At 72.4% G+C, this 114064-nt stretch carries 94 protein-coding genes and 1 pseudogene (2 of these 95 only partly in view); 53 read left to right on the forward strand and 42 right to left on the reverse strand.

Annotation, left to right across the window (positions count from 1 at the left end):
• On the forward strand, window positions 1–1700 hold the 3' portion of the coding sequence (gene kstD, locus ACIQWX_RS44380) for a 3-oxosteroid 1-dehydrogenase (RefSeq protein WP_400884656.1). 19 nt of this gene lie to the left of the window's left edge; only the last 1700 of its 1719 coding nucleotides appear in the window; its start codon lies beyond the left edge, outside the window; the stop codon is at window positions 1698–1700.
• Here kstD and ACIQWX_RS44385 read toward each other — a convergent pair.
• Complete coding sequence (locus ACIQWX_RS44385) at window positions 1697–2599, reverse strand: alpha/beta fold hydrolase (RefSeq protein WP_400884658.1); 903 nt, start codon at window positions 2597–2599, stop codon at window positions 1697–1699. The two genes, kstD and ACIQWX_RS44385, sit on opposite strands and share 4 nt — an antisense overlap.
• Window positions 2600–2650: 51 nt before the next feature.
• Between ACIQWX_RS44385 and ACIQWX_RS44390 the strand changes: the two genes are divergently transcribed.
• A complete protein-coding gene (locus ACIQWX_RS44390; RefSeq protein WP_400884660.1) occupies window positions 2651–3223 on the forward strand; it encodes a TetR/AcrR family transcriptional regulator in 573 nt (190 codons plus the stop codon).
• Here the strand turns inward: ACIQWX_RS44390 and ACIQWX_RS44395 are convergent.
• From ACIQWX_RS44395 to ACIQWX_RS44415, 5 genes are all read right to left on the reverse strand, one after another.
• Window positions 3220–4242 (reverse strand): LLM class flavin-dependent oxidoreductase, encoded by a 1023-nt coding sequence (locus ACIQWX_RS44395; protein ID WP_400884663.1) that lies wholly within the window; start codon window positions 4240–4242, stop codon window positions 3220–3222. The genes ACIQWX_RS44390 and ACIQWX_RS44395 overlap by 4 nt on opposite strands.
• A gap of 15 nt (window positions 4243–4257) precedes the next feature.
• Window positions 4258–5442: a Glu/Leu/Phe/Val dehydrogenase dimerization domain-containing protein gene (locus ACIQWX_RS44400; RefSeq protein WP_400884664.1), complete on the reverse strand. Its 1185-nt coding sequence runs from the start codon at window positions 5440–5442 to the stop codon at window positions 4258–4260.
• On the reverse strand, window positions 5439–6038 hold the full coding sequence (locus ACIQWX_RS44405; RefSeq protein WP_400884666.1) for a TetR/AcrR family transcriptional regulator: 600 nt from the start codon (window positions 6036–6038) through the stop codon (window positions 5439–5441). Before ACIQWX_RS44405 ends, ACIQWX_RS44400 begins: the two co-directional genes overlap by 4 nt.
• A 22-nt stretch (window positions 6039–6060) precedes the next feature.
• Window positions 6061–6900, reverse strand: a complete 840-nt coding sequence (locus ACIQWX_RS44410; protein WP_400884668.1) for a hypothetical protein — start codon at window positions 6898–6900, stop codon at window positions 6061–6063.
• A 1477-nt stretch (window positions 6901–8377) separates the two neighbouring features.
• Window positions 8378–10063 carry a TIGR03086 family metal-binding protein gene (locus tag ACIQWX_RS44415; RefSeq protein ID WP_400884669.1) on the reverse strand — a complete coding sequence of 562 codons (1686 nt, stop codon included), beginning with the start codon at window positions 10061–10063 and terminating at the stop codon, window positions 8378–8380.
• An 88-nt stretch (window positions 10064–10151) separates the two neighbouring features.
• Here ACIQWX_RS44415 and ACIQWX_RS44420 point away from each other — a divergent pair, with 88 nt between their 5' ends.
• On the forward strand, window positions 10152–10781 hold the full coding sequence (locus ACIQWX_RS44420; RefSeq protein ID WP_400884671.1) for a TetR/AcrR family transcriptional regulator: 630 nt from the start codon (window positions 10152–10154) through the stop codon (window positions 10779–10781).
• A 96-nt stretch (window positions 10782–10877) separates the two neighbouring features.
• Here the strand turns inward: ACIQWX_RS44420 and ACIQWX_RS44425 are convergent, their stop codons facing one another.
• A complete protein-coding gene (locus ACIQWX_RS44425; protein ID WP_400884673.1) occupies window positions 10878–11075 on the reverse strand; it encodes a hypothetical protein in 198 nt (65 codons plus the stop codon).
• Between the two features lie 31 nt (window positions 11076–11106).
• On the opposite strand from ACIQWX_RS44425, the gene ACIQWX_RS44430 reads away from it, so the two are divergent.
• Window positions 11107–11784, forward strand: coding sequence for a hypothetical protein (locus tag ACIQWX_RS44430; protein WP_400884674.1), 678 nt, complete (start codon window positions 11107–11109; stop codon window positions 11782–11784).
• Window positions 11785–11856: 72 nt separating this feature from the next.
• Here ACIQWX_RS44430 and ACIQWX_RS44435 read toward each other — a convergent pair whose 3' ends face one another.
• Window positions 11857–12594 (reverse strand): trypsin-like serine peptidase, encoded by a 738-nt coding sequence (locus tag ACIQWX_RS44435; protein ID WP_400884676.1) that lies wholly within the window; start codon window positions 12592–12594, stop codon window positions 11857–11859.
• 85 nt (window positions 12595–12679) lie between these two features.
• Between ACIQWX_RS44435 and ACIQWX_RS44440 the strand changes: the two genes are divergently transcribed.
• Window positions 12680–13459 carry an alpha/beta fold hydrolase gene (locus ACIQWX_RS44440; RefSeq protein ID WP_400884679.1) on the forward strand — a complete coding sequence of 260 codons (780 nt, stop codon included), beginning with the start codon at window positions 12680–12682 and terminating at the stop codon, window positions 13457–13459.
• Here ACIQWX_RS44440 and ACIQWX_RS44445 read toward each other — a convergent pair.
• Window positions 13446–16184: an ATP-binding protein gene (locus ACIQWX_RS44445; protein WP_400884681.1), complete on the reverse strand. Its 2739-nt coding sequence runs from the start codon at window positions 16182–16184 to the stop codon at window positions 13446–13448. The two genes, ACIQWX_RS44440 and ACIQWX_RS44445, sit on opposite strands and share 14 nt — an antisense overlap.
• A gap of 110 nt (window positions 16185–16294) precedes the next feature.
• Here ACIQWX_RS44445 and ACIQWX_RS44450 point away from each other — a divergent pair, with 110 nt between their 5' ends.
• Together ACIQWX_RS44450 and ACIQWX_RS44455 are read left to right on the forward strand one after the other, a co-directional pair.
• The gene (locus tag ACIQWX_RS44450; RefSeq protein ID WP_400884683.1) at window positions 16295–16852 is read left to right on the forward strand and encodes a hypothetical protein; all 558 of its coding nucleotides are present in this window, start codon (window positions 16295–16297) and stop codon (window positions 16850–16852) included.
• Window positions 16849–17352 carry a YceI family protein gene (locus ACIQWX_RS44455; RefSeq protein WP_400884685.1) on the forward strand — a complete coding sequence of 168 codons (504 nt, stop codon included), beginning with the start codon at window positions 16849–16851 and terminating at the stop codon, window positions 17350–17352. Before ACIQWX_RS44450 ends, ACIQWX_RS44455 begins: the two co-directional genes overlap by 4 nt.
• On the opposite strand, the gene ACIQWX_RS44460 is transcribed toward ACIQWX_RS44455, so the two are convergent.
• Complete coding sequence (locus tag ACIQWX_RS44460) at window positions 17345–17986, reverse strand: rhomboid family intramembrane serine protease (RefSeq protein WP_400884687.1); 642 nt, start codon at window positions 17984–17986, stop codon at window positions 17345–17347. The genes ACIQWX_RS44455 and ACIQWX_RS44460 overlap by 8 nt on opposite strands.
• A 95-nt stretch (window positions 17987–18081) precedes the next feature.
• On the opposite strand from ACIQWX_RS44460, the gene folP reads away from it, so the two are divergent.
• Window positions 18082–18954 (forward strand): dihydropteroate synthase, encoded by an 873-nt coding sequence (gene folP / locus ACIQWX_RS44465; RefSeq protein WP_400884689.1) that lies wholly within the window; start codon window positions 18082–18084, stop codon window positions 18952–18954.
• On the opposite strand, the gene ACIQWX_RS44470 is transcribed toward folP, so the two are convergent.
• Entirely contained in the window at window positions 18951–20009 is a 1059-nt protein-coding gene (locus ACIQWX_RS44470; RefSeq protein WP_400884692.1) for a methyltransferase, read from the reverse strand. The two genes, folP and ACIQWX_RS44470, sit on opposite strands and share 4 nt — an antisense overlap.
• Before the next feature lie 166 nt (window positions 20010–20175).
• On the opposite strand from ACIQWX_RS44470, the gene ACIQWX_RS44475 reads away from it, so the two are divergent.
• Genes ACIQWX_RS44475 through ACIQWX_RS44485 form a run of 3 tightly spaced genes read left to right on the forward strand, consistent with a single transcriptional unit; the run spans window position 20176 to window position 23050 of the window.
• Window positions 20176–21303: a hypothetical protein gene (locus ACIQWX_RS44475; RefSeq protein ID WP_400884693.1), complete on the forward strand. Its 1128-nt coding sequence runs from the start codon at window positions 20176–20178 to the stop codon at window positions 21301–21303.
• Window positions 21300–22211, forward strand: a complete 912-nt coding sequence (locus ACIQWX_RS44480) for an ABC transporter ATP-binding protein (protein WP_400884696.1) — start codon at window positions 21300–21302, stop codon at window positions 22209–22211. Before ACIQWX_RS44475 ends, ACIQWX_RS44480 begins: the two co-directional genes overlap by 4 nt.
• A complete protein-coding gene (locus tag ACIQWX_RS44485) occupies window positions 22208–23050 on the forward strand; it encodes an ABC transporter permease (protein WP_400884697.1) in 843 nt (280 codons plus the stop codon). The genes ACIQWX_RS44480 and ACIQWX_RS44485 overlap by 4 nt, the downstream gene beginning before the upstream one ends.
• Here the strand turns inward: ACIQWX_RS44485 and ACIQWX_RS44490 are convergent.
• The 3 genes from ACIQWX_RS44490 to ACIQWX_RS44500 form a co-directional block, all read right to left on the reverse strand.
• The gene (locus tag ACIQWX_RS44490; RefSeq protein ID WP_400884699.1) at window positions 23040–23846 is read right to left on the reverse strand and encodes an esterase/lipase family protein; all 807 of its coding nucleotides are present in this window, start codon (window positions 23844–23846) and stop codon (window positions 23040–23042) included. The genes ACIQWX_RS44485 and ACIQWX_RS44490 overlap by 11 nt on opposite strands.
• A gap of 74 nt (window positions 23847–23920) precedes the next feature.
• The gene (locus ACIQWX_RS44495) at window positions 23921–24358 is read right to left on the reverse strand and encodes a hypothetical protein (protein WP_400884701.1); all 438 of its coding nucleotides are present in this window, start codon (window positions 24356–24358) and stop codon (window positions 23921–23923) included.
• Complete coding sequence (locus ACIQWX_RS44500; protein WP_400884703.1) at window positions 24355–24915, reverse strand: RNA polymerase sigma factor; 561 nt, start codon at window positions 24913–24915, stop codon at window positions 24355–24357. The genes ACIQWX_RS44495 and ACIQWX_RS44500 overlap by 4 nt, the downstream gene beginning before the upstream one ends.
• A gap of 154 nt (window positions 24916–25069) precedes the next feature.
• On the opposite strand from ACIQWX_RS44500, the gene ACIQWX_RS44505 reads away from it, so the two are divergent.
• Entirely contained in the window at window positions 25070–25252 is a 183-nt protein-coding gene (locus ACIQWX_RS44505; protein ID WP_400884704.1) for a hypothetical protein, read from the forward strand.
• Here ACIQWX_RS44505 and ACIQWX_RS44510 read toward each other — a convergent pair.
• The 3 genes from ACIQWX_RS44510 to ACIQWX_RS44520 form a co-directional block, all read right to left on the reverse strand.
• Complete coding sequence (locus tag ACIQWX_RS44510; protein ID WP_400884706.1) at window positions 25249–26193, reverse strand: MBL fold metallo-hydrolase; 945 nt, start codon at window positions 26191–26193, stop codon at window positions 25249–25251. The genes ACIQWX_RS44505 and ACIQWX_RS44510 overlap by 4 nt on opposite strands.
• 60 nt (window positions 26194–26253) lie before the next feature.
• Entirely contained in the window at window positions 26254–27516 is a 1263-nt protein-coding gene (locus tag ACIQWX_RS44515; protein WP_400884708.1) for a ricin-type beta-trefoil lectin domain protein, read from the reverse strand.
• 185 nt (window positions 27517–27701) lie between these two features.
• Window positions 27702–28178 carry a hypothetical protein gene (locus ACIQWX_RS44520; RefSeq protein WP_400884710.1) on the reverse strand — a complete coding sequence of 159 codons (477 nt, stop codon included), beginning with the start codon at window positions 28176–28178 and terminating at the stop codon, window positions 27702–27704.
• Between the two features lie 190 nt (window positions 28179–28368).
• On the opposite strand from ACIQWX_RS44520, the gene ACIQWX_RS44525 reads away from it, so the two are divergent.
• Genes ACIQWX_RS44525 through ACIQWX_RS44540 form a run of 4 tightly spaced genes read left to right on the forward strand, consistent with a single transcriptional unit; the run spans window position 28369 to window position 32176 of the window.
• Window positions 28369–28845: a PTS sugar transporter subunit IIB gene (locus tag ACIQWX_RS44525; RefSeq protein WP_400884713.1), complete on the forward strand. Its 477-nt coding sequence runs from the start codon at window positions 28369–28371 to the stop codon at window positions 28843–28845.
• 6 nt (window positions 28846–28851) lie between these two features.
• Window positions 28852–30471, forward strand: coding sequence for a PTS system mannose/fructose/sorbose family transporter subunit IID (locus ACIQWX_RS44530; RefSeq protein WP_400884715.1), 1620 nt, complete (start codon window positions 28852–28854; stop codon window positions 30469–30471).
• Window positions 30472–30482: 11 nt separating this feature from the next.
• Complete coding sequence (locus ACIQWX_RS44535; RefSeq protein ID WP_400884718.1) at window positions 30483–30872, forward strand: PTS sugar transporter subunit IIA; 390 nt, start codon at window positions 30483–30485, stop codon at window positions 30870–30872.
• On the forward strand, window positions 30869–32176 hold the full coding sequence (locus tag ACIQWX_RS44540) for a hypothetical protein (protein ID WP_400884721.1): 1308 nt from the start codon (window positions 30869–30871) through the stop codon (window positions 32174–32176). The genes ACIQWX_RS44535 and ACIQWX_RS44540 overlap by 4 nt, the downstream gene beginning before the upstream one ends.
• A 238-nt stretch (window positions 32177–32414) precedes the next feature.
• Here ACIQWX_RS44540 and ACIQWX_RS44545 read toward each other — a convergent pair whose 3' ends face one another.
• Window positions 32415–33182: a GntR family transcriptional regulator gene (locus ACIQWX_RS44545; RefSeq protein ID WP_400884723.1), complete on the reverse strand. Its 768-nt coding sequence runs from the start codon at window positions 33180–33182 to the stop codon at window positions 32415–32417.
• 184 nt (window positions 33183–33366) lie between these two features.
• Entirely contained in the window at window positions 33367–36450 is a 3084-nt protein-coding gene (locus ACIQWX_RS44550; RefSeq protein WP_400884726.1) for a BTAD domain-containing putative transcriptional regulator, read from the reverse strand.
• 85 nt (window positions 36451–36535) lie between these two features.
• Here ACIQWX_RS44550 and ACIQWX_RS44555 point away from each other — a divergent pair, with 85 nt between their 5' ends.
• Window positions 36536–37150, forward strand: coding sequence for a thioesterase II family protein (locus ACIQWX_RS44555; protein ID WP_400884728.1), 615 nt, complete (start codon window positions 36536–36538; stop codon window positions 37148–37150).
• On the opposite strand, the gene ACIQWX_RS44560 is transcribed toward ACIQWX_RS44555, so the two are convergent.
• Window positions 37099–37272, reverse strand: a complete 174-nt coding sequence (locus ACIQWX_RS44560; protein ID WP_400884729.1) for a hypothetical protein — start codon at window positions 37270–37272, stop codon at window positions 37099–37101. The two genes, ACIQWX_RS44555 and ACIQWX_RS44560, sit on opposite strands and share 52 nt — an antisense overlap.
• Before the next feature lie 139 nt (window positions 37273–37411).
• On the opposite strand from ACIQWX_RS44560, the gene ACIQWX_RS44565 reads away from it, so the two are divergent.
• The 4 genes from ACIQWX_RS44565 (at window position 37412) to ACIQWX_RS44580 (ending at window position 40450) form a co-directional block, all read left to right on the forward strand.
• Window positions 37412–38383: a methyltransferase gene (locus ACIQWX_RS44565; RefSeq protein ID WP_400884730.1), complete on the forward strand. Its 972-nt coding sequence runs from the start codon at window positions 37412–37414 to the stop codon at window positions 38381–38383.
• A gap of 19 nt (window positions 38384–38402) precedes the next feature.
• Window positions 38403–39647, forward strand: a complete 1245-nt coding sequence (locus ACIQWX_RS44570) for an MFS transporter (protein WP_400884732.1) — start codon at window positions 38403–38405, stop codon at window positions 39645–39647.
• Window positions 39648–39827: 180 nt separating this feature from the next.
• Window positions 39828–40157 (forward strand): hypothetical protein, encoded by a 330-nt coding sequence (locus ACIQWX_RS44575; RefSeq protein ID WP_400884734.1) that lies wholly within the window; start codon window positions 39828–39830, stop codon window positions 40155–40157.
• 29 nt (window positions 40158–40186) lie between these two features.
• Window positions 40187–40450 carry a hypothetical protein gene (locus ACIQWX_RS44580; protein WP_400884737.1) on the forward strand — a complete coding sequence of 88 codons (264 nt, stop codon included), beginning with the start codon at window positions 40187–40189 and terminating at the stop codon, window positions 40448–40450.
• Window positions 40451–40454: 4 nt separating this feature from the next.
• On the opposite strand, the gene ACIQWX_RS44585 is transcribed toward ACIQWX_RS44580, so the two are convergent.
• A complete protein-coding gene (locus tag ACIQWX_RS44585; RefSeq protein ID WP_400884738.1) occupies window positions 40455–41366 on the reverse strand; it encodes a Kelch repeat-containing protein in 912 nt (303 codons plus the stop codon).
• Between the two features lie 338 nt (window positions 41367–41704).
• Here ACIQWX_RS44585 and ACIQWX_RS44590 point away from each other — a divergent pair, with 338 nt between their 5' ends.
• The 8 genes from ACIQWX_RS44590 to ACIQWX_RS44625 all read left to right on the forward strand — a co-directional run bounded on the left by ACIQWX_RS44590 (window position 41705) and on the right by ACIQWX_RS44625 (window position 49159).
• The gene (locus ACIQWX_RS44590) at window positions 41705–42676 is read left to right on the forward strand and encodes an ABC transporter substrate-binding protein (protein WP_400884740.1); all 972 of its coding nucleotides are present in this window, start codon (window positions 41705–41707) and stop codon (window positions 42674–42676) included.
• Window positions 42677–42832: 156 nt separating this feature from the next.
• Entirely contained in the window at window positions 42833–43624 is a 792-nt protein-coding gene (locus ACIQWX_RS44595; protein ID WP_400884743.1) for an ABC transporter ATP-binding protein, read from the forward strand.
• A complete protein-coding gene (locus ACIQWX_RS44600) occupies window positions 43617–44324 on the forward strand; it encodes an ABC transporter ATP-binding protein (RefSeq protein WP_400884746.1) in 708 nt (235 codons plus the stop codon). The genes ACIQWX_RS44595 and ACIQWX_RS44600 overlap by 8 nt, the downstream gene beginning before the upstream one ends.
• A gap of 28 nt (window positions 44325–44352) precedes the next feature.
• Window positions 44353–45204 carry a branched-chain amino acid ABC transporter permease gene (locus ACIQWX_RS44605; protein WP_400884749.1) on the forward strand — a complete coding sequence of 284 codons (852 nt, stop codon included), beginning with the start codon at window positions 44353–44355 and terminating at the stop codon, window positions 45202–45204.
• Window positions 45201–46271: a branched-chain amino acid ABC transporter permease gene (locus ACIQWX_RS44610; protein ID WP_400884751.1), complete on the forward strand. Its 1071-nt coding sequence runs from the start codon at window positions 45201–45203 to the stop codon at window positions 46269–46271. Before ACIQWX_RS44605 ends, ACIQWX_RS44610 begins: the two co-directional genes overlap by 4 nt.
• Window positions 46258–47571, forward strand: coding sequence for an ABC transporter substrate-binding protein (locus ACIQWX_RS44615; protein WP_400884754.1), 1314 nt, complete (start codon window positions 46258–46260; stop codon window positions 47569–47571). Before ACIQWX_RS44610 ends, ACIQWX_RS44615 begins: the two co-directional genes overlap by 14 nt.
• A gap of 61 nt (window positions 47572–47632) precedes the next feature.
• Window positions 47633–48199: a TetR/AcrR family transcriptional regulator gene (locus tag ACIQWX_RS44620; protein ID WP_400884757.1), complete on the forward strand. Its 567-nt coding sequence runs from the start codon at window positions 47633–47635 to the stop codon at window positions 48197–48199.
• A 21-nt stretch (window positions 48200–48220) separates the two neighbouring features.
• Window positions 48221–49159 (forward strand): GlxA family transcriptional regulator, encoded by a 939-nt coding sequence (locus tag ACIQWX_RS44625; RefSeq protein ID WP_400884759.1) that lies wholly within the window; start codon window positions 48221–48223, stop codon window positions 49157–49159.
• On the opposite strand, the gene ACIQWX_RS44630 is transcribed toward ACIQWX_RS44625, so the two are convergent.
• Window positions 49160–49642 carry a hypothetical protein gene (locus tag ACIQWX_RS44630; protein ID WP_400884762.1) on the reverse strand — a complete coding sequence of 161 codons (483 nt, stop codon included), beginning with the start codon at window positions 49640–49642 and terminating at the stop codon, window positions 49160–49162.
• Between the two features lie 157 nt (window positions 49643–49799).
• Between ACIQWX_RS44630 and ACIQWX_RS44635 the strand changes: the two genes are divergently transcribed.
• A complete protein-coding gene (locus ACIQWX_RS44635; protein ID WP_400884763.1) occupies window positions 49800–50846 on the forward strand; it encodes an MFS transporter in 1047 nt (348 codons plus the stop codon).
• On the opposite strand, the gene ACIQWX_RS44640 is transcribed toward ACIQWX_RS44635, so the two are convergent.
• From ACIQWX_RS44640 to ACIQWX_RS44650, 3 genes are all read right to left on the reverse strand, one after another.
• A complete protein-coding gene (locus ACIQWX_RS44640; RefSeq protein ID WP_400884765.1) occupies window positions 50812–51009 on the reverse strand; it encodes a hypothetical protein in 198 nt (65 codons plus the stop codon). The two genes, ACIQWX_RS44635 and ACIQWX_RS44640, sit on opposite strands and share 35 nt — an antisense overlap.
• Window positions 51010–51080: 71 nt before the next feature.
• A complete protein-coding gene (locus tag ACIQWX_RS44645; protein ID WP_086674086.1) occupies window positions 51081–51737 on the reverse strand; it encodes a response regulator in 657 nt (218 codons plus the stop codon).
• Complete coding sequence (locus tag ACIQWX_RS44650; RefSeq protein WP_400884767.1) at window positions 51725–52921, reverse strand: sensor histidine kinase; 1197 nt, start codon at window positions 52919–52921, stop codon at window positions 51725–51727. Before ACIQWX_RS44650 ends, ACIQWX_RS44645 begins: the two co-directional genes overlap by 13 nt.
• A 124-nt stretch (window positions 52922–53045) precedes the next feature.
• Between ACIQWX_RS44650 and ACIQWX_RS44655 the strand changes: the two genes are divergently transcribed.
• Both ACIQWX_RS44655 and ACIQWX_RS44660 read left to right on the forward strand, forming a co-directional pair.
• Entirely contained in the window at window positions 53046–53780 is a 735-nt protein-coding gene (locus ACIQWX_RS44655) for an ABC transporter ATP-binding protein (RefSeq protein ID WP_364459346.1), read from the forward strand.
• A gap of 2 nt (window positions 53781–53782) precedes the next feature.
• On the forward strand, window positions 53783–56308 hold the full coding sequence (locus tag ACIQWX_RS44660) for an ABC transporter permease (protein WP_400885346.1): 2526 nt from the start codon (window positions 53783–53785) through the stop codon (window positions 56306–56308).
• 46 nt (window positions 56309–56354) lie between these two features.
• On the opposite strand, the gene ACIQWX_RS44665 is transcribed toward ACIQWX_RS44660, so the two are convergent.
• Both ACIQWX_RS44665 and ACIQWX_RS44670 read right to left on the reverse strand, forming a co-directional pair.
• On the reverse strand, window positions 56355–56675 hold the full coding sequence (locus ACIQWX_RS44665) for a hypothetical protein (protein WP_400884769.1): 321 nt from the start codon (window positions 56673–56675) through the stop codon (window positions 56355–56357).
• Window positions 56676–56753: 78 nt separating this feature from the next.
• Window positions 56754–59615 carry a BTAD domain-containing putative transcriptional regulator gene (locus ACIQWX_RS44670; RefSeq protein WP_400884771.1) on the reverse strand — a complete coding sequence of 954 codons (2862 nt, stop codon included), beginning with the start codon at window positions 59613–59615 and terminating at the stop codon, window positions 56754–56756.
• Window positions 59616–59844: 229 nt separating this feature from the next.
• On the opposite strand from ACIQWX_RS44670, the gene ACIQWX_RS44675 reads away from it, so the two are divergent.
• A complete protein-coding gene (locus tag ACIQWX_RS44675) occupies window positions 59845–60420 on the forward strand; it encodes a hypothetical protein (RefSeq protein WP_400884774.1) in 576 nt (191 codons plus the stop codon).
• 43 nt (window positions 60421–60463) lie between these two features.
• Here ACIQWX_RS44675 and ACIQWX_RS44680 read toward each other — a convergent pair whose 3' ends face one another.
• Both ACIQWX_RS44680 and ACIQWX_RS44685 read right to left on the reverse strand, forming a co-directional pair.
• The gene (locus ACIQWX_RS44680; RefSeq protein ID WP_400884777.1) at window positions 60464–60682 is read right to left on the reverse strand and encodes a DUF397 domain-containing protein; all 219 of its coding nucleotides are present in this window, start codon (window positions 60680–60682) and stop codon (window positions 60464–60466) included.
• Window positions 60679–61545 carry a Scr1 family TA system antitoxin-like transcriptional regulator gene (locus ACIQWX_RS44685; protein ID WP_400884779.1) on the reverse strand — a complete coding sequence of 289 codons (867 nt, stop codon included), beginning with the start codon at window positions 61543–61545 and terminating at the stop codon, window positions 60679–60681. Before ACIQWX_RS44685 ends, ACIQWX_RS44680 begins: the two co-directional genes overlap by 4 nt.
• 367 nt (window positions 61546–61912) lie before the next feature.
• Here ACIQWX_RS44685 and ACIQWX_RS44690 point away from each other — a divergent pair, with 367 nt between their 5' ends.
• The 3 genes from ACIQWX_RS44690 (at window position 61913) to ACIQWX_RS44700 (ending at window position 63965) form a co-directional block, all read left to right on the forward strand.
• Window positions 61913–62545 carry a hypothetical protein gene (locus tag ACIQWX_RS44690; RefSeq protein ID WP_400884782.1) on the forward strand — a complete coding sequence of 211 codons (633 nt, stop codon included), beginning with the start codon at window positions 61913–61915 and terminating at the stop codon, window positions 62543–62545.
• 99 nt (window positions 62546–62644) lie between these two features.
• Window positions 62645–63304, forward strand: a complete 660-nt coding sequence (locus ACIQWX_RS44695; RefSeq protein ID WP_400884785.1) for a glycoside hydrolase family 11 protein — start codon at window positions 62645–62647, stop codon at window positions 63302–63304.
• 4 nt (window positions 63305–63308) lie between these two features.
• On the forward strand, window positions 63309–63965 hold the full coding sequence (locus tag ACIQWX_RS44700; protein WP_400884788.1) for a polysaccharide deacetylase family protein: 657 nt from the start codon (window positions 63309–63311) through the stop codon (window positions 63963–63965).
• A 44-nt stretch (window positions 63966–64009) separates the two neighbouring features.
• Here the strand turns inward: ACIQWX_RS44700 and ACIQWX_RS44705 are convergent, their stop codons facing one another.
• A complete protein-coding gene (locus ACIQWX_RS44705; RefSeq protein WP_400884790.1) occupies window positions 64010–64684 on the reverse strand; it encodes a hypothetical protein in 675 nt (224 codons plus the stop codon).
• 35 nt (window positions 64685–64719) lie between these two features.
• On the opposite strand from ACIQWX_RS44705, the gene ACIQWX_RS44710 reads away from it, so the two are divergent.
• Window positions 64720–65370: a response regulator gene (locus ACIQWX_RS44710; protein WP_400884793.1), complete on the forward strand. Its 651-nt coding sequence runs from the start codon at window positions 64720–64722 to the stop codon at window positions 65368–65370.
• Window positions 65371–65630: 260 nt separating this feature from the next.
• Here the strand turns inward: ACIQWX_RS44710 and ACIQWX_RS44715 are convergent, their stop codons facing one another.
• From ACIQWX_RS44715 to ACIQWX_RS44735, 5 genes are all read right to left on the reverse strand, one after another.
• A complete protein-coding gene (locus ACIQWX_RS44715; protein ID WP_400884796.1) occupies window positions 65631–65843 on the reverse strand; it encodes a DUF5988 family protein in 213 nt (70 codons plus the stop codon).
• Between the two features lie 124 nt (window positions 65844–65967).
• The gene (locus tag ACIQWX_RS44720; RefSeq protein ID WP_400884799.1) at window positions 65968–67530 is read right to left on the reverse strand and encodes a helix-turn-helix domain-containing protein; all 1563 of its coding nucleotides are present in this window, start codon (window positions 67528–67530) and stop codon (window positions 65968–65970) included.
• Window positions 67530–68912 (reverse strand): carboxylesterase/lipase family protein, encoded by a 1383-nt coding sequence (locus tag ACIQWX_RS44725; protein ID WP_400884801.1) that lies wholly within the window; start codon window positions 68910–68912, stop codon window positions 67530–67532. Before ACIQWX_RS44725 ends, ACIQWX_RS44720 begins: the two co-directional genes overlap by 1 nt.
• Window positions 68909–70291, reverse strand: coding sequence for an FAD-binding oxidoreductase (locus ACIQWX_RS44730; protein WP_400884804.1), 1383 nt, complete (start codon window positions 70289–70291; stop codon window positions 68909–68911). Before ACIQWX_RS44730 ends, ACIQWX_RS44725 begins: the two co-directional genes overlap by 4 nt.
• A 96-nt stretch (window positions 70292–70387) precedes the next feature.
• On the reverse strand, window positions 70388–71764 hold the full coding sequence (locus tag ACIQWX_RS44735; protein ID WP_400884807.1) for a dihydrolipoyl dehydrogenase family protein: 1377 nt from the start codon (window positions 71762–71764) through the stop codon (window positions 70388–70390).
• A gap of 74 nt (window positions 71765–71838) precedes the next feature.
• On the opposite strand from ACIQWX_RS44735, the gene ACIQWX_RS44740 reads away from it, so the two are divergent.
• Together ACIQWX_RS44740 and ACIQWX_RS44745 are read left to right on the forward strand one after the other, a co-directional pair.
• Complete coding sequence (locus tag ACIQWX_RS44740; RefSeq protein ID WP_400884810.1) at window positions 71839–72759, forward strand: cupin domain-containing protein; 921 nt, start codon at window positions 71839–71841, stop codon at window positions 72757–72759.
• Between the two features lie 777 nt (window positions 72760–73536).
• Complete coding sequence (locus ACIQWX_RS44745) at window positions 73537–73911, forward strand: STAS domain-containing protein (RefSeq protein ID WP_400884813.1); 375 nt, start codon at window positions 73537–73539, stop codon at window positions 73909–73911.
• Here the strand turns inward: ACIQWX_RS44745 and ACIQWX_RS44750 are convergent.
• The gene (locus ACIQWX_RS44750; protein WP_400884815.1) at window positions 73908–74309 is read right to left on the reverse strand and encodes an ATP-binding protein; all 402 of its coding nucleotides are present in this window, start codon (window positions 74307–74309) and stop codon (window positions 73908–73910) included. The genes ACIQWX_RS44745 and ACIQWX_RS44750 overlap by 4 nt on opposite strands.
• A 184-nt stretch (window positions 74310–74493) precedes the next feature.
• Here ACIQWX_RS44750 and ACIQWX_RS44755 point away from each other — a divergent pair, with 184 nt between their 5' ends.
• The 3 genes and pseudogenes from ACIQWX_RS44755 to ACIQWX_RS44765 all read left to right on the forward strand — a co-directional run bounded on the left by ACIQWX_RS44755 (window position 74494) and on the right by ACIQWX_RS44765 (window position 76982).
• Window positions 74494–75252: a thioesterase II family protein gene (locus tag ACIQWX_RS44755; RefSeq protein WP_400884818.1), complete on the forward strand. Its 759-nt coding sequence runs from the start codon at window positions 74494–74496 to the stop codon at window positions 75250–75252.
• Window positions 75245–76809 (forward strand): annotated as a pseudogene (locus ACIQWX_RS44760) (acyl-CoA carboxylase subunit beta). The gene ACIQWX_RS44755 and the pseudogene ACIQWX_RS44760 overlap by 8 nt, the downstream one beginning before the upstream one ends.
• Entirely contained in the window at window positions 76809–76982 is a 174-nt protein-coding gene (locus tag ACIQWX_RS44765) for an acyl-CoA carboxylase epsilon subunit (protein ID WP_400884821.1), read from the forward strand. The pseudogene ACIQWX_RS44760 and the gene ACIQWX_RS44765 overlap by 1 nt, the downstream one beginning before the upstream one ends.
• Window positions 76983–76988: 6 nt before the next feature.
• Here the strand turns inward: ACIQWX_RS44765 and ACIQWX_RS44770 are convergent, their stop codons facing one another.
• From ACIQWX_RS44770 to ACIQWX_RS44780, 3 genes are read right to left on the reverse strand one after another with little or no spacing between them, the layout of a single operon-like run.
• The gene (locus ACIQWX_RS44770; protein ID WP_400884824.1) at window positions 76989–77642 is read right to left on the reverse strand and encodes a response regulator transcription factor; all 654 of its coding nucleotides are present in this window, start codon (window positions 77640–77642) and stop codon (window positions 76989–76991) included.
• Window positions 77643–77662: 20 nt separating this feature from the next.
• Window positions 77663–78778 carry a sensor histidine kinase gene (locus ACIQWX_RS44775; protein WP_400884827.1) on the reverse strand — a complete coding sequence of 372 codons (1116 nt, stop codon included), beginning with the start codon at window positions 78776–78778 and terminating at the stop codon, window positions 77663–77665.
• Window positions 78769–80031, reverse strand: a complete 1263-nt coding sequence (locus ACIQWX_RS44780; RefSeq protein ID WP_400884829.1) for a nucleotide disphospho-sugar-binding domain-containing protein — start codon at window positions 80029–80031, stop codon at window positions 78769–78771. Before ACIQWX_RS44780 ends, ACIQWX_RS44775 begins: the two co-directional genes overlap by 10 nt.
• 275 nt (window positions 80032–80306) lie before the next feature.
• On the opposite strand from ACIQWX_RS44780, the gene ACIQWX_RS44785 reads away from it, so the two are divergent.
• Window positions 80307–81254: a proline iminopeptidase-family hydrolase gene (locus ACIQWX_RS44785; protein ID WP_400884832.1), complete on the forward strand. Its 948-nt coding sequence runs from the start codon at window positions 80307–80309 to the stop codon at window positions 81252–81254.
• On the forward strand, window positions 81247–82206 hold the full coding sequence (locus ACIQWX_RS44790; RefSeq protein ID WP_400884835.1) for an ACP S-malonyltransferase: 960 nt from the start codon (window positions 81247–81249) through the stop codon (window positions 82204–82206). The genes ACIQWX_RS44785 and ACIQWX_RS44790 overlap by 8 nt, the downstream gene beginning before the upstream one ends.
• On the opposite strand, the gene ACIQWX_RS44795 is transcribed toward ACIQWX_RS44790, so the two are convergent.
• Window positions 82199–82444 carry a phosphopantetheine-binding protein gene (locus ACIQWX_RS44795; protein WP_400884838.1) on the reverse strand — a complete coding sequence of 82 codons (246 nt, stop codon included), beginning with the start codon at window positions 82442–82444 and terminating at the stop codon, window positions 82199–82201. The genes ACIQWX_RS44790 and ACIQWX_RS44795 overlap by 8 nt on opposite strands.
• Window positions 82445–82574: 130 nt before the next feature.
• Between ACIQWX_RS44795 and ACIQWX_RS44800 the strand changes: the two genes are divergently transcribed.
• The 8 genes from ACIQWX_RS44800 (at window position 82575) to ACIQWX_RS44835 (ending at window position 111220) form a co-directional block, all read left to right on the forward strand.
• Complete coding sequence (locus ACIQWX_RS44800) at window positions 82575–84047, forward strand: AMP-binding protein (protein ID WP_400884841.1); 1473 nt, start codon at window positions 82575–82577, stop codon at window positions 84045–84047.
• 445 nt (window positions 84048–84492) lie between these two features.
• Window positions 84493–85941, forward strand: a complete 1449-nt coding sequence (locus tag ACIQWX_RS44805; protein ID WP_400884844.1) for an AMP-binding protein — start codon at window positions 84493–84495, stop codon at window positions 85939–85941.
• Window positions 85938–87152, forward strand: a complete 1215-nt coding sequence (locus tag ACIQWX_RS44810; RefSeq protein WP_400884846.1) for a type III PLP-dependent enzyme — start codon at window positions 85938–85940, stop codon at window positions 87150–87152. The genes ACIQWX_RS44805 and ACIQWX_RS44810 overlap by 4 nt, the downstream gene beginning before the upstream one ends.
• Window positions 87149–87625: a cobalamin B12-binding domain-containing protein gene (locus tag ACIQWX_RS44815; RefSeq protein WP_400884849.1), complete on the forward strand. Its 477-nt coding sequence runs from the start codon at window positions 87149–87151 to the stop codon at window positions 87623–87625. Before ACIQWX_RS44810 ends, ACIQWX_RS44815 begins: the two co-directional genes overlap by 4 nt.
• Window positions 87622–88893: a methylaspartate mutase gene (locus ACIQWX_RS44820; RefSeq protein WP_400884852.1), complete on the forward strand. Its 1272-nt coding sequence runs from the start codon at window positions 87622–87624 to the stop codon at window positions 88891–88893. The genes ACIQWX_RS44815 and ACIQWX_RS44820 overlap by 4 nt, the downstream gene beginning before the upstream one ends.
• A gap of 38 nt (window positions 88894–88931) precedes the next feature.
• Window positions 88932–90089, forward strand: a complete 1158-nt coding sequence (locus tag ACIQWX_RS44825; RefSeq protein WP_400884854.1) for a cytochrome P450 — start codon at window positions 88932–88934, stop codon at window positions 90087–90089.
• A 108-nt stretch (window positions 90090–90197) separates the two neighbouring features.
• Window positions 90198–105944 carry an SDR family NAD(P)-dependent oxidoreductase gene (locus ACIQWX_RS44830; protein ID WP_400884856.1) on the forward strand — a complete coding sequence of 5249 codons (15747 nt, stop codon included), beginning with the start codon at window positions 90198–90200 and terminating at the stop codon, window positions 105942–105944.
• Entirely contained in the window at window positions 105941–111220 is a 5280-nt protein-coding gene (locus ACIQWX_RS44835; RefSeq protein ID WP_400884858.1) for a type I polyketide synthase, read from the forward strand. Before ACIQWX_RS44830 ends, ACIQWX_RS44835 begins: the two co-directional genes overlap by 4 nt.
• 224 nt (window positions 111221–111444) lie before the next feature.
• On the opposite strand, the gene ACIQWX_RS44840 is transcribed toward ACIQWX_RS44835, so the two are convergent.
• Entirely contained in the window at window positions 111445–111711 is a 267-nt protein-coding gene (locus ACIQWX_RS44840; protein WP_400884861.1) for a hypothetical protein, read from the reverse strand.
• A gap of 126 nt (window positions 111712–111837) precedes the next feature.
• Entirely contained in the window at window positions 111838–112617 is a 780-nt protein-coding gene (locus tag ACIQWX_RS44845; RefSeq protein WP_400884864.1) for a thioesterase II family protein, read from the reverse strand.
• A gap of 377 nt (window positions 112618–112994) precedes the next feature.
• On the opposite strand from ACIQWX_RS44845, the gene ACIQWX_RS44850 reads away from it, so the two are divergent.
• On the forward strand, window positions 112995–114064 hold the beginning of the coding sequence (locus tag ACIQWX_RS44850; protein ID WP_400884866.1) for a LuxR C-terminal-related transcriptional regulator. It continues 1513 nt past the right edge of the window; only the first 1070 of its 2583 coding nucleotides appear in the window; its start codon is at window positions 112995–112997; its stop codon lies beyond the right edge, outside the window.

The following is a 114064-nucleotide window of genomic DNA, read 5'->3' on the forward strand; positions in this document are numbered from 1 at the left end:
GCCGCCAGATCCTGCGCGGCACCGCTTTGGGCGTGGGCCTCGCCATGACGCCCGGGCTCGCGAACGCCGCGGTTGCTGCCGCCGAGTACGACGTCGTCGTGGTCGGCGCGGGTGCCGCCGGGATGACCGCGGCGCTGACGGCGGCCAAGCGCGGGCTCAGCGTCGTCGTCCTGGAGAAGGCGCCGACGTTCGGCGGGTCCGCGGCGCGCTCCGGCGCGGGCATCTGGATCCCGAACAACCCGGTGCTGCTCGCCGCCGGCGTGCCGGACACCCCGGCCAAGGCCGCGCAGTACCTCGCCGCCGTCGTCGGACCGGACGTCCCGGCCGCGCGCCAGGACGCGTTCCTGCGCAACGGACCCGCGATGATCGCGTTCGTCATGGCCAACAGCCCGCTGCGGTTCCGCTGGATGGAGGGCTACAGCGACTACTACCCCGAGCTGCCGGGCGGGCTGCCGAACGGCCGCTCGATCGAGCCGGACCAGTTCGACGGCAACCTGCTCGGCGCGGAGCTGGCGAACCTGAACCCGCCGTACCTCGCCACGCCGGCCGGGATGGTCGTGTTCAGCGCCGACTACAAGTGGCTGAACCTGGCGGCGGTCAACGCGAAGGGCGCCGCGGTCGCCGCCGCGTGCCTCGCGCGCGGAACGGCGGCCGCGCTGGCCGGGCAGAAACCGCTCACCATGGGGCAGTCGCTCGCCGCGGGCCTGCGCGTCGGCCTGCAGCGGGCGAACGTCCCGGTGCTGCTGAACACGCCGTTGCTCGACCTGAACGTCGAAAACGGGGCTGTGACGGGGGTTCTGACGCCGAACGGGCTCGTACGGGCGCGGCGCGGCGTCATTGTCGGGTCGGGCGGGTTCGAGCACAACGCGGCGATGCGCGCGCAGTACCAGCGGCAGCCGATCGGCACCGCGTGGACGGTCGGCGCGAAGGAGAACACCGGCGACGGCCACCGCGCCGGGCAGCGGGCGGGCGCGGCGCTGGACCTGATGGACGACGCGTGGTGGGGCCCGGCCATCCCGATCCCGGGCGACCCGTACTTCTGCCTGGCCGAACGGACGCTGCCCGGCGGGCTGATCGTCAACCAGGCGGGCAAGCGGTTCGTCAACGAGGCCGCGCCCTACAGCGACGTCGTACACGTGATGTACGACAAGAACCCGACGGCGCCCGACATCCCGGCGTGGCTGGTCGTCGACCAGAACTACCGGAACAAGTACCTGTTCCGCGACACGTTGCCGCTGCTGCCGCTGCCGGACGCGTGGTACTCGGCGGGCGCGGTGTACAAGGCGTCGAGCATCCAGGCGCTGGGCTCGGCGATCGGCGTGCCGCCGGCCGCGCTGAAGTCCACAGTGGACCGCTTCAACGGCTTCGCGTGGTCCGGTGTGGACGGTGACTTCCGCCGCGGCGCGAGCGCGTACGACCACTACTACACCGACCCGCTGGTGCTGCCGAACTCGTGCCTGGCGCCGCTGTGGGCCCCGCCGTTCTACGCGTTCAAGATCGTCCCGGGCGACCTCGGCACGAAGGGCGGCATGCGCACGGACGCCCGCGCCCGCGTGCTCCGCCCGGACGGCTCGGTGATCCCGGGCCTGTACGCCGCGGGCAACGCGAGCGCGGCGGTGATGGGCCACAGCTACGCGGGCGCCGGCTCGACGATCGGCCCGGCGATGACGTTCGGCTTCGTCGCCGGGAACGACGTCTAACGCTCGATGAAGGCGGTCACCGCGGCCACGACGGCGTCGGGCTGTTCGTCGGGGATGAAGTGCCCGGCTTGCGAGATGACGGCGCCGGTCACGTTGTCCGCCCAGGGGCCGAGAGAAGCGGCCATGTCGGGGATCGAGCCGTGGGAGCCGGAAATGCCCAGCACCGGGACGGTCAAGTGCCGCCGTGCGAGGGCGTCGCGGTTCTTGCGCGCGGATTCCGCGGCATCTCGGTAGTAGGCGAGCGACGCCCGGATGCCCCCTTCGGCCGCGATCGCGGCGGCGTAGTGGTCGATTTCGGTGCTGTCGAACGTGTTCGGGGACAGTGCTTTGGCCGTCAGGAACCAGCCGACGTAGTCGCGTTCGCGACCGGCGAGCAGCGTCTCGGGGAGGTCGGGCACCAGGTGGAACGCGAAGTGCCAGGTCTTCCAGGCCCGCTCGGGATCGGTGGGGATGGCTTCCGGGAGCGTGATCCCGGGAATGCCGGCGTCGAGCAGGGCGACACCGTGCAGGCGCTCTTCGTGCTCCAGCGCTAGCGAAAAGGCGACCCAGGCCCCGATGTCGTGGGCGACGAGCCAGTACTTCGACACGTCGAGCGCGGTCAACGCGGTCTGGACGCGCGAAGCGACGGTGTGCGTGTCGTAGCTGCCGTGCGGGCGCTCGGAATGGCCTTGCCCGGGCAGGTCGACGGCGATCACGCGGAACCGCTCGGCGAGGCCCGGCATCGCTTTGCGCCAGGCCCACCAGGTCTGCGGGAACCCGGCGAGCAGGACGACGGCGGGGCCGGCCTGCTGACCGCCTTCCACGGCGTGCAGCCGGACGCCGTCCGCGTCGATCCAGCGGTGGGTGAAGCTCGCGAGGTCGTGCAGCGGCAAATCGGAGATCGTGGCGGCGTCGGTCATGTCACCACCCTACGCATCTTGAACTGTCTGGTTCAAGATACGATGGGCACCATGGCGGGGAAGAAGCAGTTCGACGTGGACACCGTGCTCGACGCGGCGATGACCCAGTTTTGGCGAGCCGGGTACGCCGAGACGTCACTCGACGACCTTTCCGCCGCGACCGGGTTGAACCGCAGCTCCATCTACTCCTCGCTCGGCGACAAGGAGGCGCTCTACCTGCGCTGCCTGGACCGCTACGCCACGCGCTACGGGGAAAAGTACGATGAGGCCCTTTCGAGCGCGTCCGAGGAGCCGGTGCGGGCGATCCGGGAGTTCTTCGAAGTCACGCTGGACCGCATCGCGGACCCCGGCCTGCCGGACGGCTGCCTGGTCGCCCAGACCGCGATGGCGATTCCGGTGCTGAGCCCCGCCATCGCCGCGCGCGCGGTCGAAGCGGTGGGCTTCCAGCGCGCGCGGCTGCGGACCGCCTTGGGCACCACGAAGGCCGCTGACGACCTCGCCGTTCACCTCGCGGCCGTCAACCAGTCGCTGGCCGTGATGAGCCGGGCCGGGGCGAGCCGGGAGCAGCTCCGCGCGATAGTCGACGTCAGCCTCGGTGCGCTTTCACGGGCGTTATCCGCCTAGAACTCCTTTTCCACCAACGGGAGCACCTGCGTGCCGAGCAGTTCGATGGCGCGCATGACGTCCTTGTGCGGCACACCCGACCAGTCCATCTGCAGGGCGTACCGGTCGGCGCCGGTGAGCTTGCCGACGGTGATCAGCCGGTTGGCGATCTCCTGCGGGCTGCCCACGAACAGCGCCTGCGCGTTGTGCGTGTACTGGTCGTACTCCGCGCGGGTCGGGACCGCCCAGCCGCGGGCTTTCGCGCCGTACTTCATCGTCTCGAGCCAGTACGGGTAGAAGGTTTCCTTGGCGTCCTGGGACTTTTCGGCGATGAAGCCGATGGCGCTCATGGTGACGTGCAGGTCCTTCTGGTCGCCCGCTTCGCCGGCTTGGCGGTAGAGGTCGACCAGCGGGGCGAAGCGCTCGGGCCGGCCGCCGATCACGGCGTAGACCACGGGCAGGCCCAGCAGCCCGGCGCGGATCGACGATTCGGGGTTGCCGCCGGTGCCGATCGAGACGCGCAGGTGCTCGCCGTACGGGCGGGGCAGGATGCGCGCGTTCTCGAGGGGCGGGCGGAACTTGCCGGACCAGGTGAGCGGGTCTTCGCGGTCGATGTGCAGGAGGAGGGCGAGCTTCTCCTCGAACAGCTCGTCGTAGTCGCCGAGGTCGTTGCCGAAGAGCGGGAAGGACTCGGTGAACGACCCGCGGCCGGCGAGCAGCTCGGCGCGGCCGTGGCTGAGCTGGTCGAGCGTGGTGAACTGCTGGTAGACGCGGACGGGGTCCTCGGTGCTCAGCACGGTCACGGCGGAGCTGAGGGTGATCTGGTTCGTGATGCTCGCCGCGGCGGCCAGGACCGTGCCCGGGCTGGAGATCGCGTACTGGTCGAGGTGGTGCTCGCCGAGGCCGTAGAAGCCGAGGTCCAGCTCGTCGGCGAGCTTGATCCGCTCGAGGGTGTTGGTCAGCGTCTGCGCGACGGACGGCTGCTCGCCGGTGCGGGGGTCCGGCGCGCGGTCGCCGAAGCTGTAGATGCCGAGTTTCATAGAGCGTTCAACTATCTAGGGGGTCGATTCGTTCCCGAAGCGGGTCTGGATGGCTTCGAGATTCTTCTCCGACAACTGCAGCGCGGCGGCGCGCAGGCTGAGGCCGTCGAGGGTGGCGCGCTCGAACATCGCCGTCACGAGGTCGCGCATCCGGGTGCGGACCTTGCCGAAGGCCTCGTCGGCGTCCGCGCGGACGTCGCCGAACAGCGTCCACCACCACCAGGAGTTGGTCGCCGAGTTGGCCACGAAGTCCGGCAGCACCCGGATCCCGCGAGCGCCGAGCAGCTCCTCGGCGTCCGCCGTCACGGGCATGTTCGCGGCTTCGACGACGAGCTTCGCGCCGATCCCGGCCTGGTTGTCGCTGTCGATGCAGTACGAGACGGCCGCCGGGACGAGGACCTCGGCCGGCACGTCGAGCCACGCCTCCGGCGGCCGGAGCTCGTCACCCGGGCGGAGGTGGTCGCGGTCGATGCCGCCGAAGCGGTCGCGGTGCCGCAGGAGGTGCTCGACGTCGAGACCGGCCGGGTTCACCACGACGCCGCGCACGTCCGAGACGCCGACGACCCGCAGCCCGGCCTCGGCGAGGAACCGCGCGGTGGCGCCGCCCATCGAGCCGAACCCCTGGACGACCACGCGGTTCGGCCCGTCGAGGCCCAGCAGTTCGAGGCCGGTGAGCGTGGCCTGGGCGACGCCGAGGCCGCCGACCAGCTCGTCGAGCCCGAGGCCGCCGACCTCTATGCGGAAGGCGTCGGCCAGCCGTTCGGTCGCGGCGTCGCGGTCTTCGAGCAGCGGGTAGACCGCCTGGACGGAGCTGAGCAGGCCGATTTCCTCGATGACGCCGTCGATGACGTCTTGGCGCAGGCCGAGGTCCTCGCCCATGGTCCAGTAGCGTTCGATGAGCGGCCGCATGGCGTGCAGGTAGCGGGCGACGACGTCGCGAGCGCGCTCGTCGTACGGGTCGAAGTCGATGCCGCCCTTGGCGCCGCCGAGCGGGACGTACCGGCCGTCGGGGTCGTAGTTGAGGCCTTCTTTGAGCGTCATGCCCCGGGCCAGGCCGCGCACTTCGAAGAGTGTGCAGCCGCGGCGCATCCGGAGGCCGCCGCTGGCGACGCCGCGGACCAGCCGGTCGATGACCAGGTAGCCGCGACATCCGGTGACGGGGTCGGTCCACGCGACTTCGAGCAGGGCCGGTGCGGTCATCGGACCTCCGCGGTCAGCGCCAGTTCGTGGGCGAGGGCCTGCTCGACCCACCGGTCGCAGTCGTCGGCGGTGACGGTGCCTTCGCGGGCGACGAACTGCACGGCGAGCCCGTCGAGCAGGGCGGTCAGCCGCCAGGCGGCGCCGTGCGGGTCGGGGCACCGGAATTCGCCGGCGGCAACCCCTTCGGTGATGAGCGAGACGACGGCGTCGCGCCACCGCAGGTCGAGCCGCTGGACGACGGCCCGCAGCTCGGCATCCCGCATCGCGGCAGCGCCGGCTTCGATCCAGAGGTGCCAGCCGGCGGTCGGCTTGGTGGGGCCGTAAAGGGCGAGGACCGCGCGCAGTCGTTCACCGACGGGGCCGTCCTGCGCGAGTTCGTCGCGCAGGACGGCGAGATTGCGCTCGGCCGCGTGCCGGAAGGCCTCGATGACGAGGCGTTCGAGGGTGCCGAAGTGGTAGAAGACGAGCGCGGTGCTGACACCGAGGGAGTGCGCGACATCGGCGGCCCGGACCCCGGCGATGCCCCGCCGCCGGACTTGGTCGAGCACGGCGACCAGGATCTCTTCCCGCCGGACGGCGACCTCCTTGCGCTTCATGGGCCAACGGTACCCGGGCGCGTCAGCACCGCAGTTCGGTGACGAGCGCCCGCAGCCAGGGGCCGGCGATGGCGGGTTCGGCGGAGATGGTCCGCACGAGCAGATCCCGTGTCGTCGCGGACCGCCCGGCATCGACGAGCGCGAAGGCCTCGGCGAGCGCGCGCCGGGTCGCCTTGCCGTGGTCGGGCGTCCGGACGGTCTCGTCGGTCCACCGTTGCCGCGGGAAGGAGGGGGTCAGTTTCGGCTGGTGGTCACCGAAGTAGGACCAGACGTCCCGCGCGAGCGAGACGTTCCGCACCGCGGCGGCTGGCAGTTCCCGCGTCCAGCCGGCGTCTTCCTGCCAGCGCCAGGCATCGGGTCGGACGGGCTGCCGCAGGGTGACGCCGAGGAACCGCAGCTTGCGCCGGATGACGTGCCAGGCTTCGCGTTCGTCGTCGATCCAGTCCCGAAGCCGGAGGTAGAGCTCGGTGAAGGTCTCGCCTTCGAAGACGAGATCGACGAAAACAGTGGGCCGGGTCCCGCGCGCGAGTTCGCAAGGGGTGATGCCGTTTTCGGCGAGGTTGTCCCGAAGGGTTCGGACGTCTCGGCGGCTGTAGGCCAGTCGCGGTTTCAGCGAGACGGGCAGCTGGTGGACGCGGTCGTGCCAGGAGGTGCGTTCGAGGGCGCCGCCGAGGAGGTCGTGCATGCTGTCGAGCGAGCGGCCGACGAAGTGGAGTTCGCCGTCGCCGCACCGGGCGAGGACTTTCGCGGTGGCTTCGGTGAGGTCTTCGAGGAACCAGAGGTGGGGTTTTTCGGTGCGGTCCAGGAGCGTCCCGACCTGGTCGGGACGCACGAGGTCCCAGCGGAACGGTCGGTTCGTCATGGGGGACAGGGTAAGGGCGGTTTTTGTTTGGGGGCAAAGGGTTTTCGGGTGGTTAATCGGTTGCTTCCGCGGTCGGTTTTGTTGGTGGGTGCGCTGTCGTGGAACTGCTTGGGGTGCTGACGGTGGGGCCGGTAGCTGGTGTCGGGGGTCGGGAGGGGTTGTGGGGGCACGGAATCTTGGCCCGTTGGAGGTGAGCTGTTTGGTGGGGGAGCTTGCGGCCGGGAACTTGGAGGCTGGGCTGCCCGTAGTTGGGAATCTGGCGAGCGGGAGGCCGGGCCTGGGAATCCCGACTCTGGGTATCCGATGGCTGGGATCAGGTAGTTGGGAAGCGGCGGTTGGGAACCGGCGGATGGGGAGCGTGTGGTTGGGGTCCGGCGGGTGGGAGGTGCGTGATTGGGATCCGGTGGGTGGGGAGTGCGTGGTTGGGATCTGGCGGGTGGGAATTGCGTGGATGGGAATCCCACCGCAGGGGACCAGGGGGCGGGAATGCGGTGGCCGGGCACCTGACGCTGGGAATGCGGCGGCTGGGTAGTCGGGGCTGGAGATCTGGCAGGCGCTGGCGACTGGGGAACCTCATGGGCCGGAACCGCTGCCCGGAAGCCAATGGCCGGTCGCCAGTGGCTGGGAACCGGCGGGCGCTGGCGTCCAGGCCCCGGGGGGTGGGGATCGGGTGGGTGGGAATCCGGCGGGTGGGAGGTCTGTGGTTGGGAATCCCATCGCCGGGAATCAGGCGGCGGGAGTGCGGTGGCCAGGGAGCCGGCGGCTGGGCATTTGGCGGGCATCGGCGGCCGGGGAACCTGAGAGGGGCGGGGAACGCGGTGACCGGGAGGCCAACGGCCGGTGGTCAATGGCTGCGAACTGGCGGCCGCCGGCGGCCGGGAATCCGGCGGCTGGCAACTCGGTAGGGGGAACCCCGGCAGAGGGGGCCGGAGGCTGAAATGTCCACGCGTGGGAATCCCACGGTCGGGATTCAGGGACTGGGGAAACGGCGGCCGGGTGGCCCGGTGGCCGGGAACTGGCGGGCGTTGGCGGGTGTGAATCCTGCGCTGGGAATCCGGTGGTGGGAATCCGGTGGTGGGAATTTGGCGGCTGGGCGGTCGGCGGGGAGGGCCGCGGCTGGGATCCGGTGGGCGGGAGCAGGGGAGGGCTGGGAATCCGGCAGGCGGGAACGCGCGGGCTGCGATCCGGTGGGCGAGAGCAGGGGACGGCTGGGAATCCGGTGGGCGGGTGGCCGGTGGCTGGGAGGTCCGTAGCCGGGATCTCAGCGCAGGGAACCGCGAGGCTCGGAATCCGGCAGGCGCGAACGCGGGAGCTGGGAATCCGGCGGGCGGGAAGCCGGAGGCCGGAAGTCCGCGGGTGGAAATCCCACCATCGGGAATCCAAGGCTGGGAATCCCGCCCCGAGCGATCTCGCGGCCGGAGGCAACGGCCATACCGGGGAGCCGCCCCCGCGGTCCCCGGTTTGAGCCGGTGGCCGGCTACGCCGTCCACTCCGGATTGCGGCCCAAGTAGCGCAGCAGCTTCGCCGCCGCGTCGTCTTCTTCCGAACCTTCCAGCGCTGGTGCGTAGGCGAAGCCTCGCAGCGGCTCGGCCAGTTCCCTCGCCACCGGCAGCAGCGCCTCCGCCAAGGACCGGGTCAACGGGGACTCCTGGCCCGTTGCCACCGCGATGTCCCATGCGTGGACCGCCGCGTCCAGTGCTGCCGCTCCCGCTGCTATCGGGGCCGGGAGGGCTCCCTGGGGCAGGGGCGTGGGTACCTCCGTCGCCGAGTGGGGGACCCCTGCGAACGCTGCCGCCGAGGCGGTCAGGGTCGGCTCCAGGAAGCCCAGTGCGTTCTCCAACGAGCCTGATGGGGCGAACGGGTTGAAGTTCGGGCCCGGCTCTCCCGTGATGAACGCCGCGTAGCCCTGCTGGTCGCCTCCTGCGTGGTGGATCACCTGGTTCACCGTCCACTCCGCGCACGGCGTCGGGAGGCCGCCGTCCGTTACGCCTGCCACCGCCTTGCGCAGGGCGTTGTGCGCCGCCGTCAGGACTGGCCACCGGTTCACGCTCGCGAAGAACCCGCGGATGTCCGCCACCAGGACCTCCGGGGCCTCGTGGGCCGCGTAGTGGCCCGCCGCGTCTCGGGGGCCTCCGCTTCCCGAGCGGGCGTCGTACGCGTTCCAGCTGACTATGTTCGCGTGGTCTCTTTCGGCGAACCTGCGGATCGACTGGAAGTCGCCCGCGAACATAGCCAGGGCCGTCGGGACCGTTGTCGGGCCCTCCGGGTGCGTTGTCGTGTGCGCGTCCTCGTAGTAGAAGCGGATCGACGAGCCGCCCGTGCCCGTCAGCCAGTACAGCGCCACGTTCGCGATGACGAAGTCCGCGTCGAGGTGCTCGCCGAACAGCTGGGCGTTCCACGCCAGCAGCGCCAGCGGGGAGTCGGCCAGTGCGAACGCCAGGGTGTGCGGCTGCTGGCTGTGCAACGTGTTGAAGGAGAACATGTTCTCGTAGAACCACTGCAGGTGCGCCAGCGCCGCCTGGTCGGCTTCGCTCAGGTCCGCCATCTCCGCCGGGTCGCCCGACGGGAACGAGAACAGCTGCGTGACGTGCACGCCGACCACCTTCTCCGGCGCCAGCCTGCCGATCTCCGGCGAGACCATCGAGCCCGCGTCGTTGCCCGCCGCGCCGTACGACTCGTAGCCGAGCCTGCTCATCAGCTCCGCCCACGCCGCCGCGGTGCGGTGCGTGCCCCAGCCCGCCGCCTTCGCCGGGCCCGAGAACCCGAAGCCCGGCAGCGACGGGATCACCAGGTGGAACGCCGGCTCGCCGGCCGACTCCGGCTCGGTCAGCGGGCCGATCACGTCGAGGTACTCGACGATCGAGCCCGGCCAGCCGTGCGTGAGCACCAGCGGCGTCGCGTCCGCCCGCGACGAGCGGACGTGCAGGAAGTGGATCGTCTCGCCGTCGATCTCCGTCACGAACTGCGGGTACGCGTTGAGCCGCTCCTCGAACGCCCGCCAGTCGAACTTCTCCAGCCAGTGCTCGGCCAGCGCGCGGACCCGCTCGTTCGTGACGCCGTACTCGGCGGGCAGGTCGTCCGGCCACAGCGCCCGCTGGAGACGGCCCCGCAGGTCGTCCAGGGCGGACTGGGGGATCTCGGCGCGGAACGGGCGAACGGTCATGGCTGGCTCCTCGATCAGAGTGGAACGGAATGCTTCGTTCCGAACTGTAGCAGACCGGAACGATCCGTTCCAGTGCTAATCTCCACGCATGCCCGAGACAGCCCTGCCCGGCCGCCGCGGCCAGGCCGCCCGCAACAACCTCGTCATCCTCGACGCCGCCCGCCACGTCTTCCTCTCCGACCCGAAGGCGCCGATCTCGCAGGTCGCCGAGCGCGCCGGGGTCGGGATCAGCGCCCTCTACCGCCGCTACCCGAGCAAGGAGCAGCTGCTCAGCCGGCTCTGCCACGACGGCTTGCGCACCTACATCGCCGAGGCCGAGGCCGCCGACGAAGAACCGGACGCCTGGACCGCGCTCACCGGCTTCCTCCAAAGGGTCGTGGACGCCGACGTCCACTCGCTGACCGTCCACCTCGCCGGCACGTTCACCCCGACCGAAGAGATGGGGGCCGACGCGCGCCGGGCCAACGAGCTGTCGGCGGGCCTCTTCGCGCGGGCGCGCGGGACCGGGCGCCTGCGCGAAGACGCCGTCACCGAAGACATCGGCATGATCCTCGAGTGCTGCGCGGCGATCCGCGTCGACGACCCGGAGCGCACCGGCCAGCTGCGCCGCCGGTACCTGGCGATGCTCGTCGAGGGGCTGGAAGCGGGAAAAGACCGCGCTCTGCCCGGTCCGCCGCCGCGTCCGGGTGAGATGAACGGCCGCTGGCGTCCGGCCTGACGGGCGTGCCGCGGCACACCCGGATGGCGGTAACGAATGTCGGGATTGTGACGACTGATCAGCGTCGGATGTCCAACGAATTCCACGCAGCACCAGTCAGAGCGGCATTCCCCGGACGAACAGCGAGACCACGACTATGCACAGACCCTGGCGACGGATCACGATCCTGTCCTCGGTGGCCGCACTGGCCACGGCGTTCACCGCGCTGGCGCCCGCCGCGCAGGCGGAAACGCCCACGAGTGCTGTCGCAGTCAGCACCACCACCGTGGTGCCGGGACAGACCTTCACGCTCACGCAAACCATTCACAACGACCGCGATTTCACGGTGACTTTCGCGAAGGGCGCCATTTACGGCACCCCGACCGCGATCGTCGACGTGGTCGACGTCGTGTCCTGCACCAACACGACGGCGGTCGGCTGCTTCCAGGCCGGCAGCAGCTACCGCGCCGCGTTCGGCGACCTCGAAGCGGGCGGCACGAAGACGACGGTGTGGACCCTGAAGGTCAAGGACACCGCGGCGCCCGGGCAGTTCACGCTGCAGCACCAGTTCGTGGGCGACAACTACAGCTTCGACACCCTCGACGGCCCCGTCATGACGGTCGCCAACCCGGCGACCCAGGCGGACGTCAAGGTCGCGCTCGCCGCGTCCGGCCACGGCGGCCTCAACGCGCGCATCGACTACACGGTGACCGTGACGAACAACGGCCCGGCGTCCGCGTCCGGAATCCGCGTGGTGGCAACGTATGCGTCGGGCCTGTCGTACGCGAGCGGCACCCACTGCGCCCGCGTCGGCACCACCCGGAACGTGAACTGCGACGTCGCGTCGCTGACGCCCGGCGCCTCGGTGACGGCGAAGTTCTCGGTCAACGGCGGCATGCTCGCGCTCGGCTCGTACACCACGACGGCGGTCCGCACCGCCAGCTCGCCGACGGATCCCAACGGCGCCAACGACAGCGCGTCGAAGACGTGCTCGGCGCTCACCGGGCTCATCGTGACCTGCTGAGGGTTCGCGAGAGGTGAACCGGGCTCGTGTCCTCCGCCAGGGACGCGGGCCCGGTTTGCGTCCGAAGCCGGTTCAGTCCGCCACGGACGCGTACAGCTTCGCGATGTCGTCGTCGAAGTACGCGCTGTAGGAGACGTCCGGGGTGTCGCCGCCGAGCTGGTAGCCGCCGATGACCCCGACCACCGCGCCGCCGGTGACCCACGGCCCGCCACTGGTGCCGTCCGGGAAACCGGGGCACGCGACGCGTTGTTGATAAGTGCCGGACCGCGTGGTCGTTCCGGTGCACACCACCGGGGAATCGGTCGTGTCGGGGTAGCCCGTCAGGGTGATCGTGTGGTCGAATCCGCGATCGGTGCCGAGGACGTTCGCGCCGGTGAGGCTTTCCAGCGACGCCGGATTCCCGTCCTGCCGGACGGTCAGGAACGCGAAATCCAGATCCGGGTCCGCCGAAGTCGTCCAGCCGTCCGCGACGGCGACCCCGGTGACCGTCCACATTCCCAACGGCGCCACACCGTCGCGATAGGACGGTGCGAAGGACATTCCGTCCTTGACGCAGTGCGCGGCCGTCAGCACCAGGTCGCCGCCGCCGGAATGCACGACGCTCGCCGTGCAGTAATGGCTCCCGTTCGCGAACAACGCGCCGACCGGGGAGACGGTTTTCGCCGGCGTGGAAGAAGTGGCGGGAGGTGACGTGGTGACCGCGGCGTAGGCGTCGTCGGCGGTCGTGTCCGTGCCGGCGACCAGGCCGGTGCCGAGCACCAGCACGGCCGCCGCGCCCGCGAGCGCGGGCCTGAGGAACTTGATCGCCACGGCTCCAGATCACCACACCGGAGCCCGGTCGGCAGCGCAACGAAGGGATGCACAGCGACTTCACAGCGGCGCTAGCCTCGGAAGCATGTCGAGTTCGGTCAGGACGCCCGACGGCACGGTCATCGGGTTCGAGACCCTCGGTGACGGCCCGCCGATGGTCCTCGTGCACGGCACCGGCGCGGACCACACCCGCTGGACGGCGGTCCGCGAGCGGCTCGCCGAGCGCTACCGCCTCCACCTCGTCGACCGCCGCGGCCGCGGCCTCAGCCGCGACGAAGCGCCGGAGTACGCCATCGCCCGCGAAGGCGAGGACATCGCCGCCGTGTCCGAGGCCGCCGGGGGAGACGTCTACCTCCTGGCGCACTCCTACGGCGCCTTGTGCGCACTGGAAGCCGTCCGGAAGACCGACGCCGTGACGCGGCTCGTGGCCTACGAACCACCCCGGCCGAAGCCGGGCGAGCACGTCGTCGGAGCGGACGCGCGCGACCGCATGCGAGCCGCCGACGACCCCGAAGAAATCCTGCGGATCTTCCTGCGCGAGGCACTCCGGCTCGGCGAGGCCGACGTCGAAGCGATGCGCGGCACGCCGGTCTGGCGCGCCAGGGTGGCCGCCGCGCGCACGATCCCGCGCGAGCTGGACGTCGTCGAGGCGATGGAGTTCGGCGAGGGACTGGGCGAGATCGCCATCCCGGTCCGGCTGTTCGCCGGCACGGAAAGCCCGGAGTACCTGCGGACGGCCGCCGACGCGGTGGCCGCGCGCGTTCCCGGCGCCGACGTCGTGCCGCTGCACGGCCAGGCGCACCAGGCGATGGACTTCGACCCCGACCAGTTCGTCGAAGCGGTGTTCGCCTTCAGCGGGGCGTGAGCCCGCGCCGGTGCGCCCAGGTGGCGACCTCGGTCCGGTTCGCCAGCCCCAGCTTGGCCAGGACGCTGCGGACGTGGCTTTCCACCGTGCGCTCGGACAGCACCAGCCGGTGGGCGATCTGCCGGTTGCTCAGCGCGCCGGCCACCAGCGCGGCGATCTCGCGCTCGCGGCCGGTCAGCGGGTCGGCTTCGCGGTCCAAGCGGCCGGCCAGCGCCGTCGCGTCGCGCAGCCACCCCGGCATCCCGAGGCGCCGGGCCTCCTCGGCGGCCTGGCGCGCCAGGGTTTCCGCGCGCCGTGCCTGGCCGAGCTCGGCCAGGCACGCTGCCAGGCGGACGCGGTTGTGCACGACGTAGGGCCGGGCGCCGAGCCGCGCGTCCCACGCGATCGCCTCTTCGAAGTGCCGCACGGCGTCGTCGCGGCGGCCCAGGAGCGCGGCCAGGCGCGCGGACCAGCTGCTGGAGCAGTCGCAGCAGTACGTGCCCGCGCCGCCCGAGCCGATCGGCGGGCCACCGGCCAGCTGCTCGTTCAGCCACTCCGCGGTCTCGACGTCGCGGAACTCCTCCAGCAGCGGCAGCAGGTTCGGCCCGATCCCGGGTGAGTGCCCGATGAAGTCGGGGTCACGCAGGTGCGGGCGCAGCGCGTCGTAGGCGACCCGCGCTTCGTCGCGCCGGCCGTCGACCAGCATCGTGAGCGGTCGGGAGATGACCGTGATCGGCAATGGCGGCGCGATGGCCAGCAGTTCTTCGTACCCCTCGAACAGCTCGCCCGGGTCGCCGGTGACGAGCGCCAGCTGGAGCGCGAACGCGAAGGACATCCCGATGGCGGACCGGTCTTCGGCCAGCTCGGCCGCCGCGAGCTCCCCCGCGAGCCGGCTCAGCTCCCGGGCGTCGGCGAACGCGCCGCGGTAGGCCGCGACCGACGCCCGCAGCCGCAGCTCGTGCCAGCGGACCAGCGGCAGCCGGGTCGTCGCCGCGAGGTCCGAGATCGCGCCCAGCTCGGCGTCGACGACGGGGATCGTGCCGACCTCGAACGCCGCGTCCAGCCGCCACTTGTGCCCCCACAGCGCCACCAGCGGGCGGCCGGTGCCGCCGAGGGACACCGCGAGCGCGCCCAGCCGCAGCCGCTCGGCCAGCGGCAGCTCGGCCGGGCGGAGCTTCAGCCGGGCGCGGACGGCGTCGATCCGCGCCTCCGGGTCGCCGGACCGGTCGGCGAGGGCCATCGCCTCGCCCGCGGTCTCGACGGCCTCGGCCGTCTTCCCGGAGTCGGCCGCGACCGAGGCCGCCTGCGCGAGCAGCTTCGCCCGCACGGCCGGATCGGCGTCCGGGCCGATCGCGGCCAGCGCGGCCGCGGTGAGCTCGGCCATCCCGGGCAGCAGGTCGGGCGCGGAGGTGTCCCGGACGACGAGGGCCGCGGCGACGACCAGCGCCGGGTCGGTGGTCAGCCCGGCGGCCTCCCGCGCGTGCTCGAAGCCGCGCGCGAACCGGCCCGCCCGGTACTCCGCGGTCGCGAGCTCGACGAGCAGCGCGGCGAGCCCATCACGGCCCGCGCGGCGGCGGCAGTCGAGCGCGAGCGCCAGGAACCGGGCGGCTTCGGTGAAGGCGAACGACCGCGTGGCGTCGCGGGCCGCGGCCTCCGCCCACTCGGCCGCCCGGCCGAGGGCGACCGGCGTCGCCGCGGCGCGCAGCCAGTGCCCGGCCACCACGCCGGCGAGCGCGGGATCGGGCCGCTCCTCCAGCGCCGCCGCCGTCCGGGCGTGCAGTTCCTCGCGGACGCCCTGGTCGAGGTCGGCGTAGATCCCGTCGCGCACGACGGCGTGGGCGAACCGCCGCGACCCGGCGACGGCGGAGAGCAGCACCCCGGCGCGCACGGCGCGGTCGAGGGCCGTGACGACGGCGTCGAGCGGCTGCCCGGCGACTTCGGCGACGACGTGCGCGTCGACCTCCTCGCCGAGGACCGACGCGATCGCCAGCAGCTCGCGCGTCCCGGCGTCGAGCCCGGAAACCGTGGTGCGGACGAGGTGGCGCAGCTCGTCGGCGCCGCCGCCGGTGACCGCCGAGCGGGCCACCGCCTTGAGGTAGAGCGGGTTGCCGCCGGAGCGCCGCAGGGCGTCCCCGGCGTTGACGCCGGCCCGGCCGGCCTCGGCGAGGTAGGCCCGGACGTCGGGCTCGGTGAGCGGCTCGAGGCGCAGGCTTTCGGTGCCCGGCCGGCCGAGCAGGTCCGGCAGCGCGTCGAAGAGCGGCCCCGCCTCGGCGTCCCGGTAGGTCGCGAGCACCGCGAGCCGCGACCGGCGCAGCTCGCCGGCGAGGTGGCGCAGCAGCCGCAACGACGCCTCGTCGGCCCAGTGCAGGTCTTCGAGGACCACGACGAGACCGGCCGGCTCGGCCGCGGCGACCAGCGCGTCGGCCGCCAGCGCGACGAACCGGAACCGGGCCGCGACCAGGTCGGCACCGTCGTGGGCGTCGAGGTCCGCGAGCGCGCGCGAGACGTCCGGCAGCGCCTGGAGGACCCGGCGCCACGGCCACAGCGGCGGCGCGCCAGGGTCGTCGACGCAGCGGCCCCAGACGGCTTCGCGCCCGGTGACGGCTTCGACCAGCCGGGTCTTGCCGATCCCGGCGGGGCCGCCGACGAGCACCAGCGCGCCGGTGCCGGCGGCCGCGTCCGCGAGCCACGCCCGCAGGTCGGCCGCGGCACCGGCCCGCCCGACGAACGGCTCGCTGCGCGTCACCCGAGCAGTATCCCCTGCGTGCCCGGGTTCAGTGGCGTCCTCGGTACTGGCACTGATGTCCGCGGCGCGGCGGCGGCCGAAGGTGGTCCCACCGGCGAAAGGAGCACGTCATGCACGCCACCGTCCACCACTACCGGAGTCCACTCGGGACACCGGACTTCGGCGCGGGTGCGCTCGGCACCTGCACGCTCGCCCGGCTCGGCGGCCTCACCGGCGCGGTCGTCACCTTCTGGCCCGACGCCGCCGCCGCGAACGAGGCGGCCGCCCGGCGCCCGGCCGGGACCACCTGGCTCGACACCGGCGTCTACCGCGTCGCCGACGTCCACTCGGCGTCCGACGCGGCCGCGTTCGCCCAGGTCACCGCGTTCGACGGCCCGCGCAGCGCCGACCAGTCGGCCGCCGAGCTGCGCGCGGGCCGCGAGCGGATCTGGCCCGCAGTCCGGGGCATCGACGGCGTGGGGACGACGTACGTGCTGCTGGCCGAGGACCGGGCGCTGCTCGTGCTCGGGCTGGCCGCGTCGATCGAGGCGATCGAGCGCACGCGGGAAGCGATCGACGGCACCGAACTGCTGCCCGGCGAGGACCCCGCGCTGCTGCCGGGCCCGGACCGCGTCGACCTGCACCGCGTCCTGCACGCGTCCCTGCCGGCCCCGGCGGGTGCGCGATGAGCCCGCACACCGCGCCCGCGTTGCGCGCCGGGACCTGGACGGTCCGAAGTGGACGGACGACGGCGGCGTTCACCGTCCGCAACTTCGGCTTCAACGCGGTACCCGGCACGATCCCGGTCCGCGCGGGACACGTCGAAGTGGACAGCGGCGGCGAGGTGACCGCGGTCTGCGCCGAGCTCGACCTCGGCGGCCTCGACACGGGCAACCCGAAGCGGGACGCGGACCTCAAGAAGCCGAACCTGCTCGACAGCGCCGCCCGCCCGGGCCTGGCGTTCGAAGCCACCGCCGTCCGGAAGCACGGCGACGGCTGGGAAGTGACGGGTGAGCTGCGGCTGCGCGGGACGTCCTGCCCGCTGACGCTCACCGTCGAGCGGGCCGGCGACGGCGTCCGCGCCACCGGGACGCTCGACCGGGCCCCGCTCGGCATGAAGGTGCCGCGCGCGGTGATCGGCCGGTACGTCCGGATCGTCGTCGACGCGGAGCTCGAACCGCCTACGTGAGGTTCTTCGGCAGCAGGGTGGTCGCCGGGTCGGGGGCGGCGACCGCCTTGGGCCGCTTGTCGCGGAACAGCCAGCCGCCGATGATGCCGCCGGCGAAGCCGAACAGGTGGCCCTGCCAGCTGACGCCCTCCTGCGACGGCAGCAGCGACGCGAACTGGTAGGCGAAGCACAACGCCATCACCAGTCCGATCACGATGTCGATCGGGTGCCGGTCGAACAGGCCGCGCACGATGATGTAGCCGAAGTAGCCGAAGACCAGGCCGCTGGCGCCGACCGTGACCGAGTCCGACGGCGAGATGAACCAGACGCCGAGCCCGCTGGCGACGATGATCAGCAGGCTGACGCCGACCCACTTCTTCACGCCGCGGTAGGCGGCGAGGAAGCCGAACACGAACAGTGGCCCGGAGTTGGCTTCGATGTGGTCCCAGCCGTAGTGCAGGAACGGCGAGCTGAGGATCTCCGGCAGCGACGCCGGGTTCCGCGCCTCGATGCCGAACTCGGCGCTCAGGTCGTAGCCGGTCGGCGCGTTGATCAGCTGGATGACCCACAGCACGGCCAGCAGGCCGACCATCACCCACAGGGCCTTCTTGGCCTCGGCGATCATCATCTCGGCTTCGTTCGCCGGCTCACCCATGTCGTTCCCCCTGCTCGGTGTGCGCCGAGGATAACCGGACAGCGGCCCCGGACGCGGCGTTCCGGACCGAGCCGTGACCTGGCAGAGTCGGGGACATGACGTCACCCCGGCCGGAGACGGTCTTCCGCGGCCGCCGCATGCCCGGCGACCGCGCGCTGGTCATGGCCATCGTCAACCGCACGCCCGACTCCTTCTACGACAAAGGGGCGACCTTCGCGCACAACGCGGCGCTCGAGGCCGTCGACCGCGCGGTCGACGCGGGCGCCGACATCGTCGACATCGGCGGGGTGAAGGCGGGCGAAGGTCCCGAGGTCGGCGTCGACGAGGAGAGCGACCGGGTCGTCCCGTTCGTCGCCGAGGTGCGGGAGCGGCACCCGGACCTGGTCATCAGCGTCGACACCTGGCGCCACGAGGTCGGCCGCCGGGTCTGCGAAGCCGGCGCCGACCTGCTCAACGACACCTGGGCGGGCGCCGACCCGAAGCTGGTCGAGGTGGCCGCCGAATTCGGCACGGGTTACGTCTGTTCGCACGTCGGGGGCATGCCGGTGCGGACCGACCCGTACCCCGAGCCGACCGCGGACCGCCCGTTCTGGCCGCGCTACGACGACGTCGTCGCGGACGTGGTCGCCGAGCTGACGGAGGCGGCCGAGCGGACCGTCGCGGCGGGGGTGCCGCGCGGCGGCGTGCTCGTCGACCCGACGTTCGACTTCGGCAAGAGCACCCGGCACGGGTTGTCGTTGCTGAGGCACTTCGACCGGCTGGTGGCGACGGGCTGGCCGGTGCTGGTCGCGTTGTCGAACAAGGATTTGATCGGTGAGACGCTCGACGTGGAGGCCCACGACCGCTTGGCGGGCACCCTCGCGGCGACGGCGATCGCGGCGCACGCGGGTGCGGCAGTCTTCCGCGCGCACAACGTGCGCGAGACGCGGGAGGCCGTGGAGGCGGTCGCGGGCCTCGGTGTCCATTAAGGACTGAGCCGCCAGAGCGACGTGACTTCGGCCGCGCGAGCCCGGTGCAAGGGGTCCGCGGGGTCGAGCGCACGCGGGTGCCGGGCCGGGGTCTCCGTTCGTCCGGTCACTCGCAGGCCCGCCGCCGCGATCCAGCCGAGCAGCTCCTCGCGCGTGCGCAACCCGAGGTGCTCCGCGAGGTCCGACAGCACCAGCCACGCCTCGCCGTCCGGCGTCAGGTGGCGGCGCGCCCGGTCGAGGAACCCGCGCAGCACCCGGCTGCCCGGGTCGTACACGGCGTGGTCGAGCGGTGTGCGCGGGCGGCCCGGCAGCCACGGCGGGTTGGCCACCACCAGCGGGGCCCGGCCCGGCGGGAACAGGTCCGTGCACACGGCTTCCGTGCGAGCACCGAAGCCGAGCCGGGCCAGGTTCTCGGTCGCGCACGCGACGGCGCGGGGATCGGCGTCCGTCGCCACCACTCGCGCGACGCCGCGGTGGGCGAGCACCGCGGCCAGCACCCCCGTGCCGGTCCCGATGTCGAAGGCCGAGGCGAGCGAAGGCAAGGGCGCCGCCGCGACCAGGTCGACGTACTCCTGGCGGACCGGCGCGAAGACGCCGTAGTGCGGGTGGATCCGCGCGCCGAGGGCCGCGACCGCGATGCCCCGGCGCCGCCATTCCGCCGCGCCGACGATCCCGAGCAGCTCACGCAGCGGGATCGCCGCGGGCACGTCGAGCGGGCCGTGGACCGCGGTGCACGCGGCGGAGACGTCCGGCGCCCGGCGCAGCGGGATCACGTGGCCGGGGTCGAGGGGCACGTGGAGGAGCGAGAGCCGGTGCGCCCGCCGGGTGCGCCAAGCGCGGTAGCGGGCGTAGTCGTCCGGCGGTGGCGGCGGGATCCGCCGGTTCACGGCGTCGAGTAACCGCCGGGCGGCGGGGTAGTCCCCGCGCCAGAGCAGGGCCGACGTCGTGCGCAGAGCGGCGTCGGCGGTGAGGCGGTCGTCGGCGACGACCGCCTGACGCGATGGAGGTGAGAAGAGCCGGCGAGGGGGTTCGCCGGGCACGACGAGGTGAGCCACGGGAAAGGGTTTTCCGTTCTTGCTGCGGGCACGGTGAAGCACCCGCGAGACGGGCGGGTGTGCGGGAGTCCGGAAGCGGACTAGCTCAGGACCGCGGCATGAACGGGATTCGTCACCCCTCGACAGTAGCGGCCATGGCGTACAAAGGACGAAGAGGTGATGCCGGATGACGCCTTCGGTGGTGCGGCACGCGAAGCGGCGCCGGTGGGCGGTCGTCGCCGCCGTGGCCGCGGTGCTCGTGTCCGTACCGCCGGTCGTCGCCGCGCTCGCTCCGGCCGGTGCGAGCGTCGACCCCGCCCGGCTGCGTGCGCTCGTGCTGGACTCCGCCGGAAAGCCGTACCAGGGCTACGCCGAAAGCGCCGGGTCGCTGGCCCTGCCGGAGCTGCCGAACCTCGCTCCCGTCACCGCGCTCTTCTCGATGCGGACGCCGATGCGGGCCTGGTACGCCGGGCCCGACCGGTACCGCGTCGACATCCTCGGCACCGCCGGCGAGCACGACGTCTACCGGCTGCCCGACGGCGAATACACGTGGGACTACGGCGACAACACGCTGACCGAGCTGGTCGGCGAGCCGTCCGTCCGGCTGCCGCGGGCCGGGGACCTGCTGCCGCCCGAGCTCGCGCGGCGGATCCTGAAGGCCGCGAAGGGCGACCCGGTGAGTGCGCTGCCCGGCCGGAACGTCGCCGGCGTCGCCGCGTCCGGGTTCCGGCTCGTGCCCGCCGATCCGGCCACGACGATCGGGCGCGTCGACGTCTGGGCGGACCCGGCGACCGGCCTGCCCGTGCGCGTGGAACTGACCGCCCGCGGCCAGGAGGCGCCGATCCTCGTCACCGAGTTCCAGCAGCTCGAGCAGACGACGCCGGTCGTCGAAGCGCCGCGGCCGGTGCTCGGCTCGGGGTTCACCGTGGCGAGCGCCCCGGACGTCTCGAACGCGCTCGGCGCGCTGGGCCAGGTGCCGCTGCCCGCGACGCTCGCCGGACGCCCGGTCGTGTCGTCGGACTTCGGCGGCGTCGAGGGCGCCGCGCTCTACGGCACCGGGCTCGCGGCCTTCGCCGTCATCGCCGTGCCCCGCGCGGTCGGGAACGCGGCCGCCGACGCCGCCGGGAAGGCCGGCGCGGTGCAGGTCAAGCTGGCCGCCGGGACGGTCGTGCAGCTGTCGATCACGCCGTTGTCGCTGGCCATCGTCCGATCGACGACGTTCCGCCGCTCGTACCTGCTCGCCGGAACGGTCACGCCGGACGTGCTCAAGACCGTCGCGGACGAGCTGTCGCGGCTGCGCCGGAGCGGCCGATGATCGTCACGCGCGCGCTGACCAAGCGGTACGGGAGCACCCTCGCGGTCGACGCCGTCAACCTGGCCGTCCGCGAAGGCGACCGGTACGGCTTCCTCGGCCCGAACGGCTCCGGCAAGACCACGCTCGTCCGGATGCTGCTCGGGCTCGTGTACGCGACCAGCGGCGAGATCGAGGTGCTGGGCAAGCCCGTCCCGAAGCGGGTCGCCGAGGTGCTGCCGGAGGTCGGCGCGCTCGTCGAAGGGCCGGCCGCGTACCCGCACCTGTCCGGACGGCGGAACCTCGCGCTGCTCGACGCCGCCGGGCGCGGTGGCGGCCGGCGCACCCGTCGGCGTCGCATCGACGAAGCACTGGAACAAGTCGGTCTCGGCGGCGTGGACCAGCGGCCGGTGAAGGCGTACTCGCTCGGCATGCGGCAACGCCTCGGCCTCGCCGGCGCGCTGCTGCGCAAGCCGCGGCTGCTGATCCTCGACGAGCCGACCAACGGCCTCGACCCGCAGGGCATCAAGGAGATCCGCGAACTGCTCGTCGAGCTGAACGCGGCCGGCACCACGGTGTTCCTGTCGAGCCACCTGCTGGCCGAGGTCGAGCAGCTGTGCACGCGCGTCGGCGTCGTCGACCGCGGCCGGCTCGTGCTCGAAGAAGAGCTTTCGACGCTGCGGGCGGCGACCGGCCGGATCCTGGTCGGCACGCCGGACGCCACCGCGGCGGCCGCGGTCCTCGACGGCCAGCTCGAGGCCCGCGACGGCGACCGCCTCGTCATCCGGCACGCCGACCCGGCCGCGCTGAACGCCTTGCTCGTCGAAGCGGGGGTCCGCGTGACGTCGATCCACGCCGAGCAGCGCACGCTCGAAGAAGTCGTCCTCGACGTCACGGGTCCGGGCTCGGACCGGTTCGGAGCCGCCGGGTGATCGCCGTCGAACTGCGCAAGCTCGCGCTGCGCCCCCGCGTGTGGGTCAGCGTGCTGCTGCTCTGCCTGCTGCCGGCGATCGTCGGCGTCTTCCTGGCCACGGCCGACTTCGCGCCGCCGCCCGGGCAGGGCGGGGCGTTCCTGTCGGCGGTGGTCAGCGACGGCGCGCTGTTCCCGGCGGCCGCGCTCGCGCTCGTGCTGCCGCTGTTCCTGCCGATCGCGGTCGCCGTCACCGCGGGCGACTCGATCGCGGGCGAGGCGTCCACCGGCACGCTGCGGTACCTGCTGGTGCGCCCGGTCGGCCGGACCCGGCTGCTCGGCGCGAAGATGGTGGCGCTGGCCGTGTACGTGACCGCGGCGATCGTGATCGTCGTGCTGACGTCGCTGGTGCTCGGCGTCATCCTGTTCGGCACCGGCGGGACGCCGGGCGTCGCCGGGCCGGGCGGGCAGCCGACCGGCGTGACGTCGTTGTCGGGGCAGTCGCTCAGCTCGTCCGGGCTCGGGTTGCGGCTGCTGGGCGCGGTTTCCTACATCGTCGCGTCGATGCTCGGGTTCGCCGCGATCACGGTGTTCCTGTCGACGCTGAGCGATTCGGCGCTGGGGGCCGCGCTCGGCGGGCTGGCCGTGCTGATCACCAGTTCGGTGCTGGAGACCCTCGACGCGGCGGCGTCAGTCAAGCCGTACCTGCCGACGCACTACTGGCTGTCCTGGATCGACTTCTTCCGCGATCCCGTGCTGTGGCGCAACATCGACCACGGGCTGCTGCTGCAGGCCGGCTACATCGTCGTGTTCTTCGGGGCCGCGTGGGCGAACTTCGCGACGAAGGACGTCACGAGCTGAGGCACTCGGCAGGTGCTTCGAGCGGGCCGGTGCCGAGGGCCTGCAGGACCAGCTCGGTGACGGCGGGGTCGGTGGGGAGGTCGCCGTGGGCGGCCTGGTTGCCGGGGCAGAGCTGCTGGAGGGCGACGTTGACGGCGCCGTCGACCCGGGCGGAGTCGGGTGGCGTGACGGTCTCGTCGCGTTCGGTCCAGACCGAAAGCCACGGCAGCGTCGCCGGGATCGGTTCCTTCGCCAGCTCCTGCATGAGCGTGCTGCCCGGGGCCAGCTGGACGCACGCGGTGGGGCAGGCACCGGGGACGAGCGCGCCGCCGGCCGCGGCGAGGCCGGTGCCGTGCATCGGCGAGCCGAGCGTGACGACGCGGCGGGCCTGGTGGTCACCGCCGTCGCGGCTGACCCACAGCCGGGCGACGACCCCGCCGGCGGAGTAGCCGATGACGTCCACCGAAGGCGCTCCGCGCGCGTACGCGTTCTCGACGGCTTCGGCCAGGACGCCGGCTTGTTCGAGCAGGTCACCGGTGCCGTCGCCGGCCAGGGTGAGGACTTCGGTGGTGCGCCCGGTGGTCTGCCGGATGCGGGCGGCCAGCTCGTTCAGCGCGCCTTGGCCGCCGCCGTAGCCCGGGACGAGCAGCACGGGCCCGGGCTTGCCCTGGTCGGGCACGCCGGACTGCGGGGCGGCGCTGGTCCCGGTGGCGGCGAGGACGGCCGCGACGAGCACAGCGGCCACGGCCACGCCGACGCCGCCCATGAGCAGCCGCCGCCGCGGGCTGATGCCGCGCCACCAGGCCGTGATCCGCACGGTTCCATGATGCCCCGGCGCGCTGAAGGGCACCTTCCTCGCATCAGATGAGACGAAGGTGCCCTTCAGCCCCGTCAGAGACTGGCCCAGCCCGTGGTGACCGTCGTGCCGTCCGGGGCCGTCACCTTCACCCGCGTCGGTCCGCGGGGCAGGCCGGTCGCCGTGAACCAGCCGTCGGGGTCGATCGGCCGGACGTGCCGCTCGCCCGCGGCCTCGATCACCGCGTCGCCGGACGCGCCCGTCACCAGGCCTCGCAGCGTCACGCGGCCTTCCTCGTACTCGGCCTGCAGCTCCAGCGACACCCGCGCCGAGTCGAACGACAGCAGGCGGACGTCGCCGCCGCGCACCGCGCCCGCCGCCGCCACGTCGGAGTCGAACGCGAGGGCGGCCAGCTCCGCGTCGAGGTCGCGGGTCGCCAGCGCCGCACGCGCCTGGCGCAGCACGAGGTCCGGCACCGGGTCCGCCTGCCCGGCGGCCGCGCGCAGCTCGTCCATCAGCTCGTCGTCGGTCACGTCCGGTCCTCCGTTCCGAGCCCGGCCGCGCCGGCCCGCTCGCGCAGCCGCGCCAGGCAGCGCTGCCGGGTCGGGCCGATGCTGCCGACCGGCATGTCGAGGGCCGCCGCGACTTCGGTGTACGACGGCGGCGGAGTCGCCATCAGCACCCGCAGCAGCCGCCGGCACTGCTCGGACAGCGTGGCGAGCGCGCGCCACAGCGTCGCGTTGCGCTCGTCGAGGAGCAGGGCCGCGTCGACGCCTGCGTGGGCGGCGGGCTCGTCGGGCCAATCGCGGTCGTCCGAAGGCCGTTCGCGGCCGGCGCGGCGCAGCTGGCGGAGGCACTCGTGCCGCGCGGTCGTCGCGAGCCAGCCGGGCAGGCGGTCCGGGTCCTTGATCTTGCCGAGGTTCTCGACGAGCTTCAGCCACGTCGTCTGGACGACGTCGGCCGCGTCGGCGTCCGAGAGCCGGTGGCCGCGCGCGATCGCCCAGAGCAGGCTCGCGTACCGGTCCACCAGGGTGTCCCAGGCCGCCTGGTCGCCGCGGGCGGCCGTTTCGAGCAGGGTCGTGGTGTCCACGGCACCTCCGATCGACCCAGTCAGCGTAGCCACTGGCCCCCGTCATCCGGATCCGCGAAGCGGGGCGGAAATACACCCGTTCGCGCTGAACCGCGCCGCGGCGGGCGCCGTGTGCCGGGGTGGGAGTGTGGAGACAGAACCGGGGTGAGCTGGAATGCGGATCCGGAAAGTACTGCTCGTCATACCGTTGCTGGTGCTGGACCTCGCCGCGTGCGGGCGGCCGGTGGCCGGCGTGAAGATCGGCAAGGCGGTGCCGGTGCCCTCGAGCACCACCGGCGTACCCGCCTGCACGTGGCTCGGGGACACGCCGGTGGCGCCGGAGGTGGTGCGGCTCTAGGAGATCCGGCGGACGGGCTCGCCGCCCAGCACGCAGTCCAGGTCGATCCGGCCGCCGGCCGCGGCGAGAACCGCGTCGACGGCCAGGTCGACGTCGAGCTTGCGGCCGTGCTGGTCGGCGTACGCGCGCATCAGGTTGCCGATGTGCCGTTCGGGGTTGCGCCAGTGCGGCCAGCGCAGCGACGCCTGGTTCGCCAGCCGCGTGAAGTCCGTCTGGCGCTCGGTCACCTCGAGCAGCCACTCGAGGTAGACGCGCATCGCGTGCAGCGCGCTGTGGCCCGGGGTCGCCACCGGGCCGTGGCCGGGCACGAGCGTCCGCGGGCGGAACGTGTCTTGCAGCCAGTCGAGCGCGCTGAGCCAGCCCGGGACCGAGCCGTGCACGGCCAGCGGCGTGTCGCCGATGTAGACGAGGTCGCCGGTGAAGAGCGTGCCCGAGCGCGGCTCGTGCACCACGAGGTCGCCCGCGGTGTGCGCGACACCTGGCACCGCGACGACGTCGGCGACCGCGTCGCCGAGGTCGAGCCGCTGCCAGCCCGGCACCGGCCGGACCGCGGCCGGCTCCGGCGGCTCGAGCACGCCCCACTGGGTGTAGGTGAAGACGTTGCCGTAGGTCTGCGGCCCGGCCTTGACGAGGTCGACGCTGCCGGGGGCGGCCAATGCCGTCCCGCCCTCGCGCAGCGCGACCCCGACGCCGTTGTGGTGTTCACCGTGCGCGTGCGTGACGACGACGGTCAGTTCCTGTTCGCCCGCGTACTTGCGGACGTCGCGGACCAGTTCCAGCGTCGCCTGCTCGGTGCCGCAGGTGTCGACCAGCACGACACCCTCGCTGCCCTGGATCCACCCGCTGTTGGAGACGAACCATTCGGCCGGGCTCTTCACGTACGCGACCACACCCGGGCGCGCGTGCCGGAGCGGGACGATGTTCGAAGTGACGGCCGGCATGGTTCCTCCCCTGGACTGACGAAGCGGATAACGACGGGGGCGCGGGCAGGTTGCGGGGTTTTACCCCGAGATAACCCAGCGCTGGTTGGCCGCCGTCGAGCAGGTCCAGATTTGCAGGCGGGTGCCGTCGCCGGTGGACCCGCTCGGTGCGTCGAGGCACTTGCCCGACTGCGGGTTCAGCAGGGTGCCGTCGGACCTCGCCTGCCAGTTCTGCGCGCCGGTGGCGTTGCAGTCCCACAGCTGGACGAGCGTGCCGTCCGCGGTGCCGCTGTTCGAGACGTCGAGGCACTTGCCGAGGGCGCGGACGGTCCCGTTCTGCCGGGTCCAGCGCTGGGCGGCGGTGCTGTTGCACGTCCAGAGCTGGACGGCGGTGCCGTTGGCGGTGCCGCTGTTGGACACGTCGACGCACTTGCTGTTGATGCCGGTGATGGTGCCCGCCGGGTAGGGCGCGCCGCTGGAGATCAGGTACGCGCTGGTCGCGACGTTCCAGTGGGTCGCCAGGTAGCTGCCGGGCGCGGGGTTGGTGTTGAAGTAGTCGTCGCCGAGGCAGTCGAACTGGTTCTCCGGCGCGCCGGGGCAGACCTTCACCAGGGTGCCCGGCGGGTTCGGCAGGCCGCCGTCGTCGTAGCACATGATGTCCTCGTCGTCCCAGCAGTGACCGAAGGCGCTGGAGTGCGGCGCGCTGCCCTGGACGGCGCCGAGGGTGTGCAGCAGTTCGTGCCCGGTCGCCTGCCAGGACCAGCACCCGGTGCCGACGGTGGCGTAGTGCGGGCCGGCGTTGTAGGGGTTGTTCGCGCCGGGGCTGTCGTTGCCGCCGTTGCCGAAGGCGAGGCCGCAGCCGTCCTTGTCGTACCAGACGATGTACTTGCGGTCGGCGCGGTTGTAGCCCTGCGCCTTGATGGCGTTGGTGATGGTGTCGACGGTAGCCATGTCGCCCTGGGCGATGACAACGTTGTTCACGGTCGCGCGGCAGCTCGAGTCGGTGACGTACCGGACGTGGCGCACGCCGCCGCCGAGCCGGCTCGCTGCTTCGACGAAGCCGTCGTCGATCTGGCTCGCGAAGGTCTGGAACTGGCCGACGAACTGGCTGTAGCGGTCGGCTTGGGTGTTGCCGCGGACGTAGAGGGCTTGGACGCGCTTGCCGCTGGAGCCGTCACCGTCGCAGATGGTGGACATCGTTGTCGCGACCGCCGCGGCTTGGTGCCGCAGGTGGTCGGGGAGCTGCTCGGTGCCGTCACCCGCGGCGGAGGCCGAGGAGAGCAGCGAGGTGGCGATGAGGAGGGCGCCGCTGAGCGCGGCGAGACGCAGGGATCTCGCGGTCATGGGGGAGTTCCGCCTTTCCCGGTACGGCTGGGGACGAGAAGTGCGGTCTAGACCACTGAGGATGATAGGCAGCGGGTGAGCGGGCTGTCACTGACAAGAACGGACAGCTTGGGGTGAATCACCCACGGGCCGCGGGTTCGAACGTCTTGAATGAGTCATTCAGGTCTTCGGAGGTCCTGAATGAGTCATTCAAGACCTTTGGCTGCGGTGTCGGTGGTCCGGAATGGGCCGTTGGGAGTCTTCGCGGACCCGAGTCGGCGCCGGTCCCATGTCAGGAACGAGTCGTTCATGTCGTCTGGCGAGGTGAACGGGTCGTTCACCTCGCTGCGGCCACCGCGCTGCCCGGCCTGGGGAGGGTTGCCGGGCCGGTGGGCGAGGTCGCGAATGTCGCATAAGGGACCTCGGTGGACCGGAATGGGTCGGGGACTCGGCGGTCCGGAATGGGCCATGGGGACCTCCGCGGACCTGGCCCGGCGCCGCTGCCACGTCATGAACGACTCTTTCATGTCGTCTGGCGTGGTGAACGGGTCGTTCATGACGTTCGGATCGACCGCACCCGGCGGGCCGGACATGCCCCGCCGCTCTATTTCGGTCGACCGATTGAAAATGATCTTCGTACCGATCATCGCCGCAGGTCTTGACAGTCGATCTCGGATGTCCATACTGGTATATACCTTTATGGGAGGGTCCGGGTAAATCCGAGGGGGGCTTCGCGCTCGCGGGCCGACGGAAGGTCTGAGGGGTCCTTCCGTCGGCCGCGCGAAGCCGTCGTTGAAATCCGCCGGTCACGGACAGCGTTGACACAACTACTGGTACGAACCAGTATGGACGCTGCGGGCCGGGAGGAGACACATGGCGGGGGTACACGTCCGGATCGACAACCGGCTGATCCACGGGCAGGTCACCGTCGCGTGGACGCGGCGGCTCGGCGTGCGCCGGCTCGTCGTCTGCAACGACGACGTCGCCGCCGACGACCTGCAGCGGATGCTGCTCCCGCAAGCCGCTCGCGGGCTGCCCACCGACGTCCTCACGGTGAAGCAGACGCTTGAGACCACCGAAACCCAAGACGTCATGATCCTCGCCAAGGACCCCGAAGACGCCTTCCGCCTCGTCGAAGGCGGGCTGCGGCCCGACACCGTCAACGTCGGCAACGTCGCCCCGCGCCCCGGCACTGCCTACATCATGGTCACGCGCTCGATCGCGGTCACCGCGGACGAGGCCGACGCCTACCGCAAGCTCGCCGCGTCCGGCGTCCCGCTGGTCACCCAGCTGATGCCGAACGACAAGCCGCACGAATTCGTCCCGTTGCTCGACCGGAAAGGGCTTTAGCCCCGCATGCTCGTCGCGCTGGCCCTGACCCTCTGGGCGATCTACTGCACCTACGACGGGCTCGGCCCGTTCCTCATCTACGCGCAGCGCCCGCTCATCGCCGGCTCGGTGGCCGGGCTGATCGTCGGGCACCCGCTGCTCGGCCTGCTGATCGGCGCCACCCTCGAACTCGCCGCCCTCGGGGTCTACACCTACGGCGGCGCGACCATCCCGGACTACCAGACCGGCGCGATCGTCGGCACCGCGCTGGCCGCGGGCGCCGCCGGCGACACCTCCGCGCAGGTCGCCATCGGCCTCGGCGTCGGGCTGCCCGCCGCGATCCTGCTGTCGGCGCTCGACCCGGTCGGCAAGATCATCACGACCGCGCTGGTCCACCGGGCCGACGGCTACGCAGCCGACGGCAACGCCCGCGGTCTCGCGGTGATCCACTGGGTCAGCCTGGTGCCGTGGGTGGCGGTGCGCGCGGTCCCGACGTTCCTCGCCGCGCTCGCCGCGTCCGGCGGCCTCGTCAAGGACATCACCGCGAGCATCCCCGCCGGGTTCGTGCAGGGCATGACGCTCGCCGGGTCGCTGCTGCCCGCCGTCGGGTTCGCGCTGCTGCTCGGCATGATGGAGCTCTCGCGGTACTGGTACCTGCTGCTCATCGGGTTCGTCGCGTTCGCCTACCTGCACGTGCCGCTGCTGGGCATCGCGCTGATCGGTGTCGCGGTCGCGATGCTGTTCGTGACGCTCAAGCGCGACGAGCCGGCGATCGAAGTTCCCGAAGAGGCCGCCGAAGAGTCCACTGTGGACGCCCGGCTGAGCAAGCAGGACCTGCGGCGGGTGTTCCGCCGGTACTTCTGGTCGAGCCAGATCTCCTGGAACTACGAGCGGATGCAGGCGCTCGGGTTCGCGTACTCGATGGAACCGGTGCTGCGCCGGCTCTACCCGGAGAAGGCCGACTACGTCGCCGGCCTGCAGCGGCACCTCCAGTTCTTCAACACCTCCGTGCTGGTCGGCGGCCCGCTGATCCTCGGCTCCAGCGTCGCCCTCGAAGAAGCGGGCACGCCGAAGTCGGCGGCGAGCACCAAGGTCGCGCTGATGGGCCCGATGGCGGGCATCGGCGACACCGTCGTCTTCGCGCTGTACAACAGCATCGTCTTCACCATGGGCGCGTCCTGGGCGCTGCAGGGCAACTGGCTCGGCCCCGCCTTCGCCGCGGTGATGGTGCTCGTGCCGTACGCGCTGATCCGGCGCTGGCAGTTCGGGTTCGCCTACCGCGAAGGGAAGCGGCTGGCCGGCCACCTCGCCGCCGGCGCGCTCGCGCGCGTCGCGCAGGGCGCCACCGTGCTCGGGTTCGTCGTGCTCGGCGGCTTCATCCCGTCGATCGTCAAGGTCGTCACCACGCTGACCTACCGTCAGACCACGACGGTCCAGGGGCAGCCCGTGACCCAAGCCGTCGCGATCCAGGACCGGCTCGACGAGCTCGTGCCGTTCCTGCTGCCGGTGCTCGTCACCGCCGGGGTGTACCTGCTCACGGCCAAGGCCCGCCTGCGGCCCGTCTGGATCATCGCCATCGTCGTCGTCGCCGGGGTCATCCTGGGGTGGCTCGGCTGGTTCGCGCCGTCGGCCCCGGCAAAGGGTTAGGAGACACCGCCATGTCCGTCCCGATCGTCCTCGCCGGACACGGGCGGCTGCCCTCCGGCGTGGGGGAAGCCGCCGAAATGATCCTGGGGCCGCAGTCGCGGCTGAAGGTCTGCGAACTGAGCCCGCACGACAGCCCGGAGGAGTTCGGCGCCCGGCTGCTCGCGCTGCTCGGCGACGCCACCGAGGCGCTCGTGCTCGCCGATCTGCACGGCGGCTCGCCGTTCAACGCCGTGCGCGCGCTCGCCGCCGTGCACCCGCGCATCCAGCTGGTGTCCGGGCTCAACCTGCCGATGCTGCTGGAAGTCCTGCTGCACACGACCGGCGACGTCACCGAGCTGGCCGGGGTGGCGCGCGCCGCCGGCCGCGACGGCGTCGTCGACGTCCTGGAATCGACCTGGTGACCGCCGCGCTCCTGCTCGCCGCGCAAGACGTCCGGATCACGCCGGGGCCCGGGCACCCGCTCGGCGGTTACCTGGCCCGGCACGGCGTCGCCACCGGCACGCACGACGACCTCGAGGCGTCGCTGATCTGGCTGTCCACCGAGGACGACCCGGGCGTGCTGTGGGTGGCGCTCGACGCGCTCGCGGTCGACGCCGGCCTCACCCGCACCCTGGCCGACGCCGTCGCCGCGGCGGTCGGCATCGACCCCGCGCGCGTGGTCCTCTGCGCGTCGCACACGCACTCCGGGCCCGAGGGCTGGACCGGCCCGCTGCACCCGGGGCTGCCGGGCCGGCGCGACGCCGGCCTGGTCGGCCGCATGGCGGAGACGGTCACCGGCGCGGCGCTGCGGCTGCGCGCGTGCCGCGGCCGCGTCCGGGCCCGCTGGCACGCCGGGACGACCGAGGCCGTCGGCGGCAACCGCTACCGGCCGGACGGGCCGCACGACACGTCGTTCGGCGTGCTGGAGCTGCGCCGCGACGACGGTTCGCCGGCCGCGTTGCTGTTCGACTACGCGAGCCACCCGACGGTGCTCGGGCCGGACAACCTGACCTGGTCGGCCGACTGGCCGGGCGCGACGCGGCGCGAGCTGGCGGCGCTGATCGGCCAGCCGGTCTCGGCGTTCCTGCAGGGTGCGGCGGGTGACGCGAGCTCCCGATTTGTCCGCCGCGGCCGCGACCACGCCGAGGTCCGCACGCTGGGCGGCCACCTGGCGACGTCGATCGCCCGGACGCTGGCGGAGGCCTCGGCCGGCGCCGAGACCGGCCCGGTCCGGATGTCCCGGTCGGCGCTGCACCTGCCCTACCGGGACGTGCCGTCGCTGGAGGACAGCGTCGAGCTGCGGGAGACGGCCGAGAGGGAGTGGCAGCGCGAGCTGGCGCACCACGGCGAAGACCACCCGGCGGTCCGCATCGCGCAGACGCGCTACGAGGGCTGCGCGATGCTGGCATCGATGGCGGCCACCGACCGGCCGACGGGCTGCGCGGAGGTCCCGGTGAGCGTCGTGTCGCTGGGCGAGATCGCCTGGCTGCACACGCCGTTCGAGCTGTTCGCGTCCCTGGGGCTGCGCATCCGGCGGGGCAGCCCGTTCCGGCACACGCGGGTGATCGGCTATTCCGACGGCTACCTGGGCTACCTGCCCGACGCGGAGGGGCATCGCAACGGCGTGTACGAGTCATACGTGACGTTGTTCGAGCCCGACGCGGGGGACAAGCTGGTAGAGCACTGCGTCAAGCTGCTGCGGACTCATCAGGCGGACCCCACGTAGGCCGGCGCCTACCCGCAGCCCTTGCCTGCCGCTTCGGAAGCGAGCCGACGCGAGAACAGGCACCGACGAGGACCCAGACTCCCCCGCACCCCGATCCGAAGCCAGAACACGGCCGGCAGCGCCGGGTCAAGGCATCTTTCCCGCCTTGACGCGGTGTTGCCGGCCGTAGTCACAATGACAGCTTCGGGGTGCCGGAAGGGGTTTACGGACCGCCACCCGCAATTCCGCCGAACCGGGCTCAGGCCGGGCTGCGCCGAGCCTGGGTGAAAACCGTGTAGCGGTCCGCGCGGTACAGCGACCGGCCCGCCTCGATGACGCCGCCGCTCTGGTCGTGCAGCGTGCCTTCGATGATCAAGCACGGCTGGCTCGGCTCGATGCCCAACAGAGCTGCGTCGCCGGTGTCCGGGAGGACTGCCGAGATCGCCGTGTCGTTCCACTCCGCCTGGACGCCCCAGCGCTCCTCGATCGTGCGGTGCAGGGACTGCGTCTCCCAGTCGAACAGCTCGATGCCCGGGAACCGGTCGACCGAAAGGTTGGTGCGCTCGACGGCGAACGGCTCGTCGTCGACGTACCGCAGCCGCTCCAGGTGGAACACCCGCGCGCCCGGGGGGACGTTGAGCCGGCCGGCGAGGCGGGGGAGCGCGGACTCGACCTCGGCGTGCAGCACCTTCGTCTTCGGGACGACGCCGCGGGCCTTCATGTCCTCGGTGAACGAGGTCAGCATGTCGATGTGCGCGGCCTGGCGTTCGGCGGTGAAGGTGGCGGTGCCGTGCTGGCGGTAGAGGACGCCGTCGGAGACCAGGCGGTTGATCTCCTGCCGCACGGTGCCCCGGGCGACGCCGAAGTGCTCGGCGAGGAACCGTTCGGACGGCATCAGCCGCCCGGGCCCGGCTTCGGTCGCGACGCTCTCGAGGATTTCGCGCAGCTGGTCGCCCTTGGGCCGCCCCGGCTGCAGCGCGTCCGGGAGCCGGAGATCGCTCGCGGGGACGTGTTTCGGACGGGGCATGGGTTCAGTATGTCGCGCCCCCGGCCGGTGGGTAACACCGCTCATCCGGTGGCGCGGCGAGGGTGACGGCGTTCGGGCGCAGGTCCCGGCTGCCGTCGGGGCCAGCGGACCCGCGCGATCGGGGGCCGCGGTTGGTCCGGCCCCGGCGCGGCCGCGAGATCCGCCCCGGAACCGTGCCCTCGGCTCAGCCCGTCGCCCGCCGGGCCAAGTCCGTCAAGAACCGCTCCGCCAGCGCTTCCCCCGTCACGTGCCCGATCGACCGGTACAACCCCCTGGCCTCCCGCGCCGTCCCCGTCGCCAGCATCGACCGGCCCGCCGCGCCCTCCACCGCCGCCAGCCCCAGCAGCGCCTGGGCCTCCAGCAGCCGATACCCACCCGCGCGGGCCGCGTCCAACGCCGTCCGCGCGTGCTCGCCCGCCTCCGGGACCCGTCCGGCCGCCGCCAGCACCCACGCCAACGTCGCCGACGCCTCCGCCAGCTGCCCCCGCAACCCCGACTCCACCGCCAGCTCGCGGGCTTCCGACAGCACCCGCTCCGCCAGCGCGAGGTCACCACCCGCTTCCGAAGCCCGGCCGAGCGCGATCAGCGCGGCCGCCTCCACCTGGCGGTCGCCGTCGCGGCGGACGTGGTCCAGGGCGTCCTGGGCCGTGCGGGCCGCCGTCGCGTGGTCGCCGCGGGCACCCTGCAGCGCGCTCAACGCGTTGAGCGCCGTCGCCTCGCCGAAGCTCGACCCCAGTTCACGGAACTTCGCCAGCGACTGCTCGGCCGCGTCACCCGCTTCGGCGAACCGGCCCGTCTCCAGCAGCACCCACGCGAGGTCGGCCAGGTTCGCGGCCTCCCAGAACCGCAGCTCCTGCCGCCGGCACAGCGCGACCGCCTCGCACAGGCAGTCCTCCGCCTGCTCCAGCCGGCCCAGCTGGCGGTAGTGGCAGCTCAGCGAATTCAGCGCAAGCGCCTCGCCCGAGGCGTTCGCCAGCTCGCGGAACAGCTGGATCGCGCGCCGGCTGTGTTCGACCGCCTCCGACAGCCGGCCCGTCCACTCCAGCATCGAGCCCAGGTTCGCGACCGCCGTCGCCTCACACTCGCGCCAGCCGCACGCCCGGCTGGCCAGCACCGCCTTCTCCGAGTGCCGGATGCCCGCTTCGTGCTGGCCCTCGCGGAAGTACGCGCCGCCGACGGACAGGTGCACCAGCGCCTCGGCGGGCTGGGCACCGTGTTCGCGCGCCGCGCGCAGGACGATCGGGGCCAGCTCCAGCCACTCCGCGCGGCGGCCGTGGTCGTGGAAGAACCGCCGCAGCGCGTCGGCGAGGTACCACGCCGCCGGGTACGGCCCGCGCGTCGCCGCCAGCCGCAGGGCCGCCGCCAGGTTCGTCGCCTCGACGTCCAGCCAGGCCACGGCGGCCGCGGCGTCGGCGAACGCGACCGGGCTCGGCACCGCCGGGGCGTCCTCGCGCGGCAGCGTCACGATCCGCGCGCCCAGCAGCGCGACGGCGGCGTCGGCGGCTGCGCCGTAGCCGGTGAACAGCCGCTCCCACGCCTTCTCCCGGGCGATCTCGTCTTCGTCGGCGCCGACGCACCGCTCGGCGTAGCGCCGGGCGAGGTCGTGGAACCGGTAGCGGCGGGGCGCGTGCGCCTCCAGGAGGTTCGCCGCGGTCAGCCCGCGCAGCCGCCGGGCCGCCTCCTCGGCCGGGACGTCCAGCAGCGCCGCCGCGGCGATCGCCGTGAAGTCGGCCCCGGGCACCAGCGCCAGCAGCCGGAACGCCTGCCGCAGCCCGGGCGGCAACGCCTGGTAGGACACCGAAAACGCCTTCGCGACGGCGCTTTCCTCGTCGCCGTCGAAGCCGAGCTGGGCCAGGGGGTCGCCGCGCAGCTCGTCGACCAGCTCGCCGAGGCTCGCGACGCCGGTGTTCGCCGCCGCGATCCGCAGCGCGAGCGGGTGGTGCCCGCAGAGGCGGGCCAGTTCGTCCGCCGCGTCCGGTTCGGCGGTCGCCCGCTCGCCGAGCAACGCGGTCAGCAGCGCGCGCGAGTCGTCCTCGGGCAGCTGCGCCAGGCCCAGCGCCCGGGCGCCGGTGCGCGCGACGAACTCGTCGAGCCGGTGGCGGCTGGTCACCAGCACCCGGCCCGACGACGGCAGCAGCGGCAGCACCTGGGCCGCGTCGCGGGCGTTGTCCAGCACGACGAGCGCCTGCCGGTCGGCCAGCAGCGAACGGTAGAGCTTGCTCTGGTCGTCGACGCCCGGCGGCACGTCCCGGAGGTCGACGCCGAGGGTGCGCAGCAGCTGGGCGAGCGCGGCGGCGGGGGTGAGCGGCTCGTCGTCGGCGTCGAAGCCGCGCAGGTTGACGTACAGCTGGCCGTCGGGGAAGCGCGCCCGCGCGGTGTGGGCCCAGTGCACGGCCAGCGCGGTCTTGCCGACGCCGGCCGTCCCGGTGATCACCCAGACGTCACCCGGCTCGTCGAGCGCGGCCAGCTCCGGTGCCCGGCCGGTGAACCCGCGGACGTCCAGCGGCAGCTCGGCGGGCCGCGGCACGACCGGGGCCGCGGCGGGCGCCGGTTCCCCTTCGCCGCGCAGGATCCGCAGGCGCAGGTCCTGCAGGGCCTGGCCGGGTTCGATGCCCAGCTCGTCGACCAGCAGCTCGTGCGCCCGCGCGTAGGTGTCGAGGGCCTCCGGCGTGCGGCCGCAGCGGTGCAGCGCGAGCATCAGCGCGGCCCGCAGGCGCTCGCGGAACGGGTGCTCGTCGACGAGCCGGCGCAGCTCCCCGACGACTTCGCCGTGCCGCCCCGAAGCCAGCTCCTGCTCGTACAGCTCTTCCAGGACGACGAGCCGGCGTTCGACGAGCGCCGGGCCTTCGTGCGCGGCCAGTGCCTCGCTGACCCCGCCGAGCGGGGTGCCGTCCCACAGCGCGAGCGCGGCCCGCAGGTGCGTGACGGCGGCCGGCCCGGACGTCGCCCTGGCCAGCGCGACCTCGTCGTCGAACACGTCGAGGTCGCGGTCGCCGGGCGCGACCTCCAGGACGTACCCGGGCGCGCGGCGGACGATCGCGTCGCGGCCGAGGAGCTTCCGCAGCTCCGAAATGTGCACCTGCAGCCGCCCGCGGACGCTCGGCGGCGCGTTCTCGCCCCAGGTCAGGTCGATGAGCCGGTCTTCGCCGACCACGCGGTTCGGGTTCAGCAGCAGGGCGGCCAGCACCGACGTCTGCTTCTGGCCACCGGGCCGGACGGCGCCCGCGTCGCCGAGGACCGTGACCGGTCCGAGCAGGCGGTAGCGCACAAGTAGCCCCCAGAAGGCCGACCGAAGCGGAACGGAAGTGCCGTCATCGACCCTATCCCCGGGGCGAGGGAAAAGGAGGCCGTGGGTGGACGTCGACGAGGCCGAGCGGCTGCTGGTCGTCTGTTTCCCGGACGCGGGGGAGGCAGCCGGCCGGTACCGCGCGTGGCGCGATCCGCGGATCGCGGTGCACGTCGTCGAGCTGCCCGGCCGCGGCGAGCGCAGCGGGGAGCACCCCTACCGGGACATGTGGCTGCTCGTCGAGTCCCTCGCGGCGGAGCTGGCGGTGGTCCTCGCCCGCCCGCACGTGCTGTTCGGCGCGGGGCTGGGCGCGCTGGTGGCCTACCGGCTGGCGCAGCGGCGGGTGGCCGCGGGACTGGGGGTCCCGCGGGCACTCGTCGTGGCGCACCAGGCGCCGCCGGACCGGGCCGCGCGGGTGGTGCCGGAGCAGGCGGCCCGCGCGGACGTCAGCCTGCTGGCCAGCGACGCGCACGTGCCGGTGGCGCCGCCGCTGCCGTGCCCGATCCGCGGCTTCGGCGAGCCGCACGCGATGGCGGGCTGGGGCGAGCACACGGACGCGGGGTTCGTGCTCGCCCCGGCCCGCGAGCGGGACAGCGGCGCGCTGCTGCGCGACGCCGTCCTGCGCGCGGCCTACTTGGTCTCCGCGTTGGCCGTCCCGGGCTTGGGCGAGTCGCCGATGTAGGGACCGACGCCGATCGAGGGGCCGGGCTGCGGCGGGGTCTCGGCCGCCTGCGCGGCGGGCGCGAGGACGAGGACGGCCAGGAAGGCCGTACCGATGACGGCCTGGAGAACACGGGCTTTCATTTTCGACTCCTCACGCTTCGGGATGCGGGTCGATCTTGCCCGAGCGGACTTCCGTTCCGCTTCCCTTTGCTCCCAGTGGTCATCCGCTCACCGGCCGTCCCTTGTGGAGGAAATCGCCGGCCTGCGACCATGCGTGGTCATGGGGAGTGACGACGCGAACACGATTCTGCGCATGGCGAGCCTGGCGACCCCGATGGCGTTGCGGGTCGCGGTGACGCTCGGGCTGCCGGACCGGTTGCGCCGGCCGGCGGACGTCGACCGGCTGGCGGAAGACCTCGGCGTCGCACCGGTTCCGCTCGGGCTGCTGCTCGGCCACCTCGCGTCGCTGGGCTTCTTCGAGCGGACCGCCGCCGGCTACCGCACCACGGAGTACGGCGAGAACCTCTGCGGCGACAGCCTCACGACCGTCCTGCTGGACCTGAACACCGCGGGCGGGCGCGCCGAGCTGGCGTTCACCGAGCTCCTGCACAGCGTCACCACCGGGCGGGCCGGGTACGACCGCCGGTACGGCCGGGACTTCTGGTCCGACCTCGCCGCGCACCCGCCGCTGCGGGAGTCGTTCGACCGGCAGATGGCGCACCGGCTGCGGGACGGCGTCCGGCAGCTCGCGGCGGGGTACGACTGGGGCCGGTTCGCCACGATCGTCGACGTCGGCGGCGGTCCCGGCACGGTGCTCGCGGGCATCCTGGCGGCCCACCCCGCGATCCGGGGCCGGCTGGTCGACCTCGACGTCACCGCGGCCGCCGCGACCTTCGCCGAGCACGGGCTCGAGGAGCGGGCTTCGGTGCTGGAAGGCAGCTTCTTCGACCCGCTCCCGGCGGGGGCGGACGCCTACCTGCTGGTCGACATCCTGCACGACTGGGACGACGAGCACGCCCACCGCATCCTGGCCCGCTGCGTCGAGGCGGCCGCGCCGGACGGGCGGATCGTCGTCGTCGAGCCGGTCGGCGGGCGGCACGCCGGGACCGACATGGACTTGGCGATGCTCGTGATCTTCGGTGGGCGCGAACGGCGGGTCGAGGAGTTCGAGGCGCTCGCGGCGGACCACGGGCTGGTGCTGGAGTCGGTCACGGACGCGGGCCGGACGGTCTTGGAGTTCCGAATCGTATAAGCGCTGTTACAGTTTGGCCGTGCCGCTGTCCCGTGCCTTCGTCGACCTGACCCCGCTGCGCGTCTCGCCGGCCTTCCGGCGGCTCTGGATCGGCCGCGTCTTCTCGGGGTTCGGCTCGCAGATGACGCTCGTCGCCGTGATGTTCCAGGTCTGGGAGCAGACCCGGAGCACGGTGTGGACCGGGGCGGTCGGGCTCGCGCAGGCCCTGCCCGTGGTGGTGTTCGGGCTGTTCGCGGGGTCGCTCGTGGACCGCGTCGACCGGCGGAAGTTCGCGCTGATCACCACCACCGGGCAGGCGGTCTGCGCGGTTCTCCTGGCCGTGCAGGGGTTTCTCGGTGACGTGCCGGTGCTCGTGGTGCTGGGTCTGGTGGCGGTGCAGTCGTGCTTCGTCGCGGGCGGCGGGCCGGCGGCGCGCACGTTCGTCCCGCGGCTGCTGACGCCCGCGCACCTGCCGGCCGGGCTCGCGCTGAACCGGATCGCGTTCCAGGGCGCGATGCTGCTCGGCCCGGCGCTGGGCGGGCTGCTGCTGGGCCGGTTCGGGGTGGGCGGCTGCTACGCCGTCGACGCGCTGACGTTCGCGATGGCGTTCTACGGCGTCTTCGGCCTCCCGCCGATGCGGCCGGACGGCGAGCCGTCGCGGCCCGGGCTGCGCGGGGTGCTGGACGGGCTGACGTTCCTGGTGCGCACGCCGGTCGTCCGGGGCGCGTTGCTGACCGACCTCGCGGCGACGGTGCTGTCGATGCCGATCAGCCTCTTCCCGCTGGTGAACGCGGAACGCTTCGCCGGCGACCCGCGGACGCTCGGCCTGTTCCTGTCGGCGATCGCGGTCGGCGGGGTGGTGGCCTCGGTGTTTTCGGGGACGTTCACCCGGCTGCCCCGGCCGGGCGTGGTGATGCTCGCCGGCTCGGCCGCGTGGGGCGGGGCGCTGGTGGTGTTCGGGCTGGTGCCGGACCCGTGGGTGGGGCTGGCGTGCCTGGCGCTGGCGGGCGCGGCGGACACGGTGTCGGTGGTGTCACGCGGGGCGCTGGTGCAGCTCAACACCCCGGACGAGCTGCTGGGCCGCGTCGCGGCGGCCGAGCAGATCGTGGGCCAGGCGGGCCCTGACCTGGGCAACCTGCGGGGCGGGCTGGTGGCGGGGGTGACGTCGGGAACGGCGGCGTTGGTGAGCGGCGGGGTGTTGTGCGTGCTGGCGGTGGCGCTGGTGGGCGCGGGAACGCCGGGCCTGCGCCGCTTCGCGACGCCCGCCGAAGCCGCGACGAGTTAGCAGGTCTGCCGCGGCTGGTCGTGAGTGAGAAACCGGGTTAGAACACTGTTTCTCACTCACGACCAACTTGCACCGGTGCACAGCCGGACCCGAAGTGTGCACGCACCGTCATGCGGTGGGCTTCCGCTGCGCCACGCCGGCAGGTAGTTCTTTCCCGACACCACAACGGAAAGGACCGACATGCCCCAACGCATCCGCACCGCAGTCCTGCTGGCCGTCGCCGCGGCCGCCGTCACCGCCGCCCCCGCGTACGCGACCGTCCAAAGTGGAAGCGGCACCATCAACGACCCCTGGGTGCCGACGCGGGCCGCGCACATCACCTGCCAAACCGCCACCCTCTTCGGCAACTACACCCCCGGCCAGGGCCACTCCGACCCGATCGCGACGCTCGTGCAGGGCAACTACATCGGCGTCCGGTACATCACGTCGGACCACAACTCCGCCGACGTCTTCTGGCACGGCACCAGCAAGTGGGGCTTCCTCCTCCGCGACTGCTTCGCACTGAACTGAACCCGAACCCCGAACCGAAAGGGACTCCGATGAAACGCGCTCTTCTGACCACCGCACTCGCCGCCACCGCGGCGATCACCCTCGCACCCGCCGCGTCCGCCGGGACCGTCCACGAGATCTGCGCCCAGGACCTCTACGTCCGCACCCAGCCCGCCGGCGTCATCATCGGCACCCTCTACCGCGGCGACCACTTCGAGCTGTCGCGGTACTCGCCCAGCGGCGACTGGGCCGAGGGCTACGCCATGGGCCACGTGAACCAGCGCGGCTGGATCCAGGCCGGCTGGTTCTGCTGACCGCTCAGGCCACCTTGAGCGACAGCACGTCCGGCACCGTCACGCGCTGGCCGTAGAGGTTCGCGCTGCCGCCGATCGCGAGGACCCGGTGCGCCGGGGTCGCCGCGCAGACCAGGGACGCCCGGCCGTGCGGGAGGAGGGTGCCCAGCAGCACCCACTCGCCCGTGCGGACGTCGAGGACCTCGGTCGTGCGGTCCCGGGCCGTCGGGTCCTCGACCGGCGCGGGACCGCCGCCGGCCACGACGATGCGGTCTCCCACCCGGACCGCGCCGGGCGCGCCGCGGCGCTTGCGCATCGGGGCGACCGCCTCCCAGCGGCCGGTGTCCGGGCTGTACCGCTCCACGGCGTCGAGCGCGTTCTGCTGCCTGCTGGGCAGCCCGCCGAGCGCGTACAGGTGCGTGTCCGTCGCGACGAGCCGGAACCGGGCCCGCGGCGTGAGCATCGGGGCCACCGGCGCCCAGTGGCCCGTCGCCGGGTCGAAGACGAGCACCGCGTCCGTGGCGTGCTCCTCCGGGTCGCCGTCGCCGACGAAACCGCCCGCCACGTAGAGCTTCCCGCCCAGCCCGGCCGCCGAAGCCGCGCCGAGCGGGACCGGCAGCGGCGGGCTCGCCCGCCACGCGTCGGCCGCCGGGTCGTAGACCTCCACCACGTCGGTCGTGCGCTCGTCCGGGGTGATCCCGGCGGCGACGTAGACGAGCCCGCTGACCACGCCGACCGCGTGGTTGCCGCGCGGCGTCGGCATCGGGCTGACGTACTGCCACGCGCCGCTGCCGGTCAGCTTGCGGGTCTCCACCGAGCCGAAGCCGACGTTCCCGTCGGTGCCGCCGAACACGAAGACGTCGTCGCCGACGGTCGCCACCTCGTGGGCGAACCGGGGCGAGAGCATCGGCGGCCGGTACTTCCAGGATTGGTTCATCGTTTCCCCTCTTTTCGCGCCCAGAGTCTCCGCGGCGGGCCCGTCCGTTACTACGGATTCGATTTCCGTTATTCGCGCCGGGGCCGGTTATCCGTTTTCGGATGACTCGGTGGGGACGAACGCCGTTGACGATCATCCGACGCAGTGGACTGGGCCGGATGGCGGACATCGATCACGCTGTGTGCCCGCTTTTCGTTGGTTTGTTTCCGGTGGTGATCATCGACCCGGTATTTCTCGGCAACGTGTTTGCGGTCCGGGAAATCGTCATCTACAGTCCGGCGATCAACGGCTTTCACGCCGGAATCCGTGGTCCCCGTGGTTCTTTTCCGAGGAGTGCCATGCGCAAACGCGCCTCGATCCGCCGGTTCGCCGTGCTCGCGCTCGTCCTCGCACTGGTGAGCGCGTGCAGCCAGCGGACCGCGTCCGGCGGCGGTGCCGCCGAGAAGCCGTCGCTCAAGGTCGCGGTCTTCGCCGCCGTCGACCTCGCCACGTTCTGGCTGGCGCAGGAAGGCGGCTACTTCAAGGCGGAGGGCCTCGACGTGCAGGCCGACACCGCCGCCAGCGGGCAGGAGTCCCTCACCCGCATGACGAGCGGCCAGGCCGACCTCGCGCTGTCGACCTACACCCTGTTCTTCCTGGCGAAGAACAACGGGACCGACGTCAAGCTGGTCACCGACGCGACCTCGGCCAGCCCGCGCAGCAACGAGCTGGTCACCGTGCCCAACTCGGCGGTGAAGACCGTCGGCGACCTGAACGGCAAGCGGATCGCCATCAGCTCGAAGAACGCCGCGTCGGACGTGCTGACCCGGTCGGTGATGCGCGACCACGGGGTCGGGTTCGACAAGGTGCAGTGGGTGCCGATGCCGCTGCCGGAGATGGGGGCCGCGCTGGCGCAGGGCCGCGTCGACGCCGCCTACCAGCCGGAGCCGTTCCTCACCCAGTCCGCCAAGACGGCCGGGGCGTTCCCGGTCATCGACGCCGCGAGCGGCAGCACGCAGGCCTTCCCGCTCACCGGCTTCGGCGCCACCGGGAAGTGGGTGCAGGACCACCCGAAGACGATGCTCGCGTTCCAGCGCGCGATGCTCAACGCGACGCGCGCCGCGGTCGACCGCGGCCGGATCGAGCCGCTCGTCGTCCGCAACGCCCACGTGGACCAGGACATCGCGAGCCTGATGGTGATGCCGGCGTTCGGGTCCACCCTGGACGCCCGCCGCATCCAGCGCGTGCCGGACCTGCTGCAGCAGCTGGGTGTCGTCCAGACGAAGCTCGACGCCTCCTCGATGATCACGCCGCAGGCCAGCACGGGCTGAGTCCCGGCAGGACCGACCGCCAGGGCGGGTGCGCTGAAGAGCGCGCCCGCCCTTTTCGTGTCGATTCGTGCCTTGACACGACCGGCCCCGCGCTCCACCCTCTTCATACCGACCGCGCGGTACGGCCTGGTCCACATGGTGAGACAGGAGTCATCGATGACACTGCCTGGCGAAGACCTGCTCGTGGTCGACGGTCTCACCGTCCGGTTCGGCGGGCTCACCGCGCTGCACGACGTCCGGCTGAGCGTCGACGCCGGCACGGTCGTCGGGGTCATCGGGCCCAACGGCGCCGGGAAGACCACGCTGTTCAACGTCGTCTGCGGGTTCGTCCGGCCGCAGTCCGGCCGCGTGGTCTGGCGCGGGGAGCCCCTCGTGCGGCACCGCCCCGAACACCTCGCGGGCCTTGGGATCGTCCGGACCCTGCAGGGGCTCGGCCTGTTCGCCGGGCTGACCGTGCTCGAGAACGTGATGGCCGGTGCGGGCCGCCACGCCCGCACCGGCGTCCTCCCCGCGCTCGTCGGCGCCGGCCGGTCGGCACGCGACGAATCCGGGCTGGCGGCGCGGGCCCGCGCCACGCTCGGCGAACTCGGGATCGCCGACCTCGCCGACCGATTGCCCGGAGTTCTGCCTTACGGCGTGCGAAAACGCGTCGCCCTCGCCCGGGCGCTGGTGGCCGAACCCGACCTGCTGCTGCTCGACGAACCCGCGAGCGGGCTGTCGTCGGCCGAGCTCGTCGAGCTGTCGACGCTGATCCTGTCGCTGCGACGGCACATGGCGGTCGTGCTCGTCGAGCACCACATGGACCTCGTGATGCAGGTGTGCGACCGGGTCGTGGTGCTCAACTTCGGCGAGGTGATCGCGGCGGGCACGCCGGCCGAGATCCAGGCCGACCCCCGCGTGGCCGAGGCGTACCTCGGCGACCCCGCCGAGGAGGCGCCGAGTGCTTGAGATCGACGAGCTTTCCGTGGCCTACGGCGCCGTCCGCGCGCTCGACGGCGTCGGCATCGAGGTCGAGCGGGGCGGGATCACCGCCGTGCTCGGGGCGAACGGGGCCGGCAAGACGACGCTGCTGCGCACGATCAGCGGCCTGCAGCCCGCCCGCGGCGGCCGGATCGCCTGGGACGGCAAGGAACTCACCGGCCTGGCGCCCGACCGCATCGCGCGCGGCGGGGTCGCGCACGTGCCCGAGGGCGGCGGCGTCATCACCGAGCTGACCGTCGACGAAAACCTCCGGCTGGGCGCGCTGTGGCGGCGCGACCGCGCCGACCGCGCGGCGGCTCGCAAAGAGGTGTACGAGCTCTTCCCGCCGCTGGAAGAACGGTCGGCGAAACCCGCGTCGACGCTGTCCGGCGGCGAGCGGCAGATGCTGGCCATCGGCCGCGCGCTGATGAGCCGGCCGTCCCTGCTGCTGCTCGACGAACCTTCGCTCGGGCTCGCGCCGCTGATCACCGCCCGGATCATGGGGATCCTCCGCGACCTGCGGGCCTCGACCGGCCTCACCGTCGTGCTCGTCGAGCAGAACGCGCACTCCGCGCTGTCCATCGCCGACCGCGGGTACGTCCTGGCGCTGGGCCGGGTCGTCGCCGTCGACACCGCGGCCGAACTGCTGGCCGACGACGGCCTCCGCCACGCCTACCTCGGTTTCTGAGCAACCACCAGGGAGAGAACGGTCCGGTATGCAGGAATTCCTCGACCTGACCCTCGGCGGGATCTCCGCCGGCGCGGTCTACGCGGCGCTCGGGCTCGCGCTGGTCATCATCTACCGGGCCACCCGGGTGGTGAACTTCGCCCAGCCCGCCCTCGCCCTGATCTCGACGTACCTCGCGTACTCGGTGACGAAGGCGACGGGCAGCTACTGGCTCGGCTTCGCCGTCGCGATCGTCGCCGGGACCCTGCTGGGCGTCGCCACCGAACGGCTGCTGATCCGGCCGCTGCGGCACCGCTCCGAGCTGAGCTCGATAATCGTCACGCTCGGGCTTCTGCTGGTGCTGCAGGCGATCGCGGGCATGATCTGGTCCAACGAGCCGCTGGCGTTCCCGTACGCCTTCGACTTCGTCGGCCGGTTCTCGGCCAACGACCTGTTCGTCGTGCTGATCGTGCTCGCCATCGCCGCGCTCGTGCTGGTGGTGTTCAAGTACACACCGCTGGGCCTGCGGATGCGGGCGGCCGCGTTCGCCCCGGACGTCGCCCGCACGCTCGGCGTCCGGGTCGGGCTGATGCTCACCGTCGGCTGGGGGCTGGCCGCGGCGGTCGGCTCGCTGGCCGGGCTGCTCGCCACCCCGCCGTTCCTCTTCCCGAACGTCCTGGACGGCGTCTTCGTCTACGCCCTCACCGCCGCCGTGCTCGGCGGGCTCGACAACCCCTTGGGCACCATCGCCGGCGGGTTCGTGCTCGGCGTCGGACTGTCCTATGTGTCCGGCTACTTCGGACCGGAGATGGTGACCATCGCGGCGCTGGCGATCCTGGTCGTGGTGCTGATCGTGCGGCCCAGCGGCTTGTTCGGCCGGGCGAAGGTGAGGCGGGTATGACGGTGCGCACGAGTCTTCCGGAAACCCGCGTGGAAACCGCGGCGAAGAAGCGGATCCTGCCGCCGCTGCTGCGCCACGTCCTGTTCGCGCTGGCCGCGTTCGCCGCGGTCGTCCTGCTGACGCTGGTCACCGACGAGTTCACCAACCTGCGGATCGCGACCATCGGCTACTACCTGATCGCGGTGGCCGGGCTGACCCTGCTTACCGGCCTCACCGGCCAGGTTTCGCTGGGCCACGGCGCGTTCATGTTCATCGGCGCGTACACGGTCGCCCTGCTGGTGAAGCACGTGCCGTCGTTCCCGCTGTGGGCCGACCTGCTGCTCGCCTCGATCGCCGGCGGGCTCGCCGGGCTGCTGGCCGGCGCCGCCGCGGCCCGGCTGCGCGGCCCGTACCTCGCCGGGGCGACGCTCGCGCTGGCCGTCGGGCTGCCCGCGCTGACCCGCCGGTTCCAGGACTTCCTCGGCGGCAGCAACGGGTTGAGCTTCACCGTCCACAGCAGACCGTCCGGCGTGGCGGTCCCGGAGCTGCGCTGGCAGACGTGGATCGTCTGGCTCAGCGTGCTCATCGCGCTGGTGCTCGTGGTGAACGTCGTGCGCGGCCGGCTCGGGCGCGACTTCCGCGCGGTGCGCGACGACGAGGTCGCCGCGTCCCTGAGCGGGATCGCCGTCGGGCGCACGAAGATCCTCGCATTCCTCATCAGCGCGGTCTGCGGAGGTTTGGCCGGTGGCCTGCAGGCGTTCCTGCTCGGCACCGCCGCGCCCGGCTCGTTCACGCCCGCGCTGTCCCTGAGCCTGCTGGCCGCGGTCGTGCTGGGCGGCCTCGGATCCCTGTGGGGCGCGCTGTGGGGTGCGATCGCGCTCGTCTACTTCCAGGCGTGGTCGGAGGACCTCGCCGACGTCCTGCACCTGAACACCGACGTGGCCAACAACCTCCCGCTGGCGGTGTACGGCGTGATCCTCATCGTCGTCGTGCTCGCGTTCCCGCGCGGCATCCAGGGTGGTTTCCAGAAGCTGCGCGGACTTCTCCGTCGACCCGCCGAGAAAAAGGAGAACCATGAGACTCACTAGGTACGGCGCGGGGTTCGTCGCCCTCGCACTGGCGCTGACCGCGTGCGGCGGCGCGGGGGAGAGCGACGGCGGTGGCCAGCAGGCGGCCGACTCGGCCGTCGGCGTCACGAAGGACACCGTCACCATCGGCACCCACCAGCCGCTCACCGGCCCGGCCGCGCCCGGGTACAGCAAGATCTCCGTCGGCGCCCGCGCGGTGTACCAGTCGATCAACGACGGCGGCGGGATCAACGGCCGCAAGATCGACTACAAGGTCGAGGACGACGGCTACAACCCGACCAAGACCGTCGAGGTCGTCAAGAAGCTGGTGCTGCAGGACAAGGTGTTCGCGATCGTCGGCGGGCTCGGCACGCCGACGCACTCGAAGGTCGTCGACTACCTCAACACCGAGGGCGTGCCGGACCTGCTGGTGTCCTCGGGCGCGCTCGCGTGGGACAACCCGCAGAAGGCGCCGATGACCTTCGGCTACCAGGTGGACTACACGCGCGAAGGCAAGATCCAGGGCAAGTTCATCAAGGACACCTTCGCGGGCAAGAAGATCGGCTACTTCACGCAGAACGACGACGTCGGCCGGGACACCCAGGCCGGGCTCGACCAGTTCGTCAAGGACCAGACCGTCGTGCGGCAGGGCTACGACAGCGCGAACACCGACGTCACGCCGCAGCTGTCCGCGCTGAAGGCCGCGGGCGCCGAGGTCGTCGTCTGCGAGTGCATCCCGGCGTTCACCGCGCTGTCGATCCTGGCCGCGGCCAAGATCGGGTACAAGCCGCAGTTCGTCGTCAGCAGCATCGGCGCGGACCCGGCGACGCTCTCCGGGCTGCTGCAGGACTTCGCCAAGCGCGGCGGCGCCAGCGTGTCGAGCGCGCAGCTGCTCAACGGGCTGATCGGCACCGGCTACCTGCCCGACGTCGCGCAGACGTCCGACCCGTGGGTCGCCTACTTCAAGGGCATCCACGACAAGTACATCCCGAAGGAGCCGCTCACCAACACGCTGTTCTACGGGATGGTGCAGGCCTACACGTTCGCGCAGGCGCTGAAGGCCGCCGGGCCGGACCCGACGCGCCAGAAGGTCGTCGACGCCATGAGCTCCGGCAGCCTCAAGGGGCCGGGTCTCACGCCGTTCGGGTTCTCGAAGGACTCGCACGCCGGCTACACCGGCGCGTACGTGTTCAAGATCAACCCGGACACCACGACGACGGTGATCCAGCCACCGTCGGTCACCGACCGGGGCACCGGGGCGATCACGCCGTACACCGGTGAACGCGCCACCCCGGAGCAGGTGAACCTGCTGGGTAAGTGATGGATCGGGCCGGCTCGCGGCGCCGCGCGGGCCGGCCCGCCCGCTCACATAGGGTGGTCTCATGACGGTCAGGGACAAGGTCGTGCGGGCGGCGGTGCGCCTGTTCGCCGACAAGGGTTTCGAGGCGACCACGGTCCGCGAGATCGTCGAGGAGGCCGGTGTCACCAAAGGCGGCCTGTACCACTACTTCGAGTCCAAGGACGACCTGCTCTTCGAGATCTACACGGCGATGCTGCGGATGCAGACGCGCCGGATGGTGACGATCGCCGAGTCGGACCTGCCGCTGCCGGAGCGGCTGCACGCGATCATCGCCGACGTCGTCGTGACGAGCATCGCCGACCTCGACGCGGCGACGGTGTTCTTCCAGTCGTTCCCGTTGCTGGAGAAGTCCAAGCAGGTCCAGGTGCGCGCCGAGCGGCGCACCTACCACGAGCGCGTGCGGGACCTGGTCGACGAAGGCCAGCGGGCGGGGGTGTTCCGCGCCGACGTCCCCGCCGACCTGGTGATCAACTACCACTTCGGGGCCATCCACCGGCTCGGCATGTGGTACCACGCCGACGGCGAGCTGTCGGGGGAGCAGGTGGGCGAGCACTTCGCGAACCTGATGCTGCGCAGCCTCCGTCCATAGTGGACGATCTATCGTGGGGACATGCACATCGTGGCGGTCCTCGCGCTCGACCAGGTCGTCCCGTTCGACCTGGCGACGCCCATCGAGGTCTTCTCGCGGACGCTCCTGCGCGGCCGGCCCGCGTACGAGGTCCGGATCTGCGGTCCCGCGCCGGAGCTGGACGCGGGGATGTTCACGCTGCGGCCGCCGTGGGACCTGTCGGGGCTGGCCGACGCGGACACGATCATCGTGCCGGGACGTGCGTCGAACCCGCCGCTGCCGGTTGATGTGGTCTCCGGTTTGCGGTCCGCCGCAGCGAGGGGAGCGCGGATAGCGTCGATCTGCTCGGGGGCGTTCGTGCTGGCCGAGACGGGGTTGCTGGACGGCCTGCGCGCGACGACCCACTGGGCGGCGGCACCGGAGCTGGCGCGGATGTTCCCGGCGGTCGAGGTGGACCCGGACGTGCTGTACGTGGACAACGGGCAGTTCCTGAGTTCGGCGGGCGCGGCGGCCGGGCTCGACCTGTGCCTGCACCTGATCCGCCGCGACCACGGCTCGGCGGTGGCGGCGGACGCGGCCCGCCTGTCGGTGATGCCCCTCGAGCGTGAGGGCGGCCAGGCCCAGTTCATCGCGCACGACGTGCCGCCGACACCGCGGGGGTCGGAACTGGAGCCGGTGCTGGCGTGGCTGGAGGACAACTGCGCGTCCGAGCTGACGCTGTCCGGGGTGGCGGCCCAGGTGGGGATGAGCACGCGCACGTTGAACCGCCGTTTCCGCGAGCAGACGGGGACGACGCCGTTGCAGTGGCTGCTGCGGGCGCGGGTCCGGCGGGCGCAGCACCTGCTGGAGTCGACCGGGGAGCCGGTGGACCGGATCGCGGGGCTGGTGGGGTTCGGGTCGCCGGGGGCGTTCCGGGAGCGGTTCAAGCGGGTGGTGGGGACGAGTCCGCAGGCCTACCGGGCGAGCTTCCGGGCCGGGTGACTAGCCCGCCTCGGCGCGCAGGATGTCCCGCATCGAGCCCATGCCGTACTTGTCGACTGTGCTCGACAGCCCCGCCACCTCGCGCAGCACCGGCCGGAGGTCCACGCCCGCGGCCTCGGCTTCGGCGCGGATGTCCCGCAACGCCATGATCTCGTCGCGGGTGTCGCGGCCGTGGTCGCGGGCCGACAGGTGGAGCAGCCGGGTGCGGAAGTCCGCGCCCGGCAGGTGGGCGGCCCAGGTGAACGACGGATAGCGGTCGAACAGCGCGCGGACGGCGGCCCGGGCCTCGGCGTCGCCGTGCTCGTAGCGGTCGAGCAGTGCTCGCAGCGCTTCCTCGGTTTCGGCGCGGATGCCGGCTTCGTCCAGCGGCTCGGCGGCCCGCAGCTTCTCCTGCCAGCCCGGGTCGGACAGGTCGACCGGGCGCTGCGCGATCGGCCGCAGGCACGAGTCCAGCAGCGCGACCATCTCCTCGAGTTCCGCCACGGCTCACCGTAACCGGTAGGGTCGGGGGCATGTCGAGCCCCGAAGCGTCCAGGGCGGGGCTGCCGGTCACTCCGGCAGCCCGGTAACTCCTCGCCTCCCCGGGCTCCCGGGTGACCACGAACGCGTCCCTTGCCTTCGTGATCCCTGGAGTTTCGCTGTGCCCCTCTTCTTCCTCGCCCTCGGTGTGTTCGCCATGGGCACGTCCGAGTTCATGCTCGCCGGGCTCGTTCCCGGCATCGCCGCCGCGTTCGACGTCACGCCGGCGCAGGCCGGTTACCTGACCAGCGCGTTCGCCCTCGGGATGGTGGCCGGTGCGCCGCTCATGGCCGCCCTCGCGCGGACCTGGCGGCGTCGGACCGCCTTGCGGACCTTCCTCGCCCTCTTCGTCGCGATGCACGTCGTCGGCGGGCTGACGTCGTCGTTCGGTGTCCTGCTCGCCACGCGGCTGGTCGCCGCCGTCGCGAATGCCGGGTTCCTCGCCGTCGCGCTGACCGCGGCCACCTCGCTCGTGCCGGCGGACCGCACCGGACGCGCGCTCGCCGTCCTGCTCGGCGGGACGACCCTGGCCTGCGCCGCGGGCATCCCCGGCGGCGCGCTGCTCGGCTGGCCCACGGCCTCCTGGACCGTCGCCGCGCTGTGCCTGCCCGCCTTCGCCGCGGTGTCGCGCGTCCCCGACACCCCCGCCGGCGGGGTGGCCGACCTGCGGAGCGAGTTCGCCGAACTCCGCCCGCTCGCCCCGGTGCTGCTCCGGGCGGCGCTGGTCAACGCCGCCACCTTCGGCGTCTTCACCTTCTTGGCGCCGCTGAGCGAAGGCGTCGCGCCCGCACCGGTGGTGCTCGCCCTCTTCGGTGCCGGGTGCTTCGCCGGCATCACCGCGGCGGGGCGGCTCGCGGACCGGTGGCCCGGCCGGGTCGTCGCCCTCGGTGGGACGCTGCTGCTCGGGGGCTGGGTCGTGCTCGCCCTGGTGCCGGCGGCGCTCGTGTTCCTCGCGTTCCCGCAGGGCGCGCTGGCTTTCGCGGTCGGCGGCACGGTGATCACCCGGATCCTCCGTGCAGCCACTGGCGCCCCGACGATGGCGGGTTCCTACGCGACGGCGGCCCTGAACGTCGGCGCGACGGCGGGCCCGATCCTCGCCGGCGCGCTCAACCCGTTCTGGGTCGCCGCGGTGCTCACCGCTGTCGCCGTCGCCGGACGTAGTAGGTGATCAGGCCGGCGGTCGCCGCCAGGGCGATCCCGCCGGCGATCATCCGGAGCGTGAAGTCGAGTCCCGTGACGGAACCACCGGCGTTGACGGCGGCGCTGATCACGAGGACCACCCAGAGGAGGGCGGGGGTGGCGGTGCGGGTGGGTGCGTTGGTGTTCGTCATGCCGAAAACACTACGAACGCGCAGCTCACGGAACGATCCCGCCGGCACCCGGATCCGGGGTGGTGCCTGCGCTACCCCGCGTCCCGGCCGAGGTAGGCGAGCACCGCCAGCACCCGGCGGTGCCCGCCGCCTTCGTCGGACGGCAGGCCGAGCTTCGCGAAGATGTTGCGGATGTGCTTGAGCACCGCGCCGTCGCTGACGACGAGCAGCTCGGCGATCGTGCCGTTGTTGTAGCCCTCGGCCATCAGCGCCAGCACTTCGCGCTCCCGGGCGGTCAACGCTTCGAGCGGATCGGCGGCGCGGCGGCGGGACATCAGCTGGCCGATGACCTCCGGGTCCATCGCCGTGCCGCCCTTCGCGACCCGCTCGAGCGCGTCGAGGAACCGCTCGACCTTGCCGACGCGCTCCTTGAGCAGGTAGCCGACCGCGCCGACGCCGTCGGCGAGCAGCTCGACCGCGTAGCTCGTCTCGACGTGCGCCGACAGCACGAGCACCGGCAGCCCGGGGTGGATCTCGCGGGCGCGCACGGCCGCGCGCAGGCCCTCGTCGCGGTGGGTCGGCGGCATCCGGACGTCCATGACGACGGCGTCCGGCCGGTCGCCTTCGACGAACTCCAGGAAGCCCTCGGCGTTGTCGAAGGTGGCGGCCACCTCGATGCCCGCCGTCTTCAGCAGCAGCGCCAGGCCTTCGCGCAGCAAGGCGTCGTCTTCGGCGATCACGACCCGCATGGCAGCTCCACTCGCAGCACGGTCGGCCCACCGGGTGGGCTGGTCAGGGTGAGGGTTCCGTCGAAAGCCTCGGCGCGGCGCCGGATCCCGGAGAGCCCGCTGCCGCGCCGCTCGTCGGCGCCGCCGCGGCCGTCGTCGCGAATCTCCAAGGACAGCAACGAAGCCGTGCCGCCGAGGTTGATGTCCACAGTGGACGCGTCGGCGTGCTTGGTGACGTTGGCCAGCATCTCGGCGACGACGAAGTACGCGGCGGCCTCGACCGCGGCCGGGCGGTGGGTCTCGTACTCGACGTGGACCGCCGTCGGTACCGGGCAGTGCTCGGCGAGCGCGCGCGTCGCCCCGGCGAGGCCGCGTTCGCTCAGCAGCGGCGGGTAGATGCTGCGCACGACCGTCCGCAGCTCGGCCAGCGCGTCGGTCGCGGTGTCCTGGGCCTTGACCAGCAGGTCGCGCACGGTGGCCGGGTCGCGGTCGTAGAGCTGGCCGGCGATGCCGAGCTGCAGGACGACGGCCGCGATCCGGGCCTGGGTGCCGTCGTGCAGGTCACGCTCGATGCGGCGCAGCTCGGCGCCGTGCGCCTCCAGCGCGGCCGCTCGCGTCGCGGTCAGTTCGGCGACCCGGTCGGCCAGCACGACGCCGGGCGCCGGCCGCAGCAGCTTCCGCGCGGTGCGGGCCTGCCAGCGCGCGGCTCGCGGCAGCAGCAGCGTCAGCCCCGCCATGCCGGCGCCGACCAGGAGGGTCAGCCCGGCCATCGGCCACGTGTCGACGACGAAGCCGAGCGACCCCTCGATCCCGCCCGCCACCGGCCAGGCCAGGAGCGTCACGACCTGCTGGACGACGCCGAGCGGCAGGCCGACGGCCATGCTGCCCAGCAGCATTCCGGTCGCCGCGTGGATCGCGAGCCACGCGAGGTCGCGCCGCGTCGCCGGGTCCTTCACCGGCGAGCCGTCGCGGTAGGGCTCGGGAATGGCCTCGCCGAGCCGGCGCGCGGCCCGGCGCCGGTCGACCCCGACCGGCCACCGCGACAGCTTGATCGCCGGGGCCAGCGACGGGATCCCGACGCCGAACGGGCACAGCAGCAGCACGGCGAAGAGCCCGGCGAGGGCCAGGATCGACAGCAGCGAGGTGCCGGCGCCGACCACGAGGTACCGGATCGCCGACCACCACTCGCGCAGGCGGGACTTCACGACGGGAGTGTCCCACCCCACCGCCGTGGTGGTGCTGGCGCTACCCCGGATCCACCTCTCCACGGGATCGATCGGGCCAGGTCAGGGCCCTAGTTTTCTTGCGAGAGAACGAAGGGGATCGGAAATGACCACAGGGAACGCGCTGGAACTGGCCGGGGTGCGGAAGGTGTACGGCTCCGGCGACGGCGCCGTCACCGCGCTCGACGGCGTGACGGCGGGCGTGCCGCGGGGGACGTTCACCGCGGTGATGGGCCCGTCGGGCTCGGGCAAGAGCACCTTCCTGCACTGCGCGGCCGGCCTCGACCGGCCGACGTCGGGGAAGGTGGTGCTCGGCGGCACCGAGATCGGGCGGCTGAAGGAGAACGAGCTGACGCGGCTGCGGCGCACCCGCGTCGGGTTCGTCTTCCAGGCCTACAACCTGCTGCCGTCGCTGAACGTGCTGCAGAACATCACGCTGCCGATGCGGCTGGCCGGCGCCAAGCCCGACCCGCAGTGGCTGCGCGAGATCGTCGAAGGCGTCGGGATGGCCAAGCGGCTGGAGCACCGCCCGGCGGAGCTGTCCGGCGGGCAGCAGCAGCGCGTCGCGATCGCGCGGGCGCTCATCGCCCGGCCCGACGTCGTCCTCGCCGACGAGCCGACCGGCGCGCTCGACACCCGCACCGCGCGGCAGGTCCTCGACCTGCTCCGCGCCGTCGTCGACGGGATGGGCCAGACGGTCCTGATGGTGACCCACGACCCGGTCGCCGCCTCGGCCGCGCACGGCGTGCTCTTCCTGGCCGACGGCAAGCTCGCCGGGCACCTCCCGCACCCCACCCCCGAGCGGGTGGCGGAGCGCATGACGCACCTCGGGGAGTGGTGAGCGTGCTGACCCTCGCGTGGCAGACCATCCGCAGCCGGCTCGGCGGGTTCACCGGCGCGTTCATCGCGATCCTCTGCGGCACCGCGCTGGTCGCGGGCTGCGGGGTCCTCATGGAGTCCGGCCTGCGCGCCGGCGTCCCCACCCAGCGCTACGCCGCCGCGGCCGTCGTCGTCGGCGGCGCCCAGACCGTGCACCCGCCGGGCGCCGACGCGCTGACGTTCGAGCAGGTCGGCGAGCAGCCGTCGGTGCCCGCATCGCTGGCCGAGCGGATCGCTTCGGTGCCCGGCGTGCGTTCGGCGGTGGCGGAGCAGAGCTTCCCGGCCCAGGTCGTCACGGCGTCCGGCGCGGTGCTCGGCGGTCCGCAGTCCCTGGGCCACAACTGGGACGCGGCCGTGCTGGCGCCGTTCCGGCTGAGCGCGGGCCGGGCGCCCGGGGCGCCGGACGAGGTCGTGCTCGACGCCGAGCTGGCGCGACAGGCGGGGGTCGGCGTCGACGGGCAGGTGCGGATCATGACCCGGTCCGTGCCGGTGGAGTTCCGGGTGAGCGGGATCGTGGACGCCCTCTCACGGCAGTCGGCGCTGTTCTTCACACCGGCCCGGGCCGCGGAACTCGCCGCGCGCCCCGGCCAGGCGCACGCGATCGGCGTCCTCGCCGAACCCGGCGTGGCACCGGAGACGCTGGCCGAGCGGATCGGCGCGATCGCCGGTGACGTCGAGGTCACCACCGGCGTCGAGCGCAGCACGATCGAGTTCCTCGACGTCAGCCAGACGCGGACGCTGCTGCTCGCCATCGCCGGCTCGTTCGGCGGGTTCGCCCTGCTCGTGGCGGTGTTCGTGGTGGCGAGCACGCTCGCGTTGACGATCAACCAGCGGCGCCGGGAGTTCGCGCTGCTGCGTGCGGTTGCCGCGACCCCGCGCCAGATCCGCAAGCTCATCGGCACCGAGACGACGATCGTCGCGCTCGTCGCCGGCGTCCTCGGCGGCGCGCTGGGCCTGGCGGTCGCGTCCGGGCTGCGTGACGCGTTCGCCGCGATCGGCGTGATCCCGGCCGACTTCGGGCTGGCGATCAGCCCGCTGCCGTCGCTGGCCGCGGTGCTGCTCGGCCTGGGCGCGGCCCGGCTGGCGGCGTGGGCGGCGTCGCGGCGGCCGTCGTCGATCAAGCCGGTCGAGGCCCTCGGCGAAGCGGCGGTCGAACGCCGTGAGCTCGGCCGCGGCCGGGCGATCACCGGCTGGAGCCTGGTGCTGGCCGGGTTCGGCGGCGCGCTGGTGCCGCTGTTCCTGCGCGGCGACATCGCGACGGCGGTGTCGTCGATGTCGACGCTGGTGATCGTCGTCGGGCTGGCCGTGGTGGGGCCGCAGGTGACCGGGTTGGCGGTGCGGTTCTTGAGCCCGCTGCTGGCGCGGGTGTGGCGGATCAGCGGCTACCTGGCCGGCGCGAACGCGCAGGCGGGCACCCGGCGCCTGGCCGCGGCGGCGACGCCGTTGATGCTGGCGATCGCGTTCGCGCTGGCGATGTTCTACGGCCCGACGTCCGCGACGGCGGCCGCCGCTGACGAGACCACGCAGTCGACCACCGCGGACTACGTGCTGAGCGGCCCGGCGGGGGTCTCACCGGAAGTCGCTTCCTTGGCCGCGCAGGTGCCGGGCGTGGCCGCGGCGACGCCGGTGGTGCGCACGTCGGTGATGACGGTCTCGACGGTCGGCGACAGCACAGATGTCCAGCGGACGCCGGCGCAGGGGCTCGGTCCTTCTCAAGGGGTGCTGGAACTGGGCGTCGACTCCGGGCGGCTCGCGGATCTGACGGGCGACACGGTGGCGCTGAGCCGCGCGGAGGCCGACTGGCAGGGCAAGGGACTCGGCGACGAGGTCACGTTCTACTTCGGCGACGGCGTCCCGGCGAAGCTGCGGCTGGTGGCGACGTACACGCACGACAAGGCGTTCGGCGACTACGTGCTGCCGGTTTCGTTGGCGCGCCTGCACAACGGCGGCCGGCTGGACGACTCGGTGCTGGTCCGGCGTTCCCCGGACGCGGATCCCGCGGCGGTGGCTGCGGCGTTGCGTTCGCTGCCGTACCCGGGTTTGACGGTGGCCACGGCTCTGTCGTCCCCTTCGCAGGAAGGTGGCGACGGGCAGGCGCAGTTCTACCTGAACCTGGTGGCGGCCGGCGTGATCGTCGGGTACCTGGCGATTTCGGTGGCCAACACGCTGGTGCTGACGACGGCCCAGCGGTCCCGCGAGTTCGCGTTGCTCCGGCTGGTGGGCACGACCCGGCGTCAGGTGACCCGCATGATGCGGCTCGAGGCTTTGGTGACAGTGGGGATCGCCGTGGTCGTGGGGACGCTGGTCGCGCTGGTGCCGTTGGGGTTGCTGAACATCGGGCTGCGGGGGAGCCCGCTGCCGTCGGGACCGTGGTCCGTCTACTTGGGAATCATCGGCGGCGCGGCGGCGCTGGGGTTCCTGGCGATGGGGCTGTCGACGTTCGTGGCGCTGCGCGCCCGGCCGATCGACGCGATCGGGCTGCGGGAGTAGGTGCGCGGTGGCGGGTGGTGCCGGGGGTACCACCCGCCACCGGCGTTCAGCAGGCGGTGCCGGTGTCCTCGCCGGTGTAGGACAGCACACGCCAGTCGGTCGTCCCGCCGAGCGGCACGAGCCCGCCAGCCGGGACGCACTTCTCGCCGAGCAGGGTCTTGAAGGCGCCGCCGTAGGTCAGGGAATAGGCCTTGATCTTCGTGGCGGTGGCGCCGCAGTTGCCCCACTGGTAATCGCGGGCGTTCGGGCCGGCGGTCCCTTGCGTCCACTGGGTACCGCAGGTGACGGCCGCCGCCGTGCCGCTCGCGACGACGGGCACGGCCGCCGTGGCCAGGCTGAGCGCGATGGCCAGGGAAATGCGTTTCATGGAATTGCCCCCTCGTTTCCGGAACCTCTGGTGCCGGCCAAGGTATCCGGGGGCGAGCCGGGAATTCCCTAATCCCGATCACCGGTCCGGCGGCCACAGCCCCAGCTTGGTGAACTGCTCGCGGACGTGCCCGCGGACCGGGTCGTCGAGGTCGGTGACGAGCGCGATCGTCTGGCGGGACTCGTTCCACGCCTCGACCTGCCTGCCGGTCGCCGCCAGGGAACGCACCAGCGCCACCAGCGCGCGGACGACGTGGACGTGGTCGGCGCGGGAGACGCCGAGTGCCTTCCGGGCGTACAGCAGGACATCGCCGTGTTCTTCGGCGTCACAGGCGGTTTCGCTCAGCTCGACCAGCGCCGTGAGGGTCTGCTCGTGGCCGGCCGGGTAGCGCTCGTGCAGCTCGACGGCTTCGGTGAACCGCCGGATGGCCTCCGTGGTCCGGCCGGCGCGACGGCTCAGCAGGCCGAGCTGCAGCGCCATCGCGGCGTGGCGCCGGTGGTCGCGTAGTTCGGCGAACAGCGCTTTCGCCTGGGACAGGTGGGTTTCCGCCTCTGCGAGCTCGCCCCGGCGCCGCAGGTGCGTGCCGAGGTCGCCGTGGGCCGCGGCGCACTGGCCGGGTTCGTTGAGGCTGTGCTGGATGTCGAGCGCCTCGCGCAGGCACGACAGGGCGCGGTCCCGGTCCCCGGCGGCTTCCGCGTGCCGGCCGAGCAGGAGGAGGACTTCCGACCGGTCCCGGCTGTTCTGCGTGTTGTTGAAGAGCTGGTTCGCGACTTCGAGCGATTCGGCGATCTTGTCCGGGTCGTCGTGGATCCGCGCCAGCGTGGCCAGCGCCTGGCCCTCGGCGTCGCGGTCGCCGGCGCCGCGCGCGGCGAGCAAGACCGTCTCGACGGCTTCGCGCCAGTCGCAGCCGGGGCCGTCGAAGACGAGGTGGGGCCGGACCAGCCGCAGCAGCGTCACCGCTCGCGCCAGGTTGTCGCCCGCCGCACGGCGGACCGCGGCGCACAGGCTCGCTTCTTCGGCGGCCAGGAACGCTTGCGCGGCAGCGAAATCCGGCAGCCGGCCGGCCGGCAGTTCCGCGGTGCGCCGCAGCGCCGGCGCGAGGGCCTCGGCCGCGTCGGTGACGCGGGCGGTGTACCAGTCCAGCAGCCGCGCCTCGGCCTGGAGGCGCTCGCCGTCCGGATCGTGGGCGCGCGCGAGCCGTTCCCCGGCTTCGCGGGTAAGGGCGTCCATCCGGTAGCGGCCGTCGTCCCGGCTGACCAGGTAGAGGCTCCCGAGCGACGTCAGCGCGCCGCGGGTCGATTCCTCGTCGGTCCCGTCCAGGGCGAAGATCGTGTCCAGGGCAAGACTGGGCGAGACGTGCATCGCGAGCGAGCGGAAGAGCCGCGCGGCCGGCGCGCCGAGGGCGTGGTACGACCACAGCACCGAGGTCAGGATCGTGCCGGACGCCAGTTCGCCGGCCAGCAGGAGCTCGGCCGGGCTCGGCAGGCCGCCGGTGCCGGGCAGGAGCTCGGCGAGGGTGCGGACGGCTTGCGGCGCGCCGCCGGTCAGCGCCAGCACGGCCGCCGGATCGGGTGGTTCGGCTGGGGTGTCGCGCAGCAGGTTGTCCAGCAGACGGGCGATCTCGGCTTCGGAGAACGGCCGCACCTCCAGCCGGAAGGCGCCGTGGTGGGTCACGAGGTCGCTGAGCCGGTGCCGGCTCGTCACGACGACGACGGAGTGCGCGCTGCCCGGCAGCAGCGGCACGACCTGCCCGGAATCCCGGGCGTTGTCGAGGAAGACGAGCACGCGGTGGTCGTCGAGCAGGGTCCGCAGCATCCGGACCCGCGCGCTCGGGCTCGCGGGGATGGCGGACGCGGCGACGCCGAGCGCGTCGAGGAACTCGGCCAGCACGTCGGCGGCGTCCCGGGGCGGGCTGGAGCCATAGCCGCCGAGGTCGGCGTGCAGCTGGCCGTGGGGGAACCGCTCGCGGACGGCGTGCGCCCAGTGCAGGCCCAGCTCCGTCTTGCCGACGCCGGCCGGCCCGGTGAGGGCGACGATGAGGGTCGCGGGCGAGCCGCCGACGCGTGAGCGCACGAAGAGGTCGTCGAGCCGGCCGACGTCTTCGGCGCGGTCGACGAACTGGCTGACGGTCGAGGGCAGCTGCGCGGGCGGCACGGCCCGCAGCGCGGCCTGCGTCCGGTGCCGATCAGCGGGCGCGGGGGTGTCCCGGGATTGCAGGAGCTGCTGGTGCAGTTCCTGGAGTTCCTGGCCGGGGCCGGTCCCGAACGACCGCGCGAACCGGTCGTAGACCTGTTTCCAATAGGTGTCGAAGGCTTCGTAGTGGCCGAGCCCGTTCAGTGCGGTGATCCGCTGCGCGATGTACTGGGTGTCGAGCTCGTGGTCGACCATGGCCTCGTCGAGGATCCGCAGCACCCCGCGGTAGTCGCGGCGTTCGAGCTCGACGGCGCACAGGGCCTGGTACCCGGCGACGCGTTCGTAGCGGTCGATGTCCTCACGTTTTTGCTCCATCCAGACGGTCCCGAGGTCTTCGACGACGGGCCCGCGCCAGAGGTCCATGGCTTCCCGCAGCGCGGCGGCGGCGACGTCGAAGCGGCCGGCTTCCCGCGCTCGTTCGCCGTTCTTCATGAGTTCTTTGAAGCGCGCGTAGTCGAGGTCGTCACCCTCGGGCAGGAATTGGTAGCCGGCGTGCTGGGTGACGATTTTGGCGGACACGCCGGCGTCGCGCAGGGAGGCCCGCAGGCGGCTGACGTAGGCGTGGAGGTCTTTCCGGGCGTGGTCGGGAGGATCGTCCCAGAGGGCCTCGGTGACGGTCCGGACGCCGACGACCTTCCCGTGGTGGAGCATGAGCACCCCGAGAAGCGACCGTTCCTTCGCCCGCCCGAGCGCGACCTCCCGGTCGCCGAGCAGGAGTTCGACGTGCCCCAGGATCCGGAACTGCATCGCACCTTGTGGTTGAGTCGGCGGTGACTTTCCTGCCAGCACGGTAACCCGGCGACGGGCGGGTTTCAGTGCAGGTCAAGGGGCTGTCAAGGATTTGTCCAGCGGGTGGTAACCGATGTGTCAACCGGCGGCGGTCACGATCACCGGCATGTCGTGGACGTGGCGGTGGCTTAGGGGGAGTGCGGTGCCGGTGGAGCCGGTCGCGGACCCGGTGCACCACACGATCTTCGTGGTCGAGATCGAGGGGTTCGCATCGGCGGGACGGACCAACATGCACCGGTTGTCGCTGAGGGCCGGGCTGTACGACGTGGTGCAGGGAGCGTTGGCGGGCAGCGGCGTGTCCTGGCTCGACTGTTACCACTCCGACCTGGGCGACGGGGTGCTCGTGCTGGCGCCCGCGGAGTACCCGAAGGCGGTGTTCAGCGAACTGGTCCCGGCGGCGCTGGCGGCACTTTTGGCGGAGCACAACCGGGTGCATCGGTTGCCGGAGCGGATCCGGTTACGGGTGGCGTTGCACGCGGGAGAGGTCAGCTACGACGCGCATGGCCGGACAGGAGCGGCGATCGTCCACGCGTTCCGGTTGTTGCATTCGGGGGTGGTGAGGGATGCGCTCGCGAGTGCGGTGGGGGATTTGGCGGTGATCGCTTCGGGGTGGTTTTACGAGGAGATCATCCGGCACAGCCCGGTGAGCCGACCCGAGTGGTACCGGCCGGTGCTCGTGGAGGAGAAGGAAACCGCGGCCTGGGGATGGGTCCGGTTGCTGGGACCGGAACAGGAAGAGGACGTCGGTCGGGCTCTGGGGTGATGAGGGCGCTCGGGAGCGCCCTCACCAAGCTCACGATGCGGCGTCAGGAGTTCTCCGGCAGCAAGCCGCTGATGAAGAACGACCACGCCAGACTGGGGTATTCGACAACCGGCTGGTCGGCCCGGCGGTCCTTGCTGTCGCGGACGAGTATCGCGCCCGGCTCGAACTTGGTTTCGACGCAACTGCCGGTGGCGTTCGAATAACTGCTTTTGAACCACCCGCTGCGGCTGGAGGCGGCGGCGGACGGCGTTGCGTTCGTCAACTGAGTTCCTTCGCGTGAGACCGGATTAATTGCAGGGTTTTTTCCTTAGTCAGAGCGCGCCGGTACGCGTCTTCATAAGCTGCGGATATATTGCGCACTTGCACGGGGTCGTCGATTATGCCCCATGCGGTCACCGTCTCCTGCCAAGCAAGAGTCGGGAGCTGCGCGTTGTCGAAGTCGATCAAGTGGACCGTGGCGGCACCGAAAAGCCCACACGCGGTCGCGGTGAACGGGATGACCCGGAAGTCGAGTGCTTCGGGGTATTCCTCGATCAGGTTGCCCAGATGCGCGAGTTGGTCGCGAAGCACGAGGCGGCCGCCGATCTGCTGCCGCAATGCGGCTTCGCTGACCACTGCGGTCAGGGTGAAGGGGTCTTCGGTGTCGACGAGCCGTTCCTGCCGGCGGAGCCGGGCTTCGACGCGTTGATCGACTTCGACCTTGCGCACCATCGCGTCGGGCATCATGATCGCCCGGATGTAGTCGGCGGTCTGGACCAATCCCGGAATGAGCAGGTTTTCGTAGTCCCGCATGCTCCGAGCGCCCTGCTCCAAACCGTACAAGCGCTCCACGTCGCTGTCGAAAAGTGCGGAATACCGTGACCACCAGCCTCGTTCCTTGGCCGCGGCACGCAGGTTGAGCAGCTCCTGTTTTTCTTCGTTGTCGAATTCGAACAACTCGATGATCCGCAGGAGTGCCTCGGTGGAGAGGATCTTCCTTTCGTTTTCGACGGCCGACCAGTAGTTTCGGGTGAAGCCCAGTGTGTCGATGATGGTGCGGACATCGATGCCCAGTCGTTCACGTCGCCGTTTCAGGCGCAGGGCGAGTTCCCATGAAGCGACCACCGGGGAGGAGGGGATGGGCATGCGGTGCTCCCTAGTGTCCTAAGTGGTCGTACGGTGGGCGTGGCGCTGTCCAGACGAAGACGTCCATGGGCTTCACGACCTTCTGCACGTGCAGGCGGGCCTGCGGACATAGGTGCTGGTTACGGTAACCAAACAATGCACTGATGCGGTAGAGGTGGGTGCGACTGGTTCCGTAGTCTGGCACATGTGCCTGCCGGGGCTCGGTCGGCGGGCTGGTTTTAGCTCGAACGAGAGCGAATGGCCTGGTCGGTAGCACCAGCGGCGCGTCGGTGGAGGGAGGCTCGCAATGCCTGATCCCGAAACCGCGAGGCGTCCCAAGTTTCGGCCGTACGGAGCCGGCCGGGCCGTCCCCGGGGCAGTCGGGGGTGTGCCCTTCCCGAAGCAGGCGCTCGGCGGGGTCGATTGGCGCGGCAGCCTCGGGCTCATGACCGCGCATTGCACGATCGTGGTCGTCGACGTGGAGGGCTTCGGCCGCTACACCCGAACGAATCCGAACAAGGTTCGCATCCGTCGGGGGATGTACCGCGCGATCGAACGGGCCTTTGCCGCGTCCGACATTCCGTGGGCCGCTTGCCGGCATGAAGACCGGGGCGACGGCGTGCTCGTGCTGGCGCCCGCGCGCATCTCCAAAGCCCTCTTCGTCGATTCCCTTTTCGGGGCGCTTGCCGACGAACTCACCGTCCACAACGCCGCCCACTCGGCGCCTGAGCGGATGCGCCTCCGGCTGGCCTTGCACGCCGGCGAAATCTCCTACGACGAGTACGGTGTCGTCGGCTCTTCGATCCTCCATGCCGAGGAGTTGCTCGACACGGCCGAGCTGAAACGGGCTCTCGCGCGAACGGACGCAGTCCTCGCCGTCATCGCGTCCGACTGGGTCTTCGAGGAAGTAGTCCGGCACAGCGAGCGCAGCTTCGCTGGCTCCTATCAGCCCGTCGGTGCCGGAGGTGGCAAGGCCTGGATCCGGCTCATCACCCCGTCACGTCGTCGCCGCGCGGGCTGACGGAGAACCACTGCCGTACTGGCGAAACTTTCCGAAAGTCATTGTCCCACCACCGTCCCCGATCTCATGCTTTCCCGGACTCGACGACGAGGAGGAAGCATGCTCACCAAGAACCGCTTCAGGGTTTTCGCCGGTGGGGCCGCCCTTGCGCTGGTTGCCACCCTCATTCCCGGGACCGCCAGGGCCGATACCGTCATCACCACGAGCCAGACCGGGAACAACGGGGGCTACTACTACTCCTTCTGGACCGATGGTGGCGGGTCCGTGCAGATGACGCTCGGCTCCGGGGGCAACTACCGGATGAACTGGAGCAACGTCGGGAACTTCGTCGGTGGCAAGGGGTGGAGCAACGGCAGCCGGCGGACCGTGAACTACTCCGGCAGCTTCAACCCCTCCGGCAACGGCTACCTCGCCCTCTACGGCTGGACCTCCAACCCGCTCGTCGAGTACTACATCGTCGACAACTGGGGCACCTACCGGCCCACCGGCACCTACAAGGGCACCGTCACCAGCGACGGCGGCACCTACGACATCTACCAGACCACCCGCTACAACGCCCCTTCCGTCGAAGGCACCAAGACCTTCAACCAGTACTGGTCCGTGCGGCAGCAGAAGAAGACCGGCGGCACCATCACCACCGGGAACCACTTCGACGCCTGGGGCCGCTACGGCATGCGGATGGGCAGCTTCAACTACTACATGATCCTCGCCACCGAGGGGTACCAGAGCAGCGGCAACTCGAACATCTCGGTGGGCTGACGCGATGCGCACGGCAATCCTCGGCGCCGCACTGCTCGCGATGACGAGCGTCGCGAGCACAACCCCCGCGCACGCCGCCGCTTGCAACGGCTATGTCGGCCTCACCTTCGATGACGGGCCCTCGAACGCGCACACCCCCGCGCTGCTGAACGCTCTGCGGCAGAACGGTTTGCGCGCCACCATGTTCAACGAAGGGCAGTACGCCGCCGCCTATCCCGCTCAAGTGCGGGCCGAGGTCAGTGCCGGGATGTGGGTCGGGAACCACAGCTACACCCACCCGCACCTCACTCAACAGAGCCAGTCCCAAATGGACTCCGAGGTTTCCCGTACCCAGCAAGCCATCGCGGCCGCCGGTGGGGGGACGCCGAGGCTGTTCCGGCCGCCCTACGGGGAGACCAACGGAACTCTGCAAGCGGTCGAGGCCAAGTACGGCCTGCGGCAGATCATCTGGGACGTCGACTCGCAGGACTGGAACAACGCCAGCGTCGACGCCATCGTGCAGGCCAACGCCCGCCTCGGCAACGGCCAGGTCATCCTCATGCACGAATGGCCCGCCAACACCCTGGCAGCCATCCCGCGGATCGCGCAGACCCTGGCGAGCCGGGGACTGTGCGCCGGGATGATCTCGCCGCAGACCGGCCGGGCCGTCGCGCCGGGCTGAGAGCCGGTGGCGCGGCGGCTCCGGAACCCGTCGCGCCACCTCCCTCAGTCCACGTACCACTCCAGCCGCGCCGCGTCCGGCCCGAGCGGCCAGATGTCCACGCAGACCTCGTGGTCCACGACGAGCCCGGTGTGCCGGCAAAAGCGCGGGGCGCGGAAGATCGTCGGCGCCGGCGTGAAGTTCCGGGCCGTGACGTAGTCACGAAGCACGTCTGGGGCGCGGTCGCCGGTGGCTTCGAGGATGCCGTGGCAGAGGTGGGAGCCGCACCCGAAGTCCCGGGTGATCCGCAGCTCGGCGGGACCCGGCGCCACTCCTTCGTCGCCGGGCGGGGACTCGTACGCCGCGAACAGCGCGCCGCCGGTGACGACGAACCCCGCGACGACCAGCACGAACAGCCGGACGAACCCGCGCCGGGCGCCGATCGCGCAGACCACCGCCGCGAGGGTCGTGTGCAGCCAGTAGACCTCGATCGGCGCCGGCACCCAGCGGCCGGCGAGACCCAGCGCGCCCGGCAGGACGAACCACGCCAGCAACACCAGCAGCACCGCGCCGACGATCAGCCCGGACCGCCGCGACGGTGCCAGCCAGCACCAGACCAGAAGGGGCACCAGGCCGAACAGCCCCGCGAACGGGCTCGCCGAGAAGCAGGCCACGACCGCCGCCGGCACCACGAGCGCGCCGCGCCACCATTCGGTCCTGACTCTTTCGGGGATCTCCACCCGGTCATCCTTCCGGATGCGGCAGACTGCCGATCATGACGATCGCGGTGCTGGTGGTGGACGATCAGCAGGCCGTGCGCGAAGGCCTGGTCGCGCTGCTGGACCTGCTCGACGACGTCGACGTCGCCGGCTCGGCCGCGAACGGCGAGCAGGCGCTCGGCCTGGCCCGCGAGCTCGACCGCCTCGACGTCGTCCTGATGGACCTCAACATGCCCTTCCTGAACGGGGTCGAGGCGACCGAACGGCTCACGCGGGAGCGTCCGGACGTCGCCGTCCTCGTCCTCACCACCTACTCGGACGACGAGTCCATCGCCGGCGCGCTCGCCGCCGGGGCGAAGGGCTACCTGACAAAGGACGCCGGGCGACACGAGATCGCGGCCGCGCTGCGGGCCGTCGTCGCCGGGCAGCTCACCTTCGGCGCCGACGTCTCGCGGCAGGTCGCCGGCGCCCTTTCCGGGGCGAAACCGCGCAAGGAAGGCCTTCCGGACGGCCTCACCGCGCGGGAGGCCGAGGTCCTCGGCCTGATCGCCGCCGGGCTGACCAACGCGAAGATCGCCGCCGAGCTGTTCATCGGCGAGGCGACCGTCAAGACGCACATCAACAACGCCTTCGCCAAGATCGGCGTGCGCAACCGCGTCGAGGCGCTGCGCTACGCCGAGCGGCACGGCCTCCACGCGCAGCGGTGATCACCGCCCCACCTTCTTCACGACGACGGCGATCACCCCGAGCACGATCAGCAGCAGCAGGATCCCGCCGCCGATGATCGCGAACCGCAGCAGCATGAACTGGACGACCTCACCCATGTCCGACTCCCTTCCCGTGTTCCGACGAGGAGCACGCTAGGGCGGCAGCCGGGTGGAGCAGGACCTCCGCCGGGTGGAGATCGGGGTGGAGATCCTGCGGAGTCCACCATGGACAGGCGAGCCGGCTTGGGTGAGGTCGTCGGTTACTCGGCGACTCTGGTGCGGCCGCACCAGGCGAACACCGGGACCGGGTCGCCGCTGCTGGTCGTCGTGAACTCGCCCTCGTGGGAGAAGTGCTCGTAACCCGCGCCGAAGCTGACCTTCGCGACTTCGCCGAGGGCGCCGACCGTCCATTCCCGGTGCCGTTCGACCAGTTCTGCCGGACCGCCGGAAAGCGTCACCTTGATTTGCGTCATGAGTCAACTCCGTGGGTTCGTCTGCGCGGAGGAAAAACAGGAAGTGTGTTCTTCGTCTCTCGACGATCGCTGACGCAGGCGCGCTGTGTCAACGGTTCCGAAAAGGGGTTGACGCTAGGGGTGCTCAGTCCAATTCGCGGCTCAGGCGGTGGATGCGCAGCGCCAAGTGGACGTCCAACGCGCGGTCGCCCTCCTGCCAGTCCTCACCGAGCAACGCCGTGATGCGGTCCAGGCGCTGGTAAAGCGTGTTCGGGTGGATCGTCAGCTCTTCGGCCGCCGGGGTTTTGCGGCGGCCGCACCGCAGGAAGACCTCCGCGGTGTGGACGAGGTCCGTGCCACGCTCGTCGTCGTGGGCCAGGAGCGGCGCCAGCGTGCGGGTGACGAACGTGCCGGCTTCCTCGCGCCCGGCCTGGCTCAGCAAGTAGCGGTACGGGCCCAAGTCGGCCGGTGATGCCGTGGAACCCTTGCGTCCCAAAGCGTTCAAGACCCGGACACACGCGACCGCGTCGTCGTACGCGTCGGCCAGCGCGGCCGCTCCGGTCGCCGGTCCCGCCACGCCGGTCGTGCCCAACGACCACGAGCGGACCGTCGCCTCGTCGGAGCGGACCAGAGCGACCCAGCGACCGTCCACTGTGGAGGACAGCGTGGTGAGGGTCCGCAACCGCGGATCTTCGCTCACCACGACCAGGTGCGGACGCCGTAGCTCGCGGGCGTACGCCGGAACTTCGCGGACTCGGCGGGTCACCAGGTGTTCCACCAGCTCCTCGGCCGTCCGGCGTTCGGCGCGCTCGACCGACGCCACCAGCGCGACCGTCATCGCCGAGCGCTCCAGCAGCCGGACGTCCGCCTCGGCGAGCGGGGCGTCGGGAACCACTTGCAGCGCACCGAAATACGCGTTCGCCGACGCGATCGGGACGGTCACCGTCCGACCGTCCACACGGGTCCGCCGAGTGCCGGCGAACAGCGTCGACGGCTCGCCGTCGAGGGCCGCCTCGACGAGCGATCCGGCGCGGGCAGCCGCGCGGACCTCGTCGTGCTCGTCCGCGACCAGCACCAGACCGCTCACCAGCTCCGACAGCGCGACCACGACGTCTTCGGGCGCACCACCGCGCAACGCGACCTCCGACAGCCGGTCGTGCAGCCGGACGGCCCGCTCCAGCCGGTCGTTCGCCCCCGCCAGCGCGGTGACCAGCTTCGCGTTCTCGATGGCGATCGCGGCGAACGAGCCGAGCGACGTCAGCAGCGACGACTCCGCCGCCGTGAACCGGCGCACCGCACGCTGGGACACCATCAGCACGCCGGCCACCTTGCCGCGCAACCGCAACGGCACGCCCAGGATCGTGCGCAGGCCCTCGTCCTCGGCGACGCGGTCGACCTCGCCCAGGTGCGTCAACGCGGCGTCGCCGAGGTAGTCGGCGCTCTGCACCGGTTCGCCCGTGTCGGCCACCTGCCCGGCCAGGCCGCTGTGCGGCGGCAGCACGACACCGCGCAGCCGCGGGCCGAGCGAGCCGTCGGTGACCCGGATGACAAGCGAGCCGTCCGGTTCGGCCAGCGCGAGGTAGGCGACGTCGACGCCGAGCAGCCGCCGCGCGTGGTCGACCACCTCCTGCACCAGCGCGTCGAGGTCGTGGACCGCCGACAGGCGCAGGACGAGGTCGTACAGCTCGCGCAGGCCGTGGGCGTCCATCAGCCCAGGTGCGTCGTCTCGGCCGGGGTCCAGCCCGGGTCGCCGGTGGCGGCGAACCGCGTCCAAGCGGCGTTGACTTCGCGGGCCAGCTCGGCCGGCGGCTCGTCGCCGACGAACGCGGCGGACGGGCCCAGGGAGTCGAACACGAACGGCAGCTCCATGCCGTGGCACGCGCCGAGCCGCGGGGCCCGCCACTCGAACTCGTATCGGAACGACCGGCCCTGGTGGGCATCGACCAGCTCGCGAACGCCGTCGCGGAACACGAGGTCGGTCATGGCCTCGACGAACATCTCGCCCGCTTTCCGTTCGCCCAGGCCGTATCCGCGCAGGACGCCGGCCGCGTCCGGGTGCGACGCCGACAGCATGGCCACGGCCTGCTCGTCGGTGAGCACGTCGAGCAGCCCGGTCGGGCCGAAGTACAGCAGCATCTCCTCGCGGCACGTGCCCGCGATCAGGTCGACGTCAGCACCCGCACCGGCCCGGATCGCCTCTCCGGGGTGCCGCGGCAGCACGTCGTCGCCGACCAGCGGGAGGAACGGGCTGAGGCCGTAGCTGCGGTCCAGCCCGTCTTCGCCGCGCAGGTCGGGGCCGCCGCCGGGCTTGAGGACGGCGTCCTGCGCGTCGAGCAGCCGCTCGGTCGACAGCTTCCGGAACGCGGCGGCGGTGGGTTCGACGCTAAGGCCGTCGGCGAGCACCCGGGCGAGCCGCTCGACTTCCGAGCGTCCGCGCACCATGTTGGCGTGTCCACTTTGGACGACAGCGCGGCGGAAGAGCCCGGCCGACAAAGGCGAACCGAGCAGGCACGCGACACTGATCGCGCCCGCCGATTCGCCGAACAGGGTCACGGTGCCGGGGTCGCCGCCGAACGCGGCGATGTTCTCCTGGACCCAGCGCAGCGCGGCGAGCTGGTCGCGCAGGCCGAGGTTCGTCTCGCCGCCGTCCAAGGGGACGAAACCGTCGATGCCGAGCCGGTACTGCACGGTCACCAGCACCGCGCCGCCGCGGGTGAACGCCGTGCCGTCGTAGACCGGGGCCGAGCCGGTACCGCCGATGAACGCGCCGCCGTGCACGAACACCAGCACCGGAAGGCCCGACGCGCCCGGGTCCGGCGTCCAGACGTCGACCGTGAGGTACTCCGCGCCGGGCCGCCAGCCGTCACCGACCACCGCGGACAGGTCCAGGCCGGGGATCGTCCGATGCCGTTGCGGCGCAGTGGGTCCGGCCTCGCGGGCGTCGCGGACGCCGTCCCACGCCGGGGCCGGGACCGGCGCGGCGAACCGCAGCTCGCCTTCGGGCGCGGCGGCGTAGGGGATGCCGCGGAACCGGACGCCGGTGGCGATCGGCTCACCGCGGACGTCGCCGGAGGTGGTGCGGACGATCATGCGGGTGTCCCTTCGGGGAAGACCTTGCCGGGGTTCAGGATGTTGTGCGGATCCAGGGCTTTCTTCACCGCGCGGTGCATCTCGACCACCGAGGGGCCGAGTTCGCGGACGAGGCCGGGTTGCTTGAGCAGGCCGACGCCGTGCTCACCGGTGACGGTGCCACCGAGGTCGAGCGCGTCGGCGATGATGTCGTCGAACGCGGCCTGGGCGTTCTTCCGCGCGGTCTCGTCGCCGGCCGGCGTGACCAGCAGCGGGTGCAGGTTGCCGTCGCCGATGTGCGCGACGTTCGCGATGTGGACGCCGTGCCGCTGCCCGGCCGCGTCGATGCGCGCGAGCATCTCGGGCACGGCCTGCGTCGGGACGCAGACGTCCTCGGTGAGCAGCGGGCCGAGCCGTTCGAGCGCGGGGTAGGCGAGACGGCGGGCGGAGAACAGCGCGTCGGCCTCGGCCTGGTCGGTCGACTGCGCGGCCCAGGTCGCGCCCGCCCGCTCGAAGCAGTCGAGGATCTCCGCGGCTTCGTGCTCGCCCAGGGCGCCGGGGGCGTCGGTGCGGGCGAGGAGCACGACGTTCGCGTCGGCGCTCAGGCCCATGTTCTTCCACTGGTCGACGGCGGCCAGGCAGTGCCGGTCGACGAGCTCGAGCGCCGACGGCAGCACGCCCCGCGCGGCGACCGCGGCGGCGGCCTGCCCGGCGGCGACGGTCGTGTCGAAGTACCCGGCGACCGTCCGCTCGGCGGCGCGGGCCGGCCGCAGCCGCACGGTGACCTCGGTGACCACGCCGAGCGTGCCTTCCGAGCCGACCACCAGCCCGGTCAGGTCGTAGCCGGCGACGCCCTTCGCGGTGCGGCGGCCGAGCCGGACCAGCTCGCCGGTGCCGGTGACGACCTGCAGGCCCAGGACGTAGTCGCGGGTGACGCCGTACTTGACGCAGCAGACGCCGCCGGCGTTGGTGGCGACGTTGCCGCCGATGGTCGACCACGGCGAGCTGGCCGGATCCGGCGGGTACCAGAGGCCGCGCTCGGCGCAGGCGGCGCGCAGGTCGTCGTTGACGACGCCGGGCTCGACGACGGCGTACCGCTCCCGTTCGTCGATCTCCTTGATCGCGGTGAGCCGGTCGGTGACCAGCACGACGCAGCCGTCGACGGCGTTCGCCCCGCCGGACAGGCCGGTGCCCGCGCCGCGCGTGACCAGCGGCGTCCGGTGGCGCAGGCAGGCCTTCACCACCGTCTGCGCCTCTTCGGCGGTGTGCGGCCGGACGGCCACCGCGGGCCGTCCGAAGGGTGCCCACTCGGCCTCGTCGTGGGCGAACCCCGTCACCACGTCCGGGTCACGGACCAGCCGGTCCGCCGGCAGGGCGGCGGCCAGGTCGTCGATCAGCATCCGCGGGAACCTCCTCGTCACCGGGTTCCCACGCTAGGGCGGCGGCGCCGGTCTCGCCATGGGGAAAGTCCCCACCGGAGGCCGCCGTCGGTGTGCTCACCGCACAGGGATGACCTCGTTGAACGCCTCGGTCGAGCTGGGGTGCGTGTAGATGGCGTTCCGCAGCTCGGTCGCGGTGACGTCGTGGCGGATGGCCAGCGCGACGGTGTTGACGACCTCCTGGGCGTCGATGCTCAGCAGCGCCGCGCCGAGGACCAGATCGGTGTCGGCGTCCACGATGAACTTCATGATCCCGCGCGTCTCCTCGACCGTGTACGCGCGCGGCATGGCGACGATGTCGGCCACCATCTTCTTGCCCACCTTGATGTTGCGGCCCTGCGCGCGGGCTTCGCGCTCGGTCAGGCCGACGGTCGCCAGCGGCGGGGTGGTGAACAGCGTGTGCGGCACGGCCACCCGGTCGGCCGTGGTGCGCTTGCCTTCGCCGAGCAGCTGGTCCAGCACGATCCGGGCGTCGTCGAGGGCCACGTAGGTGAACTGCGGGCCGCCGTTGACGTCGCCGACGGCGAAGATGTGCGGCTGGCTGGTGCGCAGGAACTCGTCGACCTCGACGGCGCCGGTCGGGGTGGTCCGGACGCCGGCCGCGTCGAGCCGCAGCCCGTCGGTGACGGGACGGCGGCCGGTGGCGGGCAGGAGCGCGCTGGCCTCGACTTCGTGCGTCTCGCCGTCCTTTTCGTAGATGACCTTCGCGACCGCGCCGCTGTCCTCGACCTTCGTGATCTTCGCGCCGGTGATGATCCGGATGCCGTCGCCTTCGAGGATCTCGCGGGCGACCTCGGCGATGTCTTCGTCCTCACGCGGCAGCAGCCGTTCCGCTCCTTCGAGGACGGTGACGTGCGTGCCGAAGTGCTGGTAGATCGACGCGAACTCGAGCCCGAGGTAGCCGCCGCCGACGACCACCAGCCGCTCGGGCAGTGTCGCCGCCTGGGTGAGCTCGGTGCTGCTGACCAGGTGCTTGCTCGTGGCCAGGCCAGGGATCGGCGGGACGACCGGCGCGGAGCCGGTGCTGAGGACGACCGTCGGCGCGGTGACGGTGATCCGGTCGTCCCCTTCGCCGACGGTGACGGTGTGCGGGTCGGTGAACCGGGCGGTGCCGGTGAGGACGGTGACGGTGTCCTTCCCGTCGAGCGAGGCGAAGTTGCCCGCGCGGAAGGCGCTGGTCAGGGTGCGGACGCCGGCGATCGAGCGGGCGAAGAACTCCTGCGCGTCGTCTTCGAGGCGGCGGGCGCCGGAGTAGTGCACGAGCATCTTGGTCGGCACGCAGCCGACGTTCGGGCAGGTGCCGCCGTACATGTTTTCGGAGCGCTCGACGAGGACGACGCGCTTGCCGGCGTCGCCGAGGGCGTGCGCGGCGGTCTTGCCGCCCTTGCCGAAGCCGATGACCAGGACGTCCGCGGTGAGCTCGGTGGTTTCCATGCGACCGAGTCTGCGTCGAGATCGGTGATCCGGACAGGCTTGCCAGGATCAGATTTCGGCCCCAAAGTATCAGAGTGGACACGGTCAGCCGACTGCTGCGCATGGCCCAGCTCGAGGCGACGCTCGAGAAGCACTGCCTGCTCGGGGCGGGCACGCGGATGGACGTCGCCCGGTACGGCCGGCTCGAAGTGCCGTTCCACGTCCTCCTGGACGGCGAGTGCCGGCTGTTCGTCGGCCGCGAGGTGTTCGACCTGCGGCCCGGCGACGTAGTGCTGATCCCGAGCGGCGCCGCGCACCGGGTCGTCACGGCGGGACCGGGCCGCCCGCGGGGCACGGTCGAGACGGGCGGAGAGGCGTTCGTCACGACCCGCAGCGAGCGCGGCGGCGACCCGGTGATCGACCTGTTCTGCGGCCACTACACGGTCAACGCGGGAGCGGGCGCGCTACTGTTCCGCAGCCTCCCGGGCGCGGTGCACGTGGCATTCGGGCAGTCCACCGACACCGACGAAGTCCTGCGCGGGCTGAGCGCGTTGATGCGCGCGGAAGCGGACCGCGAAGGTTCGGGCACGGCGGCGATCCTGTCCGCGCTGTGCACGGTGCTGCTGGCAATGGTGCTCCGCACGGCCCGCGGCGCATCGGACGTGGTGTGGACGGCGGTGACCGACCCGGGCATAGCGGACGCGGTGGGGAGCGTCCTGGCCGAACCGGGGGAGGACTGGTCGATAGAGCGGCTCAGCCGCCAGGTATCGATGTCCCGCGCGACGTTCCTGCGACGATTCGTCCGCGAGACGGGCATGACGGTGGGGACGTGGCTGGCCCGAGCCCGCATGATGGCGGCGGCCGAGCTCCTGACCACGACGGACGTATCGGTGGCAACGATCGCGGACCGGGTGGGATACCGATCGGAGTCGGCGTTCACCCGGGCGTTCAGGGCCGAGCTGGGCACGACGCCGGCACGGTTCCGGCGGAAGACGGTGAGCAACCTCCAGTCGTGAACGGGAAGCGGGCAGCAAGAGGAGAGCACGGTGTCACCGGATTTCCCCGGCCGGCGAAGCAGGCCGACCACGGCGTCACCAGGTTTCCCTGGCGGCCGGCAGAGCAAGCCGACCACGATGTCACCAGGTTTCCCCGGCGGCCGGCAGAGCAGGCCGACCACGACGTCACCAGACCTCCCCCGCCCTCCTCCCAAGCCGCATTCCAGTCGACGACCGGGTTTGTCAAGGCACGCTTTCCCGCCTTGACAAACCCGGGCGTCGACGGACAATCCAAACGGAGGGCGGGGGAGGTCGGACCCGCTTCGCCGCGGCAGACCAGGAAGCCGAGCTTCTTCCGCGGCAGAAAAGAAAAAGACTGTCCTCGCCGGACGGGCAGGCTCTGGGATGGCCGGGGTTTCGGACTCTCGTCACCTTCTCAAGGTGGGCCGCTGGGTGGTCATCCCGTCGCCTGAACGAGGCCTATCACTTTGAGCCGGGCCCGCAAGCTTGGCATGCTTCCTCGCCTTGGTCTGTGGGTTGCGGGCCCGGCTCAAAGTGATTTCACGGCCTCAGGCGACGGGATGACCACCCAGCTCCTCTTGTGGGCCGCGCTACGCGCGGAACGGCCGGCTTCTTTGAGAACCACTGTGCAACGGTTGCGCATCGCTTGTACACTGGTGGCTCAGCGGTTCAGCCTGCAGCCGTCGTGCCTCGACCCCGCCAGCCCCGTCCGGGCTGCCCGTGGACCGGACCCGGCGTCCGGCCTCACGGCGCTTGTGCCAAGGAGGCCCTCCGCGCATGCTCGCTCCCGAGACTTGCCCGTCCGCGATCTTCGATGTCACGACCACGGCTCACGCGAGCGTGGTCACCGCCACCGGCGAAGTCGACCTCGCCGTCACCGCTCACCTGGAAACGCTTCTGCGCCAGGAAATCCGGCTCGCGCCACCGGCGCTTGTGTTCGACGCTTCGGCCGTGACCTTCTGCAGCGCACGCGTCCTGACGATCCTGATCGACACCGCGGTGGAAGCCGCGGCGAGCGGGGTGCCGTTCGCGGTCGCCGGCCGGTGCCGGGCCCTGTTGCGGCCGATCACCGTGCTGCGGCTGGAGCACCTGCTGCCGGTGCACTGGAGCACCGGGGAAGCGCTTGCGTGGCTCAGCCTGACGCGGGCCTAACCCTCTTCGCACCCGACGCGGGCCCAGACGAGCTTGCCCTCGTCGTGGTGGCTCACGCCCCAGTCGACGCACAGCTGGTCCACCAGCAGCAGGCCCCGGCCACCACCGTGGTCGGGGACCCGCATCCTCGGTTCGCCCGTCCCCACGTCGGCCACGGCCACCGTCACCTCGCACGGGTCGTGCGCGTGGTGGATGCGCAGCTGCCGAGGGCCGCCGCCGTGGACGTACGCGTTCTCCAGCAGCTCGCCGACGACGATCAGGGTGTCGATCAGGTCCGTCTCCCGCAGCGTGCCCAGCTTGGCTTCCGCCCACCGCCGGGCCTCCGTCAGCCCGGGCCGGTCCGCACCGGCGACGTCGAGCACGTACCACCCCGCCTGATCGGCTCCGTTCCAGCTCACGCGCACGTGCGACTCCTCCCGACACCGCGCTTCCCCACGAGCGCGGCACGCTCGCGAACGGCTTACCCGGTTCGCCGGGTCTTATTCGCGCGCCGGGACCGTAGGGGCCGTTAGGGGTCGTTGGACGGCCTTCGCGCTGGCTAGCTTGGCCGGACGGAGGCTCGATCCGGAAGGCGGGGACGACATGGTCGCAGGGGACAACGCCGAGGAGAACTGGTTCCGCCGGTTCGCCGCGTCACCCGGGGCGAAGGCGCGGCTGGTCTGCCTGCCGCACGCCGGCGGCTCGGCCACCTTCTACTTCCCGGTCGCGAAAGCACTGGCCCCGGACGTCGAGGTCCTCGCCGTCCAGTACCCGGGCCGGCAGGACCGGCGCCACGAACCGTTCCTGACCAGCATCGGCGCCATGGCCGACCGCGTCGCGGACCTGCTGCGCGACAAGACCGACCGCCCGCTGGCCCTCTTCGGGCACAGCATGGGCGCGATGGTCGCCTACGAGACCGCGCGGCGCCTCGAACGGGACGGCGTGCCCGTCGCGGGCCTGTTCGTCTCCGGGCGACGCGCGCCTTCGCGGGTGCGTGACGAGAGCGTGCACACCCGGACCGACGCGGGCGTGATCGACGAGCTGCGGCGGCTCAGCGGCACCGAAATGGACCTGCTCGGCGACGACGACGTCGTCCGGATGATCCTGCCCGTGGTGCGCAACGACTACCGCGCCGTCGAGACCTACCGGGACATGCCGGGCGAGCCCCTCAAGACCCCGATCGTCGCCTTCACCGGCTCGGCCGACCCGATGGCCACGATCGACGAGGTCGAGTCGTGGGCAGACCACACCTCCGGCGGCTTCGAGCTGGTGGAGCTGTCCGGCGGGCACTTCTTCCTCACCCGCCACCAGGACGTGATCCTCGGCCGGCTGGCCGCCGAGCTCGGGGGCGTCCGTGTCTGAGGCGCCGGCCGCGTTCGCCCACCGGCTCGACGAACTGCGCGAGATCAAGGACGCCGCGCGCCGCGGGCCGGACGAAGCCGCGACGCGCCGGCAGCACGAGCGCGGCAAGCTGACCGCGCACGAACGGATCGAGCTGCTCCTCGACCCGGCTCGTTCACCGAGCTCGAGGCGCTGCGCCGGCACCGGGCGACCGGGTTCGGCCTGGAGCAGCGGCGGCCGCACTCCGACGGCGTCGTCTGCGGCTGGGGCACGGTCGACGGCCGGACGGTCTTCGTCTACGCCCACGACTTCCGGATCTTCGGCGGCGCGCTCGGCGAGGCGCACGCGCAGAAGATCCACAAGGTGATGGACCTCGCCGAGGCCGCGGGCGCGCCGCTGGTGTCGCTCAACGACGGCGCCGGCGCCCGGATCCAGGAGGGCGTCACGGCCCTGGCCGGGTACGGCGGCATCTTCCGCCGCAACACCCGCTGTTCCGGGGTCATCCCGCAGATTTCGGTGATGCTCGGCCCGTGCGCGGGCGGCGCGGCGTACTCGCCCGCGTTGACCGACTTCGTGTTCATGGTCCGGGAAACGTCGCAGATGTTCATCACCGGCCCCGACGTCGTGCAGGCGGTGACGGGCGAGGAGATCACGCAGAACGGCCTCGGCGGCGCCGACGTGCACGCGGAGACCTCCGGCGTCGCCGCGTTCGCCTACGACGACGAGGCGACCTGCCTGGCCGACGTCCGGTACCTGCTGTCCCTGCTGCCGTCCAACAACAACGAGACACCGCCGCACGTGCCGGCCGGCGACCCGGCCGACCGGCGCACCGACCGGCTGCTCGACGTCGTGCCCGTCGACCCCGCCCGCGCGTACGACATGGGCGACGTCATCGCGGAGATCGTCGACGACGGCGAGTTCCTGCCGGTGCACGCGGGCTGGGCGACCAACGTCGTGTGCGCGCTCGCCCGCCTGGACGGGCACGTCGTCGGAATCGTCGCGAACCAGCCGGCCGTGCTGGCCGGGGTGCTCGACATCGAGGCGAGCGAGAAGGCCGCGCGGTTCGTGCAGACGTGCGACGCGTTCAACATCCCGCTCGTGACGCTCGTGGACGTCCTCGGCTTCCTGCCCGGCGTCGACCAGGAGCACGGCGGCATCATCCGGCACGGCGCGAAGCTGCTCTACGCGTACTGCAACGCCACCGTGCCGCGGGTGCAGCTGATCCTGCGCAAGGCCTACGGCGGCGCGTACATCGTGATGGACTCGCGCTCGATCGGCACCGACGTCTCGCTGGCGTGGCCGACGAACGAGATCGCCGTGATGGGCGCCGAGGGCGCGGCGAACGTGATCTTCCGCCGCGAGATCAAGGCGGCCGACGACCCGGAAACCGTGCGTGCGTTGAAGATCAAGGAGTACCGCACCGAGCTGATGCACCCGTACTACGCGGCCGAGCGCGGCCTCGTGGACGACGTGATCGAGCCGGGCGAGACGCGGTCGCTGCTGATCCGGTCGCTGGCGATGTTGCGGAACAAGCACGCCGAGATTCCGGCGCGCAAGCACGGGAACCCGCCGGTGTGATGGGCGAGCCGGTGGTGCGGGTCGTGCGTGGCGCGCCCGACGAAACGGAACTGGCGGCGCTGGTGGCGGTTTTGGCCGCCGTCGGCGCCCAGCCGTCCGCGCCGGAACCGCCGAAGCCGGCGCGTCCTCGCCGCCGGCCGCGGTTCCGGCCGGCGACGAGCTGGCGCAGCTGAGCCCGTTCAGGCGCGGACGTTCGTACTGTCCAAATAGGTCAGCACCGCGCGGATCCGGCGGTTCTCGTCGCGGCTCGCCTCCAGGCCCAGCTTCGCGAAGATGTTGCTGATGTGGTTCTCCACCGCGCCCTGCGTGACGACCAGCTGCTTCGCGATCGCCGCGTTCGACAACCCCTGGGCCATCAACCCCAAGACCTCCGTCTCGCGCGCCGTCAGCGCGTGCAGCGGGTCGCGGTTGCGGGACAGCATCTGCGCGACCACGTCCGGGTCGATCGCCGAGCCGCCGCCCGCCACCCGGCGGACCGCCTCCAGGAACTCGCGCACGTCGGCGACGCGCTCCTTCAGCAGGTACCCGACGCCGGACGTGCCCTCGGCGATCAGGTCGATCGCGTAGCTGCCCTCGACGTACTGCGACACCACCAGCACCGGCAGGCCCGGTACCTCCTTGCGGGCCGCGAGTGCCGCGCGCAGGCCCTCGTCGGTGAACGTCGGGGGCATCCGGACGTCGGCGATGACCAGGTCCGGGTGGTGCTCGCGGACGGCGACCAGCAGGTCGTCGCCGTTGGACACCGCGGCCGCGGTCTCGATGCCGACGTCGGCGAGCAGGCTCTGCACGCCGGCCCGCAGCAGGACGGAGTCTTCGGCGATGACGACACGCATTGTTCCCACTCCCAAGGGGTTCACCAGCGGACGGGCAGGTCGGCGCGGACCACCGTCGGGCCGCCCGCGGGGCTGACCACGGTGAGCACGCCGTCGATGGTGGCGGCGCGGTCGGCGAGGCCGGCCAGGCCGCCGCCGGGACGCACGGACGCGCCGCCGTGGCCGTTGTCGACGATCTCGACGACGACGGTCTCGTCGTCTCGGGTCACCCGGACCGTCGCGCGGTCGGCGCCCGCGTGCTTGGTGATGTTGGTCAGCGTCTCGCTGACGATGAAGTACGTCGTGGTCTCCACCGGCGCCGGCGGCCGCGGTTCGACGCTCACCTCGACGTCGACCGGGATCGGCATCCGCGCGGTCAGCGACGACAGCGCCGCGTCCAGGCCGCGGTCCTGCAGCACCGGCGGGTAGATGCCGCGGGCGAGGTCACGCAGCTCGGACACCGCGAGCTTGGCGTCCGCGTGCGCCGCGCCGATCAGCTCGCGCACGGCCGACGGGTCGTCGTTGTCCAGCTTCAGCTGCGCGCGGCCCAGGCTCATCGCGACGGCCACCAGCCGCTGCTGCGCGCCGTCGTGCAGGTCGCGTTCGATGCGCCGGCGTTCGGCCTCGACCGCGTCGACCCCGCGGGCGCGCGAGTCGCTCAGCTGCTGGGTGCGGGCTTCGAGCTGCTGCGTCCGGTTCGGACCCAGCATCGACGCCGTCAGCGCGGCGTGCATCGCCCCGATCCGCGGCGCGACGAAGATCCCGAACGGCGGCACGGCGACCGAGACGATCCCGGCGACGAACTCCACGATGCCCAGCGGGAACGCGAGCAGCACGTAGTTCACCTCGTGCCAGGTGACCGGGTCGACCAGCCGGGCCTGCCACGTCTGCAGCAGCCCGGGCCCGTGCGGCCGGCGGCGCGGCGCGGCGATGCCGGCGTCGAGCATGGCGCCGGCCCAGCGCCGTTCCAGGTCCGCGAACCCGCGGACGAGCGAGGTCGCCGCGATCAGGATCGGGATGCCGATCCACAGCATGGTGGTGGCGATGCCGAGCACCATCGTGACGAGCGTCAAGACGAACGCGAAGATCCGCAGCGGCAGGCTCGCGAGCAGGAAGCCGATGGTGCGGACCACCTTCGGCCGCCCGGTCACCGGCATCGCGCGATCCGTTCCAGTTCCGGGACGAGGTCGTCGAGCGTCGGCGTCGCCAGCATCTCGTCCCTCACCTCGAGCGCGCAGGCGCGGAACGACGGTTCCGTCAGCAGTCTTTCCAGTCCACTTCGGACGGACTGCGGCGTGACGTCCTCGAGGTCGAGCACCAGGCCGTTGCCGCGCTTCTCCTGCGCGACGGCGGAAACCCGCTCGCTCCACGTGGTGCCCGGGATGATCAGCTGCGGGACGCCGTTGACGACCGCGTTGCCGATCGTCGCGCCGCCGCCCTGGTGCACGATGGCCGAGCAGCTGGCAAGCAGCTCGTACATCGGCACGAAGTCCACCGCGCGCACGTTGTCCGGGATCTTCTTCACCGACGCGAGCTGGGCCGCGTTGAGCGTGGCGATCACCTCGACGTCGAGGTCGGCGAGCCCGTCGAGCAGGTCGGCCACCGACGTCTCCTCTACGCCGAGCACCTGGCGGTTCGAGATGCCCAGCGTCAGCATCACCCGCGGCCGCTCCGGCGTCTCCAGCACCCAGCGGGGGATCGCCATCGGCTTGTTCTGCGGGATGAACCGCGCCGGGACGTAGTCGACGTCGACGCCTTCGTAGCGCAGGTAGGACGGGTGGCAGTCGAGCGTCTTGACGCCGTGGCGCAACGCTTCGTCGTATTGCGCGCCGAACCGGCCCACCGCGGCGGACATCCACTCGACGAACGGGTCCGGCGTCGTGTCTTCGGGGTGGCTCGCGCGCAGGTCGCGGTACTGCGCGGCGATCCGCGCGGTCTGGTCGGCGGCGTACATCATCCGCAGGTGCGGGACGCCGAGGACGTGCGCGACGATCGGGGCCGCGTAGATCATCGGGTCCCAGACGATCAAATCCGGCTGCCAGCCCTTCGCGAACCGCACCAGCTCGTCGAGCAGCGTGTCCGGGGTGGTCCAGCGGAAGACCTCGACCCAGTGCTCGTAAACGGTCCGGACGTACTCCTCGGTGTAGCGCTCGGGCCGGCTTTCGGAGATGCGGAAACCGCCCTGCATGGCGTTGTCGCCGTCCATCTGCAGCTGCCGGTGGCGCGCGATGTCCAGCTCCTCGCCGAACCACATCGCGTCGAGGCCGGTCTCGGCGAACGACGCCACCTCGCGCGGGTTCCGCTGACCCACGAACCGGACCTCGTGGCCGGCCGCGGCCAGCGCCCAGCCGACCGGGGCCATGCTGTAGACGTGCGTCCTCGTCGGGAACACCATCATCATGACGCGCATGGACGCACTCCCCGGAAGTCGGCTGCTGCTGTCTAGAAAGTAGTGCGCGCGCGCCGCCAGGCCGACCCGGCAACGCGCCGGTAGGGGTCGGCGACCCCTGTTCCGGTAACGGATCCTTCCCGCCGGTGGCGGCCGTGCGCTAGGGATTTCGAGTGGGTTTGGAACGGCTTTAGACGCCCCTTAGGGGCTGGTTCCGGCGGCCACGCGAGGGCTAGACATGAACGTGGGTCCGGCCGCGTGTGCCGGGGCGAGGGATACGAACAGAGGTGATGAACATGGCCGTGGCACCGATCACGAAGGGCTGGGTGCCCTTCGGGGGGCACCGCACCTGGTACCGCGTCACCGGGGAGACCGGGGGCGATGCGCCCGCCGTCGTCGTCGTGCACGGCGGGCCGGGGAGCACGCACGACTACCTGCTGAGCCTCTGCTCGCTCGCCGGGCACGGGTTCCCGGTGGTGCACTACGACCAGCTGGGCAGCGGCGGCTCGACGAGGCTGCCGGGCAAGGGCGCCGACTTCTGGACGCCGGAGCTGTTCGGGGACGAGCTGGACAACCTGGTGCAGCACCTGGGCATCGAGGACAACTACGTCCTGTTCGGACAGTCGTGGGGCGGCCTGGTCGTCGCGCGGCACGCCGCGCAGCGCCCGGACGGCCTGCGCGGACTGGTGATCGCGAACTCGCCGGCGTCCTACCAGTTGTGGCGCCAGGAGATGGACGTGCTGCGGGCCCAGCTCCCGCCGGGCGTCGACGACCAGCTGCGGGCGCACGAAGCCGCCGGCACCACCGGCGCGCCGGAGTACTTCGAGCTGATGCGCGCGTTCTACGACCGGCACGTCTGCCGTGTGCTGCCGTGGCCGGCCGACTACCTGGCCTCGTTCATGGAGATGGCCGACGACAACACCGTCTACGCCACCATGAACGGGCCGAGCGAGTTCACCGTCACCGGCACGCTCAAGGACTACTCGGTGATCGACGAGCTCGACGACATCGAAGTGCCGACGCTGCTGATCTCGGGACGCCACGACGAAGCCACCCCCGTCACCGTGCAGCCGTACTTCGACCGGATCCACGACGTGCGCTGGGAGATCTTCGAGGACTCCAGCCACGTCCCGCACCTCGAGGAGCCCGAGCGGTTCCGCGAAGTCCTGCTGGGGTTCCTGCGGGACGTCCACCCCACCGCACCCGCGAGCCGGGTCGAACGAGAGGTCGCCAGTCATGGATGAGGACACCCGGGCGGCATCGGCGGTCGTCTTCCCCGGGATGAGCCCCTGTCGCTTCGCCGACTTCGGCAAGTTCCTGCTCATCAACCCCTTCGCCCGCCGGCTGATCGGGGAGGCGAACGAGCGGCTCGGCTACTCGCTGGTCGACCGCTTCCGCGAAACCGAGGGCGACTACTCGCCGTACGCGCAGGTCGGGTTCATGCTCACCTGCGTCGCACTGGCCGAGTGGGCCGAGGAGGAGCAGGGGATGAGCCCCGACTTCTGCGCCGGCCCGAGCTTCGGCGAGAAACCCGCCAGCGTGTACGCCGGGTCGCTGACCTTCCCGGACGCGGTGTGGATGACGGCGGAGCTCGCGCGCTGCCTGACCGAGTTCTTCGACACCGAGTACACCGACGTCGTCACGCACTCGTTCGTCCGCACCCCGGAGGAGAAGCTGAAGGACGCCCTGTCGCAATTGGACGCCAAGGGCGAGTGGTTCGACATCTCGTGCTACATCGACCACGACTTCTACATGGTTTCCGTGCGCGAGAAGAACCTCGACTGGCTGAAGCAGACGGTCCGGAGCATGGGCGGGCTCTCCCTCTACACGATGCGGCCGCCGTTGCACTCGCGCGCGTTCGGGGCGCTGCGCCGCAAGGCGGAGGACGAGGTGCTCGGCGACCTGGAGTTCCACGACCCCCTGCTGCCGATCGTCGCGGACCAGGACGGCGAGATCCTGCGCACCGGTGACCAGGTGCGCACGATGCTGCTCGACAGCATCGTCAAGCCGATGCGCTGGCCGGACGTCGTGCACACGCTCGCCGGCAACGGCGTGCGCAAGCTGTGGGTCGCGGGCCCGGACACGCTGTTCGGGCGCGTCCGCGTCACCACGAGCCGCTTCGAGGTCGTCACGGTCAACCCGCGCATGGCCCTGCAACCCCGTCGTCGGGGCGCAGGACCTTCGCGGGTCAGCTAGCGGGCTGCAGCGCGGACAGCGTGGTCCAGAGCCGGCCGGGGTTCTCGAACGTCTCCAGGTTCAGGGCGTCGTCCTCGAACCGCACGTTGTAGCTCTGCTCCAGCACGGAGAGCAGCTCCACGGTGGCGAGCGAGTCCAGCCCGTACTCGCGCAGCGGGGTCCCTTCGGTCAGCGCCTCCTCGGCGGGCAGGAAGGGGAGGAACGTGCGAAGGGTCTCGTCGAAAGTGCTGTCCCACATGGCTACTCCGGATCGCTAGGTTGGGATCTACCGAGAGGAAACCGACCGCCCGGTTCGGTTTTGGACTCTACCGCGCGTCACCGTCCCGGATCGACGCATCGGCACCCCTATTCACAAGCGGAGGACTTCGATGGACACGGTTGCCACCAGCGGGCTGCACACGCGGTTCCTGCGCGGCCTCGAACGCTCCGGTGGCGGCGTGGCCGTCCACGTGGGCGACCAGGCGCTGAGCTACGAGCGGCTGAACGACCTGGCCCTCCTGTGGGGCGGCGCGCTGGCCGAAGCCGGCGCTCGCACCGTAGGGGTTTTGGCGGGCAGGGGAGTCACGGCGTACGCGGGGATCCTGGCCGGGCTGTACGCCGGCGCGACGGTCGTCCCGCTGCGCCCGGACTTCCCGGCGGCGCGCACCGCCCAGATGGTTTCGGCCGCCGGGGTCGACGTGCTCATCGCCGACGAGCGGGGTCGCGCGGTGGCGCCTCCCGGAGTTCCGGTGCTGAGTGATCCTCGTTCGTCGCAGGCGTTGTCGGCACCGCTGGCGCCTACTTCGGACACCGCGTACGTGCTGTTCACGTCGGGTTCGACCGGGCGCCCCAAGGGCGTGCGGATCGGGCACGCGGCCGTCGACCACTACTTCGGCCTGCTGGACGAGCGGTACGACTTCACGCCGGACGACGTGTTCTCGCAGACGTTCGACCTGAACTTCGACTGCGCGATGTTCGACCTGTTCTGCGCGTGGGGCGCGGGGGCGCCGGCGGTCGTGCTGCCGGGCGGGGCGTACCGCAACCTCCCGCGGTTCGCGGCCGAGCGCGGGCTCACGGTGTGGTTCTCCACGCCGAGCGCGATCGACCTGGTCCGCCGCACGGGCGGCCTGACCCCGGGCGCGCTGCCGGGGCTGCGGTGGAGCTTCTTCGCAGGGGAGGCGCTGACGGTCCGCGACACGGCGGACTGGCGGGCCGCGGCGTCGTCGTCGCTGGTGGAGAACCTGTACGGGCCGACCGAGCTGACGATCACGGTGTCGGGCTACCGCTGGGACGACGTCGTGACGCCGCAGATCGCGGTGAACGGCGTGGTGCCGATCGGGACGGTGCACGCGGGCCACGACCACATCCTGCTGGACGGCGACGACGTCGAGGGCGAGCTGGCCATCGCGGGCCCGCAGATGACGCCGGGCTACCTGGACCCGTCCGACGAGCAGGGCCGGTTCGTGGAGCGCGACGGGAAGCGGTTCTACCGGACGGGTGATCGCGTGCGCCGGCTTTCCGACGGGCTGGCGTACCTGGGCCGGTTGGATTCCCAGGTGCAGGTGCTGGGGTGGCGCATCGAGCTGACGGAGGTCGAGCACGCCCTGCGCGACTGTGGGATCCAGGACGCGGTGGCTTTGGGGGTCGCGGGGGACGTCGGGACTGAACTGTTCGTGTTCTACACGGGTGGGGAGCGGTCGGTGCTGGAGATGGTCCGGGCGCTGCGGTCGGTGTTGCCGGAGGGGGTCATTCCGCGGCATTACCGGCACGTGGACGAGTTCCCGCTGAACTCGAACCGCAAGATCGACCGCAAGACGCTGGCGGCCCGCGCGGCGGAGATCCTCGCGCCCGCTTCCGTCTGAGGGAAGTGCGGTGAAGGCCTCCTTACCGGCTTCGGTGACCGGTGAGGAGGCCTTCACGACGTTCCAGCCGCGGGCCGCGGCGCGGGCGGCCCGCGCGGCGAGAGCGGGCGGCGCGGGCGGTGGGCCGGGTGCGGGTGTCTTGAATGAGTCATTCAGGTCGCCGGAGGTCCTGAATGACTCATTCAAGACGTTCGGGAGCGACTCGGCGAGGCCCCGGCGCCCGTCGCCTGAGCAGTCTGCCGCGGCTTGGTCGTGAGTGGGAAACAGGGTTCTAACCCTGTTTCCCACTCACGACCGCTTTGGCGCGCCCGGACCCCGGCCGGAGCGGGCTTAGGGGCCGTTAGGGGTGTGGATCCGCAGGTCGGCGCGGCTAGCTTTTCGAAGGTCTCCAGGTGTGTCTTCCACGCCGGCCCGGTCATCCTTCGAGTCCTACGGAGTGGCAGTCGTGAACGATTCTCTGGTCCATTCTCTGCTCGACGCGGCGGCGGCCGACGCGGCCGGGGCGTCGGCCGTCCGGGACCGTGCCGGTGCCTGGACCTACGGTGAGCTCGAGGCGTGGAGCCACGCCGTCGCCGTGGTGCTCGCCCGTCGCGGGGTCGGGCACGGCGATCGCGTCGTCGTGCAGCTGCCCACCGATCGGGCGCTCGTCGCCCTCTTCTACGGGACCTCGCGCAGCGGGGCCGTGTTCGTGCCGATCAACCCGGCCATGAAGAAGTTCCACTTCGACTCCGTCGTGGCCAACGCCGAACCCGTCCTCGTGCTCACCCCCGAGACCTTCGATCCCTTTTGGACCGAAGTGGAAGAGAACAACGGGCAGAAAGCGGAAGCCGCGAAAACGAGCGAAGACGACATCGCCGTCCTCGTCTACACCTCCGGCAGCACCGCCGCCCCGAAGGGCGTGATCGGCCCGCACCGCCAGGTCACCTTCGCCTCCCGCGCCATCCAGGAAGTCCTGGGCTACCGCCGGGACGACGTCGTCTTCTGCCGGTTCCCGATGTCCTGGGACTACGGCCTCTACAAGGTCCTGCTGAGCACGCTCGGCCGCAGCGAAATCGTGCTCGCCGACGCCGAGTCGGACCTGCGGCTGCTGCAGCGAATGCGCGAGGTCGGGGCCACCGTCGTGCCGATCGTCCCGTCGCTGGCCACCATGATCGCCACGCTCGCGCAGCGCGACACCGAGCCGGCCGCGCCCGTGCGGCTGTTCACCAACACCGGTGCGGCGCTGCCCGACTCCACCATCGCGCAGCTGCGCGAAGCCTTCCCCGGGGTCAAGGTCGTCCGCCAGTTCGGCCAGACCGAGTGCAAGCGGATCACGATCATGCCGCCCGGCGAGGACACCGAGCGCCCCGGTTCGTCCGGGCTGCCGCTGCCCGGCACGTCCGTGCTGATCCTCGCCGCCGACGGGACCGAGCTGCCCGCCGGGGACATCGGCGAGATCGTCGCCGCCGGCCCGCACGTCATGCCCGGCTACTGGCGGGCACCCGAGATCTCCGCGCGTGCGTTCCGCCGCGACGAGACCACCGGCGAACCGCGCCTGCACACCGGTGACTACGGCCGCCTCGACGCCGACGGCTACCTCTACTTCGAGGGCCGCCGCGACGACATGTTCAAGCGCAAGGGCATCCGGATGTCCACTTTGGAAATCGAAGCCGCGGCGATGGACATCCCCGGTGTCCGCGCGGCGGGTGCGATCCCGCCGAGCGAGACGCGGGACCTCGCCATCTGCGTCGAGACCGATCTGCCGCCCACGACCGTGCTGCGCGAGCTGGCCAAGCGCCTCGAGCCGCAGAAGGTCCCGTCGCTGTGCCACGTCGTCGAGGAGTTCCCGCTCACGGCGCACGGCAAGAACGCCACCAAGGAACTCGCGCAGCTGGTTGAGGGGGCCCGCGCATGAGCAAGTACGACGATCTCGCCGCGAAGTACGGCACGCCCGCCTACGTCTACGACCTCGACGTCGTCGCCGAGTCGCGCGACCAGCTCTTCGGCATGCTGCCCGAAGGCTTCCACCTGTTCTACGCGCTGAAGTCCAACCCGCACCCGGAAATCGGGCGCGAGCTGCGCCGCGGCGGCTGCCGCGCGGAGATCAGCTCCACCGGGGAACTGGTCAACGCGCTCGAAGCCGGGTTCGACCCGGCCGGCATCCTCTACACCGGACCGGGCAAGACGAACGACGAGCTGGAGCACGCGCTCGCCGCCGGGGTCCGGCTGTTCTCCGTGGAGTCGCTGACCGACCTGCAGCACGTCGGCGCGGCGGCCGGGCACCAGGGCGTGACCGCGTCCGCCCTGCTGCGCATCAACACCACCGCGAGCAGCGGCGGCACCGGCATCCGGATGATGGGCCGCCCGTCCCAGTTCGGCATCGACGCGGAAACGCTGCCCGAGCTCATGCCCACGCTCAAGGCGGTGCCGGGCGCGCGGATCGTCGGCGCGCACTTCTTCACCATGAGCAACGCCCAGGACGAGGACGCCCTGCTCGGCGAGTACGAGTTCGTCCTCACCTCGGCCGCGCGCCTGCGCGACGAAGTCGGCCTGCCTCTGGAAGTCCTGGACATCGGCGGCGGCTTCTCCTCGCCGTACGCGGTCCCCGGCCCGCGCACCGACTACCCGAAGCTGCGCGGCGGCCTGGAAACGCTGCTCGACCTGCACCTGCCCGAGTGGCGCGACGGCGGGATCGAGCTGGCCTGCGAGTCCGGCCGGTACCTGTCCGGCAGCTGCGGTTCGCTGCTGGCCGGCGTGGTCAACGTCAAGAAGAGCCGCGGCAGCCGGTTCGTCGTGCTGGACGCCGGGATCAACGTCGTCGGCGGGCTCTCCGGGATCGGAAGGCTGCTTCCCGCGGCCGTCGGCGTCGAGGAGACCGGCGACGTGGTCGGCAGCCTCGTCGGTCCACTGTGCACTCCCGGCGACTCGCTCGCCAAGGCGGCGAAGCTGCCCGAGCTGGCCTCCGGTGACGTCGTCACCGTGCCGAACGTCGGCGCCTACGGCGTCACCGCCAGCCTGATCAGCTTCCTCGGCCGGCCCACGCCGGTGGAGATCGTGGTGCGCGGCGGCAAGGCCCTCTCGGTGTCGCGTTTGGACTACCAGCGCGTCTACGAGGTTTCGCCATGACCGAAGAACTGCGCGCCTACGGCGCCGGGATCGTCACCGAGCCGCCGCGGCGGACGGTGATCGTCAGCAGCATGGCGTCGGACTCCCACACCTGGAACCTGGTCTACCTCGAGCTGCTCGTCGGCGAGCTCGGCTTCGACGTCGTGAACCTCGGCGCGTGCGTGCCCGACGAGCTGCTGGAGTCGGAATGCCTGAGCCGCAGGCCGTCGATGCTCGTGCTGAGCAGCGTCAACGGCCACGGCCACCAGGACGGGATGCGCGTGATCCAGCGGCTGCGCGCCCTCCCCGAGCTGCGCCGGCTGCCGGTGGTGATCGGCGGCAAGCTCGGTGTCGACGGCGCGCTGACCGCGGAGGAGACCGCGCAGCTGCTGCTCGCCGGGTTCGACGCGGTGTTCGACGACCAGCAGGGCGCGGCCTCGTTCCGCCGGTTCGCCGCGACGTTGTCGGCCGGGGTTTCCCAGGTGGAGGCGTGAGCTTCGAAGAGTTCGTCGCGCGACGGCACGCCGCCGGCGAGCTCGTCGTGCAGCCCCGCATGGGGTTCGCGGACCCGGCCGTCATGCGCGCCGGGCTGGCCGCGACGAAGGACGCGGCCGCCGCGACCGTCGGCACCGTCACGCTGGACAGCTACACCCGAGTCTGCGACACCGCTTCCGTGGCCCACGCGCTGAGCAACGGGATCGCGCTCAACGGCTACCCGATCGTCAACCACCCGCCCGAGGTCACCCGCGCGATGCTCGACGGCCTCGAAGGCCCGGAGTTCCCGGTGCAGGTGCGCCACGGTTCGGCGCGGCCGGCGGACATCTTCCGTGCCATGATCGCCGCCGGCCTGCACGCCACCGAGGGCGGGCCGGTCTCCTACTGCCTGCCCTACAGCCGCACGCCGCTCGACGAGAGCGTGCGCAACTGGGCGCACTGCTGCGACCTGCTCCTCGACGCCGAACACCCGGCCGGCCGACCGCACCTGGAGACGTTCGGCGGCTGCATGATGGGCCAGCTGTGCCCGCCGAGCGAGCTGGTCGCGCTGTCGGTGCTGGAGGCGTTGTTCTTCTACCGCAAGGGCGTCCGCAGCATTTCGGTCAGCTACGCCCAGCAGACGAACATGACGCAGGACCAGGAAGCCGTGTCCGCGCTGCGCCGGCTGTGCGCCGAACTGCTGCCCGACGCCACCTGGCACGTCGTCATCTACGCCTACATGGGCCTCTTCCCGCGGACGTCCGACGGTGCCCGGAGCCTGCTGGGGCGGGCGGCCGAGCTGGCCGTGACGACCGGGTCGGAACGGCTGATCGTGAAGACGACCGCGGAGGCGCACCGGATCCCGACCGTCGCCGAGAACGTCGCGGCGCTGGAGCACGCGGGCGCGGCGGCGCGGGCGGTCACCGAACAGGCCATTGTGGACGCGGACAACCAGGTCTACCGCGAGGCGTACGCGCTCGTCGACGCCGTGCTGAACAGCCACGCCGACCTCGGCCGCGCGATCGTCGTCGCGTTCAAGCGCGGCCTGCTCGACGTCCCGTACTGCCTGCACCCGGACAACGCAGGGCAGGCGCGCAGCTTCCTCGACCCGGCGGGCCGGCTCGGCTGGTCCGAGCTCGGGTCGCTGCCGCTGCACCGCGTGGTGGAACGCCGCCACGCCGACCGGATCACCTCGTCGACGCTGATGTCGGCGCTTTCCCACGTCCAGAACGCCTTCGACGCCGAGGCGCTGGAACAACCGATGAGAGCGATTGGGGGCGAGTCGTGACGAGTTCACGCCGGACAGTCCGTGCGTATCCGTTCGACATGCACGAGATCTCCGTTTCCGAGCAGTACCACGTCCTGCAGCGCGAAGAGCCGATGAGCCGGGTGCAGATGCCCTTCGGCGAACCGGCCTGGCTGGCGACGAAGTACGCCGACGTCAAGCTGGTGACCACTGATCCGCGGTTCAGCCGGGAGCTCGCGCAGGGCCTCGACCAGCCGCGGATGCGCCGCCAGCAGATGGGCGACGGCATCATGGGGATGGACCCGCCCGACCACTCCCGCCTGCGCCGCCTGGTGTCGAAGGCCTTCACGGCACGTCGGCTGGAGCAGATGCGCGACGGCGTCAAGGACCTCGTCAACCGCCTGCTCGACGACATGCAGGCGCACGGCGACAGCGCCGACCTCGTCGAGGAGCTGGCGCGGCCGCTGCCGGTCACCGTCATCTGCGACCTGCTCGGCGTGCCGCAGGAGGACCACAAGATCTTCCGCGAGTGGACGCAGGCGCTGGTCAGCGACGCCACGGCCAAGGGTGACGTGCTGGACGTCTACGGCGACAAGCTCGACAACTATGTCGCCGGGCTGGTGGCCCAGCGCCGCGAGGAGCCGACCGACGACCTGCTCGGCGCGCTCGTCTACGCCCGCGACGCCGGCGACAAGCTGACCGAAAACGAGCTGATCTCGATCGCCGGCGCGGGACTGCTCACCGGTGGCGTCGAGACGGTGTCGACGGCCTTGCCCAGCTTCGTCTTCACGTTGCTGACGAACCCGGAACTGCTGGCGCAGCTGCGCGCGAACCCGGACATCATGCCGACGGCGATCGAAGAGCTGCTGCGGTACGTGCCGATCAACACTGCGGCCATGTTCGCGCGGTACGCGACCGAGGACATCCGCTTCGGTGACGTCGTCGTCCGCGCGGGCGACCCGGTGCTGCCGGCGCTGCACGCGGCCAACCGCGACCCGGAGGTCTTCGCCGACCCGGACCGCATCGACCTGACGCGCAAGCCGAACCCGCACGTGGCGTTCGGGCACGGCCCGCACCACTGCATCGGCGCGCAGCTGGCGCGGCTCGAGCTGCAGGAAGCGTTGAAGGCGATCCTCGAGCGGTTCCCGGACCTGCGGTTCGCGGACGGCCGCGAGGGCGTCAAGTGGGAGTACGGCGTGATCGTGCGGGGGCCGTCGCTCCTGCGCATCGCCTGGTGATCTCCCGCCCCTAGAAGGCTTTTCAGGGGATCCGGCGGCGGTGCGCGCCGACCTACATTCGACCAGAACGACCATGAGTGCTGGCTTGCTACAGCGGTGGAGTGCGGAATGCGTGAGTTTGAGACCGAATCGAATCGGGCGTCCGGGTTCGCGGAGCGGCTGACCGAACTGCCCGCCGGTGACCGCGCGGCATTCCTGGCCGACGTCGTCCACGACGCCACCCGGGCCGCGCTGCTGGCGGCGCGCCCGGACGTCCCGGCGGTGCTCGACCCGGAAAAGGCGTTCTCCGACCACGGGTTCGACTCGCTGGCGGCGGTGGAGCTGCACGCGCGGCTCACCGACGCCACCGGGCTCGACCTGCCGGTCACCCTGGCCTTCGACCACCCGACCCCGGTCGCCGTCGCGCGCTTCCTGCACGCGGCGGTGTTCGGGGCCGAAGTCGTCCACAGTGGACTCGCCCCGGCGGGCGACCACGACGAGCCGGTCGCCATCGTCGGCATCGGCTGCCGGTACCCGGGCGGAACCGCGTCGCCCGAGGACCTCTGGCGGCTGGTCGAGCAAGAGGTGCACACCATCACCGGGTTCCCGACCGACCGCGGCTGGGACCTCGACGGCCTCTACGACCCGGACCCCGACCGCCCGGGCAGCAGCTACGTCACTTCCGGCGGTTTCCTGCCCGACGCCGGCGAGTTCGACGCGGACTTCTTCGGCATCGCCCCGCGCGAGGCGTCCGCGATGGACCCGCAGCAGCGGCTCGTCCTCGAGACGGCGTGGGAAGCGCTGGAGCGCGCCAAGATCGACCCGACGACGCTGCGCGGCACACCCGCCGGCGTCTTCATCGGCGCCGAGGCCCAGGAGTACGGCCCGCGCCTGCACGAAGCTCCCGACGGCCTCGACGGCTACATGCTCACCGGCAACGCGCCCAGTGTCGTCTCCGGCCGCGTCGCCTACGCGCTCGGCCTCGAAGGCCCGACGCTGACCGTCGACACCGCGTGCTCCGGCTCGCTGGTCGCCCTCCACCTCGCCGTGCAGGCCCTGCGCCGCGGCGAGACGCAGCTCGCGCTCGCCGGCGGTGTCGCCGTCATGGGCGGGCCCGGCACGTTCACCGCGTTCAGCCGCCAGCGCGGCCTCGCCGAAGACGGCCGCTGCAAGGCGTTCGCCGCGGGTGCCGACGGCACCGGCTTCGCCGAAGGCGTCGGCGTCCTGGTCCTGGAGCGGCTGTCCGACGCGGTCGCGAACGGCCACGCCGTGCTCGCCATCGTCCGCGGTACCGCCATCAACTCCGACGGCGCGTCCAACGGCCTCACCGCCCCCAACGGCCCGTCGCAGCAGCGCGTCATCCACCGCGCGCTCGCCGACGCCCGCCTCGCCCCGTCCGAAGTGGACGCCGTCGAAGCGCACGGCACCGGCACCCGCCTGGGCGACCCGATCGAGGCGCAGGCGCTGCTCGCCGCCTACGGCCAGGAGCGCGAGACGCCGCTGCTGCTCGGCTCGGTCAAGTCCAACATCGGCCACACGCAGGCCGCGGCCGGCGTCGCCGGCGTCATCAAGATGGTCGAGGCGATCCGCCGCGGCCGGCTGCCGAAGACGCTGCACGTCGACGCGCCGACCCCGCACGTCGACTGGACCGCGGGAGCGGTCGAGCTGCTCACCGAGGCCCGCGAGTGGCCGGAGGTCGAGCGTCCGCGCCGCGCCGGTGTGTCGTCGTTCGGCGTCAGCGGCACCAACGCCCACGTCATCATCGAGCAGGCACCCGCCACCGCGGACGTCGACGGCACCACCGAGCCGCTGCCGGTCGTCCCGCTCGTCGTCTCCGCGCGCAGTGAGGAAGCCCTGCGGGCGCAGGCGGAAAAGCTCGTGTCCACTGTGGAGGCCACCGACCTGACCGAGGTCGGCTTCTCGCTGGCCGGCACGCGTGCCGCGCACGACCACCGCGCGGTCGTCGTCGCCGAGTCCACTGAGGACGCCGTCCGCGGCCTGCGCGCGCTCGCCGCGGGGGAGCCGGACACCTCCGTCGTCACCGGCACCCGCACGCCGGGCAAGCTCGGGATGCTGTTCACCGGCCAGGGTTCGCAGCGCCTCGCCATGGGCAAGGAGCTGTACCTCGCCTACCCGGTCTTCGCCGAGGTCTTCGACGAGGCCGTCGACCAGCTCGACGTCCAGATGGACCGCCCGCTGCGGGACGTCCTGTTCGGCGACGACGCCGACGAGCTGAACGGCACCCAGTACGCGCAGTGCACGCTGTTCGCGATCGAGGTCGCCCTCGCCCGGCTGCTGGAGTCGTGGGGCGTCAAGCCGGACGTCCTGCTCGGCCACTCGATCGGCGAGCTGGCCGCCGCGCACATCGCCGGCGTCTGGTCGCTTGAGGACGCTTGCCTGGTCGTCGCCGCTCGTGGCCGGCTGATGCAGGCGCTGCCCGAGGGCGGCGCGATGGTCGCGATCGCCGCGACCGAGGACGAGGTCGGCCCGCTACTCACCGACGGCGTCAGCATCGCCGCGATCAACGGGCCCGCGTCCGTCGTCGTGTCGGGCGAGCGCGCCGAGGTCGAGGCCGTCGCCGAGGCGTTCCGCGCCCAGGGCCGCAAGACGAGCGAGCTGCGCGTGTCGCACGCGTTCCACTCGCCGCTGATGGAGCCGATGCTCGCCGAGTTCCGGGAGGTCCTGGAGGTCGTCGAGTTCGCGGCGCCGAAGATCCCGGTCATCTCGAACGTCACCGGCCGCTTGGCGACGACCGAAGAGCTGACCTCGCCCGGTTACTGGCTCTACCACGTGCGCCGCGCCGTCCGGTTCGCCGACGGCGTCGCCGCGCTCGCCGCGGCCGGCGTCACCACCGCGATCGAGGTCGGCCCGGACGCCGTCCTCGCGGCACTGGCCGCCACCGGCCCGCACGGCTCGGACATCGCGTTCGTGCCCGCGCAGCGCCGCGGCCACGCCGAAGTCCCGACGCTGGCCGGCGCGCTCGGCCGGCTGCACACCCGCGGCATCAAGGTCGACTGGACTGCCTTCTTCGGCCCGGCGAACGTCGTCGACCTGCCGACGTACGCCTTCCAGCGCAAGCACTTCTGGCTGACCGCGCCCGGTCGCGGCGACGCGGCCGACTTCGGCCAGCTCGCCTCCGGCCACCCGCTGCTGGCCGCCGAGATCGGCCTGGCCGACCACGACGGCCTGGTCCTGACCGGCCGCATCGGCCTGCGGACCCACCCGTGGCTCGCCGACCACGCGATCGCCGGCACGGCCCTGCTGCCCGGCACGGCCTTCGTCGAAATGGCGCTGCACGCCGCCGAGCGCGCGAGCTGCGACGTCGTCGACGAGCTGACCCTGCAGGCGCCCCTCGCCGTCCCGGAGGGACGCGGGGTCGAGGTGCAGGCCGTGGTCGGCCCGGTCGAGGACGGCCGCCGCACCATCGAGTTCTACTCGCGCGCCGAGCAGGACGTCGCCTGGACCCGGCACGCCACCGGCGTGCTGGCCGAGGCCGCGGCCGAGGCGCCCGCCCCGCTGACCGAGTGGCCGCCGTCCGGCGCCGAGGTCGTCGCGACGAACGAGCTGTACGACGAGCTGGCAGCGCAGGGTTACGGCTACGGCCCGCTCTTCCGCGGCCTGCGCACGGCGTGGAAGCGCGGCGACGTCGTGTTCGCCGAGGTCGCCTTGCCGACGCGGGACGAGGACTTCGGGATCCACCCGGCGCTGCTCGACGCCGTCCTGCACGCCACCGACTTCGCCCCCGGCGAGGCCCGCGAAGCCGACGAGATCCGCCTGCCGTTCGCCTGGACCGGCGTGCGCCTGCACGCCGCCGGCGCGGCGGAGGTGCGGGTGCGGATCACCTCGCCCGCCACCGGCGGTGTCTCCATCGACGTCGCCGACACGGCGGATGCGCCCGTGCTGTCGGTCGAGTCGTTCCGCTCCCGCCCGGTCAGCGGCGCCGACCTGGGCCCGCGGGCCCAGGACCTGCTGCACACCGTCGAATGGACGCCGGTCGCGGCTTCCGACGCCCAGTTCTCGACGATCGAGGTCGCCGAACTCGCGGAGGTGACCGAAGTTCCGGACGCCGTCGTGGTGCCGGTGGCCGCGAAGGGCCGCAGCGTTCCGGCGGCGGCCAAGCAGGCTGCCCACCGCGTGCTCGCCGTGCTGCGGGAGTTCCTCGCCGAGGACCGGTTCGCGGACGCCAAGCTCGCGCTCCGGACCCCGGGCACCCTCGCCGACTCCGCGGTGCGCGGGCTGGTGCGCTCGGCGCAGGCCGAGCACCCGGGCCGCGTCGTCCTGATCGAGGGCGAAACCACGACCGAGACGCTGGTCACCGCGCTCGCGTCCGGTGAGCCGGAACTGCGGGTCGACGGCGACCGGGTCCGGGCGCCGCGGCTCGTCCGCGCGCACTCCGACGCGCCGGCGTGGCGGGCGGACGGCACCGTGCTGGTCACCGGCGGCACGGGTGGCCTCGGCGCGCAGGTCGCGCGGCACCTCGTTGCGACCCACGGCGTCCGGCACCTCGTGCTGCTGAGCCGCCGCGGCGCCGACGCCCCGGGTGCGGCCGAACTGGTCGCCGAGCTGGCGGAGGCCGGCGCGACCGCGCAGGTCATCGCCGCCGACGTCACCAAGAAGCGGTCGCTGTCCGCCGCGCTGAAGAAGATCGAGCAACCGCTGACCGCCGTCGTGCACACCGCCGGTGTGCTCGACGACGCCCTGATCGGCTCGCTCACCGAAGAGCGCCTCGACACCGTCCTCGCGCCGAAGGTCGACGCGGCCTGGGCCCTGCACGAGCTGACGAAGGACCTGGCCGCGTTCGTCCTGTTCTCCTCCTCGGCCGGCCTGGTCGACGGCGTGGGCCAGGCCAACTACGCCGCGGGCAACACCTTCCTCGACGCGCTCGCCGAGCACCGCCGCGAGCAGGGCCTCCCGGCCACCTCGCTGGCCTGGGGCCTGTGGACCGACGGCGGTACCGCGCTCGGCATGAGCGCCGGACTGTCCGAAAAGGACCTGAGCCGGATCGGCCGGCTGGGCCTCGCTCCGCTGACCTCCGCCGAAAGCCTCGCGGCTTTGGACGCCGCCGTCGGCACGGACCTGCCGGCCGTCGTCCCGACCCGCGTCGACCGCGCCGCCCTGGGTGCCCGCGACGACGCCCCGGCGCTGCTGCGGGGCCTGGTCCCCGCGAGCCGCCGCCGGGTCGCGGCGGCCCCGGGCGAGCTGACGCCGGAGCGGCAGTTCGCCGAGCGGTTCGCCTCGCTGTCCGAGGCCGACCGCGACCGCGCCGTGCTCGACCTGGTCCGCACGCACGTCGCGGCCGTGCTCGGCCACGACGGCCCGAGCGCGATCAGCCCGGCCCGCCCGTTCGGCGAGATCGGCTTCGACTCCCTCGCCGCGGTCGAGCTGCGCAACATCCTCGACTCCGTCACCGGCATGCGGCTGCCCGCCACCCTGGTGTTCGACCACCCGACCCCGCGTGCGCTGGCCGAGTACCTGATCACGCGGCTCGGCGGCCTGGCCCCGGTCAAGCCGATCGCGCCGGTGACCACGGCCGACCCGGAGGAGCCGATCGCCATCGTCGGCATCGCCTGCCGCTACCCGGGCGGCGTCGCGACGCCGGAGGACCTGTGGCGGCTCGTCGCGGGCGGCGAAGAGGCGCTCACGCCGTTCCCGGCCGACCGCGGCTGGAACGTCGACGCGCTCTACGACCCCGAGCCCGGCAAGCCCGGCCACTCCTACGTCAAGCACGGCGCGTTCCTGCACGACGCCGCCGAGTTCGACGCCGACTTCTTCGAGATCAGCCCGCGCGAGGCGGCCGCGATGGACCCGCAGCAGCGCCTGCTGCTGGAAGTGTCCTGGGAGGCGTTCGAGCGGGCCGGCATCGACCCGGTTTCGCTGCGCGGCAGCGCGACCGGCGTGTTCGCCGGCGTCATGTACCACGACTGGGGTACCCGCCTCGGCACCGTTTCCGACGACATCGCGGGCTACCTGGGCAACGGCAGCCTCGCCAGCGTCGTCTCCGGCCGCGTGTCCTACGCACTCGGTCTCGAGGGCCCGACGGTCACCGTCGACACGGCGTGCTCGTCTTCGCTGGTCGCCCTGCACTGGGCGATCCAGGCCCTGCGCCGCGGCGAGTGCACGCTCGCACTGGCCGGTGGCGTCACCGTGATGTCCACTCCGGACACGTTCGTCGACTTCAGCCGCCAGCGCGGCCTGTCCGCCGACGGCCGCTGCCGCTCGTTCGCCGACGCGGCCGACGGCACCGGCTGGGGCGAGGGCGCGGGCATGCTGCTCGTCGAGCGGCTGTCGGACGCCCAGCGCAACGGGCACCCGGTGCTCGGGCTCGTCAAGGGCTCCGCGGTCAACCACGACGGCGCGTCCAACGGCCTCACCGCCCCGAACGGCCCGTCGCAGCAGCGCGTGATCGCCAAGGCACTGGCCGACGCGGGTCTCCAGGCGTCCGAAGTGGACGCCGTCGAGGGTCACGGCACCGGCACCACGCTGGGTGACCCGATCGAGGCGCAGGCCCTGCTGGCCACCTACGGTCAGGACCGCGCCGAGGACCAGCCGCTGTGGCTGGGCTCGATCAAGTCCAACATCGGCCACACCCAGGCCGCCGCCGGTGTCGCCGGCATCATCAAGATGGTCATGGCGCTGCGCAACGAGCAGCTGCCGCGGACGCTGCACGTCGACCGTCCGTCCACTGTGGTCGATTGGGACACGGGTGCGGTGCGCCTGCTGACCGAGGCGCAGGACTGGTCACCCAACGGCCACCCGCGCCGGGCCGCGGTCTCGTCGTTCGGCATCAGCGGCACCAACGCCCACGTGATCATCGAGCAGGCTCCGGCCGACGCGGTGGCCGAGCAGCCCGCCGAACCGCAGCCCGAAGCCGTCGTGCCGGTCGCGCTGTCCGGCCGGTCCGCGGCCGCCGTGCGCGGCCAGGCCGCCCGCCTGCGCGAATACCTCGCCGACCACGAGGACGTGCCCGTCGCCGAGCTGGCGCGGTCGCTCGCCTCGACCCGCGCTGCGCTGGAGCACCGCGCGGTGGTCGTCGCCGGGACCGCGGCCGAACTGGCCGCCGGCCTCGACGCACTGGCCACCGGCGAGCAGGGCAGCGAGCCCGTCACCGAGGGCAAGCTCGCGTTCCTGTTCTCCGGGCAGGGTGCGCAGCGGGTCGGGATGGGCGCCGAGCTGTCGGCGGCCTACCCGGTCTTCGCCGACGCCTTCGACGCCGTCTGCGCCGCGATCGACCCGCTGCTCGACGTGCCGCTGCGCGACGTCGTCTTCGGCACGACCGCGCTCGCCGACCGCGGCCTGCTCGACCAGACGCAGTACACCCAGACCGCGTTGTTCGCGGTCGAGGTCGCGCTCTTCCGGCTCGCCGAGTCGTGGGGGATCGTCCCCGACGCCCTCGCCGGCCACTCGATCGGCGAGCTGGCCGCGGCGCACGTCGCCGGGGTGCTTTCCCTTGCGGACGCGGCGAAGCTGGTCGCCGCACGCGGTCGGCTGATGGGCGCGCTGAGCACCCCGCCGGGCGCGATGGTCTCCCTCGCCACCACCGAAGAGGCCGCGCGGGAGCTGATCCGCGGGCACGAGGACGAGGTCAGCATCGCCGCCGTCAACGGCCCCGCGTCGGTCGTCATCTCGGGTGTCGCCGACGTCGTGTCGCGCATCGAGCGCGGCACCGACGTCCGGACGCGCCGGCTGCGCGTCAGCCACGCGTTCCACTCGCCGCTGATGGCGCCGATGCTCGACGAGTTCCGCGAGATCGCCGCCGGGCTGACGTTCCACGAGCCGAAGATCCCGATCGTCTCCACGGTTTCGCCGGACGCGGACCTGACTTCGCCCGAGTACTGGGTCACCCACGTCCGCGAAGCCGTCCGCTTCGGGGACGCGGTGGCCGCGCTGGCCGCCGACGGCGTCCGGACGTTCCTCGAGCTGGGGCCGGACAGCGTGCTCACCGCGCTCGGCCGCCAGATCGACGCGGACGCCGCGTTCGTGCCCTTCGGCCGCCGCGACCGGGACGAGGTGCGCACCGCGCTGACCGCGCTCGGCCGGCTCCACGCCCGTGGTGCCGCCGGACTGGGCAAGGTGCTCGGCGACGGCCCGATCCGGCTCGACCTGCCGACGTACGCCTTCCAGCACAAGCGCTACTGGCTCGACGCGACCCCGTCCGGCGACGTGACGGCGGTCGGCCAGCAGCCGCTGCCGCACCCGATGCTCGGCGCGGTCGTGCCGCTGTCCGGTTCGGACACCACGGTGCTCACCGGCCGGCTGTCGGCCGGGTCGGTGCCGTGGGTGGCCGACCACGTCGTCAAGGGCGCGATCCTGGTGCCCGGCACCGGGTTCGTCGAGCTGGCCGTCGCGGCCGGCGACCAGGTCGGGCACTCGACGGTCGAGGAGCTGACGCTGCAGGCGCCGCTCGTCCTGCCGCCGGACGGCGCCGTGGCGCTGCAGGTCGTGGTCGGCCCCGCCGACGGCGACCGGCGCCCGATCACCGTCTTCTCCCGCCCGATCGACGGCGACGAGTGGACGCAGCACGCGATCGGCACGCTGTCCGCGGCGCCGCGGCCCGAGCCCGCCGGGCTCACCGAATGGCCGCCCGCCGGGGCGACCCCGATCGTCGTCGAGGGTGCCTACGACCTGCTCGAGGAGCGCGGGTACGGCTACGGCCCGTCCTTCCAGGGCCTCAAGGCCGCGTGGAAGCGCGGCACCGAGGTGTTCGCCGAGGTCGCGCTGCCGGAGCCGGCGGCGTCGACGGCGAGCCTGTACGGGCTGCACCCGGCGTTGCTCGACATCGCGATGCACGCCGACCTCCTCGGCGACCCGGGCGGCGCGACGCTGCTGCCGTTCGTCTGGAACGGCGTCACGCTGCACGCCGCCGGCGCTTCGGTGCTGCGGGTGCGGATCGAGCGGCTGAACGGCGACGAGGTGTCGGCCATCGAGGTGGCCGACAGCGAAGGCCGTCCCGTCGCGACCATCGACTCGCTCGTTTCGCGCCCGGTCCGCCGGGAGCTGACGTCGGCGGCCGAGTCCGACGGCTCGCTGCTGAAGATCGCCTGGCAGCCGGTGTCCGTGCCGCAGTCCGACGCCGAGGTCGTGGCCGTGGGCCGCGGCCGGGTCGGGGTGGCCGCCACCTACGCCGATTTCGCCGACCTCGCCGGCGCGATCGACCGGGGCGAGCCGGTGCCGAACCTGCTCACGCTGACCGTGCCCGAGCGCACCGGCGACGTCCCGGAGACCGCGCGGGCCAATGCCGCCTGGCTGCTCGCCGAACTGCAGGCCTGGCTGGCCGACTCGCGGTTCGCCGCCACGAAGCTGGCCGTCGTGACGCAGGACGCGGTCCCCGCGAGCGAGTCCACTGTGGACGTCACGCAGGGCCTGCTGTGGGGCCTGGCGCGCGGTGCGCAGGCCGAGCACCCGGGCCGCGTGTTCGTCGTCGACGCCGACGCGGACGCGAACGCCGGGGCCATCGCGGCGGTCGTCGCCTCCGGGGAGCCGGAGGCCGCGATCCGCGCCGGCGCGGTGGTCGTGCCGCGGTACGCCAAGACCGAGGCCGGCGACGCTTCGCCGTGGGGCACCGGTGCCGTGCTAATCACCGGCGGCACCGGCGGGCTCGGCAGCCTGCTGGCCCGCTACCTGGTGGCCGAGCACGGCGTCACCGACCTGGTGCTCACCAGCCGCCGCGGGCTCGGCGCGCCGGGTGCCCGGCAGCTGGTCGAGGACCTGACCGACCTCGGCGCCCGGGTGCGGGTCGCCGCGTGCGACGTCACCGAACGCGACCAGGTCGAGAGCGTGCTCGGCACGATCGACAACCTCACCGCCGTGGTGCACGCGGCCGGCACCGCCGACAGCGGCGTCTTCGACTCGCTGACCGCCGACCGGCTCGACTCGGTCCTGCGGTCGAAGGTCGACGCCGCCTGGCACCTGCACGAACTGACCGGCGACCTGGCCGCGTTCGTCATGTTCTCCTCCGCCGGCGGCCAGGTGCTGCCCGCGGGCCAGGCGAACTACGCCGCCGCCAACGCGTTCCTCGACGGCCTCGCCGCCCACCGGCAGGCCGCCGGCCGGCCGGCGACGGCGCTGGCGTGGGGCCTGTGGGCCGAGAACACCGGCCTCGGCGGCGAACTGGCCGAGGCGGACCTCGCCCGGATGGCACGGCTCGGCCTTCCCGCGGTCACCGCGGAGCAGGGGCTCGCGCTGTTCGACGCGGCGACCTCGACCGCCGACGCCGTGATCGCCCCGCTGCGGGTCGACGTCGCGGCGCTGCGGGCCCGCACCGACGACCTGCCCGCGTTGCTGCGCGGGTTCGTCCCGCCGAAGGCCCGCCGGACCGCCAAGGCGGCGAAGGCGGCCGACAACGCGCTGGCCGCCGAGCTGGCCGCGCTGGCCGACAACGAGCGCGACCGCGTGCTGCTGGACATCGTCCGGACGCAGGTGGCCACCGTGCTCGGCTACGCCGACAAGTCCGAAGTGGACGGTGCACGGGCGTTCAAGGAACTCGGCTTCGACTCGCTCGCCGCGGTCGAGCTGCGCAACCTGCTCGGCACCGCGACCGGCCTGACCCTGCCCGCGACGCTGATCTTCGACCACCCGACCGCCAAGGCGGTGGCCGACTTCGTCAAGGGCAAGCTCCTCGGCGCGGTCGCGAAGGTCCCGGCCACGACGACCCGGACCAACGCGTCGATGCAGGAACCGATCGCGATCGTCGGCATGGCCTGCCGGTACCCCGGCGGCGTCCGGTCGCCGGAGGACCTCTGGCAGCTGCTGGTCGACGAGGTCGACGCCGTGTCGGAGTTCCCGACCAACCGCGGCTGGGACATCGACAGCATCTACGACCCCGAGCGCGGCAAGCGGGGCAAGACCTACGCCCGCGAAGGCGGGTTCCTGCACCACGGCATCGAGTTCGACCCGGCGTTCTTCGGCATCGGCCCGCGCGAGGCGCTGGCCATGGACCCGCAGCAGCGGCTCCTGCTGGAAACGGCGTGGGAGGCCATCGAGCGGGCCGGCATCGACCCGACCGCGCTGCGCGGCAGCATGACCGGCGTCTTCACCGGCGCGATGTACGACGACTACGGCAGCCGCGTCCCCGGCGCGCCCCTCGACGTCGCCGCCTACATCCCCAACGGCAGCTCGGGCGCGGTCGTCTCCGGCCGCATCTCCTACCTGCTGGGGCTGGAAGGCCCGTGCATGACGGTCGACACCGCGTGCTCGTCTTCGCTGGTCACGCTGCACCTCGCGGTGCAGGCGCTGCGGGCGGGGGAGTGCGGGCTGGCGCTGGCGGGCGGGGTCACGCTGCTCTCGCAGCCGGACCTGTTCGTCGACTCCAGCCGCCAGGGCGTGCTCTCGCCCAACGGCCGGTCGAAGTCGTTCTCCGCGGCGTCCGACGGCGTCGGCTGGGCCGAAGGCGCGGGCCTGCTCCTGCTGGAGCGGCTGTCCGACGCCCAGCGCAACGGCCACGAAGTCCTCGCGGTGGTCCGCTCCAGCGCCGTCAACCAGGACGGTGCGTCCAACGGCCTCACCGCGCCGAACGGGCCGTCGCAGGAACGCGTGATCCACGCGGCCCTCGCGGCGGGCGGCCTGACGCCGTCCGAAGTGGACGCCGTCGAGGCGCACGGTTCGGGCACGAAGCTGGGTGACCCGATCGAGGCGCAGGCGCTGCTGGCGACCTACGGCCAGGACCGGCCGGACGGGCAGCCGCTGTACCTGGGCTCGGTGAAGTCCAACATCGGCCACGCGCAGGCTTCCGGCGGCGCGGCGGGCGTCATCAAGGTCGTCCAGGCCATGCGGCACAACATGCTGCCGAAGTCGCTGCACATCGACGCGCCGTCCCCGGTCGTCGACTGGACCACGGGTGACATCGAGCTGCTGAGCGAGGCCCGGCCGTGGCTGCCCAACGGGCGTCCGCGCCGCGCGGGTGTCTCGTCCTTCGGCATCAGCGGGACCAACGCGCACATCATCATCGAGGAGGCTCCGCCGTCCACTGTGGAGCGTCCGCGCCGGACCGCGCCGGAGCTGTCGTCGGTGCCGCTGCCGATCGCCGGCACGACCGCCGCGGCACTGGCCGACCAGGCGGCCCGGCTGGCCGAGCACCTGCGGGCCGACCCGGAGCTGGACCTGACCGACGTCGGCTACTCACTGGCGACCGGCCGGGCCGGGCTCGACCACCGCTCGGTGGTCCTGGCGTCGAACCGCGACGCCGCCTTGAAGGCCCTCGACGGTCTCGCGACCGGCGGGACCCCGGCGGGCACGGTCACCGGCACGACCAGCGCGGCCGACCTGACCGCGTTCCTCTTCACCGGCCAGGGCGCGCAGCAGCCGGGCATGGGCCGCGAGCTGTACGAGGCCTTCCCGGTCTTCGCCGGCGCCTTCGACGAGGCGTGCGGGCTGTTCGACACCGACGTCCCGCTCAAGCAGGTCGTCTGGGCCGAGAAGGGCTCCGAGGACGGCGAGCTGTTGAACAAGACGGCGTACACGCAGTGCGCGCTGTTCGCCATCGAGGTCGCGCTCTACCGCCTGGTCGAGTCGTGGGGCCTCACACCGGACTACGTCGCCGGGCACTCGATCGGCGAGCTGGCCGCGGCGCACGTCGCCGGGGTGCTCTCGCTCGCCGACGCCTGCGCCCTGGTCGCCGCTCGCGGCCGGCTCATGCAGGCACTGCCGTCGGGCGGGGCCATGGCCGCGATCGCGGCCACCGAGGACGAGGTGCGCGCCGCGCTCCCGGCCGAAGTGGACATCGCGGCGATCAACGGCCCGCGCTCGGTGGTCATCTCCGGTCCGGAGGACGCGGTGAAGGCCGCCATGGCGGGCTTCAAGGAGGCCGGCCGGCGCGTGAAGCAGCTGGTCGTCTCGCACGCCTTCCACTCCGCGCTGATGGAGCCGATGCTGGCCGACTTCGCCGTCGTGGCGGAGAAGCTGACGTACTCGGCCCCGAGCATCCCGGTCGTCTCCAACGTGACCGGCCGGATCGCCACCGCCGAGCAGCTCTGCTCGCCCGAGTACTGGGTCAACCACGTCCGCGACGCGGTGCGCTTCGCCGACGGCGTCGGCACGCTGCTCTCGGCCGGCGTCACCCGGTTCGTCGAGCTGGGCCCGGACGCCGTGCTGACCGGCATGGCCCGCGAGTGCGACACCTCGGTCGCCGACCGGCCCGACCGCGTCGTGGGCGTGCCCGCGCTGCGCCGGGGCCGCGACGAAGTGCAGACGCTGTTCACCGCGCTGGCCACGGTTTACTCGCGGGGCGCCAAGATCGACTGGCGGGCCCTGTTCGCCGGTCGCGGCGCGTCCACTGTGGACCTGCCGACCTACGCCTTCCAGAACAAGGAGTACTGGCTCAACGCGACGAAGCCGGCCGGCGACGTCGGCTCGCTGGGCGCCAAGTCCGCCGCGCACCCGCTGCTGGGCGCGCTGGTGGAGCTGCCCGACGGCGGCGCGGTGCTCACCGGCCGGCTCGCGGTCGACAAGCAGACCTGGCTGGGCGACCACGTGGTGCTGGGCCGGACGATGCTGCCGGGCACGGCGTACGTCGAGCTGGCCCTGCACGCCGCCGACCAGGTCGGCTGCGACCTCCTGGAGGAGCTGACCCAGCAGGCCCCGCTGCTGCTGCCCGAAGAGGGCGGCGTCGACATCCGCGTCGTCGTCGGCGCTCCGGGAGCGGACGGCCGCCGTGAACTGTCGGTGCACTCCCGCACGGACGGCGTGTGGACGCAGCACGCGGCCGGCACGCTCGCCACGGGGGCGCGGCCGGCGGAGTTCGACCTGACGGCGTGGCCGCCCGAGGGCGCCGAAGCGGTCGACCTCACCGGGCTCTACGACGACCTGGCCGGGCTCGGCTTCGGCTACGGCCCGGTGTTCCGGAACCTGCGCGCGGTCTGGCTGCGCGACGGTGAAGTCTTCGCCGAGGTGGCGCTGCCCGAGGGCACCGATTCCAAGGACTTCGGCCTGCACCCGGGTCTGCTGGACTCGGCGCTGGGTGCGACGGACTTCCTCGTGCCCGGCGGGCCGAAGGCGCTGACCGAGACGACGATCCCGTTCGCGTGGAACCAGGTCTCACTGCACGCCTCCGGCGCGACGACGCTGCGCGTCCACGTCCGCAAGGAAGGCAAGGACGCCTCGCTCGCCCTCGCCGACGCGGCCGGCACGCCGGTCGCGTGGATCGAGTCGCTGGTGACGCGGCCGGTGTCGGAGGGCCAGCTGGGTGCCAAGGTGCCCGACTCGCTCCACCGCATCGACTGGCAGCCCGCCGCCGGGGTCCGGCTGGTCAAGTCCCTCGAGGGCTGGGCCGTGCTCGGCACCGACGACCTCGGTCTCGGCGTCCCGACGCACGACGAGCCGGTGGCCGCGGACGTGCTGGTCCTGCCGGTGGTGTCCGCCGGCGGAGACGTGCCTACCCGGGTCCACGCGACCGTCCAGGAGACGCTCAAGCAGCTGCAGTCCTGGCTCGACGGGCCGTCCGACGGCAAGCTCCTGGTCGTCACGCGGGGCGCCGTGGCCGACGACCCGGACCTCGCCCAAGCGCCGGTCTGGGGCCTGGTGCGGGCCGCGCAGGCGGAGAACCCCGGCCGGGTCCAGGTGGTCGACGTCGACGACCTGCCCCAGTCGCTGCGGGCCCTGCCCGCGGTGGTCGCCTCCGGCGAGCCGGAAGCGATCGTCCGGGTCGGTGAGGTTCGCGTGCCGCGGCTGGCCAAGGTCACCACGGTCGGCGACCCGGTCGAGTGGGATGCGGACGGCACGGTGCTGATCACCGGTGGCGCCGGCCTGCTCGGCGGCCACCTCGCCCGGCACCTGATCGCCCGCGGGGCGCGGAAGCTGGTGCTCACCAGCCGTCGCGGCCTGGACGCACCGGGGGCTCGTGAGCTGGTCGACGAGCTGGGTGCTTCGGTGACCGTCGCGGCCTGCGACGTCACCGACCGGGCCGAGCTGGCCACGCTGATCGCGTCGCTGCCCGACCTCACCGCCGTCGTGCACGCCGCCGGGCAGATGGACAGCGCGGTGCTGACCGCGCTCACCCCTTCGCAGGTCACGAATGTCCTGCGGCCCAAGGTGGACGCGGCCTGGCACCTGCACGAGCTGACCGCGTCGCTGGACCTGAAGGCGTTCGTCCTCTACTCGTCGGCGGGCGGCCTGCTGCTCGCCGCCGGGCAGGCGAACTACGCGGCGGGCAACGTCTTCCTGGACGCCCTCGCCGGCCACCGCACGGCGCTGGGCCTCCCGGCGACGTCGCTGGCCTGGGGTCCGTGGGAAGGCAGCGGGGACGCCGTCGACCTGACGCACGTCGCCCGGTACGGGGTCGCGGAGCTGGCCGTCACCGACGGTCTCGCGCTCTTCGACGCCGCGCTGGCGGCCGGGGAACCGACGCTGGTGCCGGTGAAGCTGGCCGACCTGCGGGAGGCCGACCGGATCGCGCCGCTCCTGCGGGGCCTGGTCACGGCCACTCCGCGGCGGGCCGCCGCGGCGGCGGGCCCGGTGACGGCGGCGCCCGAGGCGGGCTTCGCCGACAAGCTGACCGCGATGTCGGCCGACGAGCGGGAAGCCGCGCTGCTGCAGCTGGTCTGCGAGAACGCGGCGGCCGTCCTCGGCTACGACGACGCTTCGGCGGTCGGCGTCGAGAAGGGCTTCACCGACCTCGGCATCGACTCGCTGGCCGCGCTCGAACTGCGCAACCGGCTCGGGGCGGCCTGCGGGCTGCGCCTGCCGGCGACGCTGATCTTCGACTACCCGAGCCCGCTGCCGCTGACCCGGTTCCTCCTCGGCGAGCTGCTGCCCGAGCTCGGCGAGCCGGTCGAAGAAGTGGCCGAGGCCAACGGAACCGACGAAGTGGCCGCCATCGCCGGGATGGACCTGGCCGACCTGGTCAAGTCCGCGATGGCGGGCACCCAGACAGAGGAGTCCCAGTGACCGCGCCGTCCACCGAACAGATCGTCGCCGCGCTGCGTCAGTCCATGATGGACAACGAGCGGCTCAAGGCGGACAACCAGAAGCTCACCGCGGCGATGAGCGAGCCCATCGCGATCATCGGGATGGGCTGCCGGTACCCCGGCGGGGTCACCACGCCGTCGCAGCTCTGGGACCTCGTCGCGAACGGCACCGACGCCGTCGGCGAGTTCCCGGAGGACCGCGGCTGGGACACGGCAGCGCTCTTCGACCCGAGCGGCCGGCCCGGCACGACGTACTCGAAGGAAGGCGGCTTCCTGTACGAAGCCGCCGACTTCGAGCCGGAGTTCTTCGGCATCTCCCCGCGGGAGGCCAAGACGCTCGACCCGCAGCAGCGGGTTGTGCTGGAGACCGCGTGGGAGGCCGTGGAACGCGCCGGGATCGTGCCGTCGACGTTGCGGGGCAGCAAAACCGGCGTCTTCGCCGGCGTGATGTACCACGACTACGGCGCCGGCAGCAGTGACGGCAGCCTGATCTCCGGCCGCATCTCCTACACCCTCGGGCTGGAAGGCCCGTCGGTGTCGGTGGACACGGCGTGCTCGTCGTCACTGGTCGCCCTGCACTGGGCGGCCCAGGCGCTGCGGCGCGGCGAGTGCTCGCTGGCCCTCGCCGGCGGGGTCACCGTGATGGTGACGCCGGACATGTTCGTGTACTTCAGCGAGCAGCAGGGCCTGGCCCCGGACGGCCGGTGCAAGGCGTTCGGCAGCGGCGCGGACGGCGTCGGCTGCTCCGAAGGCGCCGGGATGCTGTTGCTGGAAAGGCTTTCCGACGCGCGCCGCAACGGCCACCACGTCCTCGCGGTGCTGCGCGGCAGCGCGGTCAACTCCGACGGCGCGTCCAGCGGCATCACCGTCCCCAACGGACCGGCTCAGCAGCGGGTGATCAAGGCGGCGCTGGCCGACGCCGGGCTGAAACTGTCCGATGTGGACGCCGTCGAAGCCCACGGCACCGGCACTAAGCTCGGCGACCCGATCGAGGCGCAGGCGCTGATCGCCACCTACGGCAAGGCGGCCACGGCCGAGCGGCCGCTGCACGTCGGGTCGTTCAAGTCGAACGTCGGCCACACGCAGGCGGCCGCCGGCGTCGGCGGCGTCATCAAGATGGTCGAGGCGCTGCGGCGCGGCGTCCTCCCGCGCACGTTGCACGCCGACGAGCCGTCACCGCACGTCGAATGGACCGACACGGTTTCGCTGCTCAGCGAGCCGAAGCCGTGGCCGGAGACCGGGCGGCCGCGCCGTGCCGGCGTGTCGTCGTTCGGGATCAGCGGGACCAATGCGCACGTGATCGTCGAGCAGGGCGACGCGGTCGCGGCTCCGGTGCCGGACGACGGGCCGGTGACCTGGCTGCTCTCCGCCAACGACCCGGAGGCATTGCGGGCGCAGGCGGGCAAACTCGTTTCTTCCGTCGGCGACGCGTCCACTGTGGACGTCGGGTTCTCGCTGGCGACCACCCGGACGCTGGCCGAGCACCGCGCCGGCGTCGTGGCCGCCGACCGGGAGGCCGCGATCCGCGCGCTGACCGAGTTCGCGGCCGGCCGGACGCCCGCGGGGGTCGTCGAAGGCGTGGCTTCCACTGGTCGCACGGCGTTCCTGTTCACCGGCCAGGGCGCGCAGCGCGCCGGGATGGGCGTGGAACTGGCGGCGGCCTACCCCACGTTCGGCGAGGCCTTCGACGTCGTGGCCGCCGAACTGGACAAGCACCTGGACGTGCCGTTGCGGACCGTGCTGGGCTCCGACGAGACCGGGTACACGCAGCCGGCGTTGTTCGCCGTCGAGGTCGCGGTGTTCCGGTTGCTCGAATCCTGGGGCGTCACGCCGGACCACCTGCTGGGGCACTCGATCGGCGAGCTGGCCGCGGCGCACGTCGCCGGGATCCTTTCGCTCGAAGACGCGTGCACGCTGGTGACGGCCCGGGCGCGGCTGATGCAGGCGCTGCCGGCCGGGGGCGCGATGGTCGCCGTGGCGGCGGCCGAGGCCGAGGTCCTGCCGCTGCTGACCGACGGCGTGTCGATCGCCGCCGTCAACGGGCCGGCGTCGGTGGTGCTGTCCGGCGACGAGGACGCGGTGCTCGCCGTGGCTTCGCAGTTCGAGAAGACTTCGCGGCTGAAGGTGTCGCACGCGTTCCACTCGGCGCTGATGGAGCCGATGCTGGCGGACTTCGCGTTCATCGCGCGGAACTTGACCTACTCCGAGCCGTCGATCCCGATCGTGTCCACGGTTTCGCCGGACGCCGACCTGACCTCCCCGGAGTACTGGGTGAGCCAGGTGCGCGACGCCGTCCGGTTCGCCGACGGGATCCGCACGCTGCTCGACTCGGGCGTCACGACGTTCGTCGAGGTCGGACCTTCGGCGGTGCTCACCGCGATGGGCCAGACGTGCCTGGGCGCGGACGACCGGGCGACGTTCGTCCCGGTGCTGCGCAAGGACCGGCCCGAAGGCGAGTCGGCGGCCGCCGCGGTGGCCGCGCTGTTCGTCGCCGGGTCCACTGTGGACTTCGCCGCCTTCTACGCCGGCGGTGCGCCGGTCGAGCTGCCGACGTACGCGTTCCAGCGCAAGCGCTACTGGCTGGAGAACCCGACCGGCGCCCGCGTTCGCGGCGTCGCCGAGGTCGGGCAGCGCGACGCCGAGCACCCGGTGCTGGGTGCCGTCGTCGTCACGGCCGATTCGGGCGGGGCGGTGCTGACCGGCCGGCTTTCGGCTGCCACGCAGCCGTGGCTGGCCGACCACGTCGTGCAGGGCTCGATGCTGTTCCCCGGCACGGCGTTCGTCGAGCTGGCGATCCGCGCGGGCGACGAGGTGGGCTGCGGGAGGCTCGACGAGCTGACCCTGGCCGCGCCGCTGATCGTGCCCGCCGAAGGGGCGGTCCGGCTGCAGGTCGTCGTCGGTGCTCTCGAATCGGAGCAGCGCTCTCTGGCGATCTTTTCGCAGGCCGAAGATGCTTCCGAGTGGGTGCAGCACGGTGCCGGCCGGCTGTCCGCCGCCGCGTCCGCGCCGGTCGTGGGGGCCGAGTGGCCGCCCGCGGGGGCGACCGAGATCGACGTGACCGCCCGCTACGACGAGCTGGCCGCGCAGGGCTTCGACTACGGCCCGGTGTTCGCCGGGCTGCGCCGCGTGTGGCAGGCGGGCGATCGGCTCGCCGCCGAGGTGGCGCTGCCCGAGGGCACCGACGCGTCGGCGTTCGGCCTGCACCCGGCGCTGCTCGACGCGGCACTGCACACGATCGGCCTCGCCGGGCCGACCGAGGACAAGCCGGTGCTGCCGTTCGCGTGGTCGGGCGTGTCCCTGCACGCTGCCGGCGCGTCGGACCTGCGGGTGCTCATCTCGTCGGACGTCGAGAACACCGTGTCGCTGAGCGCGACCGACGCCGCCGGCGCGCCGGTGCTGAGCGTCGAATCGCTGTCGCTGCGGCCGATCGCGGCCGACGCGTTCCGAGCCACGCGCTCGGCGGTGGACGACTCGCTGTTCCGCGTCGAGTGGCAGCCGTTCGCCGGCGACGCCGTCTCGGGTGTGTCGTCCGCGGTATTGGGTGACGGGTTCGGCTTGCCGGGTAAGTCCTATGTGGACCTCTCGGCTTTGGTCGCCGACGGCGTTTCTCCGGATGTGGTGTTCGTGCCGTTCGTGGCGCCTTCGACGGCGTCGCCTTCCGCGGCTCGGGAAGCCACGCACCGGTTGCTGGCGCTGGCCCAGGCTTGGGTCGGCGAGGAGACCTTGGGGGCGTCGCGGCTGGTCGTCGTGGCCCAGCGGGCGATCGGGACGCGGCCGGACGAGGGCGTCGACGACCTGACGCACGCCGCTTTGTGGGGCGTGATCCGGACGGCCCAGCTCGAATACCCCGACCGGTTCATGGTGGTCGACGTCGACGGCGGCGAGCTGCCCCTGGACGCGGTGCTCGGCGCGATGTACGCCGACGAGCCCGGGGTCGCGGTGCGCGACGGCTCGGTGCTGGTGCACCGGCTGGCGAAGTTCGTGCCCTCTGCCGACGAGGTTGCCCTGGACCCGGACGGAACTGTGCTGGTCACCGGCGGTACCGGCGTGCTGGGGCAGCTGATCGCCCGGCACCTGGTGACCGGCCACGGCGTCAAGAACCTGCTGCTGACGAGCCGTCGTGGCGCCGCGGCGCCGGGAGCCGACGAGCTGGTTTCGTCGCTGACTTCCCTGGGGGCCACGGTTTCCCTGGCGGCGTGCGACCTCGCCGACCGGGACGCGGCGGCCGAGCTGCTCGCCGGAGTCCGGCTTTCGGCGGTGGTGCACACGGCCGGCGTCGTCGACGACGGCGTCCTGCTGGCGCTGACGCCGGAGCGGATGGACGCGGTGCTGCGGCCGAAGGTCGACGCGGCGTGGAACCTGCACTCGCTGACCGCTTCGCTGGACATCCCGTTCGTCCTGTACTCGTCCGCGGGCGGCACGCTCGGCGCGGCCGGGCAGGCGAACTACTCGGCGGCGAACGTCTTCCTGGACGCGCTGGCCCACCACCGGGCGGCCACCGGGCGGCACGCGGTGTCGCTGGCGTGGGGCCTGTGGTCCGAGGGCGGCATGTCGAACGAGCTGGCGGAGACGGACCTGATCCGGATGGCGCGCTCGGGTGTGTTCGGCTTGTCGTTCGACGACGGGCTTTCGTTGTTCGACGCGACTTTCGGGACGTCGCAGCCGTCGCTGGTGCCGGTCCGGCTGGACATGTCGGGCCTGCGCGCGGACGCGCACAGCGTCCCGGCGATGCTGCGGGGGCTGGTGCGCGGCGGTCGTCGCCGCGTGGAGGCTTCCGACGACTCGTGGGCGCGGATCGTGGCTTTGCCGGCGGCGGACCGCGAGCGTGCCCTGCTGGACCTGGTGTGCGGCACGGCGGCGGTGGTACTGGGCCACGAACGCCGGGACGCGGTCGACCCGCGCAAGGGCTTCATCGAGCTGGGCTTCGACTCCCTGACGGCGATCGAGCTGCGCAACCGCCTGGAGTCGGTGTCCGGGCAGCGCCTGCCGGCGACGCTGATCTTCGACCACCCGTCGGCGTCGGCGCTGGCTTCGTTCCTGGGCTCGGACCTGGCCGACCCGCCGTCCGCGGTGGAGGTCCGGTTGACGGACCTGGAGGCCGAGCTGCGGTCGCTGGACGCGTCTTCCCGCGGATCGGTGGTGGCCCGGCTGCGCGAGCTGGTGGCGACGTTCTCCCCGGCGGACCGCGAACTCGAGGAGGCCGGCGCGGACGAGCTGTTCGCGATGCTGGACGAAGAACTGGAGTCCCAGGGGTAAGTCTCCCGGCTGCCTCCCCCGGCCGGGACAGGGGACCGCTTCCGCCAACGGCGCCGGAAGCGGTCCCTTTCGCGTGCGCGGGTTCCGCTCTCGGCGTCCGGGCGGGGGGCTCGCGGGGCGGCTCCGGGGACCGGGCGCTCGACGCGAGCCGTCGGACTTAGGGCTTTGGGCACAGCGAAAGGCGGCGCACGGCGACCCGATCCGTGCACCGCCTTCCGAGCCGATCAGACCTCGGCGAGCAGCCCCAGCGAGCAGAGCGAGCCCGCCAGCAGCTCCATGTCGTAGCGGGTGTCCTCGACGTCGGTCTCCCACAGGGCCGCCAGGACGGCGCTCGCGCGGTCGACGTCGCCGGCGTGCTGCTTCAGCGCGATCCACATCGCCGCCGCCACGGGCTCGCAGTCGACCTGGCGGCTCGTGCCGCTGCAGGTCAGGCGCAGGTGGCCGTTGGGGAGCATCCGCTGGGTGACACCGGGAACGGTCTGGATCGCCATCATGACTACCTCCGGGGGCGGGTCGTTTTCCTCGATGTACCCAGTTTCGCGGATCGGGACCCGCCGAACCATGGGGTCGGCTCATGAACATCGGCTGGGGTTTCCCCACCCCTGCCGGTGCCCGGATCAGGGGGTTGCGCCGGTACCCCAGTCGCGCAGCCGGGCCGCGACGACCGCCAGGACGCCGTCGAGCTGGGCGTTCAGGTAGAAGTGGCCGCCGGGGTACACCTCGACCGCGCAGCCGCCGGTCGTGTGGGCGCGCCAGGCGTCGGCCTCGGCGAGCTCGGTGACGGGGTCGTCGTCGCCCACCAGGACCTGGATCGGGCACGCCAGTTCGGTGCCCGGCCGGTGCCGGTAGGTCTCGACGGCGGTGTAGTCCCCGCGGACGGCGGGCAGCACCATGCGCAGCAGCTCGTCGTCGCCCAGGACGGCGCTGTCGGTGCCGCTGAGCTCCTTCAACGCGGCGATCAGGCCGTCGTCGTCGCGCTGGTGGACGTACTCGATCCGCTGCTCGGACGGCGCCCGGCAGGCGGAGGCGAACAACCCCAGCGGCCGCGCACCGCGTGCCTCGAGCCGGCGGGCGACCTCGTAGCCGAGCGTCGCGCCCATGGAGTGGCCGAAGAGGGCCACGGGCCGGTCGAACCAGGGGCCGAGGTCGTCGGCGATGGCGTCGGCCATGGCCCCGACGTCGTCGAAGCAGCGTTCGCCGAGCCGATCCTGCCGCCCGGGGTACTGGACGGCCACGACATCGGCATCGAGGCCGGCTTGAGCGGCCGCGCGCGAGAACGCGAAGTAGGCGGTGGCCGAACCACCCGCGTGCGGCAGGCAGACGAGCCGCACGGCGGCGTCGTCGGCCGCGTGGAAGCGCCGGATCCACCGGCTCGTTCGTTCGTTTACGGCAGTCATGGTTCCCGAAGTTTTCGGGGCTTTCCGGGTCGTGGCAACCCCTATGGCGGGTGCTTGACGCCGGGCGCTCGCTCCGGACCGGGCCGGCCGGGCGCCGCTCCCCGACCACGCGATCGGCCCGCACGTGCGGCGGCGGGTTCGGCCGCCGGGCGCCGCGAGCGCCGCGCTCGACCCTCGCGCGATCGGGCGGCACCCGCCTCGACCGGAGCGCGCTGCACAGCGATCCCCGCGCCCCCGAGATCAACCAACCACCCCCCAAAAAAACTGTGTCCGATTCACTCCGTTGGGTGACTTTAGATCGCTGTTGGCCCTGCTTAGGCGCCTGCTGCGAACGTCGTCAGGGCAGGAAGACAACCGCCTGCTTCGAGGAGCTTGCGATGGGCGTGATCTGGGGGCAGAACCGCCGAGACAATCCGCATGGGGCCTTGGCTTTTCTCGAGGACCTGCTGATCGAATGCGACACCGGCGTCGGCGAAACGGTGCTGGTCGGGGGAGGCCCGGCCAGCGGGAAGACACACCTGCAGCACCAGCTGGTGGTGCGGGCCAAGGAACTCGGCATCGTGACGCTGACCGCGTCCGGTGCCGCCGACGAACGCGATGTGGACGGCGGGGTGCTCGACCAGCTGCTCGCCAGCCCGCTGCTGCCGCCGTCGCTGACCGATCTGCCGGCCGCCGACGGTGTCGACGACCGGATCGCCGGGCTGTGCGGCGCACTGCACCGGCTGGCCCGCGAACGCGCGGTGCTGGTGGCCGTCGACGACCTCCACCACGTGGACGAGACCTCCGCGCGGCTCCTGCTGCGCCTGCAACGCCGGACGCCGTCCGCCGCGCTGCTGCTGGTCCTCAACCACGCCGACGGGTCCTACGCCGACCTGCCGTTCACCTCGCTGCCGCACCGGCACGTCGAGCTGACGCCGCTGTCGGTGCAGGCCATCGCCGAACTCGTGCAGGGCGACGGCCTGCCCGAGCGGATCCACGAGCTGAGCGCGGGGAACCCGCTGCTGGTCCGGGCCCTGATCGACGCCCACCGCGGCAGCGCGGACACCGGTTCGGCGTACTCCGAAGCCGTGCAACGGCTGCTGCAGCGCTACGGCTCGCCGCTGCGTGAGGTGGCGACCGCGATCGCGGTGCTGGACAGCGATGTCACGACCGAAGCCGTCGCCATCGTCGCCGGGGTCGACCCCCTGGAGGCCGAGGCGTCCACCGGGCGGCTCGCCGACGCGGGCCTCGTCGCCGGCGTCCGGTTCCGGCCGCCCGCCGCGGCCGCGGTGCTGGGCGGGCTGCGCGGACCCGAGAAGGCCCGGCTGCACGTCCGCGCCGCCGAGGTGAAGCACGCCCGCGGGCTCAGCCCCGCCGACGTCGCCCGGCACCTCGTCGCCGCGGGGGAGGCGCAGCCCGACTGGGCGCTGCCCGTGCTGGTCGCGGCGGCGGAGCAGGTGATGCTCGG

It is taken from the genome of Amycolatopsis sp. NPDC098790, assembly GCF_044759945.1.
In the GTDB taxonomy this organism is placed as follows: Bacteria; Actinomycetota; Actinomycetes; order Mycobacteriales; family Pseudonocardiaceae; genus Amycolatopsis.

Bases quoted from the DNA above. Each gene is read 5' to 3' on its own strand.
- ACIQWX_RS44815 (WP_400884849.1), top strand. From the start codon at position 87,149: ATGACCGAAGAACTGCGCGCCTACGGCGCCGGGATCGTCACCGAGCCG.
- ACIQWX_RS44530 (WP_400884715.1), top strand. From the start codon at position 28,852: ATGCTCGTCGCGCTGGCCCTGACCCTCTGGGCGATCTACTGCACCTAC.
- ACIQWX_RS44590 (WP_400884740.1), top strand. From the start codon at position 41,705: ATGCGCAAACGCGCCTCGATCCGCCGGTTCGCCGTGCTCGCGCTCGTC.
- ACIQWX_RS44845 (WP_400884864.1), bottom strand. From the start codon at position 112,617: ATGACTGCCGTAAACGAACGAACGAGCCGGTGGATCCGGCGCTTCCAC.
- ACIQWX_RS44620 (WP_400884757.1), top strand. From the start codon at position 47,633: ATGACGGTCAGGGACAAGGTCGTGCGGGCGGCGGTGCGCCTGTTCGCC.
- ACIQWX_RS44505 (WP_400884704.1), top strand. From the start codon at position 25,070: ATGCGGATCCGGAAAGTACTGCTCGTCATACCGTTGCTGGTGCTGGAC.
- ACIQWX_RS44615 (WP_400884754.1), top strand. From the start codon at position 46,258: ATGAGACTCACTAGGTACGGCGCGGGGTTCGTCGCCCTCGCACTGGCG.
- ACIQWX_RS44735 (WP_400884807.1), bottom strand. From the start codon at position 71,764: ATGGAAACCACCGAGCTCACCGCGGACGTCCTGGTCATCGGCTTCGGC.
- ACIQWX_RS44565 (WP_400884730.1), top strand. From the start codon at position 37,412: ATGGGGAGTGACGACGCGAACACGATTCTGCGCATGGCGAGCCTGGCG.
- ACIQWX_RS44665 (WP_400884769.1), bottom strand. From the start codon at position 56,675: ATGAAACGCATTTCCCTGGCCATCGCGCTCAGCCTGGCCACGGCGGCC.
- ACIQWX_RS44535 (WP_400884718.1), top strand. From the start codon at position 30,483: ATGTCCGTCCCGATCGTCCTCGCCGGACACGGGCGGCTGCCCTCCGGC.
- ACIQWX_RS44455 (WP_400884685.1), top strand. From the start codon at position 16,849: ATGAGCCCGCACACCGCGCCCGCGTTGCGCGCCGGGACCTGGACGGTC.
- ACIQWX_RS44390 (WP_400884660.1), top strand. From the start codon at position 2,651: ATGGCGGGGAAGAAGCAGTTCGACGTGGACACCGTGCTCGACGCGGCG.
- ACIQWX_RS44720 (WP_400884799.1), bottom strand. From the start codon at position 67,530: ATGGACGCCCACGGCCTGCGCGAGCTGTACGACCTCGTCCTGCGCCTG.
- ACIQWX_RS44775 (WP_400884827.1), bottom strand. From the start codon at position 78,778: ATGCCGGTGACCGGGCGGCCGAAGGTGGTCCGCACCATCGGCTTCCTG.
- ACIQWX_RS44770 (WP_400884824.1), bottom strand. From the start codon at position 77,642: ATGCGTGTCGTCATCGCCGAAGACTCCGTCCTGCTGCGGGCCGGCGTG.
- ACIQWX_RS44715 (WP_400884796.1), bottom strand. From the start codon at position 65,843: ATGACGCAAATCAAGGTGACGCTTTCCGGCGGTCCGGCAGAACTGGTC.
- ACIQWX_RS44700 (WP_400884788.1), top strand. From the start codon at position 63,309: ATGCGCACGGCAATCCTCGGCGCCGCACTGCTCGCGATGACGAGCGTC.
- ACIQWX_RS44725 (WP_400884801.1), bottom strand. From the start codon at position 68,912: ATGATCGTCCGCACCACCTCCGGCGACGTCCGCGGTGAGCCGATCGCC.
- ACIQWX_RS44670 (WP_400884771.1), bottom strand. From the start codon at position 59,615: ATGCAGTTCCGGATCCTGGGGCACGTCGAACTCCTGCTCGGCGACCGG.
- ACIQWX_RS44580 (WP_400884737.1), top strand. From the start codon at position 40,187: ATGAAACGCGCTCTTCTGACCACCGCACTCGCCGCCACCGCGGCGATC.
- ACIQWX_RS44395 (WP_400884663.1), bottom strand. From the start codon at position 4,242: ATGAAACTCGGCATCTACAGCTTCGGCGACCGCGCGCCGGACCCCCGC.
- ACIQWX_RS44645 (WP_086674086.1), bottom strand. From the start codon at position 51,737: ATGCGGGTCGTGATCGCCGAAGACGACGCCTTGCTGCGCGAAGGCCTG.
- ACIQWX_RS44480 (WP_400884696.1), top strand. From the start codon at position 21,300: ATGATCGTCACGCGCGCGCTGACCAAGCGGTACGGGAGCACCCTCGCG.
- ACIQWX_RS44520 (WP_400884710.1), bottom strand. From the start codon at position 28,178: ATGGACATCCGAGATCGACTGTCAAGACCTGCGGCGATGATCGGTACG.
- ACIQWX_RS44405 (WP_400884666.1), bottom strand. From the start codon at position 6,038: ATGAAGCGCAAGGAGGTCGCCGTCCGGCGGGAAGAGATCCTGGTCGCC.
- ACIQWX_RS44385 (WP_400884658.1), bottom strand. From the start codon at position 2,599: ATGACCGACGCCGCCACGATCTCCGATTTGCCGCTGCACGACCTCGCG.
- ACIQWX_RS44545 (WP_400884723.1), bottom strand. From the start codon at position 33,182: ATGCCCCGTCCGAAACACGTCCCCGCGAGCGATCTCCGGCTCCCGGAC.
- ACIQWX_RS44790 (WP_400884835.1), top strand. From the start codon at position 81,247: ATGGATGAGGACACCCGGGCGGCATCGGCGGTCGTCTTCCCCGGGATG.
- ACIQWX_RS44755 (WP_400884818.1), top strand. From the start codon at position 74,494: ATGGTCGCAGGGGACAACGCCGAGGAGAACTGGTTCCGCCGGTTCGCC.
- ACIQWX_RS44730 (WP_400884804.1), bottom strand. From the start codon at position 70,291: ATGCTGATCGACGACCTGGCCGCCGCCCTGCCGGCGGACCGGCTGGTC.
- ACIQWX_RS44585 (WP_400884738.1), bottom strand. From the start codon at position 41,366: ATGAACCAATCCTGGAAGTACCGGCCGCCGATGCTCTCGCCCCGGTTC.
- ACIQWX_RS44655 (WP_364459346.1), top strand. From the start codon at position 53,046: ATGACCACAGGGAACGCGCTGGAACTGGCCGGGGTGCGGAAGGTGTAC.
- ACIQWX_RS44785 (WP_400884832.1), top strand. From the start codon at position 80,307: ATGGCCGTGGCACCGATCACGAAGGGCTGGGTGCCCTTCGGGGGGCAC.
- ACIQWX_RS44800 (WP_400884841.1), top strand. From the start codon at position 82,575: ATGGACACGGTTGCCACCAGCGGGCTGCACACGCGGTTCCTGCGCGGC.
- ACIQWX_RS44780 (WP_400884829.1), bottom strand. From the start codon at position 80,031: ATGCGCGTCATGATGATGGTGTTCCCGACGAGGACGCACGTCTACAGC.
- ACIQWX_RS44605 (WP_400884749.1), top strand. From the start codon at position 44,353: ATGCAGGAATTCCTCGACCTGACCCTCGGCGGGATCTCCGCCGGCGCG.
- ACIQWX_RS44825 (WP_400884854.1), top strand. From the start codon at position 88,932: ATGCACGAGATCTCCGTTTCCGAGCAGTACCACGTCCTGCAGCGCGAA.
- ACIQWX_RS44575 (WP_400884734.1), top strand. From the start codon at position 39,828: ATGCCCCAACGCATCCGCACCGCAGTCCTGCTGGCCGTCGCCGCGGCC.
- ACIQWX_RS44640 (WP_400884765.1), bottom strand. From the start codon at position 51,009: ATGACGAACACCAACGCACCCACCCGCACCGCCACCCCCGCCCTCCTC.
- ACIQWX_RS44685 (WP_400884779.1), bottom strand. From the start codon at position 61,545: ATGCCCATCCCCTCCTCCCCGGTGGTCGCTTCATGGGAACTCGCCCTG.
- ACIQWX_RS44400 (WP_400884664.1), bottom strand. From the start codon at position 5,442: ATGACCGCACCGGCCCTGCTCGAAGTCGCGTGGACCGACCCCGTCACC.
- ACIQWX_RS44475 (WP_400884693.1), top strand. From the start codon at position 20,176: ATGACGCCTTCGGTGGTGCGGCACGCGAAGCGGCGCCGGTGGGCGGTC.
- ACIQWX_RS44595 (WP_400884743.1), top strand. From the start codon at position 42,833: ATGACACTGCCTGGCGAAGACCTGCTCGTGGTCGACGGTCTCACCGTC.
- ACIQWX_RS44840 (WP_400884861.1), bottom strand. From the start codon at position 111,711: ATGGCGATCCAGACCGTTCCCGGTGTCACCCAGCGGATGCTCCCCAAC.
- ACIQWX_RS44625 (WP_400884759.1), top strand. From the start codon at position 48,221: ATGCACATCGTGGCGGTCCTCGCGCTCGACCAGGTCGTCCCGTTCGAC.
- ACIQWX_RS44810 (WP_400884846.1), top strand. From the start codon at position 85,938: ATGAGCAAGTACGACGATCTCGCCGCGAAGTACGGCACGCCCGCCTAC.
- ACIQWX_RS44440 (WP_400884679.1), top strand. From the start codon at position 12,680: ATGTCGAGTTCGGTCAGGACGCCCGACGGCACGGTCATCGGGTTCGAG.
- ACIQWX_RS44525 (WP_400884713.1), top strand. From the start codon at position 28,369: ATGGCGGGGGTACACGTCCGGATCGACAACCGGCTGATCCACGGGCAG.
- ACIQWX_RS44745 (WP_400884813.1), top strand. From the start codon at position 73,537: ATGCTCGCTCCCGAGACTTGCCCGTCCGCGATCTTCGATGTCACGACC.
- ACIQWX_RS44510 (WP_400884706.1), bottom strand. From the start codon at position 26,193: ATGCCGGCCGTCACTTCGAACATCGTCCCGCTCCGGCACGCGCGCCCG.
- ACIQWX_RS44695 (WP_400884785.1), top strand. From the start codon at position 62,645: ATGCTCACCAAGAACCGCTTCAGGGTTTTCGCCGGTGGGGCCGCCCTT.
- ACIQWX_RS44830 (WP_400884856.1), top strand. From the start codon at position 90,198: ATGCGTGAGTTTGAGACCGAATCGAATCGGGCGTCCGGGTTCGCGGAG.
- ACIQWX_RS44610 (WP_400884751.1), top strand. From the start codon at position 45,201: ATGACGGTGCGCACGAGTCTTCCGGAAACCCGCGTGGAAACCGCGGCG.
- ACIQWX_RS44410 (WP_400884668.1), bottom strand. From the start codon at position 6,900: ATGACGAACCGACCGTTCCGCTGGGACCTCGTGCGTCCCGACCAGGTC.
- ACIQWX_RS44795 (WP_400884838.1), bottom strand. From the start codon at position 82,444: ATGTGGGACAGCACTTTCGACGAGACCCTTCGCACGTTCCTCCCCTTC.
- ACIQWX_RS44560 (WP_400884729.1), bottom strand. From the start codon at position 37,272: ATGAAAGCCCGTGTTCTCCAGGCCGTCATCGGTACGGCCTTCCTGGCC.
- ACIQWX_RS44515 (WP_400884708.1), bottom strand. From the start codon at position 27,516: ATGACCGCGAGATCCCTGCGTCTCGCCGCGCTCAGCGGCGCCCTCCTC.
- ACIQWX_RS44420 (WP_400884671.1), top strand. From the start codon at position 10,152: ATGCCCGAGACAGCCCTGCCCGGCCGCCGCGGCCAGGCCGCCCGCAAC.
- ACIQWX_RS44450 (WP_400884683.1), top strand. From the start codon at position 16,295: ATGCACGCCACCGTCCACCACTACCGGAGTCCACTCGGGACACCGGAC.
- ACIQWX_RS44460 (WP_400884687.1), bottom strand. From the start codon at position 17,986: ATGGGTGAGCCGGCGAACGAAGCCGAGATGATGATCGCCGAGGCCAAG.
- ACIQWX_RS44415 (WP_400884669.1), bottom strand. From the start codon at position 10,063: ATGACCGTTCGCCCGTTCCGCGCCGAGATCCCCCAGTCCGCCCTGGAC.
- folP (WP_400884689.1), top strand. From the start codon at position 18,082: ATGACGTCACCCCGGCCGGAGACGGTCTTCCGCGGCCGCCGCATGCCC.
- ACIQWX_RS44765 (WP_400884821.1), top strand. From the start codon at position 76,809: ATGGGCGAGCCGGTGGTGCGGGTCGTGCGTGGCGCGCCCGACGAAACG.
- ACIQWX_RS44710 (WP_400884793.1), top strand. From the start codon at position 64,720: ATGACGATCGCGGTGCTGGTGGTGGACGATCAGCAGGCCGTGCGCGAA.